The 115343-nt window shown below is 44.7% G+C and carries 92 protein-coding genes and 1 tRNA gene (2 of these 93 only partly in view); 46 read left to right on the forward strand and 47 right to left on the reverse strand.

Going from position 1 to position 115343, the window contains the following annotated elements:
- The 14 genes from ACTD55_RS00330 to mutT all read left to right on the forward strand — a co-directional run.
- Positions 1-948 carry the 3' portion of a UDP-N-acetylmuramoyl-tripeptide--D-alanyl-D-alanine ligase gene (locus ACTD55_RS00330; protein WP_438862303.1) on the forward strand. It extends 453 nt beyond the left edge of the window, so only the last 948 of its 1401 coding nucleotides appear in the window; its start codon lies off the left edge, out of view; it ends in the stop codon at positions 946-948.
- Complete coding sequence (mraY, locus tag ACTD55_RS00335) at positions 942-2024, forward strand: phospho-N-acetylmuramoyl-pentapeptide-transferase (RefSeq protein WP_438862304.1); 1083 nt, start codon at positions 942-944, stop codon at positions 2022-2024. The genes ACTD55_RS00330 and mraY overlap by 7 nt, the downstream gene beginning before the upstream one ends.
- A gap of 13 nt (positions 2025-2037) precedes the next feature.
- On the forward strand, positions 2038-3336 hold the full coding sequence (murD, locus tag ACTD55_RS00340) for a UDP-N-acetylmuramoyl-L-alanine--D-glutamate ligase (protein ID WP_438862305.1): 1299 nt from the start codon (positions 2038-2040) through the stop codon (positions 3334-3336).
- The gene (gene ftsW, locus ACTD55_RS00345; protein ID WP_438862306.1) at positions 3333-4580 is read left to right on the forward strand and encodes a cell division protein FtsW; all 1248 of its coding nucleotides are present in this window, start codon (positions 3333-3335) and stop codon (positions 4578-4580) included. The genes murD and ftsW overlap by 4 nt, the downstream gene beginning before the upstream one ends.
- Positions 4573-5649 (forward strand): undecaprenyldiphospho-muramoylpentapeptide beta-N-acetylglucosaminyltransferase, encoded by a 1077-nt coding sequence (murG, locus tag ACTD55_RS00350; protein ID WP_438862307.1) that lies wholly within the window; start codon positions 4573-4575, stop codon positions 5647-5649. The genes ftsW and murG overlap by 8 nt, the downstream gene beginning before the upstream one ends.
- A complete protein-coding gene (gene murC / locus ACTD55_RS00355; protein WP_438862308.1) occupies positions 5646-7103 on the forward strand; it encodes a UDP-N-acetylmuramate--L-alanine ligase in 1458 nt (485 codons plus the stop codon). Before murG ends, murC begins: the two co-directional genes overlap by 4 nt.
- Positions 7100-8050: a D-alanine--D-alanine ligase gene (locus ACTD55_RS00360; RefSeq protein WP_438862309.1), complete on the forward strand. Its 951-nt coding sequence runs from the start codon at positions 7100-7102 to the stop codon at positions 8048-8050. The genes murC and ACTD55_RS00360 overlap by 4 nt, the downstream gene beginning before the upstream one ends.
- Before the next feature lie 8 nt (positions 8051-8058).
- Positions 8059-8811: a cell division protein FtsQ/DivIB gene (locus tag ACTD55_RS00365; RefSeq protein WP_438862310.1), complete on the forward strand. Its 753-nt coding sequence runs from the start codon at positions 8059-8061 to the stop codon at positions 8809-8811.
- Between the two features lie 4 nt (positions 8812-8815).
- A complete protein-coding gene (ftsA, locus tag ACTD55_RS00370) occupies positions 8816-10045 on the forward strand; it encodes a cell division protein FtsA (protein WP_438862311.1) in 1230 nt (409 codons plus the stop codon).
- A 113-nt stretch (positions 10046-10158) separates the two neighbouring features.
- Positions 10159-11331, forward strand: a complete 1173-nt coding sequence (gene ftsZ / locus ACTD55_RS00375; protein ID WP_438862312.1) for a cell division protein FtsZ — start codon at positions 10159-10161, stop codon at positions 11329-11331.
- A gap of 90 nt (positions 11332-11421) precedes the next feature.
- The gene (lpxC, locus tag ACTD55_RS00380) at positions 11422-12336 is read left to right on the forward strand and encodes a UDP-3-O-acyl-N-acetylglucosamine deacetylase (protein ID WP_438862313.1); all 915 of its coding nucleotides are present in this window, start codon (positions 11422-11424) and stop codon (positions 12334-12336) included.
- Positions 12337-12679: 343 nt separating this feature from the next.
- On the forward strand, positions 12680-13597 hold the full coding sequence (locus tag ACTD55_RS00385; RefSeq protein ID WP_438862314.1) for a M23 family metallopeptidase: 918 nt from the start codon (positions 12680-12682) through the stop codon (positions 13595-13597).
- A gap of 167 nt (positions 13598-13764) precedes the next feature.
- The gene (secA, locus tag ACTD55_RS00390) at positions 13765-16464 is read left to right on the forward strand and encodes a preprotein translocase subunit SecA (protein WP_438862315.1); all 2700 of its coding nucleotides are present in this window, start codon (positions 13765-13767) and stop codon (positions 16462-16464) included.
- Between the two features lie 108 nt (positions 16465-16572).
- A complete protein-coding gene (gene mutT / locus ACTD55_RS00395) occupies positions 16573-16959 on the forward strand; it encodes an 8-oxo-dGTP diphosphatase MutT (protein ID WP_438862316.1) in 387 nt (128 codons plus the stop codon).
- A gap of 69 nt (positions 16960-17028) precedes the next feature.
- Here mutT and ACTD55_RS00400 read toward each other — a convergent pair whose 3' ends face one another.
- From ACTD55_RS00400 to ACTD55_RS00410, 3 genes are all read right to left on the reverse strand, one after another.
- Positions 17029-18957, reverse strand: a complete 1929-nt coding sequence (locus ACTD55_RS00400) for a sialate O-acetylesterase (protein ID WP_438862317.1) — start codon at positions 18955-18957, stop codon at positions 17029-17031.
- A 28-nt stretch (positions 18958-18985) separates the two neighbouring features.
- Positions 18986-20143 (reverse strand): AGE family epimerase/isomerase, encoded by a 1158-nt coding sequence (locus tag ACTD55_RS00405; RefSeq protein ID WP_438862318.1) that lies wholly within the window; start codon positions 20141-20143, stop codon positions 18986-18988.
- Positions 20144-20213: 70 nt separating this feature from the next.
- Entirely contained in the window at positions 20214-21209 is a 996-nt protein-coding gene (locus tag ACTD55_RS00410) for a LacI family DNA-binding transcriptional regulator (RefSeq protein ID WP_438862319.1), read from the reverse strand.
- A 485-nt stretch (positions 21210-21694) separates the two neighbouring features.
- Here ACTD55_RS00410 and ACTD55_RS00415 point away from each other — a divergent pair, with 485 nt between their 5' ends.
- From ACTD55_RS00415 to ACTD55_RS00425, 3 genes are read left to right on the forward strand one after another with little or no spacing between them, the layout of a single operon-like run.
- On the forward strand, positions 21695-22888 hold the full coding sequence (locus tag ACTD55_RS00415; RefSeq protein ID WP_438862320.1) for a glycoside hydrolase family 130 protein: 1194 nt from the start codon (positions 21695-21697) through the stop codon (positions 22886-22888).
- Positions 22888-24132 (forward strand): AGE family epimerase/isomerase, encoded by a 1245-nt coding sequence (locus ACTD55_RS00420; RefSeq protein ID WP_438862321.1) that lies wholly within the window; start codon positions 22888-22890, stop codon positions 24130-24132. The genes ACTD55_RS00415 and ACTD55_RS00420 overlap by 1 nt, the downstream gene beginning before the upstream one ends.
- Before the next feature lie 18 nt (positions 24133-24150).
- On the forward strand, positions 24151-25659 hold the full coding sequence (locus ACTD55_RS00425) for a tryptophan halogenase family protein (RefSeq protein WP_438862322.1): 1509 nt from the start codon (positions 24151-24153) through the stop codon (positions 25657-25659).
- 18 nt (positions 25660-25677) lie between these two features.
- Here ACTD55_RS00425 and ACTD55_RS00430 read toward each other — a convergent pair whose 3' ends face one another.
- The 8 genes from ACTD55_RS00430 to ACTD55_RS00465 all read right to left on the reverse strand — a co-directional run bounded on the left by ACTD55_RS00430 (position 25678) and on the right by ACTD55_RS00465 (position 39294).
- Positions 25678-27189 carry a tryptophan halogenase family protein gene (locus ACTD55_RS00430; protein WP_438862323.1) on the reverse strand — a complete coding sequence of 504 codons (1512 nt, stop codon included), beginning with the start codon at positions 27187-27189 and terminating at the stop codon, positions 25678-25680.
- Positions 27190-27332: 143 nt separating this feature from the next.
- Complete coding sequence (locus tag ACTD55_RS00435) at positions 27333-30350, reverse strand: TonB-dependent receptor (RefSeq protein WP_438862324.1); 3018 nt, start codon at positions 30348-30350, stop codon at positions 27333-27335.
- A gap of 364 nt (positions 30351-30714) precedes the next feature.
- Positions 30715-31959 carry a glycoside hydrolase family 27 protein gene (locus ACTD55_RS00440; RefSeq protein ID WP_438862325.1) on the reverse strand — a complete coding sequence of 415 codons (1245 nt, stop codon included), beginning with the start codon at positions 31957-31959 and terminating at the stop codon, positions 30715-30717.
- A gap of 103 nt (positions 31960-32062) precedes the next feature.
- Positions 32063-32764 carry a DUF6445 family protein gene (locus ACTD55_RS00445; RefSeq protein WP_438862326.1) on the reverse strand — a complete coding sequence of 234 codons (702 nt, stop codon included), beginning with the start codon at positions 32762-32764 and terminating at the stop codon, positions 32063-32065.
- Positions 32765-32766: 2 nt separating this feature from the next.
- Positions 32767-34266: a tryptophan halogenase family protein gene (locus tag ACTD55_RS00450; RefSeq protein WP_438862327.1), complete on the reverse strand. Its 1500-nt coding sequence runs from the start codon at positions 34264-34266 to the stop codon at positions 32767-32769.
- 4 nt (positions 34267-34270) lie between these two features.
- Positions 34271-35308 (reverse strand): cupin-like domain-containing protein, encoded by a 1038-nt coding sequence (locus tag ACTD55_RS00455; protein ID WP_438862328.1) that lies wholly within the window; start codon positions 35306-35308, stop codon positions 34271-34273.
- Positions 35309-35332: 24 nt separating this feature from the next.
- Positions 35333-36070: a SapC family protein gene (locus tag ACTD55_RS00460; protein ID WP_438862329.1), complete on the reverse strand. Its 738-nt coding sequence runs from the start codon at positions 36068-36070 to the stop codon at positions 35333-35335.
- Positions 36071-36216: 146 nt separating this feature from the next.
- A complete protein-coding gene (locus ACTD55_RS00465; RefSeq protein WP_438862330.1) occupies positions 36217-39294 on the reverse strand; it encodes a TonB-dependent receptor in 3078 nt (1025 codons plus the stop codon).
- Between the two features lie 472 nt (positions 39295-39766).
- On the opposite strand from ACTD55_RS00465, the gene ACTD55_RS00470 reads away from it, so the two are divergent.
- Both ACTD55_RS00470 and ACTD55_RS00475 read left to right on the forward strand, forming a co-directional pair.
- The gene (locus ACTD55_RS00470; RefSeq protein WP_438862331.1) at positions 39767-42871 is read left to right on the forward strand and encodes a glycoside hydrolase family 3 N-terminal domain-containing protein; all 3105 of its coding nucleotides are present in this window, start codon (positions 39767-39769) and stop codon (positions 42869-42871) included.
- A gap of 90 nt (positions 42872-42961) precedes the next feature.
- Positions 42962-43957: an aldo/keto reductase gene (locus tag ACTD55_RS00475; RefSeq protein ID WP_438862332.1), complete on the forward strand. Its 996-nt coding sequence runs from the start codon at positions 42962-42964 to the stop codon at positions 43955-43957.
- A gap of 76 nt (positions 43958-44033) precedes the next feature.
- Here ACTD55_RS00475 and ACTD55_RS00480 read toward each other — a convergent pair whose 3' ends face one another.
- Positions 44034-45200 carry an endo-1,4-beta-xylanase gene (locus ACTD55_RS00480; protein ID WP_438862333.1) on the reverse strand — a complete coding sequence of 389 codons (1167 nt, stop codon included), beginning with the start codon at positions 45198-45200 and terminating at the stop codon, positions 44034-44036.
- A 495-nt stretch (positions 45201-45695) separates the two neighbouring features.
- On the opposite strand from ACTD55_RS00480, the gene ACTD55_RS00485 reads away from it, so the two are divergent.
- The gene (locus tag ACTD55_RS00485; protein ID WP_438862334.1) at positions 45696-46262 is read left to right on the forward strand and encodes a hypothetical protein; all 567 of its coding nucleotides are present in this window, start codon (positions 45696-45698) and stop codon (positions 46260-46262) included.
- Here the strand turns inward: ACTD55_RS00485 and bglX are convergent.
- Positions 46233-48506: a beta-glucosidase BglX gene (gene bglX / locus ACTD55_RS00490; protein WP_438862335.1), complete on the reverse strand. Its 2274-nt coding sequence runs from the start codon at positions 48504-48506 to the stop codon at positions 46233-46235. The genes ACTD55_RS00485 and bglX overlap by 30 nt on opposite strands.
- A gap of 153 nt (positions 48507-48659) precedes the next feature.
- Between bglX and ACTD55_RS00495 the strand changes: the two genes are divergently transcribed.
- Together ACTD55_RS00495 and ACTD55_RS00500 are read left to right on the forward strand one after the other, a co-directional pair.
- Positions 48660-49211 (forward strand): gluconokinase, encoded by a 552-nt coding sequence (locus ACTD55_RS00495; protein ID WP_438862336.1) that lies wholly within the window; start codon positions 48660-48662, stop codon positions 49209-49211.
- 60 nt (positions 49212-49271) lie between these two features.
- Positions 49272-50546, forward strand: a complete 1275-nt coding sequence (locus ACTD55_RS00500) for a sugar MFS transporter (RefSeq protein ID WP_438862337.1) — start codon at positions 49272-49274, stop codon at positions 50544-50546.
- 48 nt (positions 50547-50594) lie between these two features.
- On the opposite strand, the gene ACTD55_RS00505 is transcribed toward ACTD55_RS00500, so the two are convergent.
- Together ACTD55_RS00505 and ACTD55_RS00510 are read right to left on the reverse strand one after the other, a co-directional pair.
- Positions 50595-51470, reverse strand: coding sequence for an EamA family transporter (locus ACTD55_RS00505; RefSeq protein ID WP_438862338.1), 876 nt, complete (start codon positions 51468-51470; stop codon positions 50595-50597).
- Between the two features lie 19 nt (positions 51471-51489).
- Positions 51490-52113, reverse strand: a complete 624-nt coding sequence (locus tag ACTD55_RS00510; protein ID WP_438862339.1) for a peptidylprolyl isomerase — start codon at positions 52111-52113, stop codon at positions 51490-51492.
- A gap of 99 nt (positions 52114-52212) precedes the next feature.
- Between ACTD55_RS00510 and ACTD55_RS00515 the strand changes: the two genes are divergently transcribed.
- A complete protein-coding gene (locus ACTD55_RS00515; RefSeq protein WP_438862340.1) occupies positions 52213-53862 on the forward strand; it encodes an amidohydrolase in 1650 nt (549 codons plus the stop codon).
- Between the two features lie 163 nt (positions 53863-54025).
- Here ACTD55_RS00515 and ACTD55_RS00520 read toward each other — a convergent pair whose 3' ends face one another.
- The 3 genes from ACTD55_RS00520 to ACTD55_RS00530 form a co-directional block, all read right to left on the reverse strand.
- Positions 54026-54433 (reverse strand): methylglyoxal synthase, encoded by a 408-nt coding sequence (locus ACTD55_RS00520; protein WP_438862341.1) that lies wholly within the window; start codon positions 54431-54433, stop codon positions 54026-54028.
- A 58-nt stretch (positions 54434-54491) separates the two neighbouring features.
- Complete coding sequence (locus ACTD55_RS00525; protein ID WP_438862342.1) at positions 54492-55988, reverse strand: aminotransferase class V-fold PLP-dependent enzyme; 1497 nt, start codon at positions 55986-55988, stop codon at positions 54492-54494.
- Between the two features lie 128 nt (positions 55989-56116).
- A complete protein-coding gene (locus ACTD55_RS00530; RefSeq protein WP_438862343.1) occupies positions 56117-56572 on the reverse strand; it encodes an Lrp/AsnC family transcriptional regulator in 456 nt (151 codons plus the stop codon).
- Positions 56573-56703: 131 nt separating this feature from the next.
- On the opposite strand from ACTD55_RS00530, the gene ACTD55_RS00535 reads away from it, so the two are divergent.
- Positions 56704-57138: a YbaN family protein gene (locus ACTD55_RS00535; protein WP_438862344.1), complete on the forward strand. Its 435-nt coding sequence runs from the start codon at positions 56704-56706 to the stop codon at positions 57136-57138.
- 49 nt (positions 57139-57187) lie between these two features.
- Here ACTD55_RS00535 and ACTD55_RS00540 read toward each other — a convergent pair.
- Positions 57188-57274, reverse strand: a tRNA-Leu gene (locus tag ACTD55_RS00540).
- Between the two features lie 166 nt (positions 57275-57440).
- On the opposite strand from ACTD55_RS00540, the gene ACTD55_RS00545 reads away from it, so the two are divergent.
- The gene (locus ACTD55_RS00545; RefSeq protein WP_438862345.1) at positions 57441-58289 is read left to right on the forward strand and encodes a tetratricopeptide repeat protein; all 849 of its coding nucleotides are present in this window, start codon (positions 57441-57443) and stop codon (positions 58287-58289) included.
- A 12-nt stretch (positions 58290-58301) separates the two neighbouring features.
- Here the strand turns inward: ACTD55_RS00545 and rraB are convergent, their stop codons facing one another.
- Positions 58302-58649 (reverse strand): ribonuclease E inhibitor RraB, encoded by a 348-nt coding sequence (gene rraB / locus ACTD55_RS00550; protein ID WP_438862346.1) that lies wholly within the window; start codon positions 58647-58649, stop codon positions 58302-58304.
- 32 nt (positions 58650-58681) lie between these two features.
- The gene (locus tag ACTD55_RS00555) at positions 58682-59404 is read right to left on the reverse strand and encodes a 1-acylglycerol-3-phosphate O-acyltransferase (protein WP_438862347.1); all 723 of its coding nucleotides are present in this window, start codon (positions 59402-59404) and stop codon (positions 58682-58684) included.
- Positions 59405-59548: 144 nt separating this feature from the next.
- Between ACTD55_RS00555 and ACTD55_RS00560 the strand changes: the two genes are divergently transcribed.
- Positions 59549-60697 (forward strand): HD domain-containing phosphohydrolase, encoded by a 1149-nt coding sequence (locus ACTD55_RS00560; protein WP_438862348.1) that lies wholly within the window; start codon positions 59549-59551, stop codon positions 60695-60697.
- A 229-nt stretch (positions 60698-60926) separates the two neighbouring features.
- Here the strand turns inward: ACTD55_RS00560 and ACTD55_RS00565 are convergent, their stop codons facing one another.
- Genes ACTD55_RS00565 through ACTD55_RS00580 form a run of 4 tightly spaced genes read right to left on the reverse strand, consistent with a single transcriptional unit; the run spans position 60927 to position 65259 of the window.
- Complete coding sequence (locus tag ACTD55_RS00565; protein WP_438862349.1) at positions 60927-62027, reverse strand: HupE/UreJ family protein; 1101 nt, start codon at positions 62025-62027, stop codon at positions 60927-60929.
- A gap of 2 nt (positions 62028-62029) precedes the next feature.
- Positions 62030-63103: a tetratricopeptide repeat protein gene (locus ACTD55_RS00570; RefSeq protein ID WP_438862350.1), complete on the reverse strand. Its 1074-nt coding sequence runs from the start codon at positions 63101-63103 to the stop codon at positions 62030-62032.
- Between the two features lie 48 nt (positions 63104-63151).
- A complete protein-coding gene (locus ACTD55_RS00575; protein WP_438862351.1) occupies positions 63152-63661 on the reverse strand; it encodes an Ig-like domain-containing protein in 510 nt (169 codons plus the stop codon).
- An 11-nt stretch (positions 63662-63672) separates the two neighbouring features.
- On the reverse strand, positions 63673-65259 hold the full coding sequence (locus tag ACTD55_RS00580; protein ID WP_438862352.1) for a DUF4331 domain-containing protein: 1587 nt from the start codon (positions 65257-65259) through the stop codon (positions 63673-63675).
- 229 nt (positions 65260-65488) lie between these two features.
- On the opposite strand from ACTD55_RS00580, the gene ACTD55_RS00585 reads away from it, so the two are divergent.
- A complete protein-coding gene (locus ACTD55_RS00585) occupies positions 65489-68842 on the forward strand; it encodes a mechanosensitive ion channel domain-containing protein (protein WP_438862353.1) in 3354 nt (1117 codons plus the stop codon).
- 42 nt (positions 68843-68884) lie between these two features.
- Here the strand turns inward: ACTD55_RS00585 and ACTD55_RS00590 are convergent, their stop codons facing one another.
- The 5 genes from ACTD55_RS00590 to ACTD55_RS00610 form a co-directional block, all read right to left on the reverse strand.
- Positions 68885-69586 carry an anti-sigma factor gene (locus ACTD55_RS00590; protein ID WP_438862354.1) on the reverse strand — a complete coding sequence of 234 codons (702 nt, stop codon included), beginning with the start codon at positions 69584-69586 and terminating at the stop codon, positions 68885-68887.
- Positions 69583-70113 (reverse strand): sigma-70 family RNA polymerase sigma factor, encoded by a 531-nt coding sequence (locus ACTD55_RS00595; protein WP_438862355.1) that lies wholly within the window; start codon positions 70111-70113, stop codon positions 69583-69585. Before ACTD55_RS00595 ends, ACTD55_RS00590 begins: the two co-directional genes overlap by 4 nt.
- Positions 70114-70268: 155 nt before the next feature.
- On the reverse strand, positions 70269-70871 hold the full coding sequence (locus ACTD55_RS00600) for a DUF2238 domain-containing protein (RefSeq protein ID WP_438862356.1): 603 nt from the start codon (positions 70869-70871) through the stop codon (positions 70269-70271).
- Positions 70872-70888: 17 nt separating this feature from the next.
- Entirely contained in the window at positions 70889-73192 is a 2304-nt protein-coding gene (gene parC, locus ACTD55_RS00605; protein ID WP_438862357.1) for a DNA topoisomerase IV subunit A, read from the reverse strand.
- A gap of 81 nt (positions 73193-73273) precedes the next feature.
- On the reverse strand, positions 73274-74380 hold the full coding sequence (locus ACTD55_RS00610) for a PQQ-dependent sugar dehydrogenase (RefSeq protein ID WP_438862358.1): 1107 nt from the start codon (positions 74378-74380) through the stop codon (positions 73274-73276).
- A gap of 98 nt (positions 74381-74478) precedes the next feature.
- On the opposite strand from ACTD55_RS00610, the gene ACTD55_RS00615 reads away from it, so the two are divergent.
- Positions 74479-77556 (forward strand): 7TM diverse intracellular signaling domain-containing protein, encoded by a 3078-nt coding sequence (locus tag ACTD55_RS00615; RefSeq protein WP_438862359.1) that lies wholly within the window; start codon positions 74479-74481, stop codon positions 77554-77556.
- On the opposite strand, the gene ACTD55_RS00620 is transcribed toward ACTD55_RS00615, so the two are convergent.
- Positions 77553-78275, reverse strand: coding sequence for a DUF2982 domain-containing protein (locus ACTD55_RS00620; protein ID WP_438862360.1), 723 nt, complete (start codon positions 78273-78275; stop codon positions 77553-77555). The genes ACTD55_RS00615 and ACTD55_RS00620 overlap by 4 nt on opposite strands.
- 165 nt (positions 78276-78440) lie before the next feature.
- Here ACTD55_RS00620 and folE point away from each other — a divergent pair, with 165 nt between their 5' ends.
- Positions 78441-78995: a GTP cyclohydrolase I FolE gene (gene folE, locus ACTD55_RS00625; RefSeq protein ID WP_438862361.1), complete on the forward strand. Its 555-nt coding sequence runs from the start codon at positions 78441-78443 to the stop codon at positions 78993-78995.
- A 91-nt stretch (positions 78996-79086) separates the two neighbouring features.
- Here the strand turns inward: folE and ACTD55_RS00630 are convergent, their stop codons facing one another.
- Both ACTD55_RS00630 and ACTD55_RS00635 read right to left on the reverse strand, forming a co-directional pair.
- A complete protein-coding gene (locus tag ACTD55_RS00630) occupies positions 79087-80214 on the reverse strand; it encodes a MalY/PatB family protein (protein ID WP_438862362.1) in 1128 nt (375 codons plus the stop codon).
- A gap of 148 nt (positions 80215-80362) precedes the next feature.
- Positions 80363-80554 (reverse strand): hypothetical protein, encoded by a 192-nt coding sequence (locus ACTD55_RS00635; protein ID WP_438862363.1) that lies wholly within the window; start codon positions 80552-80554, stop codon positions 80363-80365.
- A gap of 361 nt (positions 80555-80915) precedes the next feature.
- On the opposite strand from ACTD55_RS00635, the gene ACTD55_RS00640 reads away from it, so the two are divergent.
- Complete coding sequence (locus ACTD55_RS00640) at positions 80916-81689, forward strand: DUF2884 family protein (RefSeq protein ID WP_438862364.1); 774 nt, start codon at positions 80916-80918, stop codon at positions 81687-81689.
- A gap of 72 nt (positions 81690-81761) precedes the next feature.
- Here ACTD55_RS00640 and ACTD55_RS00645 read toward each other — a convergent pair whose 3' ends face one another.
- Positions 81762-83183 carry a sodium-dependent transporter gene (locus tag ACTD55_RS00645; RefSeq protein ID WP_438862365.1) on the reverse strand — a complete coding sequence of 474 codons (1422 nt, stop codon included), beginning with the start codon at positions 83181-83183 and terminating at the stop codon, positions 81762-81764.
- Between the two features lie 293 nt (positions 83184-83476).
- Between ACTD55_RS00645 and msrA the strand changes: the two genes are divergently transcribed.
- Positions 83477-84013: a peptide-methionine (S)-S-oxide reductase MsrA gene (gene msrA / locus ACTD55_RS00650; protein ID WP_438862366.1), complete on the forward strand. Its 537-nt coding sequence runs from the start codon at positions 83477-83479 to the stop codon at positions 84011-84013.
- A 30-nt stretch (positions 84014-84043) separates the two neighbouring features.
- On the opposite strand, the gene ACTD55_RS00655 is transcribed toward msrA, so the two are convergent.
- Entirely contained in the window at positions 84044-85714 is a 1671-nt protein-coding gene (locus ACTD55_RS00655) for an AMP-binding protein (protein WP_438862367.1), read from the reverse strand.
- A gap of 172 nt (positions 85715-85886) precedes the next feature.
- On the opposite strand from ACTD55_RS00655, the gene ACTD55_RS00660 reads away from it, so the two are divergent.
- Positions 85887-86747, forward strand: coding sequence for a hypothetical protein (locus ACTD55_RS00660; protein ID WP_438862368.1), 861 nt, complete (start codon positions 85887-85889; stop codon positions 86745-86747).
- Positions 86748-86767: 20 nt separating this feature from the next.
- On the opposite strand, the gene ACTD55_RS00665 is transcribed toward ACTD55_RS00660, so the two are convergent.
- The 4 genes from ACTD55_RS00665 to ACTD55_RS00680 form a co-directional block, all read right to left on the reverse strand.
- A complete protein-coding gene (locus ACTD55_RS00665) occupies positions 86768-86968 on the reverse strand; it encodes a hypothetical protein (protein WP_438862520.1) in 201 nt (66 codons plus the stop codon).
- A gap of 37 nt (positions 86969-87005) precedes the next feature.
- Entirely contained in the window at positions 87006-87203 is a 198-nt protein-coding gene (locus ACTD55_RS00670; protein ID WP_438862369.1) for a DUF4177 domain-containing protein, read from the reverse strand.
- Positions 87204-87234: 31 nt separating this feature from the next.
- Complete coding sequence (locus ACTD55_RS00675) at positions 87235-88083, reverse strand: SPFH domain-containing protein (RefSeq protein WP_438862370.1); 849 nt, start codon at positions 88081-88083, stop codon at positions 87235-87237.
- A 124-nt stretch (positions 88084-88207) separates the two neighbouring features.
- Complete coding sequence (locus ACTD55_RS00680; protein ID WP_438862371.1) at positions 88208-89149, reverse strand: DNA adenine methylase; 942 nt, start codon at positions 89147-89149, stop codon at positions 88208-88210.
- Positions 89150-89282: 133 nt separating this feature from the next.
- On the opposite strand from ACTD55_RS00680, the gene ACTD55_RS00685 reads away from it, so the two are divergent.
- Together ACTD55_RS00685 and ACTD55_RS00690 are read left to right on the forward strand one after the other, a co-directional pair.
- Positions 89283-89513: a helix-turn-helix domain-containing protein gene (locus tag ACTD55_RS00685; protein WP_438862372.1), complete on the forward strand. Its 231-nt coding sequence runs from the start codon at positions 89283-89285 to the stop codon at positions 89511-89513.
- On the forward strand, positions 89491-90225 hold the full coding sequence (locus tag ACTD55_RS00690) for a type II restriction endonuclease (protein ID WP_438862373.1): 735 nt from the start codon (positions 89491-89493) through the stop codon (positions 90223-90225). The genes ACTD55_RS00685 and ACTD55_RS00690 overlap by 23 nt, the downstream gene beginning before the upstream one ends.
- Before the next feature lie 16 nt (positions 90226-90241).
- Here ACTD55_RS00690 and ACTD55_RS00695 read toward each other — a convergent pair whose 3' ends face one another.
- Positions 90242-90775: a DUF1697 domain-containing protein gene (locus ACTD55_RS00695; protein ID WP_438862374.1), complete on the reverse strand. Its 534-nt coding sequence runs from the start codon at positions 90773-90775 to the stop codon at positions 90242-90244.
- Positions 90776-90969: 194 nt separating this feature from the next.
- On the opposite strand from ACTD55_RS00695, the gene ACTD55_RS00700 reads away from it, so the two are divergent.
- The 4 genes from ACTD55_RS00700 to ACTD55_RS00715 all read left to right on the forward strand — a co-directional run bounded on the left by ACTD55_RS00700 (position 90970) and on the right by ACTD55_RS00715 (position 95297).
- On the forward strand, positions 90970-92208 hold the full coding sequence (locus ACTD55_RS00700; protein ID WP_438862375.1) for a pyridoxal-phosphate-dependent aminotransferase family protein: 1239 nt from the start codon (positions 90970-90972) through the stop codon (positions 92206-92208).
- A gap of 94 nt (positions 92209-92302) precedes the next feature.
- The gene (locus ACTD55_RS00705) at positions 92303-93502 is read left to right on the forward strand and encodes a GGDEF domain-containing protein (protein ID WP_438862376.1); all 1200 of its coding nucleotides are present in this window, start codon (positions 92303-92305) and stop codon (positions 93500-93502) included.
- Positions 93503-93688: 186 nt separating this feature from the next.
- Positions 93689-94849: an alpha-hydroxy acid oxidase gene (locus ACTD55_RS00710; protein ID WP_438862377.1), complete on the forward strand. Its 1161-nt coding sequence runs from the start codon at positions 93689-93691 to the stop codon at positions 94847-94849.
- 7 nt (positions 94850-94856) lie between these two features.
- Positions 94857-95297, forward strand: a complete 441-nt coding sequence (locus ACTD55_RS00715) for a GNAT family N-acetyltransferase (RefSeq protein WP_438862378.1) — start codon at positions 94857-94859, stop codon at positions 95295-95297.
- Positions 95298-95402: 105 nt separating this feature from the next.
- On the opposite strand, the gene rhaI is transcribed toward ACTD55_RS00715, so the two are convergent.
- Both rhaI and ACTD55_RS00725 read right to left on the reverse strand, forming a co-directional pair.
- Positions 95403-96695 carry an L-rhamnose catabolism isomerase gene (gene rhaI / locus ACTD55_RS00720; protein ID WP_438862379.1) on the reverse strand — a complete coding sequence of 431 codons (1293 nt, stop codon included), beginning with the start codon at positions 96693-96695 and terminating at the stop codon, positions 95403-95405.
- A gap of 19 nt (positions 96696-96714) precedes the next feature.
- The gene (locus tag ACTD55_RS00725) at positions 96715-98907 is read right to left on the reverse strand and encodes a bifunctional rhamnulose-1-phosphate aldolase/short-chain dehydrogenase (RefSeq protein WP_438862380.1); all 2193 of its coding nucleotides are present in this window, start codon (positions 98905-98907) and stop codon (positions 96715-96717) included.
- Positions 98908-99096: 189 nt separating this feature from the next.
- Between ACTD55_RS00725 and ACTD55_RS00730 the strand changes: the two genes are divergently transcribed.
- The 7 genes from ACTD55_RS00730 to ACTD55_RS00760 all read left to right on the forward strand — a co-directional run bounded on the left by ACTD55_RS00730 (position 99097) and on the right by ACTD55_RS00760 (position 109857).
- Positions 99097-99888 carry a DeoR/GlpR family DNA-binding transcription regulator gene (locus ACTD55_RS00730; RefSeq protein WP_438862381.1) on the forward strand — a complete coding sequence of 264 codons (792 nt, stop codon included), beginning with the start codon at positions 99097-99099 and terminating at the stop codon, positions 99886-99888.
- A 32-nt stretch (positions 99889-99920) separates the two neighbouring features.
- Positions 99921-101633, forward strand: coding sequence for a nucleoside transporter (locus ACTD55_RS00735; protein WP_438862382.1), 1713 nt, complete (start codon positions 99921-99923; stop codon positions 101631-101633).
- A complete protein-coding gene (locus ACTD55_RS00740; protein WP_438862383.1) occupies positions 101617-103029 on the forward strand; it encodes an FGGY-family carbohydrate kinase in 1413 nt (470 codons plus the stop codon). The genes ACTD55_RS00735 and ACTD55_RS00740 overlap by 17 nt, the downstream gene beginning before the upstream one ends.
- Before the next feature lie 39 nt (positions 103030-103068).
- A complete protein-coding gene (locus ACTD55_RS00745; RefSeq protein WP_438862384.1) occupies positions 103069-105354 on the forward strand; it encodes a TIM-barrel domain-containing protein in 2286 nt (761 codons plus the stop codon).
- A 159-nt stretch (positions 105355-105513) separates the two neighbouring features.
- Positions 105514-107355 (forward strand): GNAT family N-acetyltransferase, encoded by a 1842-nt coding sequence (locus ACTD55_RS00750; protein ID WP_438862385.1) that lies wholly within the window; start codon positions 105514-105516, stop codon positions 107353-107355.
- Entirely contained in the window at positions 107352-108269 is a 918-nt protein-coding gene (locus tag ACTD55_RS00755; RefSeq protein WP_438862386.1) for a histone deacetylase family protein, read from the forward strand. The genes ACTD55_RS00750 and ACTD55_RS00755 overlap by 4 nt, the downstream gene beginning before the upstream one ends.
- Positions 108270-109281: 1012 nt before the next feature.
- Entirely contained in the window at positions 109282-109857 is a 576-nt protein-coding gene (locus tag ACTD55_RS00760; protein ID WP_438862387.1) for a hypothetical protein, read from the forward strand.
- A 71-nt stretch (positions 109858-109928) separates the two neighbouring features.
- Here the strand turns inward: ACTD55_RS00760 and ACTD55_RS00765 are convergent, their stop codons facing one another.
- Entirely contained in the window at positions 109929-110297 is a 369-nt protein-coding gene (locus tag ACTD55_RS00765) for a hypothetical protein (protein WP_438862388.1), read from the reverse strand.
- Positions 110298-110881: 584 nt separating this feature from the next.
- Between ACTD55_RS00765 and ACTD55_RS00770 the strand changes: the two genes are divergently transcribed.
- The gene (locus tag ACTD55_RS00770) at positions 110882-111187 is read left to right on the forward strand and encodes a hypothetical protein (RefSeq protein WP_438862389.1); all 306 of its coding nucleotides are present in this window, start codon (positions 110882-110884) and stop codon (positions 111185-111187) included.
- Between the two features lie 268 nt (positions 111188-111455).
- On the opposite strand, the gene ACTD55_RS00775 is transcribed toward ACTD55_RS00770, so the two are convergent.
- The 4 genes from ACTD55_RS00775 to ACTD55_RS00790 form a co-directional block, all read right to left on the reverse strand.
- Entirely contained in the window at positions 111456-112502 is a 1047-nt protein-coding gene (locus ACTD55_RS00775; protein ID WP_438862390.1) for an alpha/beta hydrolase, read from the reverse strand.
- 76 nt (positions 112503-112578) lie between these two features.
- Positions 112579-113655 carry a glycoside hydrolase family 43 protein gene (locus ACTD55_RS00780; RefSeq protein ID WP_438862391.1) on the reverse strand — a complete coding sequence of 359 codons (1077 nt, stop codon included), beginning with the start codon at positions 113653-113655 and terminating at the stop codon, positions 112579-112581.
- Between the two features lie 217 nt (positions 113656-113872).
- Entirely contained in the window at positions 113873-115132 is a 1260-nt protein-coding gene (locus ACTD55_RS00785) for a glucuronyl esterase domain-containing protein (protein WP_438862392.1), read from the reverse strand.
- A 150-nt stretch (positions 115133-115282) separates the two neighbouring features.
- Positions 115283-115343 carry the 3' portion of a YgjP-like metallopeptidase domain-containing protein gene (locus ACTD55_RS00790; RefSeq protein WP_438862393.1) on the reverse strand. Its footprint extends 449 nt past the window's final position, so only the last 61 of its 510 coding nucleotides appear in the window; the start codon falls outside the window, past its right edge; it ends in the stop codon at positions 115283-115285.

Genomic DNA, 115343 nt, shown 5'->3' on the forward strand with positions numbered 1-115343 from the left:
CATCAGTATGCCGTTATCGAGCTGGGTGCCAATCATTTAGGGGAAATTGCGTATACCACTGAATTAGTTAAGCCGGATGTGGCTACGGTACTCAATGCTGCTGCCGCACACTTGCAAGGTTTTGGTAGTTTGTTAGGGGTAGCCAGAGCCAAAAGTGAAATTTTTAATGGTTTGGGATCCAACGGGATCGCGGTAGTCAATGCCGATAGCCAATTTCATGATTTTTGGGTGGGTAAATTAAACCATCTTAAACATATCCAGCGTTTCTCATTGAGACCGGGTTTTGATTTTTCTGCACGTAATGCGCAATTACAAGTGGATGGGTGTGCCAGTTTTGAGATGCAAACCCCACAAGGCACTGCTTTTATCAATCTGGTCACCCCTGGAATGCATAACGTGGCAAATGCATTGACCGCAGCGGCGCTGACAATGGCCGTGGGTGCCACGTTAGAAGAGGTGCAATTAGGGCTGGAAAACATGCAACAGGTTAAAGGCCGGTTGAATATTAAAAGCCTGACTAATCAAGTTAGACTGATTGATGATACTTATAACGCCAATGTGTCTTCGGTCAAGGCGGCTATTGATTTACTGGCCAATTATGACGGTCGCCGGATTTTGATTCTGGGCGACATGGGTGAACTGGGAGAGCGAGCCCGTTTTTATCATGAACAGGTCGGGGAATACGCCAAGCAGCATGGGCTGGATAACCTGTATACCATTGGTGTGCTCAGTCAGCATGCTAGTACCGTATTTAACGGTAATGGATGTCATTTTAGTAACATCGAATCTTTAGTGGCTCATTTGGAGCAGCAAGTGATAGGTGAACATCAGAACATTACCATTCTGGTTAAAGGTTCACGTAGCGCCAAGATGGAATGTGTAGTTGAAGCTATCGAGGTATCCACTGTGGGAAAGCTTGAACATCATCAGGAGTCCATTGCATGCTGATATGGCTAGCCGATTGGCTGCAGCAATTTGATTCCGGGTTTAATGTCTTTTCTTATCTGACATTAAGAGCCATCCTGAGCACTTTAACGGCGCTCGGGATTTCGGTTTTTATGGGACCGGTGATGATCCGTTGGTTACAACGACTGCAAATTGGTCAGACAGTGCGGGATGATGGCCCGGAATCCCATTTGGCTAAATCAGGTACACCGACCATGGGTGGAGTGCTGATCTTAGCCGCTATTGTTAGCAGTACGTTGCTGTGGGCCGATTTAACCAATCGTTATGTATTAACGACGCTGTTTGTGATTGTCAGTTACGGCATCATTGGCTTTGTGGATGATTATCGCAAGGTGATCCGCAAGGATTCCAAAGGGTTGATTGCCCGCTGGAAGTATTTTTGGTTATCCGCTGTGGCCATTGGTGTGGCGCTGTTTTTATACAGCTCCAGTCAGCATCCTGCGGAAACATCCTTGTTAGTACCATTCTTTAAAAACGTGATGCCGCAATTGGGCATGATGTATATCGTATTAACATATTTTGTGCTGGTGGGAACCAGCAATGCGGTCAATTTGACTGATGGGCTGGATGGACTGGCCATTGTCCCGACTATTTTAGTGGCTGGCGCCTTTGCCATTTTTGCCTATGTCACCGGTAATGTGAACTTTTCTGCCTATCTGAATATCCCCTACATCGGTTTAAGCAGTGAACTGGTCATCGTGTGTACCGCCATCGTCGGTGCCGGACTTGGTTTTCTATGGTTTAACACTTACCCCGCCATGGTTTTTATGGGCGATGTGGGCTCGCTGGCGTTAGGGGGGGCACTGGGCATTATCGCGGTGTTAGTCAGACAGGAATTGGTGTTGTTTATTATGGGCGGGGTATTTGTGATCGAAGCCCTGTCGGTGATCCTGCAGGTGGGCTCTTACAAGTTACGCGGTCAACGAATTTTCCGTATGGCGCCTATTCATCATCATTACGAATTAAAGGGCTGGCCAGAACCACGGGTGATTGTGCGTTTTTGGATCATCTCTATCATGCTGGTTCTGGTGGGTTTAGCCACCTTGAAGTTAAGGTAATAAGACGAAGATTATGTTGACACTCACCAATCAAAAAGTTGCAGTCATTGGATTAGGCCAAACCGGTCAGTCTGTGATTGAGTTTTTGATCGCTCAACATGCCGATATTCTGGCTTTCGATACTCGCGCATCGTTGCAGGTCGAATTGCCGATGGGGATTGAGGCGCAATGTGGTCCATTAGATGCCAATAAGTTGTGTCAGGCAGAGTTAATTGTCTTAAGTCCCGGTGTTGCGTTGTCGACTCCGGCAATCCAACAGGCGTTGTCGGTTGGCATTGAAGTGATTGGTGATATAGAACTGTTCGCCCGTTTCAACTCAGTACCAGTGCTGGCGATTACCGGCTCAAACGGTAAATCTACGGTGACCATGCTACTGGCTGAGATGCTCAAAACCGCTGGCAAGCAGGTATTGGTTGGTGGCAATATCGGCGTTCCGGCATTGAGTCTGTTAAACCAACCTGCCGATTTTATCGTGCTGGAATTGTCCAGTTTTCAGTTAGAAACCACCAGTAGCTTAAAGCTATTGGCGGCTACTGTGCTGAATGTCAGTGATGATCATATGGATCGTTATGCCGATTTTGCTGCTTACCAGCAGGCCAAACTGCGAATTTTCGCTCATGCCCAAAACAAAATTGTTAATCGTGACGATCCCGCTGCACAAATTGATGGTTATGATACGACGCACAGCTTTGGTTTATCCGCAGCCACGCAGGGCTTCAGTTTCGATTCCGTTAATCAACACATTACATTGCATGGTCGTCCCTGGCTGGATATGAATGATTGTATGTTGTCTGGTCAACATAATGCGCTAAATATTCAGGCGGCGGCAGCATTAGCACTATGCACCGGAGTCGATTCAGCCAGTTTGCAACTGGCGAGTAAGCAATTCACCGGATTACCACATCGTTGTCAGCTGGTTAGTAATAAAGGTCAGATAAGCTGGATCAATGATTCTAAAGCGACCAATATCGGAGCAACAATTGCGGCCATTGAAGGACTGCGTGAGCAGGTTAGCGGCAAGCTAATCTTGATTGCCGGGGGCGATGGTAAAGGCGCTGATTTTAGCCAATTGTCATCAACAATGAAAAAGGTTGATGTACTGATTACATTAGGCAAAGACGGCCCTCAAATCAGTGCATTAAAAACCGATTCTATTCCGGTGACTAGCTTGCAAGAGGCAGTCCAAACGGCGGCGAAACAAGGTAATGCGGGTGATATGGTGTTGCTATCACCTGCTTGTGCCAGTTTGGATATGTTCACCAATTATATGCAGCGTGGTGAAGTATTCGCTGCTGCGGTGGAGGCCTTATGAGCAATATGATGCCTGAACAATTGCGCATGATGTTCTCTGGTCGCCATGGTGACGTCGATCAACGTCCTTATGATATATCCATTCTGCTCATTGCCTTGACCTTAATGAGTATCGGGTTAATTGTGGTGACATCGGCATCCATGCCGGCTGCTGCTCGGCTGTTTGGCAATCCCTTTCATTTTGCGATACGCCATTTGGTTTATATTGCGTTGGCGCTGACAGCATTTTTTATCACCTTGCAATTTCCCATGCGCTGGTGGAAGTGGAGTAATACCTGGCTACTGTTGCTAGGGATTGTACTGTTATTAGCCGTATTGGTAGTGGGCCGCAATGTTAACGGTAGCTCCCGATGGATCGCCATTGGCCCTATCACTATTCAGGCATCTGAACCGACTAAACTGTTCTTTTTCTGTTATCTGGCGGGGTATCTGGTGCGCCGCTATGAAGAAGTGACTGAAAATATTAAAGGCTTTATTAAGCCGCTGATTGTGTTTTTTGTATTGGCATTGTTATTACTGATGCAACCGGATTTAGGGACGGTCGTGGTGATGTTTGCTACGACGGTTGGCCTGTTGTTTTTGGCGGGAGCGCGATTGTGGCAGTTTTTTGCCCTGATCTTCAGTGGTGCCATTGCTGTGGGGATGTTAATCCTGATTTCACCTTACCGGATGGCACGGGTAACCTCTTTTATGGATCCTTGGGCTGATCCTTTTGGCAGTGGTTATCAATTGACTCAATCACTGATGGCCTATGGGCGTGGTGACATATTTGGTCAGGGGTTGGGTAACAGTTTACAAAAACTGGAATACTTACCCGAAGCGCATACTGATTTTATTATGGCCATTTTGGCAGAGGAATTTGGCTTTGCCGGGGTCACGTGTGTGCTGCTGTTACTCTTGGCTCTAGTGATAAAAGCTCTGCAATTAGGCAATCAGGCGTTAATTAAAGAGCGTCCCTTTGAAGGCTATTTAGCGTACGCCATCGGTATCTGGATCAGCTTCCAAACTGCGGTCAATATAGGTGCCAGTGCCGGGATCCTGCCGACTAAAGGTTTAACCCTGCCATTGGTTAGTTACGGTGGGTCGAGCATGATCATTATGGCCATGGCGATTGCCTTGTTGATGCGAATTAGTTTTGAATTACGCATGACCGATGTACAGGTGATAGCCGGTAATAAAAAGCGCTTAAGTCGTTCAAAAAGTCCTGATGATTCTGCTTTGCAGCAGGAGTTGGCCCATGAATAAGTGTCTGTTAGTCATGGCCGGTGGTACTGGAGGGCATGTCTTCCCCGGGATTGCCGTGGCTGATCTGTTACATCAGCAAGGCTGGAAAATACATTGGCTAGGCACGGCTAAACGGATGGAAGCGCAGATTGTACCGAAAGCAGGCTATCCCATCAGTTTCATTGATGTGGCCGGATTACGTGGCAATGGCCTCGTTGGTTGGTTGTCTGCCCCCTTTAAACTGGCGAAAGCGTTATTTCAGGCACTAAGGGTGATGCGCGAAGTACAACCGGATGTCGTGTTAGGCATGGGCGGATTTGCCAGTGGTCCGGGTGGTATTGCAGCGTGGCTAAAACGTATTCCGTTGGTGTTACATGAACAAAACGCAGTCCCTGGTTTTACCAACAAGTTGTTAGCGCCATTGGCAAGCACAATATTGACCGGCTTTGATCATACCTTTGCCGCCCGGGATAAAGTGCGTTGGGTGGGGAATCCACTTCGAGCCAGCTTTAGTGATGCAGTTCAACCCCAGCCCTCTGAACACTGCCGTATTTTAATTGTGGGTGGCAGTTTAGGCGCTAAGGCACTTAATGATGCCATGCCAAATGCATTAAGTGGTTTGGCGATGGATTGTCATATTCGACATCAATGTGGAGCAGAACGTCAACAGCAGGTTGAAACGTTGTATCACCAGGCAGGAATAACCAATAACCTGCAAGTGGATGAATTTATTGATGATATGGCGGCGGCTTATCAATGGGCTGACGTGGTGATTTGTCGAGCAGGAGCCTTAACGGTGTCGGAAATCGCCATGGCCGGTAAAGCGGCCGTATTTGTACCATTGCCCCATGCGGTGGATGATCATCAAACCCGTAACGCCCAAGCTTTAGTGGATAATGGGGCGGCAGTAATAGTGAAACAGAATGAAAGCTTATCCAATCAATTGCAGCAAGTATTAGCCGAATTGGTGGGTAATAAACCAAAAATTCAACAAATGAGTCAGGCTGCCAGAACATTAGCCAAGCCGGATGCAACCCGACAGGTTGCCGCCATTTGTTGTGAATTAGCCGGAGCAGTAAACGCAGCATGAGTGAACATAGCAAAGACAATTATACGGTACCGGAAATGCGCCGTATCAAAAACATCCATTTTATCGGCATCGGCGGTGCTGGTATGGGTGGTATTGCCGAAGTATTGCTAAATGAAGGCTATCATATTTCCGGTTCCGACTTACAAGCCGGGCCGATGACCGACCGTTTAACCGGATTGGGTGCCAAAGTGTATTTTTCCCATGTGGCCAGTAATGTGGAAAACGTGCATGTGGTGGTGGTGTCCAGTGCCGTGGATCCGACTAATCCTGAAATCATTGCCGCCAATGCCGCTCGTATTCCGGTGATCCGCCGGGCTGAAATGTTGGCTGAATTAATGCGCTTTCGCCATGGTATCGCCATTGCTGGTACTCACGGCAAAACCACCACTACCAGTTTAATCTCGACGATTTTCGCTCAAGCGGAGCGTGATCCGACTTTTGTTATCGGTGGGTTGCTTAATAGTGCCGGTACCAATGCACGCTTAGGCAGCAGTCGTTATCTGATTGCTGAAGCCGATGAAAGCGATGCTTCATTTTTGCATTTGCAACCCATGGTGTCGGTTGTCACTAATATTGAACCCGATCATATGGGCACGTATGAAGGTGACTTCCAGCGCATGCAGGACACCTATATCGAGTTCTTGCATAATCTGCCCTTTTACGGTCAAGCGGTATTGTGTGGTGATGATCCGGTAATCCGTGAATTATTACCGCGTATTGGTCGTAAATATTTGACCTATGGTGTCAATGACAATAACGATGTACGCGCCATGGATATTAGCCATGGATTTAACAGCAGTCATTTTACCGTGTTACGCGATGGGCACCCACCACTGACACTGACGATTAATTTACCCGGTCATCACAATGTATTGAATGCGCTTGCTGCGATTGCAGTGGCTACCGATGAAGGTATTGATGATCACGCCATTGTGGCGGCATTAGGTTCCTTTGGTGGTATCGGCCGTCGTTTTGAAATGCTCGGTGAATACCAAACCGGCAATGGTAGTGCAATTCTGGTTGACGATTATGGTCATCACCCTACCGAAGTGGCGGCGACGATTGCGGTGGCGCGGAATAACTGGCCAGATCGCCGTTTAGTGATGGCTTATCAGCCACATCGCTTCAGTCGAACTCGTGATTTGTATGAAGATTTTGTCAAAGTCTTATCCCAAGTGGATGTGTTGCTATTGCTAGAAGTGTATAGCGCTGGTGAGCCAGCAATTGACGGTGCGGATAGTAAATCATTGTGCCGCTCGATTCGTCAGCGAGGCCAGATAGAGCCGATTTACGTGGCCAATAAAGATGAATTACCGCTGGTATTGGCAGGGCAATTACAGGACGGAGACATTGTGATGACTCAAGGGGCCGGAAATATTGGAGCCTTAGCCAAGAAATTGCAAAAAATGGAATTGAACATTCAAGCCATGCAAGCTGAAGGTGAGACGCAATGAACACCAGCCCTGTGATCAACGTTCAACAATACGGCAAAGTGGCTGTCGTTTTTGGTGGGCGTTCAGCAGAGCGAGAAGTGTCATTGCGCTCCGGTCAAGCGGTGCTAGAGGCGTTGTTAAGCGTACAGGTAAATGCAGAAAAATTTGATCCGGCAGAACAGTCTTTACATGAATTGGTTAACGGACAATATGATCGAGCCTTGATTATGTTGCATGGGCGTGGCGGGGAAGATGGTACGCTACAGGGAGTATTAGAGCAGTTTCGCTTGCCCTATTCAGGCAGCGGTGTACTGGGCTCGGCTTTAGGTATGGACAAGGTACGCAGTAAGCAGATTTTTGAAAGTTTAGGCTTGCCTACCGCGACTTATCAGGTCGTGGAAAAAAGCCGCTTTGATGCGGGATCGTGCGAGGTTATAATGCGCGCGTTTGGGGGCGCTATTATGGTCAAACCGGCGCAGGAAGGTTCTAGCATCGGGATGGCCAAAGTCAATAATTCAACACAATTGCTCAAGGCGATAAGAGACGCATTTCATTACGATAATCAAGTCCTGCTGGAGCAATATATTGAAGGCAATGAATATACGGTAAGCATTTTGAATGGCCGTGCATTGCCTTCTATTCGTATGGCTACTCCCCGTGAATTTTATGATTATGAGGCGAAGTATCAGTCCGATAGTACGGAATATTTTTGTCCGAGTGGAGCTAGTGTGGAATTGGAGCAACAGTTAGCCAATTTGGCAGAACAAGCTTTTGATGCCGTTGCCGCCAGTGGTTGGGGACGGGTGGATTTTATGTGTGATAAACAGGGCCAACTGTATATTTTAGAAGTGAATACAGTACCCGGTATGACCGCCAAAAGTTTGGTGCCAATGGCAGCCAAACAAGCGGGGATGAGTTTTGAACAGTTGGCCTTGGCAGTACTGGATAGTACTGGATTGGATAAGTGAGCGATTGAATGAGCGAATCCGGCCAGATTAGTCAGACAAAACAGCGTTTGCTCAGTCCTGCTTTTTGGGCTGGCGTTAGCTTTTTTGTGTTGCTACTAGTGGCCGTCATTTGGGGCGTGCAACAGTTAAATTTATGGCTTAAAGATGAACAGCGTTTACCAGTACAAAAAATCGTTATCGCTGGCGAACATGTGTTTATTGATGATCAGCAAGTCAGGGCGGTCGTTCGTCAGGCACAACCGGGCAGCTTTTTTGAATTAGATGTTAATAAAGTGCTGGATGCGGTAGAAGCGATGCCATGGGTGCATAAGGCGTCAGTGCGTAAAGAGTGGCCAAATACCTTAAAAGTATTTTTGGTCGAGCAGGTGCCCGTGGCTTATTGGAATGCTGACAGTTTATTGAATCAGCAAGGTAACTTGTTCAATGGCAAAATTGCCGCTGATCAAGTGCAATTGCCACAGTTGTTTGGCCCAGGCGGCAGTGAACAAACGGCTTTGCAAGGGTACAGAGCGATGCAGCAGTTGCTCGCAAACAGTAATTTACAAATTGAAGAGCTCGAATTAAGTGAGCGATTTGCCTGGCAAATCAAGTTAAATAACGGCATTCGGCTCAATATTGGCCGGGAAGAATTTATTGATCGGGTACAACGTTTTGTCGATGTGTACCCATTATTGGCGAAAAATAGCAAAACAGTGGATTACGTTGATTTGCGTTATGACACCGGATTAGCGGTGGGATGGAAAAAGCAAAGTGAGAGTTAACACAATGTCTAAGGTAGCGGATCGCAATTTAGTGGTAGGTCTGGACATAGGCACCAGCAAAGTTAAAGCCGTGGTAGGCGAAATGTTAATCGACGGTGGCGTGAGTATCGTCGGTGTTGGCAGTCATCCGTCGCGCGGCATGGATAAAGGCGGGGTCAATGATCTCAACCTTGTGGTGCAATCGGTACAACGCGCCATCGACGAAATGGAACTGATGGCAGATTGTAAGGTCTCCTCGGTGTTTATGTCGGTATCCGGACGTCATGTGCAATGCCAAAATGAAAACGGCATGGTGCCGATTAACAATCGCGAAGTGACTCAGGAAGAAGTGGACAATGTGATCCATGCCGCTCGTTCGGTGCCAATTGCGGCAGAACGTCGTTTACTGCACGTCTTGCCGCAAGATTTTACCATCGATGTTCAGGAAAAAATCAAGAATCCGGTGGGGATGTCAGGGGTTCGGATGGAAGCGGAAGTCCATATCGTCACTTGTGCCGATGATATGGCCAAAAATCTGGTCAAATGTGTAGAACGCTGCCAGTTGACTGCTGATCAGTTAATTTTTTCCGCATTGGCCTCCAGCTATGCGGTGTTAACTGACGATGAAAAAGAATTAGGTGTCTGTGTTGTGGATATTGGTGGCGGCACTATTGACATTGTGGTGTATGCCGACGGCGCTATTCGTCATACCGCAGTAATTCCGGTGGCGGGTAACCAGATCACCAGTGATATTGCCAAAATTTTCCGTACCCCAATTAGTCACGCGGAAGACATTAAAATTAATTACGCCTGTGCCCTGAAAGATATGGTGCGCATGGAAGAAAACATTGAAGTACCCAGCGTGGGTGGTCGTCCAGCCAGAGCGATGTCACGGCATACGCTAGCGGAAGTGATTGAACCACGTTATCAGGAGTTATTTGAGCTGGTATTGGAAGAAATTAAAGCCAGTGGGTTGGAAGAACAAATTGCAGCCGGTGTGGTGTTAACCGGTGGTACTGCCAAGATGGAAGGGGCGGTCGAATTTGGTGAAGAAATATTTCAGATGCCCGTTCGGATTGGTCAACCCATGGGAGTGAAGGGATTATCAGAATATGTAGAAGATCCCACTTATGCAACGGCGGTAGGGTTACTGCAATACGGAAAAATGGATCTGGTGTCGAAAAAATCTGCCAAGGGAAAATCCTCGGAGAATTTATGGCACAGGTTACAAAGCTTTTTTAAAGGTGAATTTTAATTGATGACTCGAGTGTGATAACCAACGCATTTGAAGCATTGAAATACAAGTTATTAAAAATAAAAAATGAGGTGGTAACACCTCGATAACGCCCAAAAATCGGAGAGAGTATTATGTTTGAACTTATGGATAGTCACAGCGAAGAAGCTGTAATAAAAGTTATCGGTGTTGGTGGCGGTGGCGGTAATGCCATTGAACACATGGTTGAGCACTGCATTGAAGGGGTCGAGTTTGTGGCGATTAATACCGACGCACAGGTATTACGTAACTCCTCAGCCAACGTCACCATTCAAATCGGTTCTAGTGTGACCAAAGGTTTAGGTGCCGGTGCTAACCCTGAAATCGGTCGTAATGCGGCAATGGAAGATCATGACACTATTCGTCAGACCCTTGCCGGTGCGGATATGGTTTTCATCACCGCGGGTATGGGTGGTGGTACCGGAACCGGTGCTGCGCCAGAAGTGGCTCGCGTGGCCAAAGAATTAGGTATTTTGACCGTTGCTGTTGTGACCAAACCTTTCGCGTTTGAAGGTAAAAAACGGATTGCCTTTGCTGAGCAAGGGATTGAAGAATTATCTAAAAATGTGGATTCGTTAATCACCATCCCTAATGAGAAATTATTAAAAATCATGCCTAAAGGCACTCCATTGCTACAAGCTTTTAGTCAGGCAAATGAGGTGTTGCGCGGTGCAGTACAAGGTATTGCCGAGCTAATTACTCGCCCAGGTTTGATCAACGTAGATTTCGCAGACGTGAAAACCGTGATGTCAGAAATGGGCACGGCAATGATGGGGAACGGCTATTCCAAAGGAGCCGATCGTGCTGAAGAAGCCGCTGAAATGGCGATTGCCTGTCCATTACTGGAAGATATTGATCTGTCCGGTGCACGCGGTATTTTGGTGAATATTACAGCCGGTCCCGACTTCAGTATTGATGAATTTGAAACGGTGGGTAATGCGGTTAAAGCCTTTGCTTCTGAAAATGCGACTGTGGTGGTCGGTACCGTTATCGATATGGAACTACAGGATGAATTACGCGTCACATTAGTGGCCACCGGTATCGGTGCGGAACGCAAGCCGGATATTTCGTTGGTGAGCAATGCGAAGAATACTCGCGCGAGAAGTGATGAATCAGGTTTCCGTTTACAGTCTACTCCAATGGAAAGTAGCTATAATGAATCCACCGGTTCTGCCGCCAAAAATATGCACCCGGTTGAAGACAATGAAGAAGTCGAAAACGAAGATTATTTAGATATTCCGGCTTTTTTACGTAAACAAGCTGACTAGTTTTAAGGTTGTGAATTTTGACAAGTGGTTGATCAGCCACTAAAATACTCGGCCTTTTTGAGTTTTGGTTAATTTTTAAGCAAGAGCTGAATGATAAAACAACGTACTATCAAACAATCTGTGCACGCAACCGGTATTGGTTTGCATAAGGGCGACAAGGTCACGATGACTCTCCGGCCTGCGCCTGCGAATACGGGTATCGTATTCCGACGCACCGATCTTGAGCCTTATGCCGACATCCATGCCAGTGCAGAATTGGTGGGTGATACGATGCTATGTACTTGTTTGACTAATGCTGAGGGCGTCAGCATTTCAACCGTCGAGCATTTATCATCGGCTTTAGCCGGTATGGGCATTGATAATATTATTGTCGAAGTCGATGCCAATGAATTACCCATTATGGATGGCAGTGCCAGTCCATTTATTTTCTTATTGCAATCTGCCGGTATTGAAGAGCTGGCGGTTGCCAAGAAATTTATTCGTATCAAGCAACCTGTGCGGGTTGAAGATGGCGACAAATGGGCCGAGTTTTTACCTTATGATGGTTTTAAAATGGATTTTCGGATTGATTTTGATCATCCGGTCATCCGTCACAGCCGTCAGCATATGGTGATGGACTTTGATTCTGAATCTTATGTTGATCAAGTTAGCCGAGCCAGAACCTTTGGTTTTATGCGCGATTTGGAATACATGCATGCACACAATTTGGCGTTGGGTGGCAGCATGGAGAATGCGGTTGCGTTAGATGAGTATCGGGTATTGAATCATGAAGGCTTGCGTTATGATGATGAATTCCTGAAACACAAAATTCTTGATGCGGTAGGTGATTTGTATTTATGCGGTCATAGCATTATTGGTGAATTTAAAGCTTATAAATCAGGTCATGGTCTGAACAATAAGTTACTCAGGGCAATGTTATTACAAAAGTCAGCCTGGGAATATGTTTCCTACGAAAGCGACAAGCCACCGATTAATTTTGCTATACCAGTAGCGATTAATACGTAAGAGCTACTTCACTTTTCTGTCAAAATGCCGTCATTACGGCATTTTTGCATTTAGCCGTTCTATTTACTCCAGCCGTTTATGCAATTTTATCCTTGATTGTGAGGGATTTTTCGTCGTAATGGATTACTTTACGGGGGTTAACTAACGGTAAGATAGGTATATACTAAAGGCTAGAATAGAATACTTACATTCTGTTTGAACGGTGTATCCTTATCTTAATTTGATAGTGGCCTTTGTTTTGCATTATTTACTCAATTCTTGATTGGTATAAATTTTTTGTGTTTCGGTAAGGGGCGGTTTAGAATCGACGCGCAGTTTTGCGTAGTATCGCTAATGGGTATGCATGAGTTTTAAAGTTTTATATAAAAGTAATAATGTCCGTTTCGTCTTCAGTTTGGGTAAGCGCCAGCTGTTAGCTGCGTTTGCTCTGGTGATCGGGCTGACTTTTATAGCAGGGCGTTCTACATCACCAGCCCCAGATGATTTAGCCTCTATTCATTACACCCAAAGCGGTTTGATTGAGCAGCAACAAGAAGTTGAGAAACTTAAATTAGCCACCCAACAGCAATTAACCGGTATGGTAATGAAGTTAGGTGATATGCAAGGTCAACTCAGGCGACTGGATGCGTTAAGTGAACGATTGGCGGTCAGTTCCCACTTATCAACCGAAGAATTCGGTTTTGGTGAGGAGCCCGCTGTTGGCGGACCTAGTCAGGCTGCGCCGGATTATCTGGTTGAGGACAGTGCAGATTTACTTTCCGGTATCCAATTGATGCTAGGTGAAATTAAAGATAAGTCCAGACAACTGGAAGCCCTTGAATCTATCATGTTAAGCCACCATGTAGATAACCAGAGTTATTTAACTGGTCGGCCAATTAAATCCGGTTGGTTATCTTCCTATTATGGTATTCGTAAAGATCCCTTTAATGGCTTACCCGCTATGCATAAGGGGCTAGATTTTGCCGGTAAGGAAGGAGAACCAGTGATAGCGACGGGAGCAGGTCTGGTGACTTGGGCGGGTGAACGTTATGGCTATGGTAATTTGATTGAAGTGGATCATGGTGATGGTTTGTCTACCCGCTATGGCCATAACAAAAAGATTAAAGTCAAAGTGGGTGATGTTGTCACTAAAGGCCAGACAATTGCACTAATGGGTAATACCGGACGTTCCACCGGCGCTCATGTGCACTATGAAGTATTACGTAATGGTCGTCAGTTGGATCCTCTGGCATTTGTCTCCAGAAAAAGCATGAAAAATTAGCGCTGTTATTTTTATAAGCTTTACAGCGGACAATAATCGGTCATTACAGGCCGATTATTATTTTGTAGGATGTTGCTTAGAGCAACCAAATCGATTTTGTGACACAGGCACGGTGGGCCGCGCAAAGTTAAAACGATAATATTATTCAGATTGGAAGCGGTAAATCCATGTTCTCAAATTTATTCACCAAGATATTCGGTAGCAGTAACGATCGTGTCTTAAAAAAACTTAATAAAATCGTCGTACAAGTCAATGCACTTGAAGCGGATTATGAAGCCCTATCCGATGAACAGTTAAAAGCTAAAACAGCAGAGTTTAAAGAACGTATCGAGCAAGGCAGTTCATTAGATGAACTGATGGTCGATGCCTTTGCCACTGTTCGTGAAGCGTCAAAACGGGTATTTGAAATGCGTCATTTTGACGTGCAATTGGTCGGTGGCATGGTGCTGCACGAAGGCAAAATTGCCGAAATGCGTACCGGTGAAGGTAAAACCTTAACGGCAACATTACCGACCTATCTGAATGCCATTAGCGGCAAAGGTGTGCACGTTATTACCGTCAATGACTATTTGGCTCGTCGTGATGCTGATGGTTCCCGTCCATTATTCGAGTTCTTGGGATTAACGGTAGGTTGTAACATTCCTGGCATGTCTCATGAGCAAAAGAAACAGGCTTATGCTGCCGACATTACTTACGGGACAAATAATGAATTCGGCTTTGATTATCTTCGCGATAACATGGCCTTTAGCCCGGAAGATCGAGTACAACGCCCACTTAACTATGCGGTCGTGGATGAAGTGGATTCGATTCTTATTGATGAAGCCAGAACGCCACTGATTATTTCCGGTGCGGCAGAAGATTCCTCTGAATTGTATCGCCAAATTAACGCGATTATTCCCGAGCTGGTTCAACAGGACAAAGAAGACGAAGAAGACAAGTTTGGTGATGGTGATTTTACTATCGATGAAAAAGCCAAACAGATCCACCTGACTGAAAATGGTCAAATTCATATTGAAGAAATCTTGCAGCAAAAAGGCGTACTGTCGGCCGATGAGTCTTTGTTTGCGGCTAATAATATTAGTCTGTTGCATCATGTTAACGCGGCCCTGCGGGCGCACAAGCTGTTTCAGCGTGATGTAGACTACATCGTTAAAGATGATGAAATCGTGATTGTAGATGAACACACTGGCCGGACTATGGAAGGGCGTCGTTGGTCGGAAGGGTTGCATCAGGCGGTAGAAGCGAAAGAAGGGGTTAAAATTCAGAATGAGAATCAGACCTTAGCTTCCATAACGTTCCAGAATTATTTCCGTTTGTATAACAAGCTGGCCGGGATGACCGGTACAGCCGATACCGAAGCATTTGAGTTTAATCATATTTATGGCCTGTTAACCGTAGTCATTCCTACCAACAAACCAATGATCCGGGATGATCGTGATGATTTGATTTATCTGACAGCCGAAGAAAAATATGAAGCCATTGTGAAAGATATTCAGCAGTGTATCGAAAAACAATGCCCAGTATTAGTGGGAACCATTTCGATTGAAAATTCCGAATTGCTATCGCGCTTTTTGAAAAAGAAAAAGATTAATCACAAAGTATTGAATGCCAAGTTCCACGCACAGGAAGCGGATATTATCGAACAAGCCGGTAAACCAGGTGCGGTGACTATTGCCACCAACATGGCCGGTCGTGGTACCGATATTGTATTAGGTGGTAACTGGCAAGCGGAAATTGATAAGTTAGAAAATCCCGATCAAGCCCAAATTGATAAAATCAAGGCACAATGGCAGGAGCGCCATGATGCCGTTATTGCTGCTGGTGGATTACATATTATTGGTACCGAACGCCATGAATCCCGCCGTATCGATAACCAGTTACGTGGTCGTGCTGGTCGTCAGGGGGATCCGGGGTCATCACGCTTCTATTTATCTTTAGAAGATGCCTTGATGCGTATTTTTGCTTCTGAGCGTATGGGCAGCATGATGAAACGCTTGGGAATGGAGCGTGGTGAAGCGATTGAACATCCTTGGTTAAATCGTGCAGTAGAAAATGCTCAACGCAAAGTGGAAGGACGTAACTTTGACATTCGTAAACAGTTACTAGAATTCGACGATGTGGCTAATGATCAGCGGAAAGTCATATACGAACAACGAAATGAATTGCTGGATGAAGGAGATATTAGCGAAACCATAAACGCCATCCGTACCGATGTTGTTAATGATGTAATTAGCCAATATATACCGTTGCAATCTTTGGAAGAAATGTGGGATGTAGCCGGTCTGGAAGAGCGTGTTAAAAGTGACTTCCAGCTAGCATTACCGATTCAGCAATGGTTAGATGAAGATGACAAATTATACGAAGAAAAGCTGCGTGAACGTATCATCGAAGCAGTAGAAAATGCGTATTTAGAAAAAGAGAAGCAAGTCGGCGAAGGCGTTTTACGCCAGTTTGAAAAGGCGGTAATGCTGCAAAGCTTGGATTCTCACTGGAAAGAGCATTTAGCGGCGATGGATCACTTACGTCAGGGGATACATTTGCGTGGTTATGCGCAGAAGAATCCGAAACAGGAATATAAGCGTGAATCCTTCCAGTTATTTTCTGAAATGTTAGAAAACCTGAAGATTGACGTGGTGACCATCTTAAGCAAAGTGCAAGTGCGTGCTGAGTCTGATGTGGAAGCCGTTGAAGAACAGCGTCGTAAAGCGGATGTTCCTAAACAGTATGAGCATCAGTCGCCAGCAGATGAAGCTGCAACTCAACCACAAGGCCCTGTTGTTCGTGAAGGCGCCAAAGTCGGACGTAATGATCCTTGCCCTTGTGGTTCTGGTAAAAAATACAAACAGTGTCACGGTAAATTGAGTTAATCGTTGCACGAGGTTAATCATGAAAACCGGCTTAGGCCGGTTTTTGTTTTTGGGCTTGTAATCCAGAGTTGTTAAATTGAAGTCAACGAGATACGGGAGACTAGAATAATGAAAATCGTTGAAGTTGCAGTAGGGGTCATTGTCAGGGACAACGCGATCTATATTACTAAACGCGCTGACACGCTTCATCAAGGCGGTAAATGGGAGTTTCCAGGGGGCAAGAAAGAAGCTGGGGAAACTATCGCGAGCGCCCTTTCCCGTGAGTTACAGGAAGAGATAGGGATTGAAGTGGTACACCACCAACCTTTAATGATTATTGAGCATGATTACGGCGATAAGCGAGTTAAGCTGGACGTGCATATTGTCGACCAATTTAATCATGAACCCTATGGTAAAGAAGGTCAGCAAGGTAAGTGGGTACCAATAAACCAGCTGGCCGAATATGACTTCCCGGCAGCGAATGTGGAGATACTCAATCGTATTGGTGATTTGTAAGAGATTGAATCTAGCTGCGAGTAACGAGCTTTTAGCTCGTCGCTCTAAGCTAACCACTCTTCGCTGAAGCTATTGTCCTTTCTTTACTTCGCTGGCTGTCCAGTCATCGGTTCTAAACGGAGTAGCAGGTAATCCTTGGGTGTTGATTAAATTGACTTCGGGATAATCAGCCCATGCATAACGCACGGCAACCGGTTCACTCACATGGGGATTACTCACAATGACGGTGTCGTCTTGTATGGTGGCGGTAGCAGGATAGAACACTTTATCTTTACCCGCGATAATAAAGCCTCTAATGGCTTGATTGTCTTTGCTAGTTAATCCCTGAGCGTACTTAAAGCTGACAATGATTTTATCGGCTTGGATCCGGTGCTGCTGATAATCCGGACCACTGGCAATATTGGCTTGTCCATACACGATATTACTGGCTTGTAACCATAATCGTTTGCCCACATCCTGTTTGTTATGTGGATGTATATTTTGTTCATTACCAATATCTATGGTGACCGCCATACCGGTATTATCCAGAGCTAAGGTTTGCTTTTGACTATCGCGCAAATATGCCCAAGCACTGTCTGGTTGTAGCACCTGATGCGGTAAATAAGCGGCCAGTTGGACAAACAGGAAAGGTAATTGTGGATCGCCGGCCCGTTCGCGCCAGTTTGTGATCATGCTGCTAAACAGCTGATGATAATATTGATATTCCCCGACATTGTTTTCCCCCTGATACCAGATAACGCCGGCGCTGGTGTACGGAAGCAGAGGGTGGATCATGGCATTGTATAAAAAGCCGGGAACCCAGCTGTAACGTTCTACTTTGGGCATGGGTTGTTCGACGGAGTTACTGAATAACCAGTTGCCTTGCAGATCGATTTTTTGTTCGTCACTTTGTAGCCACATTTCGTCGGGGCGACCAACCATCACATTATTGTCCCAGGAATTGGCTATACGCAGGGCGAGCAAGTTTTCACCTTTGTGCAGCTTATCTGCAGGTAATACATAACGAGCGTCACTATCTTGCCAGCCTTTGCGAGCGACTAATTCACCATTGAGAAAAATAAAGGCTTCCTGAACTAAATCACCTAGTTCCAACGTGGTGTTTTGCTGTGGTTGATGATCGAGCTGAAATGACTTACGCAACCAAACAAAATCATTTAGAGCGGTTTTGTTCGGCAGTTGGACAGTTTGCCAGTGACTGGCATCGTAACTGGCTTTGTACGCATTGGTGGCCAAAACGCTTTGTTCATCACCGATCATCTTAAATTTAAGTTGTTCACGCTGGCTGTTCTCAGCCAATAATTTAGGCCAATTCTGCTCGGCAATAATCTTAGTGGCTTTTTGCTGATAGCCTTGCACATCAGTCAGTTTATTAACATCGGTCCATGCTTCTGCCGGAGTGCCGCCCCAGTTTGAATCAATAATCCCAACGGCAACATCTTGATGCTGATGTAATTGTTTGGCAAAAAACCAGGCGACGGCTGAAAAGTTGCCCACGCTAGCTGGGCTGGCAGATTGCCACTGTGAAGCTGGAAGTTGTTTTTCTTTGTGGGCAGAAAGGGTGTTGGGGACTTCAAAAAAGCGGATTTGGGGATAATCGCTATCCTGTATTTCTTGTGCTTGATCATCAATTCCCCAATCCAGTTTCCATTCCATGTTCGATTGGCCACCGGCAATCCATACATCGCCTACATATACATCCTTTAAGGTAATGGTTTTATCGCCACTATCCGTAATTGTGACCTGATAGGGCCCACCTTTAGCCAACGCTGGCAATTGTAACTGCCAGTCACCCTGGAGATTGGTTGTGGTAGTGACTTGATGATGATTCAGCATCACAGTGATTTTTTCACCAGCCGGGGCTTGTCCCCAAAAATGGAGTGGTTTGTCACGCTGCAGTACCATATGGTCACTAAATAATGGCGATAGCTGTATCGACGCCTGAACTGTGGTGGCAACAGACATAAACAGGATCCCTAAACTTAAAATAATTTTAAACATGCTTCTATTCCTTAGTTTGCCGTTAACCCTATGCCGCAGAATCGCAATATTTGACTGCTTCAGTACAGGCTAGGATTAGATGATATAAGCTACTGGCTGGGGCAAGTTCCATCATGACATTATTATCGGCATCCAGCTGGTCAATATAGGATCCTTCTATTTGCTCTGATAAATAGTATTTAAATAACAATTCGATGGCCTGGGCGGCGCCTTCTTCACATTCACGATGACCAGCCTTGGCTTGAGCAATGTTAGCTTTAAGTAATTCTGTTAATGTCCAGCAACGCTTCGTGGCGCTAATAACGTCTCCTTCAGGGCTAACTTCGTCAAATAACAATCCGGTTGATTTGTCCTGTCCCAAGCTCAAACCATTGTGATAAAGATGATGGCAATAGGCATCAACCGGCGTGTCACTAAATTTCTGATATTTGCGCAGTAACCAAACCCATTCCATCATGTGGCCAGGTTCGACAATTAAGCCCCGTTGTCCGGGAGCCGGTTGCCAGTCATCCTGAAAAAATTCTTTCAGTACATGCTGTTGGTGGTCATAAAAACAGGTTTCAAATAAGCAAAAAATCTCCCCCGCTTTAGCTAACCATTTACCATCTTGAGTAATCTCATATAAAGCCAAAAAAGCTTCAAATAGATGCATATGTGGATTCTGACGACGCTCTTGAGCCGGATAATCACCTTCCATCCAGCCACCTGGAGCCTTTTTCAGGGCCGTTTCAATATGTGCGGTTAGCAGGTTGGCTTGTTCTAATGCCTCTGGGTTTTGAGTGATTTTATAGCGGTAAGCGGCCGCCAATATGAAAAAGGCAATATCGTAGAGATCCTGTTTTTGATCAATCGGCTTATTTTGTGAGTCAAGCAAATGGACATACATGCCGGGAATATCGGCTCGAGCTGCGTACTGCTGCAGATAGTCGTTAAGCCCTGCGATAATTTGTTCGGCATTCGCCAGCCAGCCCATCTCAGCTGCGGATGCAAACACAAATAACTGGCGACATTGCACTCTGGCACGTTTGGTGGAGGTTAAATCGGGTTGTCCATTGGCTAATAGTCTTTCGTAACTGCCCAGTGAAGACGGCTCAATCCCAACGGATGACCATAAGGGTAACGCCTGATTGATCATCCAAGTACGAAACTGATCCGTTGCGGTTAATAATTTTTGTGAGACTGCCATAAAAGTGATACCTAAAATTACACAATGACCCTGTTGCATTGCAACAAGGTAAAATTTATAAGAAGTTAAATTAAGACTGACATATACCGGAGCTTTGCCTGATGACAAACTCATGAGGCAAAATATATTCGGTCTGTGAGGGTTGTTCGCCTTCAATCAGCTGGATCAGCAGCTCTGCGGCCTTTTCACCCAATTTGACGGCCGGTTGAAATACAGTAGTTAAGGGGGGATCGCAATAATTAGATACTTCAATATTATCAAATCCGGTAATAGACATATCGCCGGGGACTTTAATATTTTTATCTTTCAAACCCTTAATTGCGCCAATGGCCATTTCATCATTCATACAGAAAATGGCAGTGGGACGCTGTTGCATACGAGTAAAATGTTGTACCGCATTTAATCCCGACCATAAGGTAAAGTCACCTTCCGCTATGAGTGAAGGATCAAATTCGATGCCAGCTTGCTGCAAACTGAGTTTATAGCCTTTCATACGATCGATAGTATGCGGATTGGTGCGTAATCCAGAAATGACACCAATTCGGCGATGGCCATTTTCGATAAGGTAATCGACTACTTTCTTAGCTGCATCGGCATTGTCGATGCGTACTGAAGGATAAGGGGTGTTTTCACAGCCACCGGTATTGACTGCAATGACATTTTTGCGCGGCAGGATTGAGATATTTTCCTGATAAGGTTTTAACTGAATAATCCCATCGGCTTGACGAGTTTCGACTAAATGAATGTAATCCCGTTCCCGTTGTTCAGAATCACGGGTATCCCCTAATAACACGCTATAACCGCTTTTTTGGGCGATATCTTCAATGCCGCTGATGACTTTGGCAAAGAATAGATTGGAAAGATTGGGAACCAAAATGACAATTGTATTGGAGCGTTTGTTGCGGAATTTTTGCGATAGCATATTGGGCTGATATTGTAGTTTATCTATCGCGTCCTGTACTTTTTTAAGACTTTCCTGAGACACTTTATCCGGGGAGCTGAGAGCTCTGGAAACTGTCGCAATAGAGAGGCCAGACTCCTTGGATACGTCGCGAATGGTTGCCATAGTCATTTTCCCTTGTCAGTAATTTTATTTAGACAGATGTAACATTTTTCATGTTTAGGGTGCAATAATTTAATAAAATACTGGAATATTGCCCTTGTTCCGGTTACATTCTACCCCATAGTAACCGGTTACATCAATTGTATTGAAAATAGCATAACATTTTAATACTTAATAAAGCAGAATAGCCTGTTTTGATTTGTAGAGTGTAATGTTAGAGCTGAAATGGCACGATGTTTGTCACTATTAGCTATCTACCCTGTTAATCCAGTGTCTCTAGCACTATATCAATTAATGCTGTAACCGGTTACTGAGGGGCATTTCCCTTTTCTCAATATTATTAATGGTTTAACGGAAATCCAATAGTGATGTGTTTCAGCCTAAGATAATAAAATAGCCGCCCACAGCGGTGCAGATAAAAGGTGAACAGCCCTTAAATAGCAATTTATTTAGGCAGAACGCCTCGTTATTTTTAAGTGAGTGTAAGCATGACAGAGCAGCAAGATATTTTTTCCACTAAGGTCAATCAGCTTTTTAGACAGCATGAAAAGTTAGTCAGTCAGCCGAATTCCCCTGTTTTAAACGGTAATGGTATCTATCAACGTTGGCAAAATCCGATTGTGACTGCTGAGCATGCTCCGGTTTTTTGGCGTTATGATCTTAATTCCGATACCAACCCTTTGTTGCTCGAACGCATTGGGATCAATGCCACTTTAAATTCCGGCGCCATTTATAAAGACGGCAAATATTTACTGGTGGTGCGTGTTGAAGGCAACGATCGCAAGTCGTTTTTTGCGGTGGCCGAAAGTGCCAATGGGGTGGATAATTTTCGCTTTTGGGATTATCCAGTGACCATGCCAGAGACCGATGACCCAGATACAAATGTTTACGATATGCGCTTGACCGAACATCAGGACGGTTATATCTACGGCTTATTTTGTACCGAACGTAAGGATAAAACCCAGCCGAATGATATGAGTGCGGCCGAAGCTCAGTGTGGTATTGCACGTACTAAAGATTTGGTGAATTGGGAGCGCTTACCTGATTTGATTACCTATTCAGGCCAGCAGCGTAATGTGGTCTTGCACCCGGAATTTGTGGACGGTAAATACGCGTTGTATACCCGTCCGCAAGATGGTTTTATTAGTGTCGGTGCGGGCGGTGGCATAGGCTGGGGACTCACTGATTCGATGGATGGTGCTGAGATTAACCATGAAGTGATCGTGGATGCCAAGCATTACCATACTATTACCGAGGTTAAAAATGGTCAGGGTCCCGCGCCGATAAAAACGGCTAAAGGCTGGTTACATTTAGCCCACGGAGTACGTAATACCGCCGCAGGTTTACGCTATGTGCTGTATATGTTTCTGACGGATTTGCAGCAACCGTGGAAAATCACGCATAAGCCTGCGGGCCATTTTATTGCACCACAAGGAGCCGAGCGGGTAGGGGATGTCTCAAATGTGGTTTTCTCGAATGGTTGGGTGGTGAATGAAAAACAGCAAGTGTTTATTTATTACGCATCATCGGATACGCGTATGCACGTAGCAACAAGTAGTATTGAACAACTTCTCGATTATGTGATGAATACCCCTGAAGACGGTTTGCGATCTGCCACTTCAGTTCAGACCCTGAATGACTTAATCAGTAAAAATCTCAACTATATGCAGGGTGATGCTTAATGTTGGTGGCCAATTCGCTAAATCGCGATACGGCGTTTAACGAACTGATTCATATTGGCGATTGGTGGATGCAGCATTGCCAAGACACTCAGTTTGGTGGATTTGTCGGTCAAGTCAATTATGACGGTAAGGTTGAATCCTGTGCCAGTAAGGGCATTGTACTCAACACGCGAATTCTATGGTTTTTTAGTGAAGCCGCCCGTTTTACTGGCCGTCAGGATTATCGCCAAATGGCAGATCGAGCCTATCAGTATCTGCTGGATTGTTTTGATGACAAAGTGCACGGTGGCATCGTGTGGGAAGTCGATCACCAAGGGGCCGTACTGAGTGCCAAAAAACAAACTTATGCCCAATGTTTTGCCATTTATGCGCTCTGTGCTTATTACCAGTTAACCGGCAAGCAAGTTGCACTGGATAAAGCCTGGAGCTATTTTGAGTTGGTTGAGCAACATTGTTGGGATCAACAGGATAAAGGCTATATTGAAGCTTTAGATGGTCAGTGGCAGCTCCTTGATGATGTACGCTTGAGCGATAAAGATCAGAATACGCCTAAATCGATGAATACCCACTTGCATGTGCTGGAAGCTTATTCAGCACTCTATCTGCTCAAGCCTGAGACAAAGGTTGCTGACGCATTGCGTGGGCTGATTGATATTTTTGCCGAGCGTATTATCGATCAGGGATCAAGTCATCTTAAATTGTTTTTTGATATGCAATGGCAGGATTATTCCACCTTTTATTCCTACGGGCATGATATTGAATGTAGTTGGTTGTTATGGGAGGCCTTGGAAATCCTCGGCGATGAGGATTATTTACAGAAATATCGGCCTTTGGTGGTGGATATGGCTAAAGTCTGTGCCGAACAGGCGATTGGTGAGCATGGGCAGGTCTGTGATGAATATGTATTTGCCTGCCAATCCATTCATCAAACCAGCGATTGGTGGGTACAAGCTGAAGCGTTGGTAGGCTTTATGAACGCTTATCATCTTACCGGTGAAGCTCATTATTTTGAACTATGTGAACAAATTTGGGACTTTACCCAAAAATATCATATTGACCATGAAAAAGGCGAATGGCATTGGGTGGCCTCGATTTACCAAGCTCAGGCGGAGCCTAAATATAAAGTCGGCTTCTGGAAAGCGCCTTACCATAATGGTCGTGCCATGATGGAAATGTGTCGTTTGTTTGATGCCATTGAAAAAAACAATATTGCGACCACTGTGCAAAATTCAGTTTCAATTTAATTAAAGCTAATTACTATCATGTCAGCTAATCATCCAATCAAGCAAATCGTTATCGTCGGCGGTGGTACTGCTGGTTGGATGGCGGCTGCGAGCCTTAGCCAATTTTTGCAAGGAAAAAATATCGGCATTAGTCTGATTGAGTCCAGCGGGATTGGTACTGTTGGTGTTGGAGAGGCCACATTACCCTCACTGCGTGAGTTTAACCAATATCTGGGTATCGATGAATTAGCTTTTATTCGTGCCACTCAGGCAACATTCAAATTGGGTATTCAGTTTGAAAATTGGTATCAACAGGACAGTATCTTTTTTCATCCTTTTGGTAATTTTGGCACTCCATTATCCGGTACGGATTTTCATCATCATTGGCATCGAGCTCGATTAGCTGGGGCGAGTGAGCCGTTAGCTGATTATTGTCTAGCCGGTCGATTGGCTCAGCAACATAAATTTGCCCAGCCTAATTTGCAGTCTGGTCATCCTTTGGCTCAGTATAACTATGCCTTTCACTTTGATGCCCAAGCTTACGCTAGACTGTTATCAGACTACGCCCAGCAACGTGGCGTAGTCAGGTTTGACAATATTGTTAGCGATGTGGAACTAGATAAAGCGAGTGGATTTATCCAGTCTGTTTTGCTCGATAATGGGCAGCGCATTAGCGGTGACTTGTTTATTGACTGCTCGGGTTTTCGCGGCTTGTTGATTGAGCAAGCGTTACATACCGGTTATCAGGATTGGCGACATTGGCTGCCTTGTGATCGTGCTGTTGCAGTCGCCTGTCAAACCGATACTCCGCCGCTTCCTTATACTCGCTCTATTGCCCTTGAAGCTGGATGGCGTTGGCAAATTCCATTGCAAACTCGGCTTGGTAACGGTTACGTGTACTGTAGTGAATATATCGATCAACAAAGTGCCACGGAGCAGTTAATCAACAGCCTAGCAGGACCGATGTTATCAGAGCCTAAACAACTGCGCTTTGTCACGGGGATGCGCAATAAAATGTGGAATAAAAACTGTGTGGCATTAGGCTTGGCCGCCGGTTTTATGGAACCACTGGAATCTACTAGCATTGGCCTGATCCAAAGTGGCATTTCATTATTGCAACAGTTTTTTCCTTTTGAGCAATTTAATCCTCATGAAATTGCTGAAGCTAACCGGCATACGCAGGCAGAATTTGAACGAGTAAGGGATTTTTTGATATTGCATTATCAGGCCACCAGCCGTACGGATAGTCCCTTATGGAACTATTGTCGTACTATGCCTATCCCGGATACGCTTGCACATAAAATAGCCCTGTATAAGGCTCGCGGTCACTTACTTCAATATGAAGTGGAGTCCTTTGAAGATGCCAGCTGGCTGGCGTTGTATACCGGCATGAATATTTTGCCCAAGGATTATAACCGACGGGCTGATTTGTTAACCCTTAGCCAGCTCGAGCAAAATTTGCAACAGATGCGCGATACCTTGCAGCAAGGTGTTAGTTTTGCGCCTTCTCACCGTGAATTTATTCATAAACATTGTGCGGTAGGCTGATGATTGATGCCAGCATGATTATTTGTTGGCCGCAGCACAATGTTGGGCAATAAAATCAGCGTGACTGGGTGTTGCTGCTACCGCTTGGTTGATTGATTTTTTCATCGCGTCCAGACTGGTGCGTAAGTACTCAGGATCAAAATTATCTACGATGGGATCATAGCTCTGTGGCAGGATATGCATCCCCGTATACAGTGCAACCCAACTCGCCGGCTGGAATATTTCCCAGCGGTATTTAACCAGATGGCCGCGTTGTTTAAATAACGCCATCTTATGTGCCAGCGTATCCGGGATAGGCATAGTACGACAATAGTTCCACATCGGACTATCAGTACGACTGGTGCCATGATAGTGCAGAATAATAAAGTCTCGTACGCGCTCATATTCCAAACGTGTCATCTCATTGAATTCATCGATAACCGACTGGTTCATGGATTTATCTGGGAATAACAGGCGAATTTTTTCTATGGCGGTTTCTACTAGGGCGATACTGGTACTTTCGAGTGGCTCTAGAAATCCGGCCGCTAACCCTACGGCAATACAGTTTTTACGCCAAGCTTGTTTACGTCGACCGGGGATAAATTTGAACTGTCGTGGTTCATTAAGCAGCTTGCCTTCAATGTTGTTCAGCAATACGGCTTTGGCTTCATCATCACTGATGTACTGACTGCTATACACATGACCGTTACCTTGTCGGTGTTGCAATGGAATTTTCCATTGCCAGCCGGCTTGGTGAGCCATTGCGATCGTATAAGGGGTGGGGGGACCGACTAATTCACTTTGTACTGTGACAGCTCGATCACATACCAGCCATTGAGACCAATCTTCATAACCACTGTGTAGGGCTTGTTCGATTAACAGGCCATTAAATCCAGAGCAATCAATAAATAAATCCCCACTAACCACTTCACCGTTGTCTAGCTTAACTGACTCAATAAAGCCGTTATCGGCTTTGAGGTTCACTTGTTCTACTTTGGCATCAATACGACGAACACCATGATGTTCGGCAAAGTCACGCATTAATTTGGCGAATAAAGAGGCGTCAAATTGCAACGCCCAATCAAACACGGATAGCATATTTTGTGGATTGTCCGGTGGCTGAGTAAATTTTCCTGCTCTGGCCATGTTGACGCCCAGTGAATAGTCTCCCATGTCACTTGCCGCGCCTTGCAGTTGCATTTTGAGCCAATAATGGTGGAAAGGTACATTGGCGACATCCTGACCAAACAGGCCAAAGGGATGAATAAAGGAAGCGCCTTGTTGGTACCAGTGTTGAAACTCAATGCCTAATTTACAGGTGGCTTGGGTGGCGCGCATGACATCAGTGTCTTGCATACCCAGTGTGGCATAAAAGCGGCGGATAGTGGCAATGGTCGATTCTCCCACTCCGACAGTGCCTATCTCGGAAGATTCGATTAGAGTGAAATTGACGTTTTTTTTATAGTAATTGATCAGTCCAGCGGCTGTCATCCAGCCGGCAGTGCCACCGCCGACAATGACCACATGTTCGACCCGTTTATTTACCGTCATATTCGTTCCTGAGTTGTTCCGATAATATGTCATTATACAGACTAAAACCGGCTTGTAATGAGGCTGATAGGTTTGTTGCTACTCAATAAAAAACGCCATGAGCAGTATTACTCATGGCGTTTATACTGTAGCTAATCCGCAGTTTAGAACTTGGCGCGAACACCCACTGTGTAGCGAGGTTCGTAGTAGTTCTGGAAGGCGTATTGATCTTCAAACTCTAGATAATAGTCTTCATATTCCCCGGTTACGTTAGACCCGTTAAGGTATACGGTTATCTGATCTGTCACATCGTAGCTGGCAGATAGATCCACATAAGCGGTTTCTTTCTGATACAGATTCAATGCACCCCAAGCACCATCCCCAGCCAGACGTTTACTACGATAGTTGTAGGAAATCCGTGCCTGGAAGCGATCAGCCTGATACCAGGTAATTAAATTGAACTGGTTTTTAGAGTTATCGACGAATAGCTCTTTGTCACCACGAATATCGGTACCACTACCATCACCTTCAGAATAGGTATAGTTGGTATCAATACCAAAATTGCTCAGGATACTGTCATTACCCACAATGTCACTGAAGGCTAATTTAGCTGATAGTTCTGTTCCTTTTAAGGTTCCCCCATCTGCTTGCACTAAGGTATTAATAGGTACTTCACGGCGGATAATACCATCAGCATCCGGTTGCGGCATGTTGACCGTGTCGGTCTGGGTGAAGCTGTCTACATCAACATTAAATATTGCGGCACTTATCATACTGGCCGAGCCCATATACCATTCAATCGATAAATCAATGTTGGATGAGCGCCATGGATCCAGATCCGGATTACCATTGAGACTACCACCTGTAACGATAAATTGCCCTTCGGTTGGGCTACCTGCAACTGCATCCAGAGCAGTATTCAACGACAGACCATTACCATATTGATCCAAGTTTAATGGTGTCATTGCTTCAGAGTAAGCGAAGCGTAATATTAGGTCGTCACTTAGGTTGTAGGCCACATTTAACGAAGGTAATACATCGGTATAGCTGCGCTTAGTGACGACATCACCGGTATCGTAAGCGGTATTACCATAAGCCTTACTGGCACCGGCAATATTTTGTTGAACGGTTAGATCGGTATCAACTATTCGTACACCAAAATTACCGGTTAGTTCGCCATCCAAGCCTTCAAAATTAGCTTGCAAGTAGTAAGACAATTCATTCATGTCTACCGCAAAGGTATTTCCCGGAATGGTATTTTTTTCTACCGAGCCGAAGACTCTTTTATGGAAGGCTTCGGGATCATCATAGTCGCTTGGATCCACGGCCCATACTCCAGGAATGCCATTTACCGGACCAAAATCGGTAACCCATTTCACATTGTTGAATTCATCCAAGCCAACATTGCTCAATGCAACATAAGGGGTAAATGTGCCGTTAACCATCTCACCATCGCTACAATCTGGTGCAGGATTGCCAAGGATTACGTCGGTGGCTTTCCATTGTGCCTGACAGGGGCCATTTTGGGCAGGTGAAAATAGGTTATAACGTTCATAACTGGCAGAACGTTGACCCGATCTGATGCCGGCCTTAATTGAAGTAATAAAACCTTCTTCCAGTGCATAGCTACCTTTAAGGCTCAAGGCGGTTAGATCACCATGTGAGTTTTCATTATTCTCTGAAGAAAAAGCGCCCACATTGTAGCTATCTAGATTCGCCATATAATCAGCAATGGTCGCGCCATTCCCCAGTCCACCGGCTAAAGGACGGTCAAAACCACCCCAAGTAGGGTGTGAGCTGGTAGTATCATAAGAAATCATTGGGTTTTCACTGTAACCCAGTGGGTTGATTGCTTGATAACAACCACCTTGTGCCCCGACGACATCATCATCTGGCCCGCATTGTTCTGCTGGTACAAAGCTGGTGGTTCTGCCTAAGGTTGTTTGACCATTGGTCAAATCACCCTCGTTATAACCGTGACGATGTTGTTTATCGGCTCTGCCGATAACGGCACGGAATTGACCGGTAAAAGCACCACCGTTGTCGTAATCAAGTTGCAGATTAATGTTATTCGAGGTTGAAAAATACACATCGTTTTGGGTGAATGATTTCAGACGATTAGGATTAAGTTCGGCTTTCGTCCACGCATAAAATTCACCTGCATCAGTTGATACACCAGTGGCACTTTCTTCAGTCGGAGTGAACCAACCGCGAGGACCCCATTTGTTGGTCGCACTCAAGCCAATTTTACGGTTGTATTCTTCCTGATCAGTATAAAAAATGTCGGAAGTTAATACGAAGCCATCGCCTAAATCGGCTTGGAATGACGCATTTAGGCCAATACGCTCCCGCTCGGTAACTTGATTCCAACCTGAGAAACCTTGAGAACCCATGATAATCCGACCATCGCGGCCCGCTACCCCAATTTCATCAGCATTAGTTTGATCCGTCCAACCGGCATCACCGGGGTTACCCGTGTTGATACCATTATAAGAGTTAGACAAATTGGCATTGGAATAGGTGGCGGAAAATAAGGCTCCAAATTTATCATTCTTCCAGTTAACCAATGCATTTAGATTAGGATCGGTTTTACCGGTTTCTGTACCGTGCTGAACTTCTGCGGCACCAACAGCGGTAAAGCCTTCGTCAAAGTCAAAAGGACGATAGGTTTTTAGATTAACCGTACCGGTAATACCGGCATTACCTAAACTGGCATTGGATGATTTATACACATCTACGCCATTGAATAGCTGGGAAGGAATATCACCAAAATTTGGTTGGGTTGATACCACCGAGTTGGCTCCCAGATATTGTTCACCGTTTAATTGGGTGACAACTTGAGGTAAGCCACGAATATTTACCGGCCCACCCTCACCGGCGGTACGACGGATTTGGATCCCCGAAATACGTTGTAAAGAATCGGAAATCGTCACATCGGGTAACTTACCGATATCGGTCGCCGAAATTGATTCCATTACGGTGTTAGCTGCGCGCTTATTAAAGATAGAGGCTTCCTGAGACCCACGAATACCACTGACATTAATTACTTCAATCTGTGGGTCGGTTTGTTCTGCCTCTGCCGATTGTGCCATTGAAGCACTAGCGTAAAAACTGGAGGCAACACTCAGTGCTAATGCTGACAGTTTAAAATAACGATTAGACTTTTGTTTGAATACACTCATAAATGTTCCATGTTAGTTGTTGGCCCAATTCAGTAGTTAAATAACCAGACGGTATTGATTACCTTTAAATAAGGTGATTGTTGTCTGTTTTTAGTCCAAATTGAATTAATGTAACCGGTTAACAAAAATATAAAAAATTTAAAAAAATTAACTTACAAATAATTGAGTAACCGGTTTCTTTTTATCCCATAGTAACCGGTTACATTGAAAGTTGGTGTTAATTTAGTACAACCGTTTTCATTTTTCAATAACAAAAAATTCACAAAATGGAGTTATTTAATCAATTTGGCCATTAATTGGGTGAAAGTTGTAATAACGGAGAGCCTATTTGAGACTCACAGTTATTATATTAATCAGCCATGACCTACATGGATAAAATCAGGGTTAAGGTTTCATGCCCCTGAATCTTTTTACGTAAAGGCTGGGTAGTATCGCCCAGCATCTTGTTGTGCCATACATCTTTAATCTGATAACGGGTATTTTTAAGATCAATCTTTTTATCGGACAGCACGTCTTTAATCACTCCCTGTGCAACAAAATCAAAGTTAAACTCAACGGTATCATCATTACGGTTCAGTACTGCCATAGCCCAGCGACCATTGGCCATTGGTTTTAACCATACATCTACGCCATTTGCAGTTTGATATTTAAAGCCCTGAATGCCCAGAATATCCTGATTGATCGCGATCACATCTTCATTGGTCAGGATCGCCAGTGTTTGTTTAGACATACTGCGCAAATCATTACCGGCAATCAGTGGAGAGGCCAGCATGGCCCACATGGTGAAGTGTGACTGGTCTTCCAGTTTGGACATGCCATTGCCCACTTCCATCATATCCATATCGTTCCAATGCCCCGGTCCGGCATATTGGCGAATGTTGTGCCGCATATCGAGAATTTTTAACACGCCCCAGGATGACCATTCATTTTCTGTCCCCTCCAGATGTTTATGTTCGCAGTTCCAGCAATTGATAATATCGCCACTGGTGCGCCATAGATGGCCAATATCTTTAGCCCATTCCCAAGGCTGATTATCGCCCCATTCACAAATGCTGAATACAACAGGATGACCGGCGGTATACAATGCATCACGCATGGTTAGATAAGCCCCTTCGGCGTTGAGTCCTTCGGTGTTACACCAGTCATATTTGAGGTAATCAATTCCCCACGCAGCATATTGCTTGGCATCCTGAAATTCATAGCCACGGCTACCGGGTTTGCCACCACAGGTTTTCCAGCCGGCGTCAGAATAAAGACCCAGTTTTAATCCTTTACTATGTACATAATCGGCCAGAGCTTTCATGCCGGAGGGAAAGTGTTTCGGATTGACTTGAATATTGCCGTTTGTGTCGCGCTCACCATGCCAGCAATCATCAATATTAATGTACTGGTAACCAGCGTCTTTCATTCCGGATGAAACCATAATGTCGGCCATTTCTTTGATCATGTTTTCGTTAATTTCACAAGCAAAGGTATTCCAGCTATTCCAGCCCATCGGGGGAGTAAGTGCTAAGTCGTCAAACTTTTTAGCCAAACTACTAGCTGAAAAGAACGAAAAGGACAGTATACATAACAGCATAAGGCGACGGGATACGTTTTGATTTTTCATACAGCGATCCTGTTTATTGATATAAAATTCTGTAGTTATAGTAACCGGTTACATCGATGGTGTCTTGTAAAAATTACGGTTGATTAATTATTGGATTCAAGCGTTAGGTGCCATCAATAAAACTACTGATGGTTAACCGACCGTTAGCGGGATTAGGATCAAAATTAAAATTTTCAGGAATCGCCCCTGAATGCAGTGCATTACGACGATAAATAATCATTCGGTTGAAAATCCCTTGCTGTTCGGCAATACGCTCATATAAAGGTGTATTCCCATTAATATAACCATCGGCAGTAGTGGGTATATTAGGACCATCGTTTTCTTGTTCAAGGGATCGAAAATAATTAATACGTCTAGATTCGTCGATATATTCGTAGCCGGTTTTACGATGGCGATAAAATGACGTCCCGCCCCAATTTCCTTTAAATAAATAAAACACTGCTGCCAGGGCGTGAGGATCTACCGCGTCAAAGTGAGGAATTCGTTGCAACAACTTAAGCTTGGAAGGGACTGTAGTGACTAAAGAATAATGGCAAACCGACAAGTTAAAGTGATGTTGCTGTGTACCGAAGAAGTGCTGCTGGTGTTGTTCCACTTCATCAAGTAATAAACGCTGAAAGCTGGCTGGAGCTGGAGCTCGAATTCCCGGATATAACGGTGAATTCGCCACAAAATTTTGCAGGCTGGCATGCTCAATCATGTGCTCGGCATTGTCAATTAAGTTGTCAATGACGATAATAGGCAAACGCTCCTGGCCATAAAATTCCTCACGTACATGCCTATCGGGATTCACACGCAATTGCATGATCAATTACCTTTAGCCTGACAGTATTGTTGAACGAACGTTGCATGGGGAGGCAGTTTGCTAACGGCATTAGTAATACTGCTGCGAATATGACCCAGATGTGCCATTAACTCTTCATCCGACATCGTGCTGAACATGGGGTGGTACGATTCAGGTTTTATGCCCTGACCCAGCATCACGTGCGTCCATGATTCAAGCCTAAACAATTCCCTTTCATCCTGAAATGCCAAGGCATTGTGTTTAAATAATTCAATCCGATGGGATAGTGTGTCAGGAATAGACATATTTTTGCAGTAGCGCCAAAACTCACTGTCTTCACGCTGTGTGACATGGTAATGCAAAATAATAAAGTCTCGTACGTTTTCAAGTTCTGCAATAGACTGCTGGTTATATTCATCCATGGCTGACTGGGTAATGCCGTGAAACGGAAACATTCTCATCAACCTGACGATACCGTTCATAAACAGATAAATACTGGTGGATTCAAGGGGCTCGACAAAACCACTGGATAAACCTAAAGCAATACAGTTTTTATTCCAAAATTGTTTGCGTCGACCAGTTTTATATTTGATGACACGAGGATCGGTTAGTACTTTACCTTCAATATTGTTGAGTAAATGCTGTTTAGCATCGTCATCGGACATAAATTGACTACAAAATACATTGCCATTACCTACCCTGTGTTGCAGTGGGATATGCCATTGCCAGCCTGCGTGATGCGCGGTACAAGTGACATAAGGGACGGGGGGAACCACCGATTCGGTTTGCACGGCAATGGCGCTGTCACAAGGTAGCCAGTGTGACCAATCTTCATAGTCGGTTTTCAAGGTTTGATCAATTAATAACCCTCTAAAACCGGTGCAATCAATAAATAAATCACCTTCGATCAGTTCGCCGGATTCGAGCTGTAACCCGCTAATATCACCGTTGGCATGTTGATGGACGTGTTGGATCTTGCCTTCAATTCTTGTGGCACCGTTTTTTTCACTGAATGTTCGCAAAAATTGAGCATAACGGGTGGCATCTAAATGATAGGCAAAATTAATTGCACCGGTTTTAGAAGTGGCAAATTTATTCGCCTTGGCAGCTTGAATTTCCAAACTATATTGATCGAAATCATGTTCAATACCACGACTTTTTCCATGTAACCAGAAATGTTGAAAATCAGCCAGATAACTACCTTGTCCGGTTGTACCAAAGGGATGGAGATAATGATCGCCAATTTGCCCCCAGTTTTTAAATGAGATACCTAATTTAAAAACCGCTTCGGTCGCCCGCATAAACTCTTGTTCATCGATGCCCAACAAGGAATGAAAAATACGCATTGGCGGGATTGTAGCCTCTCCCACACCCACCGTACCGATTTGATCAGATTCCACTAGTACGACATCAATAAAGGGGCCAAGTTTTTTGGATAACGCTGCTGCCGCGACCCAACCAGCGGTGCCGCCACCGGCAATCACAACTTTTTTAACTTGATGATTTTGCAATGCTCGACTCACTTATTTATCGATTTAATTTATTTAACAACATAGCACGTAATGCGCGGGTTTTATTTGGATCAAGTTTGCCTAGAAAGCCTTGTGCTTGTTCAGGCAAATGTTGTGCTGCACGGGTTTTATCATCGGAAAAAATGTAATAATCGAATATATGTTTCCACGCTTGTCGTTCGTGCTCAGGTTTATCCCGTAAACTTAACATGGCGTGGTACAGCACATTCATCGCAGCACCGGTATAGCGGGGAGATTCACTCCACCAGTAATTAATCAGGGTATTGAAGGAGCTTAAGCTCTCCACTTGATGCCACCACATTGCGGGTAAATACAACGCATCTCCTGGCTCTAATTCAGCGACTTGCCCATTAGCTATCGCTTCGGAAAAATGCGGATAGGTATTTAAATCCGGATTAGCAAAGTCCACCATACTGAGTGCTTGTCCACCGGGGGTGAGATGTAGCGGTCCAGGATACAGGTTGCCTATCTGATCAGGTGGAAACAAAGTGAAACGACGTTGACCCACTACACAACAGGCAATGTTATCTGAAGCATCATAATGACAGCATGCTGTAGTGCGATTACCAATCCAGATACTGGCACGAATCGATTCTACTGGAAATTCAGCCTCAGGCCGCGGGATATCAATATCATTCTCGGCTCTTAGTTGAGGAAAGTGACTGTCGATCACATTGGAAGCGATATAGTAGGAGGGCGGTTCAGGCTCCGTTAGTGTATCGAGAATGAGATCCAAAAATTCATCTATTTGAACTTGTTTATTGTCGTAATTAAGTCGAGTGACGCGCTCATCGTAAAAAAAACGGCCTTTGAGTTCCGGCTTGCCAAAATAGCCAAAAGAGGGCGCTCCATTATAATGTTGTTTTAAATAATCCACCACATTATGGGGTGACTGCTTGCCTAATTGAACTAATGGCCAGTGCTTAACCAAGCCTTTAAGTATTGCTGGCTTGGCCTCAGCAATCACCTCTTGGAGACATTGCCCCTGACTGGCGTTTTCAACTACTTTAGTTTTGCTTTTAATGGATGTCATTATTCAATTTAGTCAAGAATAGTGTTAGCGATTTAGCTTCTGATTTTTGGTTTCAATTAAACGTCTTATATTGCTCATCGAAGCCACTACAGCAAAGGCTAGTTGTAGAAATCCGGCCTGATGTAATTTGGCCAACTGTTCGGCATTAAGAGACTGAAGTCTACTCTCATCAATTGTGTAGTTACCCACAAGACGGTGTTTTTCACCGTTGTTTAGCTCGAACTCAATATTAACCGACTCAATGAGTTCGTATTCATTAAATGCTGCAAACATAGCGTCACTAATCGTCATGCCCTGATGCATTACATTGAGTAAGGTCGATATATGCTCCAAATAAGGACTATTACCACCATGTTCTAAAAAAATGGCTTTACCTCGCTGCTCATTGACCTTGGGATGATCCATATCAATGTGGATAACCGGCACTTTTTGCTGTTCCCCATTATCTTGCTGAGTTTGGAAGCCAATCAGAAAGGGGCCTCGTGCTAGGGCTGAGGGAATATAGTGGGCGGCCCAACCGGAGTCGAGTGATTCATCCAAATATAAATTTTCGGATTGCTGGATGCCCAATAATGCGACGGCCTGAAGTTTTTTACTTTCTTCATCTTGCCGGAACAGGATTGGATATTCTTTTTGTAATTCAACAAATTCAGTAGGGAAAGCCATTACGCTAGTAATATTGTCGCCGTACTCAGCGCTGTATTGGGTGATAACTTTAGTATTTTGATGCTGAATATTATTGAGTAAAGCGTGTTGAGTCATTAAGGATACCGTTTTTAATATTGTTTTTGGGCTAGGTTAACGCAAAGGTTAAGTTAATACTAAAAAGTATTACAAAGAAAAGCCGCTGATGACAGCGGCTTTTAATTGAGTTATCACGTTACTGACTAACGAGACCTAAGTCTTGATTAGAAAGTATAACGTGCACCTACCTGGTAACGTGCACCTAAGTCAGTTAAGTACCACAACTGAGTGCTATTACGGGCATGTGAACGGCTATTTTCACCGGTAATATTCAAACCTTCTGCGAAAACAGTCAGGTTCTCAGTGATTTCGTAGCTGACGTTAGCATCAATCTGATAATACGCTTCAATATACTCAGGGTTATTAGAACCCCCCTTGTTGATTGCATTCAGATACTCATCACGCCAGTTATAGGCGATACGTGCTTGCAAGCCATCTTTTTCATACATGGCTACCAAGTTAGCGGTATCACTCAAACCAACTAGAGCAAATTGCGATACGTCTGGATCCCCTTCGTTATCGAAACCAACATCACCACGCACTAATGTGTAGTTAGCTGATACACCAAAACCGCTATCACCGAAGAAGTGTTGGATGGCAAATTCAGCACCATACAATTTTGCTTCACGGTTGTTATCCGGTGTATCGGTACGGAAGGTGATTAGTGGATCATCACCGTTGGCACGCAAATCAAATCCAGCATGGTTGGCTAAAAAGTCAATTTGGGTTTGATCACCAGTGAAGGTTGGGTTAGGCCCATATTCAGCAATCATATCTGGTGTATCTTTATACTCATTAAACACCATCATGGCATATAAATAAGTATCATCCAGTGCAAAACCAGCATCTTGTACATCCTGTGCTGCAGCTAAAGCTCGTGGACCGGCAGTTACATCACGAATATCCAGTATGGTTTGATCAACTTGTTTGCTACCAATAAAGTTGATTACGTTTTTCTGGAAGATACCTGCAGATATGTAGCTGTAATCATCGTAATACCATTCAAGTGAGAAATCGTAGTTAGAAGACTCAAGTGGCAATAATCCTGGGTTAGATGCACTAGCCGTAGGTTGCGCACCAAGCAGGGTAGAACCACCACCACCACCAAAGTTTGAAGCTGATACACCCAAGTTACCTAATCCAGCGCGTGAAATGGTTTTGCTGAATGAGAAACGGCCAATGACTTCATCAGTTACATGCAATGTAAAGTCTAAGCTAGGCAATACATTGTCGTAGCTATTTGAAGCGTAAGCTGGAGTTGCTGGAATACTACCATCAACGTAAGGAACAATATCGTTGTTATCTTCCCAACTAAAGTAGGTAGTATTCACTAATGAGCTGGAATCAACATCGGTTTTTTCATATCGCAGACCGGTTAACACATCAAAAGGCATACCGCCTAGCTCACCATATAACGCAATCTGGAAGTAAGCTGCTTGAGTTTTCTCTTTTACTATATTATCAGTAGATAATGCTGTTTCAGATGCGGTAGGGATACCCGGATACAGATTTAAACCCGCATCATATAGCTCACGAGGATCAGCAATAAAGCCGTAACCGCCTGAGTGGGTTGAATAGTCATCAAACTCGTTAGGTAAATCGAAAGGCTGAATCAAGTCACCGAACTCACCGGGATTACCGACGTTCCAGTTACCCATGGCAATGTTATTACCAGCGGTTTGGTAAGTATGAGATTCCATATCGCGGGTTTCAACACCAAAGTCAAAACGACCATCATCAAACTCGTAGCTACCATCGATTTTAACTTGAGTAATTTCGGTTTTTTGACCGGCATTACGTAAACGGGCAATGGATGAACCCACATCGCCTGGATCTACTTGACCATTGGCGTTGGCGCCTTTGCCAGGTGTTGCATCATCATACACGTTTAAGTAAGTGGGCAAATCTGCTCCCCACCACCATTCACGTGATTCGACAATAGGAGCACCTAAACCTACCGCCAGTTCACCAGTATTACGTGGACCAGTACCACGGCTGTACATTTCGGAATCATGTGCATCCAAGGTTAGTGATAAACGATCATTTACCCGATAATCAAGGTTAAGACCTAAAGATTTCAACGTGTTAGTTTGTTCACGCCACTGTTGCTCATATCCTTCATCTACTGCACCTGGATCGTAGTTTTCAGAGATATAAATAGGTGTTTTTACCGCTGAATCATCAAACTCGACCGTATCAGTTGCACCACCGGTTTGAAGCCAGTTCGTGATTTCACCACGTAGTTCTTTGATGTTGTTTTCAGCAAAAGTGTAATCTACGGTACCCGTCAAGTTTTCCATTGGGCGGAATTGTACGGTTAATTGTGCGTTATCACGAACGCGCTGGGTATTGGAATAAGCATAGCGAATATCGTTTGGACGAGCATAAAGCTGACCTTGATCTGGCGCATTAAGATATGTTGCGGTTGTGTTGTTATTCCACAATCTGTCCGGATCGGCAATATCATCCCAGTAATCAATATTCCAATCATTCACGGTGGCACCAGTATAACCGGAATCACGACCTTGATGACTGGCTGACAAGCTAATACCGAAGGTAGAATCATCGTTGGCATAGCTGACTAAACCAGCTAGTTCTGGAGTAACATCATCACCAGTACGATTAGTGGTATCGTGTACGGCTTTAACACCTGCTGAAGCGACAAAGCCATCTTTATCTAATGGTTTGGCGGTGAGCACGTTAATCGTTGCACCGATACCCCCCGTCGCAATATTGGCTTTACCGGTTTTATATACTTCAACTCCTTTAATACCTTCAGAAGCTAGGTTACCGAAATCAAACGCACGTGTGCTACCGCCACGCGTGGTACCATCAGCACCTGAACCTGCACCGTAAGTCGTTGCTGCTGGCATGGTACGACCATTTAAGGTCACCATGTTATTACCCGCACCAAAACCACGCACGGTGACTTCTGAACCTTCACCGTTGGTACGGCTGATGGAAACACCGGTGATACGTTGTAAGGATTCCGCTAGGTTGGTATCAGGGAATTTACCAATATCTTCAGCAGAAATGGCATCTACTACACCCATCGATTCACGTTTAATCGCGGTTGCTGCGGCCAAACTGCCACGGATACCTTTTACTTGAATAACTTCTACATCGGCACCTGCTGCTGAATCTGCTTCTTGTGCCATAGCCGGGGCTATGACTGCACCACCTAGCATCAGTGAGATGCTGGTAGAGAGTAATGATTTGTTAAATTTTTTGTGTGTATTCATTTGTTGTTGTCCGTCTTGTCTTTTCTAATTGAGCCAAAACTACAATGCGAGTGTGAATGAATGCTTTTACTTATTAAATCAAAGACACTTGTCATTTTTGGTCGACGTAAACAATTAAACTCGCTGTATTTTATGCACTGGATACAACATTCGCTTAATTGTATGAAAACGATTTTAGACACAACTAGGTTGAGATTATGTTGCAAAAAAACGTTTTCACATTGTTATTTTTAACACAATGACAACATTTTGCAAACGTTTTCATTTCATTTTTACAAACGTTTTCATCTTGGCTTTAACGTAAATCCCGAATAATCTGGGGTTGCATGGTTTAATTTTGATAACGCTTTTAGAAAAAAATCGGCAATTTCTGGAGAATTTGAATTTAAAGACTGTAAACGGTTACATTTGATGGTTCTGTCACATATACTCGGCGGCTATCGAAAATAGCTATTAAAAAGGCATGGATAAAATGAAACCAAAAATGGCTTACATTCAGGCTCTCTGTTTAGGACTGTTTTTGTTAACAAGTTGTAGTCAACCTAATGAGCCAAATTCAACGACCTCGATTAACACCGATCCCGTCAGCGTTCAAGCTGATGATTTTGTGTCGGTTAAACATGGCAAATTTGAACTAAATCATCGCCCTTATTACTTTGCCGGAGCTAATTTTTGGCATGCCGGTTATTTAGGTGCCGAAAGACATCCGGGAGATCGTCAACAGTTAATTAGAGAACTGGATGTACTAAAAGCCAATGGCATTACTAATTTAAGAGTACTTGCGGTATCCGAGGCCAGTGAGCTAAAAATGGCGCTGAATCCAGCTATTCAAAGCGAAGCCGGTCAACTCGATGAGTCATTATTGCAGGGGCTGGACTTTTTGCTAGTCGAATTGGCTAAACGGGATATGAAAGCCATTTTGTTTTTGAATAACTTTTGGCAATGGTCCGGTGGGATGTCGCAATATGTGGCATGGCAAACCGCACAGCCAGTAGTGGATCCCGATGTCACGGGTGACTGGAATGGCTTTATGCAAAATTCGGCAAAATTCTATCGTATGCCCGAAGCACAAAAAGTCTACCAACAGGTTATCAAGACAGTGGTGGGGCGAACCAATTCCATCTCTGGCGTCAAATACAGTAATGATCCTGCCATTATGACGTGGGAATTAGCCAATGAGCCTCGTCCGGGTAGCGATGCTGACGGTCAGGCTAATACCGACGCGTTTATTCAGTGGGTGGACAATACTGCTACGTTTATTCATCAACTTGCTCCCCATCAATTAGTTACCACTGGCAGTGAAGGCGTCATGGGTACGTTGCAAGATGAAGACATTTATCTGCGTGCCCATAATCTGCCTGCTATCGATTATATTACTTTCCATATGTGGCCTAAAAACTGGAGCTGGTTTGATATTAATCATCCTGAAGCCACTTACCAATCGGCGGTCACCAAAGCGCAAGCTTATGTAGCTAAACATATTCAGTATGCGGCACAACTTAACAAGCCGGTGGTCATGGAAGAATTTGGCATTGAGCGGGATAACGGCGATTATCGGCCATCATCCACCACTCAATGGCGAGATAAATTTTTTAGCGAAATATTTAACCAGTGGTATCAGGCCGGCCAATCCGGTGCCAATATTGGTGGCACCAACTTTTGGGCATGGAGCGGTGAAGCCCGCACCCAGCGCGATGATTTTATTTGGCAAAGTGGTGATCCGTTCTTTGGTGATCCGCCACAGGAGCCACAGGGCTTAAATTCCGTTTTTGATCAGGATAGTTCTACGTTGGCAGTCATCGCCAAGCACGCAGCGCAAATGGAAGCACTGACTCATCAACCTTCTACTGCAGATAAGGTAGAGGCGTTACTTAGCCAAATGACGTTGGCTGAAAAAATTGGTCAAATGACTCAGGCTGAGCGCAATCATGCCACCCCGGAAGATGTGAAAAACTACTTTTTAGGATCCATCTTAAACGGCGGTGGGTCGGTGCCGGGCGATAATACGCCGCAAGACTGGCGCGATATGATTGATGCCTATCAACACGCTGCCTTGTCCACCCGTTTAGCCATTCCGTTTATTTATGGTACCGATGCCGTACATGGGCACGGTAATGGTAAAAATACCACCCTGTTCCCGCATAACGTCGGTTTGGGCGCCATGCGTAACCCTGAATTGATGGAAAAAATTGGCCGAATTACTGCTGCAGAAACCACGGCTTTTGGGGTGCACTGGAATTTTGGACCCGCATTATGTGTTAGTCGCGATGAACGTTGGGGGCGAGCCTATGAATGTTATGGTGAAGATCCTGAAATTGGTGAATCTTATGCCGGACCTTATGTGACTGGCTCGCAAGCCTCGGGTCAGATGATTGCGACTGCCAAACACTGGGTCGGTGATGGAGGAACCACATACGGCACTGGTGATCACGAATATATCATCGACCGCGGTGATACCCGCGTTAGCATGGATGAGCTTCGTAAAATCCATATTGCGCCCTATTTACCGGCATTCAAAGCTGGGGTGGCATCGGTGATGTACTCCTATAGCAGCGTCAATGGATTGAAAATGCATGAAAACCAGCTACTAAACAACATGCTTAAAAATGAGTTGGGCTTTGATGGCTTTGTGGTATCAGATTGGCAAGCCATTGAAGAAGTGCAGGGTGAAACTAATCGCGAACGAATTGTCCGTTCAATTAATGCCGGTTTGGATATGGCCATGGAGCCGGAATTCTGGAAAGAATTTATAACCGACTTAACGGCAGCGGTGAATGATGGTGAAGTGCCGTTAAGCCGAATCGATGATGCGGTACGCCGTATTCTCACGGCTAAATTTAATTTAGGTCTGTTTGATCGTCCTTATACCGCAGATCGCACCATTCCGGCGAAATTAGCCGTAGGTACGCCAGAGCACCGTGCGGTAGCTCGTGAAGCGGTAGCCGAATCACTGGTGATGCTGAAAAACGAAAACAATCTGTTGCCTCTGAGCAAAACAGCCAGGATATTTGTCGCTGGTAGCCATGCCGATAATATCGGTTTGCAATCGGGTGGGTGGAGTATCCAGTGGCAAGGCGAAAAACAATCTAGCAATCAAGGTACTACCATTTTACAAGGCATTCAGGCATTGGCGGGCGACGTAACTTATGCCAAAGATGGTCAAGGCGCACAAAGCAGTGATGTGGCCATTGTGGTAGTGGGGGAAAATCCTTATGCCGAAGGCTGGGGGGATTATAACGTGCAGCCATGTCAATATTGTCAGCCGTTGACCTTATCCGCTGAAGATTTAGCTACTATTGAAAATGTGAAAGCCAGCGGAGTGCCGTTTGTCGTAGTATTGGTTTCTGGCCGTCCATTGCTAATCAGTGAGCAATTACCTGATTGGAATGCGTTGGTAGCCGCCTGGTTGCCGGGTACCGAAGGCGCTGGTGTCGCTGATGTATTGTTTGGTGATCACCCCATGGGCGGCAAATTGGGAGTCAGCTGGCCAGTTAATCTGGAGCAAATTCCGATTAATGTGGGCGATAAAGACTACCACCCACTGTTTGAATATGGCTATGGATTGACCTATCCGTAAAGAGTCGTAAAAAACTTACATAAGACAACCCTTACCAAGCGCTGGTTCTTTGTTAGAATCAGCGTTTTATCACACCAAATGAGAGACATTATGAGTTATCAAGCAGCCAGTACCCGATACGATGAAATGGTTTATAAGCGCTGTGGTAACAGTGGATTATTGTTACCTTTTATTTCCCTTGGCCTATGGCATAACTTTGGTGATGAAGCGCCTTATGATGTGGCCGAGAAAATGATCCTGCGCGCGTTTGATCTGGGGATTACCCATTTTGATTTGGCCAATAATTACGGTCCACCTCCAGGCACCGCTGAAACAAACTTTGGCAAGATATTCCATCAACATTTAAAAGCTCACCGTGACGAGATGATTATCTCCAGTAAAGCCGGTTATTTGATGTGGGATGGCCCTTATGGTGAATGGGGATCCCGTAAATATTTAATTGCTAGTCTGAATCAAAGTCTGAAACGGATGAATCTGGATTATGTAGATATATTCTATTCCCATCGTCCTGATCCGCATACACCATTGGAAGAAACCATGGGCGCACTGGACAGTATCGTGCGCAGTGGTAAAGCGCTGTATATTGGTTTATCTAACTATAACGCGATACAAACTCGCCAGGCCGTTGCCATTTTAAAAGAGTTAGGTACGCCTTGTTTGATCCACCAACCCCGCTATTCGATGTTTGATCGCTGGACCGAAGAAGATGGTTTGCACACAGAGCTTGAACAACAGGGCATCGGTTGTATCCCTTTTTCTCCGTTGGCGCAGGGCTTATTGACCAATAAATACTTAAATGGCATTCCTGCCGATTCTCGTGCCGCAGATAAGAATAACCAGTTTTTATCTGAAGATCAGATCACCCAGGAAAAAGTCGATAAAGTGATTAAGCTAAATAAAATTGCTGAAGCCCGTGGCCAGACCATGGCCCAGTTAGCGATTTGCTGGATCCATCGTCAGCCTTCAGTGGCGTCGGTAATTATTGGTGCTAGCAAAGTTAGCCAAATCGAGGATATTGCTGCAGCGCAAAGCAATTTATCGCTGACGGATGATGAAGTAAGAGAAATTGATTTAATTCTTAAATAACATTTAACGCCTTGTCGTTAAAATAAAAAAACCGCAATTAATTGCGGTTTTTTTATGCAGGAATAGTGATTAATGATTATTGGGCGGCTAATCCGACCTCAATCACTTTTTGTAATGCCTGTTTGGCGCTACCATCGCGATTAAACAGCAAGGGGTAGTTGGTGCGTCCAGCAACCGGCCAGCCATTTAACCATGAGTCACCGTCTGTCACGCCCCAAAAGGTAATACGATCTATCTCTTTGTGGTGTTTCAGGAACAGCTTAAAAATAGCCGCATAACGATCACCTAACGCGGCATCGGCACTGGCAGGGAAGTTACCGTCTGGATAGGGATTATTTTCTGGTGTGGCGATGCGTTTTTGCAGATCCACGTTGGCGCCCGCGGCACCAAAAAACTGTGAGCGGCCCAGAAAATCGATATCCAGTTCGGTGATGTGTAGGGGTAATCCGGTCGCGGCTAGCGCGCTCAGGTTTTGGTCGATTTCATCCAAAGTGGGGCTTGTCATATCCCAATGTCCCTGCACACCAATACCATCAATTGGGATGCCGCGCGCTTTAAAATCGTTCACCATCTTAATCACGGTGGCGACGCGCCCCGGACGGGTCATACCGTAATCATTGTATAGCTTAACGGCATCGGCCGGTAATTCGTCGGCAGCAATAAGGAAGGCTTGCTCAATAAAGTCATCACCAATAATTTGGTTATACAGTGATTTGCGCAGGCTGCCATCATCTTCAATGGCTTCGTTAACCACATCCCAAATTTTGATTTTATCACCATAGCGGCTAGCCATTAGTTTGGCTCGTTCGCGCATCCGTTTTAACAGCGCATCACGACTGAGCAAGTTGCCATTGTCATCTTTAAATACCCAGTCAGGGGTTTGGCTGTGCCAAAACAAGACATGACCGACGGCGTTAATGCCTTGTTCAGAGGTAAACTTAACGAAGTTATCTGGGGCTTCAAAATGGTACACCCCTGGTTGTGGGTTAAAGGGGCCCCACTTCATGGCATTATCCATCGTCGCAGCAGAAAAATGCTGTTTAACAATTTGCATTTTAATTGATGAAGGGTCAGCCACCATCCCGTCATTTAAGGTGGCACCAATTAAAAATTTACCGGCATAGGCATCTTTAAGTGAAGGGCCATTATGGGAAAGTTGTTCTGTGGCACAGCCACTCATCATGGCCAGCGACAGTAGCGCTGTACCAATTAGTTTTGTACTGAATCTAGTCTGTTTTAACACGATGTAATTCTCATTGTGATTATCTCTGCGCGGAGTATAACAACATTCAAATCCGCGTCTGTGGGGTTGCTAAATAAAGTAACGCCTAAAAGAAATTGTTAAATATATGTGATCGTAAACATCCGCGTGTTAAATCGGGGTAGCAACTAAAATATTGATGGAAAAAAGGTAATAATCAAGATTTAAACAGACGTGGGTAAAACTAGGCGATAACGTAATCCCTTGATTATATGAGTACGCGCTGGCATTGGTAGGTAAAGCCCATTCTCGTGTTGACCAAAACAAAAATGCTACAACCTTGTTTTTACAAAGAAAAGTTAGGTAAAGTAAAAAATTAAATTAGGAAATGGCGTAGGATTTAGTCGGCAGTTCCTGTAATAAACTGGTAGGTTTGAGGAGAGTTTTGTGGCAACTAAAACCTAACCAGAAAAAACACTTGGTTTTGCTCATTCGTCGCTAATTTTAACCAACTATTTTTGGCCGGTTAATTTGGCCTTGGCATCCACCGTTAAGGGCAATATGAGAACCCATTTATTGATATTAATACCTGCGCTGCTGCTTATATCGTGCAACAACAGCTCAATTGATATTGAGAAAATCGAAGAGGAAGTGTCGTCGGCTAAGGTAATATCATGCGACGATTTTCAGTCAATAACGACTGAGAATGGTTTGCTATACAACAATGTTTGGAATAAACGAGCTGCTCAAAATCACCCCCATTCACAATGTCTAACTTCAAAAACATTCGATGGCAAGGAACAACAAGGTTGGACTTGGGATTGGCCTGAAGGAAAAAGAGTTATCTATGCTTATCCGCAAATAAAAGTGGGTGCTTCACCATGGCAACCCTCTCCCAGTTTTAACAATACCTTCCCAGTTAAAATATCTTCCTTAGCATCGCTATCTCTTTCATTTGAATTAGACATTTTAACCAACAGCAATTACAACATTGCGAGTTCAATGTGGGTCACAAAAACGCGAGTTCTCGGCGCACAACCTCAACCTTCATCTATCGCGGCAGAAATAATGGTGTTATTCGATAACTTTGAAGCTGGTTTGTAAACCACTGGCGGCATTGGGCGCAATCCACAAATTAAAATCGCCGGGTTCGGTGACGTTTTGCATACTGATATTGTGGAATGCTAACTGATCAGTACCCAAGGTGAAGGTCACTGTCTGACTTTGCCCCGGTTGTAGTGTGATTTTTTGCCAGTCTTTCAGTTCGCGTACTGGTCGGGTGACATCCCCCACCACATCCTGAATATACAATTGCACCACTTCACTGGCTTCGCGTTTGCCGGTGTTGGTAATAGTGGCAGAGGCATGGAGTTTTCCATCCATATTCAAACTGGTTTTGTCGAGTTTAAGATTGCTGTAGTCAAACGTACTGTAAGTCAGACCGTAGCCAAATGGATAGGCAGGACGAAAGCCAATATCCAGATAGTGGGAATCATTACCCAGCGAGCTTTGCCATGCCTGTACCGGAATATCGTCGATTGGCACATAATCTTTGTCATTCGCCGGGCGACCGGTATTTTTATGGTTGTAATAAATCGGAGCCTGAGCCGCGGTTATCGGGAAGGTAACTGGTAACCGACCCGACGGGGAAACCTTACCCAGTAACAAATCACTGATGGCCGGGCCTGCCATGGTGCCAGGGTGAAAGTTGAACAACACCGCATCGACATCATTAATAATATTGCCCAGTGTTATGGGGCGTCCGGCCATGACTACCAAAATGAGTGGCTTGTTCAGTTTGGCTAACTCTTTAATGAGCGCTTCTTGAGCGCCAGGCAAGCTAATATCGGCACGGCTGTGGGCTTCACCAGATAAAATGGATTCTTCACCGCCCACAAATACAATGCGATCGGCCCGTTTAGCTGCTTCAATCGCAGCGGCAAAACCATCCTGTACTTTCACCCGGCTGTAAGCCAATCCATCGGCAAATAAAACATTTTGTTTGCCTAACTGTTGCTGCATGGCATCCAGCATCGTGATGTTATTTTCAGCGCGACCATCAAATACCCAGGTACCCATTTGTTCATGGGCGGCATTGGCTAAGGGGCCGATTAACGCAATTTTGCCTTGAGATGTCAGTGGCAGGGCGCCGTCATTTTTTAGCAAAATGGCTGACTGTACCGCGGCTTGTTGGGCTAACTGGCGATGTTCGGCGGATAGAATAGTGGATTTTTCGACCTTACGACGTTGAGGATGGTCGAATAAATTTAAGCGGAATTTCATGCGCAGAATATTGCGTACCAGATTATCCAGTTGAGCATCGTTAACTTTGCCTTGTTTGATTAGTTCGGCTAAATAAAGCTCATAAGTATCGCTGGTCATTTCCATATCTAAGCCAGCATTGGCGGCGCGCTCGGCTGCCTGTTTTTTATCGGCAGCATAGCCATGGGCGATCATTTCAATTACTGAATCCCAATCACTAACCACCATGCCGTCATATTGCCATTCGCCACGTAAAATATCAGTTAACACAAATTTATTGCCGGTAGCGGGGACGCCATTTAGTTCATTAAAGGATGTCATCATTGATGCCACACCTGCATCGGCAGCGGCTTTGAAGGGCTTAAGATATACATCACGCAATTCGCCTTCGGGGATCATTGCGGTGTTGTAATCCCTTCCACCTTCGGCGGCGCCATAACCGACCAAGTGTTTGGCGGTTGCCGCCATCGCCGTAGGGTTACTTAAATCATCGGTTTGGAAGCCTTTAACCATGGCGACTGAAAATGCCGAAGTGAGAACCGGATCTTCACCAAATGACTCGGCAATCCGTCCCCAGCGTGGATCGCGGGCAATATCCATCATGGGGGCAAAGGTCCAGTTAACTCCTAATTCGGTGGCCTCAATAGCGGATACTCGCGCACCACTTTCGGCAAGTTCCGGTTGCCAGCTGGCGGCTAATCCTAGCGGGATAGGGAAGATGGTTTTAAAACCATGGATTACATCACGACCAAACAGTAACGGAATACCTAAACGTGATTCTTCTACGGCAATGCGTTGTAACTCATCCCGTTCATCAGGTTTCATTACATTTAAAAAAGCGCCTACGTTACCGGCTCTAACCGTGGCTTTTAAACTGTCGGGAAGTGGGCCTTTTGCGCGGCTGGAACGGCCACGCAAATTCGTCTGGCCAATTTTTTCGGCCAAGGACATTTTGTTGAGGAGTTGCTCCACTTTTTGTTCAATGGGCGGTTCTGTTTCGGCGTGTGCTTGCACCAGGGGACAACACACACATATAACGATGGCAGCGAATAAATAACGCCGCATAATGGTAAAACCTAGTTCCATAATAAAATCCTCAATTTCTATCACAATCCATTCAAATGGTATTTTGACTTGTTTGGAACCCTTTATTAATAAGGGTGAAAACGGTTGCAGAAAGATTAACATAGTTATACTGTTGTGACACTTTTTTAACAATTTTTACATTGGAACCCTTGAATGAATTTGCTATCGTCTGTGCGCCAGTTGACTAGACCACTGTTAATTATTGTGATGGGCGTGTCTGGCAGCGGTAAAACTACGTTGGCTAAAGCGTTATCGAAACAGTTGCAGTTTCGTTATGTGGAAGCCGATGACTTTCATTCGGCCGAAGCCAAACACAAAATGGCAGCGGGGATTCCGCTAACGGACGATGATCGCCTCCCCTGGATTGCACGGATGTGTGACGATTTGCAGTTACAGGCAAAACAAGCACAAAGTTGTATTTTGTCCTATTCAGGATTGCGGGCGGAACATCGCGATGCGTTTCGGGGGTTGCCATTTGATACGATGTTTATTTTTTTGCATGGTGATCAGCAGATCATTTTGCAACGGATGCAGCAGCGGCAAGGGCATTATATGCCTGCGGCATTATTGCAAAGTCAGTTTGATAGTTTGGAGTCACCATTAGGGGAAACAGATGTGATAGCTGTTGAACTTAATGGAACTATGGATAGCGTTTTGCAGCAGGCAGAACAAAAAATAACAGAGTGGATCGCCACGCTGGCGTAAATCTGTGTTTAAATGGCGCAATGTAAGCGCTTTCTTTTTAAATTATTATAAGAGTTAATTATGGAAAATACCGCAACAGCTGTTGAGCATAATGATCAAAAAAATTACACCGTTCCATTATTTATATTGACCAGTTTGTTTTTTATGTGGGGATTTATTACCTGCTTAAATGACATTCTGATCCCCCATCTAAAAATTGTTTTCGATCTGAATTATTTTCAGGCCATGGCAGTTAATTTTGCCTTCTTTGGTGCCTATGCAGTGGTGTCTTATCCGGCCGGTACTTATGTGAAAAAAGTGGGCTATCAGAAAGGTATTGTCACTGGTTTGACCGTGGCGGGAGTAGGATGTTTGATGTTTTATCCAGCCGCCGCAATGCAACAGTATGGGGTGTTTTTATTAGCCTTGTTTATTCTGGCTTCCGGTATCACTGTTTTGCAGGTGGCAGCTAATCCTTATGTTACTCGTTTAGGACCGGTTCGCACTGCATCAAGTCGATTAACATTAACTCAAGCCTTTAATTCATTAGGCACTACTATCGCCCCCTGGTTTGGGGCTTTGCTGATTTTCTCCGTTGCTACCTTATCTGCGGCCGATTTAGCCGTGATGTCAGCCGAAGAGCTCGCCACTTATAACGCCACTCAAGCGGCGTCGGTACAGTTGCCTTATATAATTCTTGCAACGGCTTTGTTTGTCTTGGCGATTATTTTCTCTCGTTTGAATCTACCGGTGATAGAAGAACCACAACAAACTGAAGTGGTCGGTGGTATTCGCGAAGCGTTAAAACACAAGCATTTGCTATTTGGAGTGATCGCCATTTTTGTTTATGTGGGTGGTGAAGTGGCTATCGGTAGCTTTTTGGTTAGTTTTTTTGCTGAGCCATCCATTGCCGGATTAGCCGAGAAAGAAGCTGCTGCGTTAGTCAGTTATTACTGGGGCGGAGCCATGGTAGGGCGATTTATCGGGGCTGCGGTAATGACTAAAATATCTCCTCGTGTGGTATTAACCTTTAACGGGGTTGCGGTAATGGCATTGGTTCTGGTGGCAATGAATACCTCTGGGACGGCGGCTATGTGGTCAATTCTGGCGGTAGGATTATTTAACTCGGTTATGTTCCCGACTATTTTTAGTTTAGCAATTGAAAAACTCGGCCCGTTAGCCAGTGTTGGGTCGGGCTTGCTTTGTGTTGCCATTGTTGGCGGGGCAATTATCCCGTCGCTACAAGGGTTACTTGCTGATAGCCAAGGTTTACAGTTTAGCTTTATCTTGCCGGTTATCTGTTACTTATATATCGCATGGTACGGTTTTGTGGGTAGTAAAATCCGTTCAAACTAAAATCCTTGGCGATGACTTATCGGGTAGTTCTGCTACCCGATATTGTTATCAACTCCACATCACCATAATCGCCGCAATCGCGATTAATACTAAGCCGAGTGCATCTTTTATCTGTAAACGTTGCCGTAGCCAGAATGCCGAAATTAACATGGTAAAAAACACTTCAACTTGACCGAGGGTTTTGACATACGGAACCGCTTGCAACGACATGGCACTAAACCAACCAATCGAGCCTACGCAACTGGCTATACTGGTTAACAAGGTGAGTTTGGGACGTTGCCACAAGGCTTTTAGACTGTCGCGATCACGCAGCAGTAAAAACATGATTAATATAAGTGTTTGTAAACTCAGTACTAACAACAATACCCAGGCGGCGCTATGGGGAAATGGAAGTCCTAAGGCTAAACTGGCTTCACGAACCCATAATGAGGTTAGAGCAAAACTGCTTCCACACGCCAGACCTAATACAACCGTGGTAAGAGACAAACTGCGAAAACCGCTTTTGGCACTCATTAAAAAAACGGCTACCCCGCCAATAATAACGCCGAGCCAACCTAGTAAAGATAGGGTTGTACCAAAGAACAGCATACCCAATACTGCCGCTACCAGTGCCTCGCTCTTGGCTAATCCTGCGCCGATGGCGTAGTTATTCATTTTAAATAACTGCACCATTAATGCAGTTGCAATAATTTGCATTAGAGCTGCACCAACAATAAAACCAGTAAAAGTGGGAGTAAAAACCGGTGCGTCGACGGGTCGCCAGAAATACAACACACACAGATAAAGCCCCGCAATAGGACTAGCCCATAGAAAGCGGGCTAAGGTTACCCCAGTGACTTTCACTTCTTGGCCCAGGCGGCTTTGAAACGCATTGCGCCATGACTGCATAAACGCTGCCAGTAGGGTAAAAAATATCCAGCTCATATTAAGGTCGCTAAGTGGCTTAATCGCGCGACTCTTTTACACTGAGTATCTTGACCGGATGCTGCAATATTTGCCCTTGGGTATAGTCTTCATCTGTTTTGGCCGCATCACGAATTTGATGGATTTTTCTGACAATATCCATTCCTTTAGTCACTCGTCCAAATGCGGCAAAGCCTTGGCCATCTTTATTGCGTTGCCCGCCAAAATCCAGCGAAGGTTGTTCCCCAATGCAGATAAAAAAGGCTGAGGTGGCGCTATCTGGTGTATCACGGGCCATTGAAATAGTACCATCCAAATGTTTAATACCAGTGGCTTTGGTGGTTTCTAAAGGAATGGGCGGATAGTCGGTAAACTCAGGATTAGCCCCGCCTTGAATCACCTCAATTTTTGGGGTGCCGTTATCATTATCCAGACGCACGACCCGGTAAAACTCTCCGCCATCAAAGCCGTTGGCTTGCACATAACGCAGAAAATTAGCGCTGCTAATTGGCGCTTGATCACTGTAAAGTGCTATTTCGATATTCCCCAATTCCGTTTGCATGATCAGTGTTGTATTGGCAGCTTGAGACAATGAACTGGTGATCAGTAATCCAAGCGTGGTGATTAAACAGAATATCTTTTTCAATGTTTTCAAAGTTAACACCTTGTTGACTATAGTGAATTGGCGATTAATTTAGCTTAACGATTTAACCCATTGTTGGCGAGGATAAATAACCTGAACGGCCGACAAATAAGGATCAATATGAATAACTGCAGACAACTTATCGCCATGGTGGCTTTGCTAATCGTAGCAATACCAAGCTGGGCTGATGTGACACTATGGTATAACGCGAATGGTTATGGTTTTGATCAAAATAAAGCCTTGCGCCATTTTGAGGCATTAGCGGTAGAAAACGGCAAAGTCCTTGAGGTGGGGAACAATGCCATTAAGCAACATTATCCCGATGCCAAATTGATTGATTTAGATGGCAAAGCCGTCTTACCCGGACTGATTGATGCCCATGGGCATTTTATGGGGTTAGGCTATAGCCTGTTGGAAGCGGATGTCCGGGATATTCGCAGCAAACTGGCAACGGTTAAGGCGGTGGCATCATTTGCCAAACAAAATCCGGATTTGGATTGGGTTCGAGGTGGAGGCTGGAATCAGGTCCTTTGGCCAGAAAATGATTTTCCTAATGCCACTGATCTGGATGAATTTATTCAGAATCGTCCTGTCTGGTTGGAACGAGTCGATGGCCATGCTGGTTGGGCTAATAGTCTGGCGCTCAAAATGGCGGGGATTGACGCCAGTACTATCGATCCGCCCGGTGGGCAGATTTTGCGGGATAAAGATGGTAAGCCTACCGGTATACTGATTGATAATGCTATGCAATTGATGCGTGAAGCCTTACCCCAATATGATGCCAATAGTTTTAATTTGGCCTTTGAAGCAGCGCAATCCCATTTGTTAGCACTAGGTCTGACGTCAATCCATGACGCCGGTATTGAACAGGATGTCTATGATTTTTATCAGCATCAAGTGGCAAATAATAAATTAAAAATGCGTATCTACGCCATGATTGGCGGCTGGGATAGCAATTTATTATCCATGTTGGAAAAAGGGTTTGTTCAAGACGATCAGGATTTACTGTCTATTCGAAGCGTAAAACTGGTGGCCGACGGAGCGTTGGGCAGTCGAGGTGCGGCATTGCTCGAACCTTATTCTGACGATCATGACAACACAGGTTTGATGGTCACCTCAGAACAAGACTTGAACCGGTTGTACGAACAGATTATCAAACGGGGATTCCAGTTGAATGTGCATGCGATTGGCGATCGAGCTAACCGTATAGTACTCGACCAATATCAGGCCGCATACCAAAAAGTCGGAGGCAAGGATCTTCGTCATCGAATTGAACACGCACAAATAGTCAATCCGGCCGATATTCCCCGATTTAAGCAACTTAAATTAATTGCCTCAATGCAGCCCACGCATGCCACCAGTGATAAAAATATGGCCGCAGACCGATTGGGTGAAGAACGACTAAAAGGCGCTTATGCGTGGCACAGTATGTTAGCCCAAGGCACTATTGTGGCCGGAGGTTCGGATTTTCCGGTGGAATTAGCCAATCCATTTTTTGGATTGCATGCCGCGGTGACCCGTCAGGATCGCAATAATCAACCCAAAAACGGTTGGCTACCAGAGCAGAAGATGACACGTGAACAAGCACTGCGGGCTTTTACCGCAGATGCCGCTTATGCTGCCTTTCAGGAAGATAAAATAGGCAGCTTGAGCCAAGGTCAGTGGGCTGATTTTATTGTGGTAGACCGCGATATATTTGCCATACCAGAACAGGACATCTGGAAAACCAAAGTATTACAAACCTGGATAGCGGGCGAGCAGCAGTTTTAAACCTGCTGCCCAGTTATGATCATGGTGATACCGGATGCACAAAGGAAAAGAATGAAGTTGGATTGATATATTGGCGCTCCCACTTACGGATAGGGGAACGCTTTTTCGCTTCTGGTGACGTTCGGGGTTTATATTCTCAGCGCTGAATATGGCATTTGCCTGTTTAATAAACTGGGATTTCGCGTTTATATTGCATATTTTCCAGCGATTCGATACCAAACATTAAATCGGCACTGGCGCGATTACAGGCTACCGGAATATTCCACACCGAGCATAACCGTAATAATGCTTTAACATCAGGATCATGGGGGGCTGGATTCAGCGGATCCCAGAAAAACACTAAGGCATCCAAACCACCTTCGGAAATCAACGCGCCAATTTGCTGGTCGCCACCTAATGGGCCACTTTTATAGCGATGAACTGGCAGTTGTAGGGCGTCTGCAACCAATCCACCAGTGGTGCCCGTTGCGACCAATTTATGCCCCTGTAATCGGCTTTTATGGGTCACTGCCCAGTCAATTAAATCTTTTTTCTTATGATCGTGGGCGACCAAAGCGATGGTTTTCTGCATGTGTTAACCCTTCAATAAAACTAGCAAACTGTGTGAATGGGCAATATTGAAGCAGAGTTTAGAAAGATAATCTACTTAGGAAACTGGCTTTCGGGCAGGGCTCAAACGTATCCAGTTTATGTAATTTTGTATTGGCATGCTGACTAATAAAATCGCCACGGCAGGGATCGAATTGGTAATCCTGCTGCCATTGCTGGATATTTTCTGCAATCTGTTTAATGGCATCCACAATCTGACGTGCTTCCTGATCGGTGCTGCTAGGATGCAATGATACCCTGATCCAACCGGGCTTATCGGTGAGATCGCCACTATCGATTTTATTGGTGATATTCTGCGATTTGGACTCACTGACATTTAACAGAATGTGACCATAAGTGCCCGCGCATGAACAGCCTCCCCGAGTCTGAATACCAAATCGATCATTCAACAAGCGCACAATCAGGTTGTAATGCACATCGGGAATATAGAATGACACAATGCACAAGCGTTCTCGCACTTTAGGCTCCAGCATCACGACATTGGGTATCTGATCCAGGCCGTTCATCAGAATATCGACTAATTGCTGTTCCCGCTGGGCGATGTGTCGAGTACCCATTTCTTCTTTTAGCTTAATCGCCAACGCGGCCTTGATGGTTTGCAAGAAACCGGGGGTTCCACCATCTTCGCGGACTTCAATATCGTCAAAAAAGCCCTGTTTTCCCCAAGGATTAGTCCAGCTGACGGTGCCGCCTCCAGGTTGATCCGGAACTTTATTGGTATACAGCTTACGATTAAATAGCATAATGCCGCTACTACCAGGTCCACCCAGAAATTTATGTGGCGAAAAGAAAATCGCATCCAGACGAGCATCAGGATCTTGTGGATGCATATCGATATCCACATAGGGCGCTGAACAGGCAAAATCAACAAAGCAGATGCCATCGTGCTGGTGCATGATTCTGGCCAACTGATGATAGTCTGTCTTGATCCCGGTAACGTTGCTACAAGCAGTAAACGAACCGATTTTTAATCGGCGTTCGGAATAACGGGTCAGCAATTGTTGCAGGTGGTCCAAATCCGGTAGTCCCTGCTGATTCGGTTTAATCACTTCTACAGTCACTTCACAGGTATTCCATGTCGTTTGATTGGAATGATGTTCCATATGAGTAATAAACACTACCGGCTTGTCGCTATCGTCGATATGGATGCGATCTTGCCATTTTTCTGCGATACGTAATCCGAGTATTCGTTGCAGCTTGTTAATAACGGTGGTCATGCCTGATCCGCTGCTGATTAGTATATCGTCCTGATTGGCGTTGACATGCTGCTTAATAATTTTTTGTGCATCATGGTAAGCGCTAGTCATGGTCGTACCGGTGAGATTTGTTTCGGTATGGGTATTGGCTACATAGGGCCCCAGATAATCAGTGATAAAGCGTTCTATCGGACGATAAAGTCGGCCACTGGCAGTCCAATCCGCATAGAGTACATCGCGTTGTTGCCCGGAAATGTCGTGGCTTAACGATTGACCAATAATATGTGGCCGAAAGCGCTTAAAATGTTTTTGACTAGACATGACAACAACCCAATAATTAAATTAATGGCTATTGTGAATTAAATTCCGATAAAAGTAAATTAATTGGTATTTTGTTTCTATTTATTGTTTTTTATTAGTTTTAATGGTTCGATAATTATCTTTATTCACTACAAGTGCGCCAGAGGAAGTTGAGTGGTACTTTTAATGGTTTCCATGACAAAGCTAGCACTGACATCATGTAAATCCGCTTCAATTAGCCGTTTATACAATTGATCATAGCCACGCATATCCGGCACTACTGCATGTAATAAATAATCCAGTTCGCCACTCATCCGATACACACCAATGACTTCGGCAATGTCACTAACAATAGAACAAAATTTCTCATACCAGTCACTATTGTGTTGATTCGTTTTAATCGAGATAAACACCGATAAGCCCAGATTGAGTTTATCTTTATTGAGCAAGGTGACACTGCCTAGCACAATTCCGTCTTCTTCCAGTTTTTGCATTCGTCGCCAACACGCGGTCTTGGATAGGCCGACCCGCTCGGCGACTTCGGCCACTGACAGTCGAGCATCGGTTTGGAGTGTTTGTAGAATTTGTTTATCAATCGAGTCCATAGTGTTCCGCAGTAAATGGATTAAAAATAATCGGTATCAGTCGATTAGAGTCATATCAGGTGAATATCGAGATTAAGGGGAATATGCCATAAAGCCAAGTCTTGAGGGGAATAATTTAGTGATATGATGTCATGGATCAGAAAATTAAAAATGGGTTTAATTGGTGGGGAGCGACATCAGTGTGCGGAGTAAGCAGAATATTGTGGCGTTTGCTGGCTATTAGCGCACTTATTTTGGGGTTGATTGGAATTCCATTACCGGGATTGCCTACCGTTCCTTTTATGATTTTAGCGGCATGGGCAGGCAGTAAAGGCTGGCCAGCACTGGAAATTTGGTTATTGAATCATGCTGATTTTGGTGAACCGATCAGACAATGGCGTGCTTATGGGGCAATCCCTACTAAAGCGAAAATACTTTCCTCCGTCATGATGTTCTTCAGTGGCATTATTTTTTGGCTGATGGATCACCATCTCTACCTAAAGTGCACAATAAGTATCGTGTTTATATTGGTCGCAGTTTGGATTTGGCGAAGACCAACGCCACATAGCAGAAACAGTTATGAATAATTAAAAGGGATTGGGGTGATGACAGTTGATTGAGATGAAAAGATAAAACTGGTGCAGATGGGGAGACTTGAACTCCCACGACCGTTAGGCCACTAGCACCTGAAGCTAGCGTGTCTACCAATTCCACCACATCTGCAAGAGGCGTGGATTCTATACTGGTTAAACTGAATTGAAAAGCCCGACCGATAAAATTTGCTAATAAAAAGCTATATCGTTGAATTCTTAATAGAATAGCTTGTAATTGAACACATTCGCCCCAAGTTATTGCTGCAAGTCATCGAAATAAAAGTAATAAGTCATTTATGCAAACCAATATAGTTGAAATTAATTTAGAAAATTTTCAGCAAGTTATGCTGGAAGACTCTCAACATAAGTTAATTGCCGTTGAGTTTTGGCAAGACGGTGTTGAACAATGTGAACAAATGGCCTTGATACTGGCCAGATTAGCCGCTGAGTATAGTCAGGACTTGATTCTGGCAAGGGTTAACTGTCAGCAACAACCTGAGGTGGTACAGCAATTTGGTGTACGCAGTTTACCTACCGTGATGTTGGTTAAAGCCGGTCAACCTATTGATGGCGCTGTAGGTCCTCAAACTGAAAATGACCTGAGGGAATTGCTGAATAAGCATTTGCCCAAACCAGAAGAGGCATTACTCACACAAGCTAATCAGGTCATGCTTACCGGTGACTTGGAACGTGCAGCGGTGTTGGCTAAACAGGCCTATGATCTGAATAGTGACAGAGCGGATATTAAGTATTTATTGGCAGATATCTATATTCAGCAAGGCCATGTTGCACCGGCTAAAAACTTGTTGGAAACCATCGGTTTAGTCGATCAGGATCATAATTATCAGCGTTTACTGGGCTCAATAGAATTGGCCGAACAAGCCGCCGATACTCCCGAAATTCAAGCGTTGCAAGCAGAGCTGGCCAACGATCCGGATAATTTCGAGTTAAAAGTCAAACTGGCAGTCCAATTACAACAAGCCAAACGGAATGAAGAAGCACTTGAACTGCTATTTCAGGTATTGAAAAAAGATCTGAGCTTCGGTGATGCCAAAAAATTCGCATTGGACACCATTAATGCATTACCTGCCGGCGATCCGCTGGCCAGTCTGTACCGCAGAAAGATTTACGCACTTTTATATTAGTTTGTGCAGGGATTACTCAATAAAATGCGTGCCCCAACCATCATAATACACGTTATGTTTAGTGGCGATACGGAGCAGGGTATCGGTGTCCTTGTTAAGGCTGTCGATATCCAGTTTGCGTTCTACTGTGGCATCAAAGCATAAAACAGTGCCACCATCATCTAGTGTTAGTTCTTCCGCATCACCTACTTCAAAGCCGGCTTTAAATGCGTCTACAGCGGCTTTTTCGAGGCGATCAAAGTCGTCACCGGCAAAATGATATTCGATGTTGTAGGTTGCATCGGGGTTGCTGCCATCTTCCAATAAAGCATCGACAGTTTCCTGATTGAATTCATACCACTCTTGTAATTCAGTGCTCATATAATGGCCTTGTGCTGATGGTTAAACGGAGTTTAACGGGCTTTATCGATACTGGCGACTTCGGCATCCAGTTGGTTAATCTTACTATCCATTTGCTGATGAAAATATTTAGCCCATTCTTTGGTACTGCGACTATCATCCAATTCGACGGGTTCTTGTACTTCCACCAGTACGGTGCCGTTATTCCAGCGATTGATTTTAATATTGTTTAAGCTGCTGGCGCAGATCATGACTACCGGCTCTTTGGTTAATTGGGCTAAGCGAAATGCACCTGCCTTGAAGGGTAATAATCCGCGTCCATTACTACGAGTGCCCTCGGGAAACATCCAAACAGACAAGCGTCGTTGACGAATTTTCTTGGCCGCGGCTTCTAGTGTGCCGTGAGCTTTATTGCTATTTTGCCGATCGATAAGAATATTGCCTGACAACCAATACACCCAGCCAAAAATGGGTATCCATTTCAGACTTTTTTTACCTATCGTTACCGTTCCAGGTCTGGCAGCGCCACAAACCGAAAAAATGTCGAATGTATTCTGATGATTGCCGATAAACACAAAGGGCCCCTGATTGTTGACCGACTCAGGGATCCTGAATTTCAGTTTTACACCAAATAAACGAATGACTGAGCTGTAAAGCTTGCCAGCCAGATATACATTGTTACGATGAAAAGGTCGGCACAGGCAAACCAGTATCAGGAAAAGGTTGATCAGTATAAAATACAGGCCAACAATGGGTACGCGAACTAGGGCAATCACAATGAAACTCTTCGGTATAAAAACGCGATTGATTATACTGACTTTTTCATCTTATGCATGTCTGATCAGTAAAAATCGGCCGACATTGAGATTGATCAAATTAATCACATCGCGACTCAAATTGACTAATGGACATAAACATTGATGCAGATTTTTCGACACGACGAGCTTGATGAAGATGTACTGGAAGAATTGCTGGAAGAAATTAATGAGCTGTATGAGGCCAGTGAGCAAACCCTAATCGAGCTGGAAATAAAACCCACCGATAACGAATTACAAAGAGCACTGTTTCGTTCAATTCACACCATTAAAGGCGACTTGGGGTTAGTCAATTTTTCACCCATGTTGCCACTTTTACAGCGTGTTGAGGATTTACTCGACTTTTTGCGTAAAGGCCAGATTAGTTATACCAGTACCATGAGTGACTTAGTGTTATTGACCATGGATAGGGTCAAGATCTTTGTGCAAAGCTGTATTCAAAATGGCCAGGCCAGTTATGATGAAAATTTGCATAACCAGTTAAATGTGCAGATCGGGCGTATTACGCCGGATAATGTTGCCCAGCATGAGACATTGCTTGCTGAATCGGTGTTGTTACTGGATCCTTCTTTGGATGTCAGCCCTGATGAACAACAGCATGAGAACCAATTACAGAATGAGTCCCAAGCCATTGATGATTTGGGAATTACCCACGAGTTCGACTCAGAGCAAGAGGCTGATATTTTATTTTTCCGCAAACTGATGGAGCCCGTTGAACAACGTTCACAATATTGGCAGGGGCGGTGTGATCGGATTGCCAAACTAGCGCTATTTCTCAATAGTCAGGCCGGCAAGGTCATTGATGAAAAGCAACTAGCTGTTGCCTGTTATGTGCATGATTTTGGTATGGCATTTATGCCCTTGTCATTGCTGCATAAAACCGATCCTCTGGATCAAAACGAGTTTAATTTAATGCGTTCTCATGTGTTTAAAAGTGCCAAGTTACTTGAGCATTTAGATTATTGGAATGAAGCGCGTAAAATAGTCATTCAGCATCATGAAAGAATGGATGGGACCGGTTATCCCATGGGGCTAAAAGGAAGTGAAATATGCGAAGGTGCCAAACTGTTAGCCATTGTCGATACGTTTGATGCACTTACTCACTCCCGTGCTTATGAAACTCATTTAACCCGTCCTAAAAAACGCGCCGTGATTGAGATCAATAAAGTCGCTGATGGTCAATTTTGTAAAAAATGGATGAAAATATTTAATGCATCCATGAGCAAATTATTAATTAACCTGAGTTCGGGATAAGAAGTGTCGTTGTAATTTAAATAACTGAATAAATTCAATTATTTAGAATAAAATTCTGCTTGCATCCTATCTGATACTTACTCGGCAACGACATTTTTGTGGATAGCAAGGCGGGTTTTCGTACGTAATAGCTGGCTATTGCTAGAAAACCCAACACCGCTAGGCGCAAAAAGAGCGTTATCGAGAGGCGCGGCTTATCCCGAACTCAGGCTAATTAAATAATGAATCGTTAAAACCGCTCAATTGACCATTGGGCGGCAAATAGCATTATCATCAACGAGGCTGCGGTTACGCCGTAGCGCTGATACCAAGTTTTGCTGCGTAACATTATTAATATCGGTACCACAATGGCCAAAATTGTCAGTTGGCCTATTTCTACCCCAATATTAAAGGTTAATACGGCCAGTAATTTTTGATTTTCGGGTAATCCTACCTCGGCTAATACCGACGCAAATCCCATCCCATGCAATAAGCCAAAGGCAAAGGTTAACCAACCCAGTTTAACCACACCGGGCTTAATATTATTTAAGGCGGCCAGCAAAACTGAAATGGCAATTCCCAGTTCTACCCAGCGGCTGCTCAGGTTAATCCAGTTCATTGCAGTCGTTGTCAGGGTGATAGAATGGGCGATGGTAAATGTGGTGACAATTAAAGCGGTATCTCGGAATATTTGACCGACTTGGCTGATTTCAACCCAACGTTTATTCTTGCGTTGTAATGCACAAGTTAACAGTAACGCCATTAAAAACAGAATATGATCGATACCAATCCAGATATGTAACATACCCTGATAGATATATTCTATGGTACTGGCAAACCACTGACTCTGACTAAGGTCAAAACTGATCTGTGGTTGTTCAGCTGAAATAACTCGGCTGATCTGATTGTTGCTGGCACTAATGTTAAGCAACAACTTATGATCGGCATCTTCAGCAAATATTGCCTGGTAATCGATGTTGAATATTCCAGTGGCTGGGCATTGTGCCTGAATGGGCAGTACCAGGTAGCCTTCATTAAAGTGTTGGGCAATTTGCATGGTGGATGAAAGTTGCCAATCACAACTCTGATTTGAGCGTTTGATGGTCAGGTTTTGATATAAGTAATCGATAATAGCCGTTTGTTGATGTTGTACTTCGCTCCACAATAATTGACCATTTTTGTCCTGATCCAAGCCCACGGCTTGTTCTAAATCAAATAGTCGAATTTGCCATTCACCATTAACTTGACCTTGCTGGTCAATTGAAGCGGTAATATAAGCCGTGCTCATTTGATGGGCACAAAGACTAAAGCTGCTTAGTAACATAATTAAACAGAGTAATATCCGTTGCATAGTTATTGTCCCGTTGGAAGGTAAGTCTCTGGCATCTGGGCGCGGTCCAGCAGATGTTTATCCGCCACCAATTTGGCATCTTGCCAGTTGATTCTTGCCCAATATTGAGCCTTTTGTTGGTTAGGGCTTACATCCATATAAAAGCGCGCCAAATCCGACGCGTGACTCTGATCTTGACGGCGTTCACGTAACGCCACTCGACGGGTAAATTGTTGTTTCCATGTTGTCGCCGGAGTGGCTGAGGCGCGTTTTTCGGCAATAGACAAACGTAACAACAAGGCATCATCAATAAAGTTTTGTTGCTCGGCTACACGGGTTAACTGACTTAGAACAGCCTGATAGTGCTGCAATGATAATTGCACATCTGCCCATTGCACCAGATAGCTAAGTGGCATGCTGAGCAAGTCGTCATTGGCCAGCAGAAGCGCCGCTTGTTTGGGATTATCTAATCTGACGGCCATATCTGCGAGAATTTGGGTGACCCATAAACGGCTAGCCTCGTCATTTATTTCAGTCTGCTGTTTTATATTGAGTAACTGTTGGTAGCTGCTGCGTAATTTATTCTGATAGCTACTTGCCTCAAGGGCGCAAGTCGACACGGTAAACATGTCGGCTTTGCCCAGTAATTGTAAACAAGCTTGTTTAGCTTGTTCTGGCTGGTTGGACACCAAATGTATGTTGGCTTTGAGTAACCAGCTATTAATATTGGTTGGGTCATTCTCTAATACACGTCGCAACGCTTGTTGAGCTTGGTCAAAATGGTGTTGGTGTTGTAATACTCGCGCCCATAAATACCAGGCTTGAGGATTAAACTCATTCTGTTCGATGAAGGGTTTAAGTAACGCTTTGGCCCGCCCGTAACTTTGACTGGATTGCCCCGGATATTGTCCTTGATGAATGAGTTGGGCAATAAAAGTTAAATTAGTCGTTTGCTCAGTACTGTCATTAATAATATTCGGCCAACTTGCCACAACTTCATCTGCTGATTTAGGCGTATAAACTTGCGCGTTTGCTAACCGGATGTTTACCCCCATCGTTGCCACAATAGCGAATGTTATTATCCATCTAATATGCATTGGTTGTTCTCCACAAAGGCCGTCCGTGGCCGAGGAAAGGATTGAAATTTATTCGACTAACAAGTCGTCATAGGCCCCTGGATCTTGCACATCCTGAGTAAACTCACGACCATTTACTGGCAAGGGGGTATCACTGGCTTGCTGCTCAAAAGCTTGTCGACTGTATGTGGATACCACTACCTGTTGCGCTTCGATAGTGATGTTTACGGTGGCGTTGACTGCCCCATTTTTGCCATCACTAACGCTATAGGTAAAACTGTCCGAGCCCGTTTGCTGCGCTGCTGGGGTGTAGGTAAATGAACCATCGGCTTGCAAGGTCAACATACCTAGATTGGGATCGGTCACTACCATATAGGTTAAACTGTCACCATCAGGATCGGTTGCCTGCACGCTATCCATAATTGGTGTGTCAGCTTCGGTCACTAAATCAATCGAAATCGCGGTGGGTGGCATATTGGTTTGCATTGATGAATTATTATCATCCGAGCCATTACAGCCACTTAGGATGACTGAACTGGTTAAAGCAAACAGCGAAATTTTATATAGATAAGATTTCATCTTATTGCTCCTTAGTTTGAACCTGAAACAGGCGTGGCAAGATAAGGGAAGCTATCCATCATCATCGAGGCGTTGACTGGCGCGCCATCGGTAAAGGGTACGTTACCAACGCTAGCATCTTCAGGAGCACACAAGCCCAGATCGGTATCTTCACCATTGACCGGAATGGGATAACATAAACGTCCCATTACCACGCGTAAGGCAATATCCACAACATCATCCCCCGGGCGACGACCATTCGGAAAACCGGCTAAATCGTCACCCGCGACACCAAAGGTTGATTGCATGGCTGCAGGTTTTGCTGCGATCGACGTATTAAGTCTTAACATTTCCGAAGGTGTAACAGTTGATAACTGATTAACCCCTGGAAAACCGGTTAAAAAGGCGGTAACTAAATCTGTACGGGGGAAATTAGTGGGAGCCAATGTTTGAATATCGGTTCCCAGCGTCTGATTAACCGCATCTTTAAACAGAATGTTTAATAGTTCCGGTAAACTTGGATGGGTCAAATAGTCGGCAAACTGACCATCATTGACAGGCTGCGAGGTGGAGAACTTGTCTTTGTCTTTTAGACCAATTACTAGCTCATTCACCAACGGATTACCCAAACGCGATACTTGCGTCATCGCACCACCATTGACTTCCGGCTTACTGAAGGTCGCGTCAGGATTAAGGATTCGGGCTTGCGGTAAGCTGGCTGTCGTCCAGGTTCCTACGCTACCGTTACCAGAGCCGACGATACATTGTTTAGGTACTTCTACCGATAATGCCGTGACATTTTTGTTTTTCAATGCATCATTATTTGCCGACTGAGTGATACCGCCGGGGAAACCTGCTCCATCGCCAGCACCACCCGCACTGTCGCCTTCTACCGGGACATAGTTGACCAAATCGAAGGTTTTACCCAAATTAACCACAAAGGGGTCTTTACGTTGACCAACGAAAACGCGGCCCATTTGGTCACAGCCGGGCATCGAAAATTCATAAACAAAATGCGCGGCGTATGCCTCATAGCCCTCAGCAAAGGTTTTATCACCAATGTTATCAAGGGGTTTGTAGAATAGCGTTCCTCCCGCTGTGCTGTTGGTTAATGCTGTTGCAGTGCCTGTTCGTTCAGGTCCTTCGACAACCGTTAAGGTATAGGATTCGCTGAAATTCGCGGCTGATTGATCCATTGCCGTGACGGCCCCGACATTTTTAAGTGGCACTGCAATAGATTTTTGTTCACCGTCAGTGCCCACCATCAATGCCACACCTTGATTATCATTAGCTAGCATGCTCGAGAAACGGAACTGGAAGGTCATATCCTCAATGGCGTCACCATCATTATCAATATGAATGCTGTAAACTGCGGCGGGGTCAAGGGCAAAATAATTCGGGCCACCAAAAGCATCTTGTAATGGCAAATAGTTGGCAATTAGGGTGACATAATCACCTCTGCCTTGTTCATAACTGTTAAAGGCGTAAAAGTCGGTGGAATCCAGTGCTGGCATACGACTGATATTAGGTGCCTCGCGGTGGCTGGAAGCAGAAGCCGAAGAGGTGATAATAGTGCTGCCTATAATCGCAGCGATTAAGCTTAGTTGCATCGTTTTCATAATATTTTCCTGCGTAGTTAAGTCATTTCATTTCTCTTAATCACACCTTGTAAAGTGACCACTTAAATTAAGAGAAGTGATACCGGGTCATTAAGCCAAACGATCGAGAAAGCAGATTGGATGCAAAAAATTTTTTGAAGGGAGCTAAATTAGGTCAAGATTAAGTTAAGCTAGTGGCTAAAGAGCAATGACATTGAGTCAGCAACGGATATTGAAATGGGATTGGCAAATGCGCATTACAGTTAAAATTATGCTGTTAATTTTTTTGAGCATTATGGGGTGCAGCACCCTAGTGTATGGACAAGAGGATTCAGGGCAATCTCTAAGTGAGCAAATCGCGCAGCTCAGTAATCAAATAGAACAAGATAGCCAGTTGGTGACGGATAAAAAGCAGCAATTAAATCAACAGCTTGCTAGCGCACAAGAGTTAATTGATGAGGCGCGTCAGCGACGCGATACCGTAGACGGATATGAAGATTCGGTAAAACAGGCCAATCATCGTTTAGCTGCCCTCAATGCGCAAACCAGTCAGTTGGCCAAACAGAATATTAAGCCAATCAACAGCGGTTCAACGGAGCAGCGCTCGAATGAACTGGCAGTGATGGTGGCCGAGCAAAATGCCCTATTAACCGATCTTGCTGCTTTGCAAGATGAACAAACCGCGTTGAATTCCCGCTCTCAAGTTATTGGTGAACAATTGGTGGAAGCCAGAAATACCTTGGATACTCTCAATCAAGGCGTGTCTGATGTGAAACCGCAACCGCAGGAATTCAATGAACTAGCTACCTATTTGGAGCAACAAGCCAAAATTTTTAAACTCCAGTCGACTATTCGCGACTTTGAAAGGGAAGTGGTGACATTGCCAGCCAGAAAGTCATTGACTGCCGCCAAGTTAGGATTGGTACGTGAACAAGTTAGGTTGGGTGAAAAACGGATTGCCAGCGTACAGGATTATCTGGAACAGAGCAGAATGGGACAAGCGACACAGGCTGTTGCTGCTTCTCAACAAGCCTTGGATTCCAGTCAGGGGAATAATGCACTTGCTGCGATTAGTCAGGAAAATCTGTTATTAGCCAAAAGCTTAAAGGAATTAATTAGCCAAGATCCGCAGAAGGAAGATAGTACAGCTCGATTACGCGGGCGGATCGTGGACTTGCAGCAATCGGCCGAAACCGTCGAGCGAGTGTTAGCGACAGGTAGTTTAACCGATGAACTTGGCGTGTTATTGCGCCAATTGCAGGCGCGATTGCCTCGCCTGGGTCCTTTAGAGAAACGCCTCGAATACATTAAAGAGTCTGCGATTCGTCAACAACTTAATCTGATCCTGTGGCAAGAGCGGTTACGTAACTTATCTGCGCCAGAGGATGCGGCTGTAAGCTTACTTAAACAACATGACTCGGGTAGGGATTTTAGCCAACAAGATATTAATTCGGCTAAAAAACTGGTTGAGGATCGAGTTGAACTATTGCGCCAGCTTGTTGATGCATCAATTGCCAGTACCGACAGGCTCACAGAAGAAAAAATGGTGATAACCGAAGCAATATCGCGCACCGAGGAACTGACAACATTATTGGATCGAAGACTGATTTGGCTCCCATCCAATGCGGGGCTTGCCGATAATGTGTGGCATAACTTGCGGGAAAGTGCGAAATGGATCCTGAATCCTTCAGCCTGGTGGCAAGCGGCCAGTGATTTATGGAGCGGGCTAACAAAATCAATTTTGCTGACCATTGTATTATTAATGTTGCCAGTGTCGATCATTGCCGCCAGACCCATGGTCAAACGCTCTTTGGGGCAATTAATTGCGCGGGTCGGTAAGGTAGGAAAAGATACCTATTGGGCTACCCCATTAGCGCTGGCTGAAACCTTGTTATTGGCATTACCTTTGCCCATTTTTATTGCCACTATTGCCGGTGGACTATCCATCGGTTCGCAACCCGGTAGCTTTTCCAGCGCCCTTGGCACTGCTCTGGGAGCGGTATCATCGTTATCGCTCGTGTTACTCTTTTTCCGTTCCATGTGTCGTAAGAACGGTATCTTTGTCGGGCATTTTGGCTGGAGTGAGACCGCAAGAGAAAAACTACGAGGCATCTTGTCGTGGTTTGTCTGGTTACAATGTGGGGCAACACTGGTGTTTGCCTTAGCTATGGCCGGTGATGCAGTGGAATTACGTTATGGGGTGGCAGGACTGGCATTTATTGTCGGCTCGGTCGGTATTTCACTGTTTTGTTTGGCGTTTTTTAAACCTAAAGGCGGAGTGGCCTCAAGTATTGTGGGGGACACCCCGGCGACCTTGCTAACCATTGTTTCTTTTCCTGTGGTGGTCGCCTCGCCATTACTGATTGGTTTACTTCCATTGTTTGGCTTTTTCGATACGGCAGTGGCGCTGCAATCCAAATTATTCCTGTCGGGAGTCGTGTTGATCTTTACCGCCATTCTGTATGGTATTTTGATGCGTGTCTTTTTAGTGGCGTATCGCCGATTTTCCTTAAAACGACAAAAAGCCCGTCGTGCAGAAAAAGAATTACAGCGCAACAAGAAGCAGGAAGCCGATGCCAGCGGCGATGCTATGCCGGTTAATAAACCTCACGTGGCAGCCGACCCTGATGATGTAAGTAAACAGACTAAATCCATATTGATGGGCTTGTCTGCAGTCATTTTTCTGGTTTGTCTGTGGTTTATCTGGAAACCCCTGTTACCTGCATTAGGCATAGTGGATGACATCGTGCTGTGGCAGCGGGTGCAGGTGGTGGATGGTGTGGAGATATCCTCCGGTGTGACTTTATGGAATATCATCGTCGCACTATTACTGATGTTTGGCGGATTTGTTGCGGCCAAAAATATGCGCGGTATTCTCGAAGTAGGCTTTTTTGAACGCTTTAAACTTGATCCCGGTGCACGTTATGCCGCCGTGACGATCATGGGATATGTGTTGGTTGGCTTGGGTATTGTTATCGGCTTGGGTCAACTGGGTATTGATTGGTCGAAATTGCAATGGATAGTTGCGGCGCTCGGCGTAGGTTTGGGGTTTGGCTTACAGGAAATCGTCGCAAATTTTGTTTCTGGCTTGATTATTCTATTTGAACGTCCGGTCCGGGTTGGCGATACGGTCACCATCGGTAATCTGAGTGGAACGGTGAGTAATATTAAAATCCGCGCTACCACGGTGACCGATTTTGACAACCGTGAAGTGTTGTTACCCAACAAATCTATTATCACTGAAAATGTTACCAACTGGACGTTGAATGATGCCGTAACGCGGATCGTATTAAATATTGGCGTGGCTTATGGGTCAGATATTGCACAGGTGCGTGATTTGCTCATGAAGGTGATTGAATCCCATGCCGACGTATTGAAATTACCGGCGCCTAATGTGTTCTTTATCAATCATGGCGCCAGCTCGCTGGATTTTGAAGTACGCGTGTTTGTATCGACCCCGGCGAAGCGATTACCTGTGACTCACGATATTAATAGTATGATCAATCAGACCCTGAAGGAGCATCATATCAATATTCCTTTCCCACAACGAGACGTGCATATTATTAGCAATCAAGAAACAACTGATAAGGATGGCGATGAGTAATCTCCGAGAGTGACACTATCGCCTCCGGTTAAGTGATCAGAATCAAATTGTGACCAGTTTGGTCGTGTACAGTACTTGGGTCGGAGTGCCAGTTGGTGAACCGTTCAGCGGTTCTAAACTGACGGCCAGCGCCGCGATATCCAACTGGTCAAACAGCTTATGTTTGGGCAACGAGATGCGGCCGCTTTGTGGCAGTAAACCTAACGAAATAGGTGGGCGACCATCTTTGGCTACCATCCACAACTCATAGTCATTGTTAGTTCGACGCGTGATTTGCGAGGTTGCCTGAACTTCAATACTGTCCTGACTTATTTCAATCAACCATAAAGTATCGGCATTTTCAGATTGCATGACTGCTACTTGCTGCGTATTGGGCAAAACCGCCGGTGCATCCACTCGCCACAGTAAAACCGCGAGTACAATAGCAGCTGCACTGGCTAGCGAGGCTAAGCCTAGCCATAATTTGTTGTGCTTGTTAGGTAATGGGATGACCTCAGCTTTATTTAATTGATTATCAAGACCAAGCGAGATTGCCACTTTATGCCATACACCTGCATCAGGCTCGACCGGAGTTAGTTGGGTCCCTAGACCGTTTAAATGTTGTTCCCAAATCCAAGTCGTTTCGCGGATGCTGGAAAATTGCATAATCAATTGTTGGAAGCGTTTTCGTGCTCTACCTCGTAAGGTGCCTAATACATATTCTGCGGCGAGCGCATTGCGTAAATTTTCAGCGTTATAATTCATATTGCAAGACACCTCTGTAAACTTTGCAAGCCTCTACGGATCCAGCTCTTAATGGTTCCTAGCGGGGAATTTAGATGTTTAACGACTTCGTGGTGCGACAATCCGTTAAAGTAGGCTAAATGGATTGCCTGTTTCTGTTGCTCATCCAGTTCGTCCATACATTTCTCTAACTGTTGGTGTTCCGCGTCCGTGATCACTGGCATACTGGCGGTTGTGTCGATATGTTGATCCGTCAGTTCTTCTTCTTTTCGTACTTTTTTATAACGCATTAAATCCAAAGCACGGTAACGGATAATACTGATCATCCAGGTTAAAACCGTACCTTTACCTTGCTGATAATCTGCCGCATTGTGCCAAATACGCACATAAGCTTCTTGCAATGCTTCTTCCGCCAACTCTTTTTGATTCAGCATCTTTAAGGCTACTGCATAAAGTTGTCCGCTTGTTGCCTGATAGAGTTTGGCGAAAGCGTGTTTATCTCCTTGGGCAGTTGAACTTAATAATTTGAGTAGTTGTTCATGTTCCATCAAAACTCACTTGGTTAGGGATTGTCATCGGTCTAATACTATTACGATGAAAAACTCATATTGGATGCATGACTGTAGCAGTAATATTGAAAATGTTCATAAGCTAAGCGGGATGGGCTGCCAGCATGCCGTATTGAGTGGCGGCACGGACAATTTTATCGTTGTTTAAGTTGGCGATTATGCCAGTATGAGAGCGTTACTAACGCGCTGATAGCCCCGATTAACGCTAAGGCCATATCGCTTTGCGTATCCCATATATATCCCTGGGTGCCTAAAAAGGCGTCGGCTGATTCACCGGTTGCCACGGCAACTTGCCATTCAATCAGCTCGTACAACGCACTAAAGGCCAGACAAAGTGACAGGATAATCACATTACGCCAATGGCTGGAAGGCACCACATTTTTGCGGATTAGGATCTCGCGAGCGAGCACCGCGGGCACAAATCCCTGAATAAAATGGGCCAGTTTATCGTAGTTATTACGCTCAAGATCCAGCCAGTGTTTGAGGTGATCAAACAACGGAACCTCGGCATAGGTATAATGCCCGCCAACCATTAAAATAATGCAGTGCATCAATAACAGTACATATAGCAACGGCGTTAGCGGGAACGACTTGCGGGTTAAGGCGAGAACAACCAGCCCAATCAGGGCGGGAATGACCTCCAAAAACCAGGTGAATAGGTCTTTGGGGGCAATCGCGGACCATATCAGTACGATGAAATAGACCGATAGCCACCACAGCGAACCTTTGTTTAGCACGTTGCTATGGCGCCTGTTTATTCAATAACAGGTTCATCATTATCGCCTTGAAGTAGTTCATCCGGCTGGTTGTATTCGACTTCAATACCGTCTACTCGTTGTAAGCCGCGGGGGAGTTTATTACCACGACGCCCACGTTCACCTTGATAATGGCTAAGATCACTCTGAGTTAGGCTCATGCCACGTTTGCCCGCCAGGACTTTGATAGATGCATTTTCGGGGACCACTGCCACGGCTTTGACATATTCTTCCCGGGATTTTGCTTTCGCCGAAGGAATATTGATGATCTTGTTGCCCTTACCTTTACCCAAACTAGGCAAATCTTTAAGGGGGAACATTAGCATCCGACCCTCGGTAGTAATGGCCAGACACCAGTCGGTTTCAAGATTATGTACCAATTGAGGTGCCATCACCTTTGCGGCTGTGGGTAATGATAAATAGGCTTTACCATTTTTATTTTTACTGACCATATCGTCGTATTGACCGACAAAACCGTAACCGGCATCAGACACCATTAAGTATTGCTGGTTCTCTTTACCCATTAATACGTGTTCAATGGTTTCGCCACCGACGATATTGAAACGTCCGGTTAACGGTTCTCCCTGACTTCTGGCCGAGGGTAGAGCGTGTGCATCACAAGAAAATGTGCGGCCGGACGAATCTAAAAAGACGACAGGCTGGTTACTGCGTCCTTTGGCATGGCATAGATAACTGTCACCGGCTTTGTAGCTTAGGCCTTGTACATCTACATCATGGCCTTTAGCGCAACGGGCCCAACCTTTTTGCGACAGAACCACCGTAACACTTTCTGACGGCACCAGTTGTTTCTCAGACAATGCTTTGGCTTCACCTCGGGCCACGATAGGCGAGCGACGGTCATCGCCATAGGTTTCCGCATCTTGCAGAATTTCTTTCTTGATTAAGGTTTTTAAGCGCTGATCCGAGCCAAGTAATAGTTGTAATTTATCTCGTTCGGCGGCCAGTTCATCCTGCTCACCCTTAATCTTAAATTCTTCCAGCTTAGCCAAATGGCGTAATTTCAAATCCAGGATGGCTTCAGCCTGAATATCAGTTAAACCAAACCGGGCAATGAGTTCCGGTTTAGGCTTGTCTTCGGTTCGGATAATGTGGATCACTTCATCAATATTCAGGAAGGCAACCATTAAGCCTTCCAGAATGTGTAACCGCGCCAAGACTTTATCTAAACGAAATTGCAGACGGCGCACTACTGTATCTTTACGGAACACCAGCCATTCATTCAGGATCATCCGCAAGTCTTTCACCTGTGGACGTCCATCCAAACCAATCATATTGATATTAACCCGATAGTTTTTCTCTAAATCGGTGGTAGCAAACAGGTGTTGCATTAACTGGTCAATATCAATTCGGTTGGAACGGGGAGTGATAATGAGTCGGGTTGGATTTTCATGATCCGACTCATCACGTAAGTCACTGACCATAGGTAGCTTTTTCGCCTGCATCTGGGCCGCAATCTGTTCCAGAATACGGGCTCCGGAAGCCTGGTGTGGCAGGGCGGTAACAATAATATCACCGTTATCCTGAGAATAAACCGCGCGCATTTTGATGCTGCCACGGCCCGTCTCATATAGTTTTTGTATATCGGCTTTAGGGGTAATGATTTCCGCATCTGTGGGATAATCAGGTCCTTGGACAAACTCAAGAATATCGGCTAATTCGGCTTTGCTGTTATCCAGTAAATGGGCACAGGCGTTGGCTAGTTCACGCACATTGTGCGGCGGAATATCGGTGGCCATCCCCACGGCAATACCGGTGATTCCGTTTAATAATATATGTGGCAAGCGTGCCGGTAACACTTTGGGTTCATCCAGGGTGCCATCAAAATTAGGCACCCAATCCACCGTGCCCAAACTGGCTTCAGCTAATAATACTTCACTGAATTTGGATAATCGGGATTCAGTATATCGCATGGCGGCGAAGGATTTAGGATCATCCGGCGCCCCCCAGTTGCCCTGGCCATCGACCAGTGGATAGCGATAAGAAAAGGGCTGTGCCATTAGCACCATAGCCTCATAGCAAGCCGAATCACCATGAGGATGAAACTTACCTAATACATCACCCACTGTCCGGGCGGATTTTTTGTATTTAGCACTGGCGTTTAAACCCAGTTCAGACATGGCATAAATAATACGCCGCTGTACCGGTTTTAATCCGTCTCCAATATGGGGTAAGGCCCTATCCATGATGACGTACATGGAGTAATTGAGGTAGGCATCTTCGGTAAAGCGACTTAGTGGTAACTGTTCGATACCATCTGAACTGATAATTATCTCTTGGCTCATAAACTCGTCATAATTTGCTGGTTAATCTGCGCTAGCAAGCGTAGCGCATCGGGATCTATTATTTTTATATTATTTGGACTTCTATTCTACTTGGTAGGTTACCCTATATATTGCATTAGCGAAATCATCAGATATCAGTAAGCTGCCATCTTTTAATTCCAGCAATGCGACCGGACGTCCCCAGACTGTTTCATCGCTTTGTAACCAACCGCTGATTAAAGGGTGATTATCGATAATCTGATTATTCTTCAGGTCGGCTACGGTTACCTGATAACCCACTTTTTTACTGCGATTCCACGAACCATGTTCGGCAATCAGCAGTTTACCTTTCAGGTCGGGAAACATTTCACCGCGATAAAAATGAATACCTAATGGCGCTGAATGAGCCTGAATTTTTAGCGCGGGGGGCTGATAATCCGCAGCAGATTTACCGTCTCCAAATTCCGGATCGGCAATGTCACCGCCATGAAAGTAGGGATAACCGAAGTGTTGTCCTGTTTCGGTTACATGATTGATTTCACATGGGGGAATATCATCGCCCATCATATCGCGGCCATTATCACTGAACCAAAATTCATTATTCTGTGGATTCCAGTCAAAACCGACTGAGTTGCGCACACCGCGAGCGACGACCTGACGTTCCCCATTAGTCAGATTGTATTTAAAAATAGCGGCATAATTTTCATCCGGATCACAAATATTACAGGGTGCGCCTACCGGCACATACAGCATATTATCGGGACCAAAGGCGATATATTTCCAGCCATGATGGGTTTCGGTAGGGAGACCGTCGATAACGATTTCCGGCTTGCCGGGTTGTTGCAAATGTTGCTCTATATTGGCGTATTTGAGTACTTGATGAACTTCAGCCACATATAGCGCGCCGTCTTTAAAGGCGATACCGGAAGGCATTTTTAAGTTGCTGGCAATTTGAATCACCTTATCGGCTTTATAGTCGCCATCGCTATCGATAACGGCATTCACCACACCGGCCTCGCGACTACCAACGAAAAGGGTGCCATTATCGCCCAGTGCCATCTGCCGGGCATTGTTAACCTTGTCAGCGTAAACACTTATTTTATAGCCTGCCGGAAGGGTAAGCTTATCCAAAGTCAACGCATAGCCTGAACAGGCCGTTATAAGTAAGGTGACATTTACCAGTGTAATAAATGTTTTTTTAATAGACATAGTGTTCTCCCTGAAGATCGATTGCTGTCAACATAGCATTGCCAGCCCGCTATCAGCAATGCTTTAATACTGACCATTGTTATATCCGAGATGGCTTAATGTTCCAACGCTGGTGCTTATCCTTACTGTTATTGATTGGTGGTGTGTTGCCTTGTGCGGCGCAAACTACAGTCCAGTTAATTAATACTCACGAAGCCTTGCGTGTTACCAGTAACTTTAAAGTCCTGCACGAACAGGACGGGCCGTTGGATATTAATCAGATAATTCAACGTAAAGATCAATTTGAATGGCCACTTGGAAATAACCAGAATTTTGGTTTCACTCAGAAAGGGCTGTGGTTTTACTTGCACCTGAGTAATGTGACTGATGTTGCCAAGTGGGTTGTTGATATTGCTTATGCGCAAAATGATATCGTCGATTTTTATCTGGTCAACGGCGAAGGTGTGCTGATTAAACAACTTCAGCAAGGTAAGTTAGCCAGCGATCATCAGTACCGCTTACCGACGATGGAATTAAATCTGCCCGATGCCACACCCGTGGATTTATTTATCCGGGTTCAATCCAGTACGGTCAGTCGTATTGTTCCTATCGATATTCAAACTCAACAACATCATACCCAAATGATTATGCTTGATTCGCTATTTTGGGGCTTGTTCTATGGGGCTCTGCTCATTTTGGTGATTCACAGTGTGGTGATGTATGTGGAGCGCCGAGAGTTATCTTCGTTGGCCTATGTGACGTATATTTTGTCGATCATGTTATGGCAGTTTGTGTGGGGCGGACATATTCAAATGCTATTTTCCAGTTCGATTAGTCGCTGGTTGAATATGCATACTGATATATTGTTTTTATGGGTTGGCTTAAGTGCCGCAATGTTTACCCTGACTTTTTTGAATGCCAAACGCACAGCAGTGCGCAGTTATCGTTTTGTTCGTCTGATTTGTTTGGCTTTACTGGTATTGGCCGTTTTGTCTTTACTTAATGTATTTGAGCAATCAACGCATAATATTCTGGTTTATGTGGTCAGTATTGTTGCTATTACCAGCTATTTGGTGGCCGGTTTTGAAAGTTATGCTTATCCCTATTTACCCGCCCGTTATTTTATTTTTGCGTGGAGTATTTTACTTACCAGCGCCTTTGTTGGCTTATTAGGCTTATTAGGTATTTTGCCTTCCAATCAAATAACCACGTATTGTTTTCAGGTGGGCGTGTGCTGTGAAGCCGCCTTGTTTTCTATGGCGATTATGGAAAAAAGTCGTTATGAAATGGAAAATGAAATTGCCAGTTATACCCGTGAGATGCGGCATAATCTGGAGTTGATCGAAGAAAAAAATGCCCACCTCGATATCGCCCGTAAAGACGCTATTCGTGCCAGTCAGGTTAAATCCCAATTTTTGGCCAACATGAGTCACGAAATTCGTACTCCACTCAATGCTATTTTAGGTTTTAGTAAAGAGCTGCAAAGTTCAGTCAGTGATGCCGACAGGCAAGATCATGCCCGTATTGTGAATACTGCAGCGACTAACTTACTGTCGATCATCAACGATGTGCTGGATTTTTCAAAAATAGAAGCGGGTAAATTACAGGTTAACAGTGAACCCTTTTCCCCCGAGCAATTATTGAATGAACTGATTGGTTTAATGGCCAAAACGGCACAAGATAAACGACTGGAATTTATTTTCCAAAGCGATAAGTTGCCAAACAAGCTAATGGGCGACGCATCGCGTATTCGTCAGGTGCTGACTAACTTGCTTGGCAATGCAATTAAATTTACTCCCAAGGGGCACGTTAAACTTAACGTTATTTGTCAGGCAGAAAACGGCACAATGTGGCTCATATTTAAGGTGCAGGATACCGGGATTGGTATTAGTGCTAATCAGCGAAAAGTGCTGTTCAAAGCGTTTAGTCAAGTGCACGATACGCTCAACAAAGAATATCAGGGAACAGGATTGGGCTTGGTGATTAGTCAGCAGCTCACCCAATTAATGCATGGCCATATTCAGGTGGAAAGTGAGATTGGCCGAGGGAGCGAATTTACCGCGACGATCCGGACACAAATCCTTAACGAACAAGGTCGGGACAATCAACGCAGTCAATGGAAGAACAAGCGTATTGCTGTCGTTGAACCCTATCAACCTGCACGGCAAGCGATTGTTGATTTATTTACTCAGCTTGGGGCTGTTATTGTTGAACCGACAGAGCAAGCTGAGGCCGATTTTTTATTTTGGGGGACCAACTCGATTCTAACCGAGCAACAGATTAGTCAAGCTAAACAAATCGGTGCGGCTAACAAGGTTTTGCTTTACCCCAGTCGTCTTAAACCCGCGCCAAATCATTACTTACGCGAAGTATTTATGCATTGTCTGGAAAAACCATTAATGGTTTCTAAATTAGACAAGTTGTTTGATCCTGAACCCCAACAGGACACGACTCAATTTCAGTCATTGCTCAGCCATTTGCCCAATATTAAGCTATTGGCAGTAGATGATATGGAATTTAACTTGCGCCTGTTGTCGACCTGGTTGAAATCATCACCAGTACAGTTATCCACCAGCCTAAGTGGACAAGACGCTGTGAGTCGTTGTGAAAAAGAAGAATTTGATTTGATCCTGATGGATTTGCAAATGCCCAATATGGATGGCTTACAGGCCGCAAGATTGATCCGGCAAACCGGTTTAAATAACGGTACCCCTATTGTGGCCGTAACCGCCCATGTGTTTAAAGAGGAACAGGAAAAGCTGCTATCGTCGGGCATGGATGATTATCTGCCTAAACCCATAGGTTTAGATTCATTGCTGGAATTGATTCAGCGCTGGTGCCAATTGCCGGAACAGCCCAATGTACAATCGGTAGACTGGGAACTGGCTTTGCAACAGAGTCATTCCAATCAGCAATTAGCCACTCAAATGTTGCAGGATTTTTTACACCAGTTACCTGAATTACAGCAACACATTAATACACCTGCTGAAAAGCAGGATTATCCCGCTTTTCAGCAAGCGGTGCATAAATTACATGGCTTGTGTTGTTATACCGGGGTACCTAAATTACAGGCATTATGCATGAAGATGGAAGTGGCACTGAAAGAGAATAATCATGCCTTGGCACAGCAGCATCTTGTCGAGTTTAATCTTGAATGCACTAGCGTACTCGAACAGGGGAAACAGTTAATAGATTAACAATCGTCCAGCGCTTTAGCTGAGATACATTGACGCAAAAGTGACACCACTTCGTCAATTGGCCGATCCAGTTCATTGGCCTCAATAAATAAATCGTAACCTAAATTTTTTCTGAGTCGCTGCATCCGTTGAGCAAACATGGCTTGTATGCCAGTTAAGTGCATCCCGGAGTCCGTGGTGTAAGTATCTTTTTCAAGTAGGTTTTCGGCATAACATTGACCGGAAGCACAGTTTTCGTCGTCACCGTGCAGCAATAAATGGCGCTGTTGCAGTAGCAAGTTGCTCGCCAGACGCAGTGAAATACTGCTAAGGACTGACTGATTGGATTTTAGTTTAATGGCTAAAAAATTGAGAGAATGTTGGTTGAGTCCATTGTGTTGTCTGGGCTGATCAACGCGCTGAATATCCTGCCATTGCAGTTTCCAGTGTCCATATTTATGCTGATAATGTAAACAATCCCGATGCAGGATCAAACTGTGGGGCGGCTGACTCATCTTACTCCAGGCGATATACAGTCCAACAATGCCGGCGGCAATAATAAAATAGCCGGGCAACGTCAAACTGCCACCCCACCATGATAACCAGAGGTAACCGGCGAGTATCAGTAACACAGAAATAATTAATGTGGTGAGGCTGTTACGTTTAGCCTGTGAACCAATATAGATGCTATCCATTACCACCAGAACAATGCCAGTAAAATATACATAATAATACCCCATAAAATTGCCATACGGATCTGCAGACAACGGCGGCAGTCAGTTTTCCACCATCGCTGGTAGTAGGTTTTAAAGATATTATCGCTCATGTGGCTCGATTAGTGATCCTGAGTTGTCATTTATTATGTTACATTTCGGTTAAAGCATGAGTTTGTAAAGAGAATACTAATGAGTGAAGCAATACAACAGCATTATCAACAGATTATCAGCCTGTTAGGTGAGGATATCAACCGCGAAGGGTTAGTTGATACGCCCAAAAGAGCGGCCAAGGCCATGCAGTTTTTGACCGGTGGCTATCAGCAAGACTTAACTGAAATAGTCAATGGTGCGGTGTTTGAATCGGATACTGATGAAATGGTCATCATCCGTGATATCGAATTGTATTCTTTGTGCGAACATCATGTCTTGCCTTTTATTGGACATTGTCATATTGCCTATATTCCCAACGGAAAAGTACTGGGGTTATCCAAATTTGCTCGTATTGTTGATATGTATGCCAGACGGATGCAAATACAGGAAAATCTGACCAAGCAAGTTGCGGATGCGGTTCTTTCTGTTACCAATGCCAAAGGGGTTGGGGTGATTATGGAAGCCAAGCACATGTGTATGATGATGCGCGGAGTACAGAAACAAAACTCATCGATGGTCACTTCGGTGATGTTAGGCGCCATGCGCAATTCACAAGCCAGTCGAGAAGAGTTTTTACGTTTGATTGGTAAATAAGGTTGGTTTAGTTAACGCCATCCAGTGTTTTTCGTGCCGCATTGCTGCGGCACGGTCTACACTGACTGAAAGCGGGCCTCACCCAAGAAATTTAGTTGCCTAAGCGCTCTATGGCTTGTTCAAGATAACTGCGCGGGCAACCGAAGTTAAAGCGAATAAACTGATTATTGCCAAAATCCACACCGGGTGAAGGTCCCACGCCTTTGTCTTCGCACCAGCGCTGTGGACTTTCTACCCCTAATCCGCTGCCATCAACCCAAGCGAGAAAAGTGGCTTGGGGAGCCTTCATCTGTAATCCATCAATTTGATTAATGTGCTCAACTAAATAATCGCGATTAGCGCGCAGATAGTTAAGCTGTGCCTGATGCCAGTCATCACATTGAGTAAATGCGGCTTCGGTGGCCGCTAAACCTAAAATATTTACCCATGGCACGATGCCGCGAGCGGCTAAATTAAATTGATTACGCAACTTAGTGTCAGGAATTATCGCAAAAGAAGTACCTAAACCAGCAATATTGAAGGTCTTACTGGCCGCCATTAAGGTGACCGACTGGTGTTTAAGAGCCTCGAGTTTACTTGCCGGAATATGTTTGGCTTGTTGGTCTAGAATCAGGTCGCAATGAATTTCATCGCTGCAAAGCAATACATTATGGCGCTGACAAATATCGGCAATAGTATCCAGTTCATCGGCACTTAATACACTCCCTACCGGATTCATCGGATTACAAACAATAAATAACTTGCAGGCCGGATCGGCTGCCTGTTGTTCCAGCTGATCAAGATCCAGTGTCCAGCGACCATCTTGCTCAATGGTGCGAATTTCTACTTTTTCCAAATGATTAATGCCAGGTGCGGCTAATAATGGCGGGTAGTTAGGGGTTTGCACCATTACTTTATCACCAGCTTGGCAATAGGCTTTAATCGCGGTATTAAACGCAGGAACCACACCGGGTGTCCAGACTAGCCATTCCGGTTGAATATGCCAGTTATATTGTCGCGCTAACCAATTAACTACCGCTTCAATTGCCGGTGCATGATGCGCCGGTAACGTATAGCCAAGCAGGCCATGTTCAACTCGCTGCTGCAAGGCATCCAGAATGGGTTGAGCGCACTTAAATTCAGTGTCGGCAATCCATAAAGGCAGAATATCTTTACCTTTATATTTTTCCCATTTATAGGCAAAGGTGCCTTGGCGATCTGCAACCTGATCAAAATGCATGGATGGTCCTTAAATTGAGTTAATCAGTTGAAAATGAAGATAGATAAACTAACAAAAAGTGGTTTAATTCGACAAGATTAATCCGTTACCAGATATGCCAAAAACAAAAAGGCGCTCAAAGCGCCTTAATCGTTAACAATGAGCGAATTTAGATGGCGTAGGCCAGTACCATACTGATAACGATGCCCGCAATCCCGAAAAAGCCATATTCGATTTTACGCTTAACGCTTTCTTCCGGACCTACCGGAAGCTTGAAAAAGCTCATGATTATGCTGGTTAATCCCAACACGAATGCGACTAACATCGCACCAAAAACAAAGGCTTCAGGCCAAGTACTCATGTGTATACCTTTTTAACAGTGAATATTAACGATCAACAGACCTGCCTACTATTATGCACCAAAAAAGTCCTGAGGATTAGCCTGAAAGCGTAAAAAAGTAATCAATTTATCCCGCGAGTGTGACCGCACACGCTGGTTGGGGGGAAATCGCATACCCGAACGTAGTTGTATAATCTGGTTAAAATCGCTATTTAATCGTTTTATTGACTAATATAGTGATCGTTGAACAAGTGGGATATTTCATTTAAAACAAAGTAAGTTATTGAAAAATAGCATTTATTCAATTGTGGATTAAGTTTTGCAGTATCTGTGGCAGATGAGCCAATAGTCTCAATTTTGATGCTTAATAAGGAACAACATAATGCGTACCGTAATTTTAGCCACAGCAATACTGAGTAGCAGTGCTTTCGCCCATCAATGTGATGTCAATTTTGATGGTCAGGTTAAGTTGGAAAAGAACCAGTTAACGGTTGAGTTGACTGATCATCGTAAGGTCACAATGGATGGTCAACAAACCTGGATCGATGGTGAAGCCTTAACACTGAACGCCGATCAACAAAAACTAATTCAACAATATCATAGTGGTATCACCACCCTGGCTCCACAAGTCGCAGATATTGCACTAGAGGCAGTATCGATGGCCGGTGATGGTGTCAGTTTGGCATTTTCCCGATTACTGGGTGAAGACGACCAACTGGTCGTGGATCTAACGGAAGAATTTGGCAATTTGCGTAAAGACATGAAACAACAGTTTTATGCTGATGACGGTTCAATCCGTTTTGATTCTAGCCAGTTTGACGATGGAGATTTTGGCAATGCCTTTGAAAAACGTTTTGAAGACAAAATTGAAACATTGGTAGAACGCTCTATGGGGAGCCTGATGATAGCCGTGGGTAAACAAATGTTGTTTAGTGGTGACACTGACGGTTTTGAGCAAAAAATGGATGAATTTGGCGAGACCATTGAACATGAAATGGAGTTTCGCGGTGAAAAGATTGAACAGCAAGCCGATCAAATATGCTACGCATTGGTAGGCATTAATACAATTGAAACCCAAATCAGTGAGTCGATTCCGGAGCTGAAAACACTGGACATGATTGACGTGTCAGAGTACCGCAGCCGTCACAGCATGTAGGTTGAACGAGTTAATACAATAAAAAAAGGTCGGAACAATTCCGACCTTTTTTGTGTAGGTTTGTAACAGGACTTAGCCGATTAAACTGGCACCAAAATATTTTAACGCCACAGTATTAATAAAGACCAAAAACAGGATCACAGGGATAAACGTACCCACCGAAAAGTTAACATATTTTTCGAAAAAGCTGCCTTTATAACCCGGATCACCGGCTTCCAGTTCTTGATTAAAGTTATGTCTTTTCCAACGGTAAATCACAAATAAACAGATCAGTAAGCCATTGAAAGGTAAAATGGTGTCATAGAAAACATCGACAATAATATCGAATACAGACTTATTGGCACCGGCGTAACTGGTGAACGACGTTGTCCAGTCAAACATGCCGAACGAGGTGGCGGCAATCACAGTGCACACACCCATCAATACACCTAATACACCCAAGGATTTTTTGCGGCTTAAGCCGGTTTCGCTCATCAAGGCTGCGTTAGGAACTTCAATAATCGATACCAATGAAGTAATCGCCGCAAAAAAGACGAGCAAAAAGAAAATCGCGGCAACGGCACTGGCGCCGGTATAACCAATAGTGGTTTGCAGGGCTAAAAATATTTTAGGCAGGAAGGTAAAAATCATTCCGATAGAGGAGTCACTTAAATCAGCCGTATTGGTATTCGGGTTAAACGAAAATACCGCGGGTAATACCATGAGTCCGGCGATAAAAGCCACAGCGGTATCGGTTAGAGCCACCAACTTGGCTGAACCGGGAACGGGATTTTCACGTCCTAAGTATGAACCGTAGGTAATCATAATACCCATACCCAGTGACAGAGAGAAAAAGGCTTGGGACAGTGCCGCACTGACCACAGACGCATTGATTTTACTAAAATCCGGAATCAAATAATATTCCACACCGGCAAATGCGTTATCCAGTGTCAGGACAAAAATCACCAGTGCAATTAGCATAAAAAATAATGCGGGCATCAAGACTTTTGCTGCTTTTTCGATGCCTTGTTTAACCCCGCCTTGCAGGATTAAAAATACAATTCCCGCCACTACAGCCATATAAATAAATATATCCGTATTATTAATAAAGGCACCAAATGCTGCAGGATCAGCTAATTCATTTAGATTACCTTCGACAATACGAAACAAGTAACCAATGATCCAAACGGTAATTACGGTATAAAACACCCCAATCATAAAGGGGGTTAAAATCGATAACCAACCGGCAATCATCCAGTGGGTTTCGCCAGGCGCAATGGTTTTATAAGTTCCTAGGGGATCTTTGCGGCTGCGACGTCCTGCCGCCATTTCGGCCAACATTACGGGTAAACATACCAGTACCACAAATAGCGCATAAATGAGCAAAAATGCACCACCGCCATTTTTGGTTGCAGCAACCGGAAAACCCACCATGTTACCGATTCCGACGGCGGAGCCTGCGGCGGCAAGTACAAAGCCTAAACGAGAACCAAACTGTTCGCGGGGAGCACTCATGACAACTTCCTTTATTATGGTAATCAACGGGTGTTGATTACTTATTATTAGTTAATTAAGTAGAGCCGGATGTTAACAGGCCAATTACAAAATGTCCTTATCGTTGTGAACATTGGCGCAGATTACGGGTTGTAATCAAGGTTTTACAAGTTATGAGGGCTTTATCATGGGGGCGCTACTTGAATCTGATTAATTCGTACTTATCTCGTTTTGAAATATTCGCGCTGGTGATACTGTCTATTGCATGTGACCATTGTTGCGACCCGTTAATTTATTCACATTAAGGATGTTCTATGAGTATTCAACAAGCCACCTTGGCAGGTGGTTGCTTTTGGTGTATTGAATCGGCTTTTAATACCGTTGAAGGTGTCGATTCTGCGCTATCCGGTTATGCCGGAGGGCATACCGAAAATCCAACTTATAAGCAGGTATGTGAAGGCAATACCGGTCATGCCGAAGTGGTCAGAGTGAATTTCGATGATGAAAAAATTAGTTATCGGGATATTTTAGAAATCTTTTTTGCACTACATAATCCTACCCAGCTAAATCGTCAGGGTAATGATGTGGGTAGCCAATATCGTAGTGCGATTTTCTATCACAATGACGAGCAAAAACAGCAAGCCGAAGCAATATTAGCCGAAATTAGTGAACAACAGATTTGGCCTGATCCGGTGGTAACCGAAGTAGTTGAAATTAATAATTACACTCAGGCCGAAGATTACCATCAGGATTATTTCAGCAATAACCCGCAAAATCATTACTGTAATATGGTGGTTGCCCCGAAACTGGCTAAATTCAAACAGAAATTCGCCAGTAAACTCAAAAATTAATAGTCATATTCGCTCAAATCAACGGGCAACTTATTGTTGCCAGTTGATTTTATTCTGCATCGGTTGTTCATAAACGGATTGATAATGTTTTTCGATCTGCTGCCGGCGGATTTTCATGGTGGGGGTCATCATCTCATTTTCCACGGTCCAAGGCTCTTTGAGGATCCAGAAACCATCTAACCGTTCATGTTTATCCAATTGGCTATTCACCGCAGTGAGTAATGCTTCCAGCTCCATTTGCACTTTTTCTTTTGTCATTGTGCGTGCATGTTCATCCAGAATGGCCAGCACTACCGGCTGTTTCAGATTGCTGCCGACGACACAGATCTGTTCCAGTAAAGTACATTTGGCTAAATTGGCCTCAATGGGTCCCGGAACCACATATTTACCCTTGGCGGTTTTAAAAATGTCTTTCAGGCGACCGACAATGTAAATATAGCCATCGGCATCCTGCATGCCCTGATCCCCGGTACGGAAATAGCCGTCTTCGGTAAACGCCTGGGCAGTCAGTTCAGGTTGTTTGTAATATTCCCGCATCAGAAAATGACTCTTTATCTGAATTTCTTGTTCATCGCCCAGACGAATGTCGGCATTGAGTATTGGCTTGCCGATGGAGTCACGTTTATCACTGCGATAGGGGGCTTGAGTGGTGCCAGCAGCATTGGTTTCTGTCATGCCCCAGCCTTGGCTTATCTGGATACCGATGGATTCGTACCACTCCAACAAACTCGGTGCGATCGGCGCTGAGCCTGTTCCACAAAATTTAACCTGTTGTAGGCCTAAACCTTGACGGATTTTACGTTTGATAAACCAATTCAGTAGCGGAATGTTTAGTAACACATCCAGTTTGGCTTGCGGCAGTTTAGCCAATACACCGGATTGAAACTTTTGCCAAAGACGGGGCACTGAAATAAATAAGGTCGGTTGGCTATCCTGTAAATTGTCGATGAAAGTCTCTAGTGACTCGGTAAATGACAATTGCATTGTAATATTGGAATCGGCCGCATATAAGCTTAGCCCTTGCCCCAACACCCGTTCGGTAATGTGCGCCAATGGCAAATAAGACAGGTATCGCTCATGCTCCAAAGTTACAGTTGAATTTAACGTCGCCGTATAACTGGCGCAACCATTGATATAGCTTTGATATTCTAAGATAACGCCTTTGGGAGTGCCGGTGCTGCCCGACGTATAGACAATGGTCATGATATCGTCGGGGGTGAGTGTGGGCATATCAGCGCGTTTCGCCGTATTAGACAGTAGTTCTGTCCACTGTTTGTCTGCATTTATGGTGGGGTAAGGCATATCAATGCGGATCACCTCCGGTGCAAAAACGCCTTCATAGTGCTCGGCCTTGTCCAGTTTACCGACGAATACCGCCTTGGCTTCGCAATGTTGCATAACATAGGTAATGTTATCCAGATCGGCACTGGGGAATAAGGGCACACTAATCATGCCAGCCATACCGATTGCCCAGTCGGCGATCATCCATTCCATGCAGTTTTTTGAAAACAGGGCAACCCTGTCTCCTTGCTGCAAGCCCATTTCCATTAAGGCACTAGCGATAAGCTCGACCTGATCGGCAATTTGACTATAACTATATTCTTGCCATTGCCCGTTAACCGGTTGACGCATAAAAATTCGCGTTGGATGTTGCGTGGCTAAATAAAATAGTTGTTCTGCGGGTAAACGTTCAACGGTCATAAACGGACTCTTTGCAATGGCGGGATATTGAGTTTGTTATGCCGTGAATCGGTCACTAAATCAAGAGTAGAGAACAATTGATTAAAAAATAAACGGTTCACACCACTGGCTTTTACTGAAATAATAATTCCACTATAGCGAAGATAATTTTGTCTTCCTGACGGTATGAAATATGAAAGATATGCGGACTGCCTGTACTTTATTTATTCTACTATGCACTTTCACCAGTGCTGCTCGTAGCGCTGAGTCCGATGAAATTTTGTTAACTACCCAACATGATGTTTATGAAGATTATCTCTGTTTACTGGCGGGGCGCAATCCACTGGACATTGACGATTTTACGGGCGAGTGTTCCCGCCGTGATGTGGTAGAAATCATTTTACTACAGCAAGCCTTAGTCCTCGGTGGACTTAATTTACCGGTAAGGTTTGAACCGGGCAACTTTAGCTTACGCAATCGACGATTATTGCAAAAGGGCTATCTGCTGGTCAGTGTTGATACCTTCTGGTTAACTGAAGCCCAGCAATATGAGCACTATTTATATATCAGTGAACCGATGATCCGAAGGGGAGAATATACAGCTGGCGTATATACATCACCAAGCAATAAAAAAGTCTTGTCCAGCCGCAGTTTGCACGATGTACAACAGTTAAGTGGTGTTACGAGTCAACACTGGACCGCAGACTGGTACACCATGCAACAGCTACATTTAAAAAAACTGGTGGATGAACCGTCCTGGGTCTCGCAAGTGAAACTCGTCAACCAGCAGTTTGTCGACTTTATGCTGGCACCCTTTCATGTGGATTTTGCAAAAAATGGTGTGGATCTGGTTGTGGTTCCCAAGATCGCGGTAAAACTGGATGATAGCCGTCATTATGTGGTATCCAAAAATCATCCTATGGGGAAAGCGGCCTTAAAGGCCATTAATATCGGGATTGCCAAGATGCGCCAGACAGGTCGTATCCATAAAGCCTACGCGGACGCCGGTTTTTTCTACGCCCAAGAACATGGCTGGAAAATTATTAATGAGTAGGGTGCCCAATAAGATTGGAATTAGTCGTTATCATCGTCTTTATCCACCACTTGCGTGATTACTTTTTCCACTAACTTGACCCGCCCCTGCTTAACCAAGGCATCTCTGAGGATATATTCAATTTGCGCGTTAAGGCTGCGAATATCATCATCCGCCCAGCGCTGCATGGCGGCCAGTACATCAGCATTAATTCTTAACGGATAGGCTTTTTTAGCCACAATAGACTCTCATACAGCTCATTTTAATATTCATAATGGATTATTTAGCACGCTTGAAAACCGCTTTGCCAGACCCTCGTTGGAAACCTGCCAGAACAGGAAACTGGCAATGCACCAGCTCCCAACCGGCTCTACCCATATCGTTCAGATAAACTTCAAAGGCTTGCAAATCAGCACTGACACTGAAAAAGCCCTTTGCCTTCGCTCTCACTTCGATAATTTTGTATTCCCAATTCATACAATGTCCTTGTTCAGGCGTGATGAGCAGCCTAATAAAGGCTGCCGGTATTCACGATAGGCTGGGTTGCTTTATCGCCACACAGCACCACTAATAAATTGCTTACCATCGACGCTTTGCGCTCTTCATCCAACTCTACCACGCCTTTTTCTTTTAGCTTATCCAATGCCATTTCTACCATGCCTACCGCGCCTTCGACGATTTTGGTGCGAGCGGCAATAATTGCGGTCGCTTGCTGACGTTGCAGCATGGCATGGGCAATTTCGGGAGCATAAGCTAAATGACTGATACGTGCTTCATTAACGGTAACGCCGGCTTTGCCCAAACGTTCCTGAATTTCATCTTTTAATGCATCCGAAATGGTTTGTGGATGGCTACGTAACGAAATACCATCATCATCCTGTGGATCATAGGCGTAACAGCTGGCCATATTACGCAGTGCCGATTCACTCTGAATACTGACATAACTTTCAAAGTCATCTACTTCAAACACGGCTTCAGCGGTATCGGTAACGGCCCACACCACAATGGTGGCGATTTCAATGGGATTACCCTGATTATCATTGACCTTGATTTTACCGCTTTCAAAATTGCGAATACGCAATGATACCGTGCGGCGGATAAATAGCGGAATCGTCCAACGCAAACCATTGCGTTTTTCGGTGCCCACATAGCTGCCAAACAAGGTCAGGACTTTACCCTGATTCGGTTGCACCATAAAAAAGCCCGGTAAACACACACTGGCAACAACCAGCAGTGTTACGGCTAATCCCGGCATAAAGGTTTGCGCTAAAAGCCAGAACGCATTGAGGTAAAGGGCGACAATGACAATAAACATCCAATAGCCATTAATTGAAAAGCCTTGTTTTTCGTTAACCATGATACATTTCTCCAAAGTGATACCATATTGATATCAACTCTAGATCTACTTTAGGTGACTGTAAAGATTTATTAATAAACTATTTATTGTCAGGCAATGTATTAAAAATCCTAATTTATATAGCTTATGTGAGGTGATTCCTAGCGTTGGGTACCTTGTAGTGTAATTTGGGTTCAAGCAGAATAAGTTGCTCTTGTTGCGACTCTTTCGGATATTCGATCACATTTGTATCGATTGTAGTGACTATCGCTTCTATCATCGGGTTACGATTTTTTTCACTGCCACCAACGTGATAAAAGTGTTCTCTGGTTAATATATTAAACTTTGACCAAAGTGATTCTATATACTCATTCTTTCGATAATCATTATGATGCCAAGTTGACAAAATAAAATCACACATTGCTTTACTAAGTGTTTCGAATAGTGCCAATTCGTGCGATTCATCCCAGGAATTGAAGTAGTCCACATGCCTACCAATATAGGGTGGATCACAATAGATGATATCTCCTGGTTGGGCAGCAACAATAGTTTGTTCAAAGGATTGGCATTTAAATTCTATATCACGTGAGGTTAGAACTTTTCTTACACTGGATACCTGATTGACTATCTTAGTGACGTATGCTTGGGCAAAACGTTTAGGTTTTCTGCAAAAAGGAATATTAAATCCACCTTTACGATTAAAACGAATCATGCCATTAAAGCCAGCTCGATTAATAAAAAGAAAGTCTAGGGGGCTATGGTTTGTATTAAAGCGTTCTCTTATCTGGTAGTAATGTTCCTCGCCTTTTTCAAGTAAGAGTGCGCCCTCCTTTTCTAAATATTGTTTCACAATTTCTGGAGTGATTTCACCTGATTGAATCCCAGCGTAAAAATTAATTAAGTGAGGATTTGTATCACACATTAATGCTTTCTTGGGCGCGATGTTGAATGCGACCACTCCTGTACCCATAAAAGGTTCTACCCATCTTCCTTCAAATTCATCAGGAACGAGATTCTGAATCCAGGGTACAAGTTTGGTCTTAATTCCTTGCGATTTTATAGGTGGTACAGATACTTTGACAGTCAAGCTGAGAAGTGCTCATTTAGTTTTTTAATATGTATATAGTAGGTTACCTTAACTTCAATAATATAACAATCCCAATTTGGGATATTCCAATTTGGGATGCACAATATTTCAAGTCGTTAAGGGGGCATGCAATTTGTATCACGAAATTCTCAAAAAGTTACGAATCGATAAAAAAGTGACACAGTTGCAGCTTGCTGAATTTCTAGGCCGTCCTCAATCATTTGTGTCTAAATATGAAAGCGCTGAACGGCGACTCGACGTAGTTGAATTTATTCAGATATGTATAGCTCTTAACGAGTTACCATCTGACGTTATATTAAATGTCGCAAAAGGAATGAAATGTGGAGTTCAAAGAAAAGTTTGATGCTTTATTGGAAGAGTACAAAGCTGATTATAATATATGTGGTGTTATTTCTACTGCGCAAAAAGTTTATCCAATAGGCAGTGACACCAAGGTATTGAGTACTGTCTTTGAGCTTTTTTCCCGGCCAATAATTCAACAGTTTGCTGATGAAAATGGTTATGATGTCATTGAACCTACAGTGCAAAATCACTACCCAGATTTCACATTACAAAAATCGGATAATGATAAAAGAAAAATTGCAATTGATGTAAAAACCACATACAGAAATAAGTCTAATGGTAGGTTTAAATATACGTTAGGTGGTTATACAAGTTTCCTTAGAAATAATACTAAGAACATCGTCTTTCCATTTGATGAATATAAAGAACATTGGGTGATGGGATTCGTTTATACAAGAGTTGCGTTAAAAAAAGCGGCAGAATACAAAATATATAACACAGATGAAATGGAAGATATTGCTCTTCCTTATAAGGATGTTAAAACTTTTTTCCAGCAAAAATGGAAAATATCAGGTGATAAAGCAGGCTCAGGAAATACTACCAATATTGGTAGTATCAGCGGATGTATTGAGGATTTTTGTATGGGTAATGGGCCTTTCTTATCAGAAGATGAATTTATCGATTATTGGAGGCATTACGAACGTACCGCTAAGCTGAGAGCAGGTAAATACTTTGATATTGAAAGCTATCGAAATTGGAAAAATAGAAGATAGTCTCATTCATCATTCATCATTCATCATTTAGCATGCCGGATAATTTATTAACCGTATTCCAGTTTCTGGCGGTGACTGACACGCCTAGTGCTTTTCCTATTAAGGCCGCCAATTTGGAGCGGCCAATCCCGTCAGGGGCATATAAATAGAAAGTATGCGCAGTGAGTTGATATTGTTCTGTGGTGGTTTTGACGGCATCCAGTTTGGCAATATCCGGCTGCGTAGCGGGGGATTCGAGAAAGAAAAAATGTAATGACTTGCCTTCTTCGGTAGGGAATGGATTGAGGTCAATGGCTTGTTGCCACTGCTCTGCGTCGAGTATTAATACTCTAGGCTGAAATCCTTTAGTATCGAAAATTCCTTGGCCAATATCTTTGGCAATGGCCTGTCGATCAGACTGTTGAGCCTCAAACACCATATTGCCACTTTGAATATAAGTTTGGATATTGGCATAACCTTTGGCAGACATCATGGCGACAAGATCTTTCATAGGCAAAATATGGTTGCCGCCCACATTAATGCCGCGAAAAAGTGCAATATAGCGATTCATCATATTCCCCGTTTAATCATAAACCCGGACAGCTTATCCCGAATTTGAGTCACTTAGAACCAACAGTTTTAACCAAACCCCTATTCATCGCTTGCATCCGTTCAGGTGCCGATTTACATTGCCTGATAATCGATGATGACGCGAAAATGGAGTAGCGTTTGTCCTTACCAACCTCATTTTAAAAAGGATCCACAGTGCGAATTCAGGTGCCAGAGCGAATTGTTCCGCTAGACAGTATTTTACCCGACGAACCCTTATTAATGATGGGCGCAGGCCCAGTGCCTATTCCGGCAAGGGTAGCAGCGGCGAATGGCATCGTGATTAACCATCTGGGCGATACGATGGCGCAGATTATTGAGCAGGTTAAAGTCATGTCGCGCTATGTCTTCCAGACCGAAAATGGTCGTATTTTAGGGGTTGCTGGACCGGGATCTGCCGCGATGGAAATGGCGGTCGCCAATCTGGTTGTGCCCGGCAGTAAGGTATTGAGTATTTGTAATGGCTTTTTTAGTAGCCGTTTGGCTGAAATGGCACAACGTCTGGAAGCCGATGTGGTCAAACTACCGGTAGCGGAGGGAACGGCTGCGTCACTTGATCAGGTGGAAGCTTATATACAACAGCACAAACCGCAAGTCTTAACCATTGTGCAGGGCGAAACCTCCAATACCGTATGTAATCATAACCTGGCACAAATTGCGGCACTGGCCAAGCAACATGATTGTTTAGTGATTGTGGATGCCGTTTGTACCCTGAGTACCATGCCGCTGGATATGGACGAGTGGGGCATTGACGCAGTGATTACCGGGGGGCAAAAAGGCCTGTCCTGCATTCCCGGTATTTCGTTGATTGGTTTTTCAGAACGGGCGTGGCAGCATATTCAATCACGTACTGATCAACTGCGTCACTGGTGTTTAGACGCCAAATTGGCCGAGCAGTTTTGGTATAAAAAATCCTATCATTACACTGCCCCGGTGTCGGGTATTTTGGCGATTCACGAGGCCATGCGGTTAATTATTAATGAAACCTTGCCGGTGCGTTTTGAGCGTCATTTACGATGTTCACAAGCGTTACAAGCGGGAATAGAAGCCTTAGGACTGGAATTGTATGTGGAACCCAGTGCGCGTTTGAATTCGGTCGTGGGAATTAATTTACCAGATGGTATTGAAGGTAAAGCCATCCTCAAATATATGTCGGCTCGTTATCGGGTGGAAATATCCGGGTCATTTGGTCCCAATATTATTCGTATCGGCCAAATGGGTGAACAATGCCGGGCGCATAATTTGTTCCGCACCTTACATGCGCTGGGAGCCAGTTTTATTTCGATGGGGCAAAGTCTGGATTTACCAGCAGGTGTCGCAGCACTGGAAAGTACCTTGGATAAGTATGAATTTCCGGCAACGCCAACAGAAAGTTTAATTTACGCTGCCTCCTAAACGGGAAATTAAAATGTAAATATTTAGGCTATTCGAGTTGGGCTATTGCCGATTTAGGCATACACTCAGATGAATAAACTTGTCGGGAAGTGATATGTCCGAACATCCAGCCTTGATGTTTAGTTTGGCGGTTTTGTTTATTGCCAGCACAACATTTTATCTGTTTACCTTTATATTGCCGCGCCGTCCGGAGCGGCAATATCGCCTATCACTCATCTGTATTCAGTATGCCTTTATTGCCAGTTTCATTGGTTATGTTGGCTTCGTACTGCGTTTCTATGACCAGTTAATATGGTCAGTCGTGTTAACCAATGCGTTTTTAATTGGCACGTTCTATTTGGTTTATATGGGGCTGGTTTATCGGCATATTGGCTCATTGGCCGTGGGTTACATCGCGCTGATGGTGACACATATTGTGCTGTTCTGCGCATTGCAAACGCTACTCGCAAAACATAGTCAAAGTGAAATGCTCCGGGACTTGTTCTCACTGGTTAATCTGGTATTGCCGGTGTCGCTTATTGTCAAACTGGAGCGTAGTCAAGGTGATCATTCATTGCTGGGTAAAAATATGATTATTGCCGCAGTGACGTTGTTTTGGATTTGTTTACTGCTGATTTACCCCATGTTTATTAAGTTTTATCGGCCTGATGTGAATCAAAATATCTATTTTGTTGCCTTGGGACTGTTTAGTTTACAGTCATTATTTTTTGCTGGGGTCGCCTATATTCAAATCAATGAATTGGTAGGCAAACTCAAAGCCGATTCATACACTGACAGTCTGACCGGACTAAAAAACCGGTTGTTTTTGAATCGTATTGCTGAGTCACTATTTTCAGCGGCTCGTCGTTATCGTTTTGGTAATTGCCTGATGGTAGCGGAGCTGGATGAATTAAAATCACTGAAAAAGCGTTGCGGTAATCCAACGGGTGATGAAGCGATTAAGCGTGTGGCTGAGTGTTTGGTTGGATTAGTACGTAAGGAAGACATCTTGATCCGCATTGATTGTGAGGATTTTCTCGTTTTACTACCCAACATTAGCGCAAGCAAAGCCAAAATGGTCGCCGAGAGGATGGTTGCAGCGGTACAGCAATGTTCATTCAGTGCCAATCAGCAAGCTGTTCCTTTGTCGATAAGTATTGGTCTTAGTGCCATACAGGACGGTGACGATTTACAAGCCGCAATTAAACGAGCCGAACAGGCAAAAATACAGGCGCAAAAGTTGGGAATAAGCCAAATACAATTAGCCGAAACTCAACCCTATACTGATATGGCCGAGCCCATAGTCGCGCATTAATGGTTTTATATCCGGTCAATTTGGCTCTGAACTGAGTGCTTGCCTCTTGCTAATATATCGGTCTAATGGTCTGATATAGCTACAAATTTAATAATGTTTAATCCCTTTCTTAAGCCTGTTTTTATACTTACTGCCCCGTGATTTAACGAATAGAACAGTTTAAGTGTGTAATCGAGACTTCGCTGTATGAACAATACCCAAACTGACTTTTTTGATCCCCGCTATCCGGATTCCCATTATTTACGTCAAGCTGCGCAAAAACGTATGCCACGCTTTGCTTTCGATTATCTGGAAGGAGGTTGCATTGATGAAGTAGGCTTGTCACGCAATCGTCAGCAGATAGAACAAATACAACTACGTAGTGAGTTATTAAAACCTTTTGATAAAAGCGATTTAAGTTGTGAATTATTTGGTCATCGTTACGACTTACCCTTTGGTATTGCCCCAGTGGGATTACAAGGTTTAATGTGGCCCAAAGCTCCGGAAATACTAGCTAAAGCAGCGGCACAAATGAACATTCCCTATGTACTTAGTACGGTCTCGTCAAGCAGCTTAGAACGCATTGCCGAGGTGTCCGAAGGTAAAGCATGGTTCCAGCTTTATAACCCCACTGGCGATGAAATTCGTCAAGACTTACTTCAAAGAATACATTCAGTACGAATTCCAGTATTGGTAGTCACGGTTGACGTACCGACTTTTGGATATCGAATCAAAGATATTAGGAATGGTTTATCTATGCCACCGAAAATGTCGTTAAGCAATATTCTACAAATGTTGGCAAGGCCTAACTGGTTGTATCATACGATGTTAGCAGGTGAGCCGCAGATGCAAACCTTAAAACCCTATATGCCTAAAGGCATGCCGGTCGATCAACTGGCAGCATTTATGAATAACACCGTGATGGGCAGAGTTGATATTGAAGGTTTAAAGCCGATTCGTGATAGCTGGAAAGGTCCGTTATTAATCAAAGGATTAGTGAGTGAAACCGATGTTCAGCATGCGATAGCTCTGGGAGCTGACGGTGTGGTGCTATCCAATCACGGTGCGCGTCAATTGGATGCGGGCGAGTCACCAGTACAAACCATGCAGCAGATTGCTCAGAAATACGGTGATAAAATCAAAATTCTGATGGATAGCGGCTTACGCAGTGGCTCAAATGTCGCCTGTGCACTGGCTAAAGGCGCTGATTTTACCTTCTTGGGTCGTACCTTTGTATATGGAGCAGGTGCATTAGGTGACAGAGGCGGTGTACACACCATCAATATGCTGAAAAAGCAGCTGGAGCAAACTATGAGCCAATTACGCTGCCCGAATGTTAAAGCACTGCCAGAGTATCTGGTTAAATAGTGAATTTATGATTAGAGTCGCAACTATTGATGATTTAGTCGGCGTGCTTGGTTTATATAAACAGCTTCGCCCTCAAGATCCTGAATTAGATATCCATTTTGCCCAACAGCAGTGGTTAGAGATTATCAACGATCCACAAACCTTTATTGTTGTAGCAGAAGTTAACGGAGAATTAGCTTCAACCTGTGCGCTGGGCATTAATAACAGTATTGCCAACGGTGCCAGACCTTTTGGGATTATCGAGCACGTCATAACGGCGCAAAAATTCAGACGCAGAGGATTAAGTCGTCAGGTGCTGGAATTTGCTATATCACTCGCCTGGAAAAAAAACTGCTGCAAGGTCATGTTGCTGTCGGGCGAGCTATTAACACCGGCCCATGCATTATATGAATCCGTTGGTTTTAAAAGTGGTATAGAAAAAGGCTTTGTGATTAAAGCACCGCAGTGAACAACAAAGACGGGCCAAAGCTGTAACTGAGGCCAAATATGGAAAAAAATGCCGTTCAGTTTAACTGAACGGCATTTTGCTTAGGACAACAACAACTTTTATGTTTTACACAATCCCTGAACCGGTGTGACCTGATGAGGGTCTTTTGCTGGCAATTTGTTCACGATAACGAGACCGGCGATAGGCTTGTAACGGATTGATTGCTCCACCCGTTCGTAATCTTGCCATTGCCAGAATAGGTGATACATCCAGATGAAAAGCTGCTTTTAGAGTATTGCTGGCCATCAGTGCATCGTTACTCTCCTGATAGCCATATAAGGCTTCACGATCCACCAATTTGGCCTGTACAAAAGAACGCTGTACCGACTCAGCCGAATTCATCAGACTTTCAATCGGGTCGGTAACGTTATGGGATTGATCGAGCATATAAGCCGGATCAAATCCTTCTGCGGCACGGTATTCGGCATCGACCAATTCATTAAAAATCAGAAACTGTTGATAAGGATTAATCGACCCGCTATCCAAATCATCATCGCCGTATTTACTGTCGTTAAAATGGAAACCCGCCAGTTTTTTAAATTGAATCAGCCGTGACACAATCATCTCGATATTCACATTCGGGGCATGGTGGCCTAAATCCACCAACGACTTGGCTTTATCCCCTAGCTCCATGGCACATAACACATTGGTGCCCCAGTCCTGAATAACCGTTGAGTAGAATGCCGGTTCAAACATCTTATGTTCAATAAACATCTGCCAGTCGTCCGGCAGGGCGTTATAGATCACCCTAGTAGAATCCAGATAACGCTCTAATGCACGACTAAAATGTTGTTGGCCGGGATGATTACTACCGTCCCCTACCCAAACAGTTAATGCTTTACTGCCCAGTGCTTTGCCGTATTCGATACAGTCCAAATTGTGTTTTATCGCTTGCTCGCGAGTCGCGGTGTCGGTATGAGTCAAACTGCCGTATTTGTAACTGTGCTGTTGATCGGCCTGATCCTGAAAGGTATTAGAATTGACTGCATCAAATTTGAGTCCTAGCGTATCAGCCTGCTCGCGTAGGGCTGACATATCATCTACTACGTCCCAAGGGAAGTGGGGTGATACGGTCGGTGTACAAGTCACTAAGCGGTTGATGACCGCGCAATCTTCCAGTTTTTCAAAAATATTACGTGGCTCACCGATACCGGGAAAGCGGGCAAAACGGGTACCACCGGTGCCGACGCCCCAACTGGGTACTGCGATGCTGAAGCTCTGGGCTTGCTTAAGTACATCTTCAATATCAATATTGTTACGCGCCAGCTTTTCACCCAGCGCTTGATAATCCTGATGTATTTCCTGTTTTAACTGCTTGTTGCAGTCTTCGATAAAATTAAGATCTAGCAGATTACTCACAGACAATTCCTTGGTTAAATTAGCGGAGAAAGGCTTCGTGTAAACCACCATCAACACTGATAATTTGGCCGGTGGTTTTACTCAGCTGACCGGAAATCAATAGATAGGCCGCTTCTGCCTGATCTTCCGGTGTGATGGGTTGGCGCGTTAAAGTACGTTGTGCATAAAACTCGGCCAGTTTAGTACGCAAAGTGTCGTCGTCATCTTCAGTTGAAAAAGGCACTGAATATTTAGTCAACGAGGCAATCACTCGATCACGAGGAAACATGGTACTGCCTTTCACTACGGTTGCTGGTGCCAAACCGTTTACGTTGACTAGCGGTGCCAGCTCAACGGCCAGTTCACGAACCAGATGGTTGGCGGCAGATTTACTGGTGTCGTACGCTATTGAGCCTTTTTTAGCCACCACGCCATTGACACTGGTCGTTAACACCAGCGCGCCGGGAAGTTGTTGCTGTTGCCATATTTTGGCTGCTTCGGTACCGACGATATAGGCACCTTTCACATTCACAGCAAAACTGGTATCAAACATCTCATCATGATCCATTCCACTTTGACCGGGCGCTAAAAACACCCCGGCTGTAACAATCACTTTATCTATACCGCCGTAAGCCAAAATGACTTGATCAAGCATGGCTCTGACACTGCTACGACTGGTAATATCGACGCTAAGTTCGATAGCTGCTCCACAGCCGGACAGTCCGCTGCCCGCCACGCCAATTCCCTGACCATAAATATGCTGCAATTCTTCGGCGGTTTGTCTGGCCGCTTCGATACGTAAATCCGCACAAACCACATGCGCACCTTCGGCAGCGACTCGGTATGCAGTCGATTTACCAATACCATCACCGGCACCGATGACCACCACCACATCGCGAGCTAAGGTTTTTTCGGCAGGCATGCGCTGTAATTTGGCTTCTTCCAGTGCCCAGTATTCAATATCAAACGCTTCCTGAGCGGGCAGTGCGGTATATTCACTCACCGCTTCGGCACCGCGCATCACTTCAATGGCACAGTTATAAAACTCGGTGGTCACCCGCGATTCACTTTTGTTTTTGCCCCAGCCAATCATGCCAACTCCGGGGATGAGTACTACTGTTGGACTAGGATTGCGCATCGCGGGTGAATCGTCGCGCTTGTACTGGTTATAGTATGTACTGTAATCATTGCGGTATTGTTCAAGACCTTGTTTGAAGGTTTCAATCAGGCTGTTCAAGTCGTCGCTTTGCGGGTTCCAGTCCAGATACAGCGGTTTAATTTTGGTGCGTAAAAAGTGATCCGGACAAGAGGTTCCCAATTCTGCTAAACGTGGGGCATCTACACTGTTTACAAAGCGCAAGGTTGGCTCGTCGGCCTGAATGGTGGCGATAAATTTGGCTTTGCTGGACAGCAATCCACGAGCCACCGGCAAAAAACGGGTTAATAAATTTTCACGCTCCTGCTCGCTTAAGCTCGAAAACTTGGGGCCACCAAAGGTGTTGTCGCCTTTATCGTGTTGCTCAATAAAGCGGCCAGCCTGCTCAATGACCCACAACGAGGTTTCATAACAGTCCTTACTGTTATCTTCCCAGTTAGTGTGACCATGTTGGCCTAGTAATATGCCTTTAATATCTGGGTTTTTATCATACACTTCGGCACATAATTTGGCCGCTTCCCATCCGGGACGCATCCAGGGTACGTAGGCTAGTGCACCGCCCCAAACCTCCTGTGTCAGTCGTTCCTGATCTTTACAAGAGGCGATAGAAATTACGGCATTAGGATGCAAATGATCCACATGTTTGTTCTTGATCATTGAATGTAGCGGGGTATCAATAGATGAAGCGCGGGGATTTAAACAAAACACACAATGAGGGAATAAACCCACCATCGCATCTTCGCCACTGGATTTATAACCGGTCTCTGGCATTTGCTGGTAAACCGTATCGAGCACCTGAAGTTTGTCTTCATATAACGAGGCAAAATTGGCTCTGGTGGCGGTACGTAAATCGCCGCCTGAACCTTTTACCCAAAGAATTTCGACTGGCTTGCCGGTGAGTGGATCCTTTTCAATTAATTTCGCCGAGGTGTTACCGCCGCCTGTATTGGTAATGCGTTGATCTGAGCCTAACAAATTGGAACGATAAACAAGGTTATCGACGGGATCCAATTTATCGGCGACTTCGTCAGACCAGAGATAATTAACATGGCGAAATTCGAGTTGCGAGTCCTGCATAGATAATAGTCCGGCTTATATCAAGATTGAATGTGCAACCAATTATAATCATCAATCAATCATTTTCAATCATTAAATTGTCATTATCGAACATTTGTGCTCTAATGTTGTAAATAATGTTAATATTTTTGCTCATTTTGAACGCTTGATTTAGTGTTTCACTACCAAAATATAACAAAGGGCAAATTAATGCTTAAACCACAACGTCATCACCTTATCTTAGATCTGCTGGATGAACGGCGATTGATTACCGTTCAGGAGTTAACCAATGAGCTCTCTGCTTCAGAAGCGACTATCCGCCGTGATTTAGTGGAACTGGCCGAAGAAGGCAAACTGAAAAAAGTGCACGGTGGAGCCGAATGGCCGGATCAGCATAAGAAGCGGCGCTTGCAACACCTTGAAGGTAGTGCTTTTTTAGTCGACAAGGAAAGAATGACTCGTGAAAAGCACCTTATTGCCCGTAAAGCAGTTGAGCTGTGTGAAGATGGTGAGTCCATTATCATTAATGGTGGTAGTTCTACTTTTATGATGGCCGAATATCTGGCTAAACGGGAACTTAACATCTTGACCAACTCCTTTCCTTTGGCGTTGGAATTACTCGAAACCAGCGATAATCGCATTACTTTGCCGGGCGGTGAGCTGTATCGCAAACAAAAACTGATTTTGAGCGCTTTTGAGCACGACACTATTAAGCACTATCACGGTACCAAAATGTTTATGGGGACGCCCGGCATTGGTGATTACGGTGTGATGGAGTCTGATCCACTATTGATTAGTGCTGAGCAAAAATTAATGCGTCAGGTGGATCAACTGATTGTATTAGCTGATTCAAGCAAGTTAGGTAAGCGTTCCAATTTTATTCTTTGCCCATTGGAGGAAGTCGATATTTTGATCACCGACAGTGGCGTAGATGAAAAATATCTACGTCTGTTCGCAGAGCATGGTGTCCAGACGATTATCGTCGATGCAGATAAAACCTGAAAGCCACAACAATAAGGGGAGAGTATTTAGATATGGGGAATCAAGAGTTTGAGCGCTCGCCGGTGACAGCCAACCGGCTGCAACCTGCCAGGCATTTTGCCGCCAGTTATGCTGGAGAGCACGTAGCTGGTACCGAGTTTGTTATTGGTGCCATGTTTGTTACTTGGGGTGTAGGAACCAGTGATATTCTATTAGGTTTATTGTTGGGTAATCTACTCGCCGTACTGACTTGGGCATTGGTGTGCGCCCCTATCGCGGTGAATACGCGCTTAACCTTGTACGCTTATCTGGAAAAAATAGCCGGCCCCGGTACGATTAAACTCTATTCTATTGTTAACGGTACGTTGTTCTGTGTACTGGCTGGTACCATGATTACCGTTTCGGCGTCGGCGGTGCGTATCTTATTCGATATTCCTCCGCAGGTAGATTGGTACCCAACTAGCGTCGGATTTGTGGCAATCGCCTTGATTGTTGGGGCTGTTGTGGTGGCGATTGCCGCCAAAGGATTTAAACGGGTAGCCCAATTTGCCGAGGTGTGCGCACCCTGGATGATTCTGATGTTTTTTGCAGGCGCATTAGCATTATTACCTTTATTAGCCAGCATGACGCCGGGTATCGATTCAATCAGTAGCTTTTCAGACTTTAAAACCGCAGCGGATCAATATATCTGGGTTGCCAGCAGCAACAGCGAGCTGGGACTTTGGCACGTTGCAGCCTTTGCCTGGGTGTGTAATTTCGCCATGCATGGAGGACTATCCGATATGACGGTATTACGTTTTGCGCGACGTGCCAACTACGGATATTTTTCTGCGCTGGGGATGTTTATCGGCCATTTTGTGGCCTGGATTTGCGCCGGTGTAATGGGAGCGGGCGCCGCCTTGTTACTGAAAACCTCGGTGGCTGTCTTGGATGCCGGTGAAGTGGCATTTCAGGCGTTAGGGGCGGCTGGCATTATTGCTGTTATTATCGCTGGTTGGACAACTTCTAATCCGACAATTTATCGCGCCGGGCTTGCTTTTCAGTCACTTAACCCCAAATGGGATCGTGTTAAGGTGACAATGGTGACTGGTGCCGTGACCACCATTATCGCCTGTTTTCCTTTTGTTTTTTCCAAACTGATGGATTTTGTCAGCATTATGGGGCTGATTCTGGCACCGGTTGGTGCTGTAATAGTGACTGAACACTGGATCTTCCCAAAACTGAATTTGACTCGTTATTGGTCATCTTATGAAAAGCACTTTACCAACTGGGCGGCAGTGATTGCATGGGGTGGGGCGTTAATTGCGGCGATCTTATGCTACTCCATTGGCGTGCACCAATTTTTCCTGATTATCCCAAGCTGGATCACCGCGACAGTAATTTATATTGTGTTAGCTAAAATGATGGGGGCAACAAAATCATACCCTGCTGAGCAACAGCGTGAAGCTGCACAGCAGCAACAAAGAGAAGCTGAGGAGAAAACATTTCTACATAATCTTGCAACCAAACATACTCGTGGTAATAAAATCGCCACCGGTGGCAAGTTAACCTTACTCAAATGGATCGCTATCACGAGTTTAGTGTTCTGTGCCAGCTTAGCCATTGCCTGTGCTCAGGGGACATTCGCTTTGGCCGTGTTCCAAAGCTGGTTGATATGGCCAAGCATGATTTATTTTGTTAGCGCGACTTTATGGGCGATAGGAAGGGATAAACAAGAATCAGCAGAAGTGAAGTATCTGGCGGTAGATCATGAGCTGCAATCCTGACGCTTGCCTGATCATCGATATTGGCAAAACCAATATCAAGTGCGTGTTACTGGATGAACTGGGCCAAACATTATGGTCCCGTTCACAGTCGAATATTAGTCAAACTGACAAGGTTTATCCGTATTTTGATCTCGACGGGATCTGGCAGTGGTTACAGTCCAGTATTCACTTTGCCAACACTATTGCACCGATTAGCGCGATTAATATCAGTACTCATGGTGCTTGTGCGGTATTAATCGATGAACAGGAAAAATTAGTGTTACCGGTGCTGGACTATGAGCATCCGATCCCCGAGGACATCAGCCAGCAATATGACGCAATTCGGCCTGATTTTACGCAAACGTTGTCGCCTAATTTGCCATTAGGGCTCAATTTGGGACGACAGCTATTTTGGTTACAACAGCAATATCCCGTCGAGTTTGCACGTACTCACCATGTTTTGATGTATCCCCAATATTGGGTATGGCGTTTAACCGGCCAAGCCGTAACCGAAGTAACGTCATTAGGCTGCCATACTGATTTATGGTTACCCGCCGAACAAACCTATTCGTCGTTATTGGATGAACTGGTGCTACGTTCCGCTATGCCGCCCATTAAAACCGGATATGAAGTGGTGGGAGGACCTACCGACGAGGTGTGTCAATCTACCGGCTTATCTGCAAATTGCAGAATATATAGCGGTGTACATGATTCTAATGCGGGTTTTGCCCGTTACCTATATAGCATGCCCGACAAACCGGTGACGTTGGTATCGATGGGAACCTGGATTATTTGCATGACCACCGAACAGCGTTTGAAAAACCTGCAAGAAAGTCGGGATACGTTGGGGAATGTGAGCGTTGCTGGCAATCTACTCCCCTGTGCCCGTTTTATGGGCGGGCGGGAGTTTGAGCAAATATGCCAACTAACAAATAGTGACATGACCGGTGATTATCAGCCCGATGATATTCAGCAATTGATTGATGATGGCGTGTTTGGCTTGCCGCCTTTTAGTCAAAGTGGGGGGCCATTCGCTGGGCGCGAAGGACGGATTATCGGCAAGCCTGCATCCGGTAGCGCACTGGCGAGTTTATATCTGGCATTGATGATCGATTATCAACTGGATTTACTCGGTGTGATTGGCGATGTGATTTTTGGCAGTGCGTCACGTAAAAACCCGTTGATGTGCCAGTTATTGGCACAACTTCGCCCTCGTCAGCGAATTCTACTTTCCGGTGATAGTGCCGGTACGGTGGTTGGTGCCTGGTGTTTAACCCGTTGGCAGCAAGCGCCTGATCCTTATTTAACCCAGTTTGATATTGCTAAAGCAACCAACATCAATGGCTTGTTGATATATCGCGATCGCTGGCGTGATTTGTCAGAGCAAATCGACAGGCCGGTGAGTTTGGCTGGATAAATAGCTTTAATTTAATCCCTTTAATTTGGAAGTAATACAATGCAAAAGTTAGTTCAACGATATATGACGGTGCTGACCTTATTGGTACCGGCCAGTTTATTTTCGGTAGCATCTGTGGCTGCTACGGCCGAATTGGTGCAACAGAATAATCGACTCAAGGTCAGTACCGATAATGGTAAATTACAGGTCAGCGCCAGCGAAGGTAAGCAACTTAAAATATTACTACAAAGTATAAAATTCAATTATCAGAGTGCGAAGAAGTGGGATATTAGTACCGCTGATCAGAACTCGATTCAACTTACCGGTCACTTTGCGCCAAGTGCAGAATTTTATCGTACGGTTTATGATAATGATCAACGTCTGGTTAATCTGACCATTAGTAAAGTGAGCGGTGGATTTCGCTTACATGCTTCCCCTAAATGGGGGCGACAGGTCACGCTGGAATTAAAAGATCTGGATGATCATATTTTTGGTTTGACCGAAGGTTTACAGCCAGATAATCGTTTGTCTCCCGATTTGCGTAATTCGGTGATCCAAGTGGATGTGAATGCTGAAGAAGCCAGTATTCATGAAAACTTTGCTTCAGCTCATTCAGCCTTTTTTATCAGTAGTTTAGGTTATGGATCGTTTTTTGATACCTTTGCACGGGGTACCTACAGCATTGCGATAAACGGGGTGCATCGCATTCATCATGACGGTGGAGAGCTGGATTGGTATCTGTTTTTTGGGGATAGCGGTGCGCAAATTCATCAAGCTTATTTTGATCTGATTGGCGATCCCAAAAGCGTACCTGCTTGGGGATTAGGACCAATTGGCTGGCGCGATCAAAACGATGGTGGTGCAGCCGAGGTGTTGGACGACATTGAAAAAATGAATCAGCTCGAAATCCCGTTTACCTCCTGGTTTATCGACCGTCCGTACAGTGATGGAACTCATGGCTGGTCAGAGATGAATTTTAGCCCGATCTTTGCCGAACCGGGCAAATGGATCAGTAAAATCCGTCATGATTACGGATTGGAATTTATGACCTGGACCACCCCGGCATTTTTTGGCGCCACGCCTTTTGCCAAGCATTTATTAGGTAGCTTTAGTTATATTGATTTAACCGATAAAAATACGGTGGATGCGTTCAAGCAAACACTGGTAGACAAGCAACTGCAATACGGTGTGAAAGGTCATAAAATCGATCGAGCCGACGAAGGCTTTCCGGTATATGAAAAATGGCAGGACGAATCGGTATTACCGGCTTATCGCCGCAATCAATATGCCTATTTGATGGCCAAAGTCCATGATGAAGCGCTACGCAGTGTGTGGGGAGATGATCAAATTACCTTCGTACGTTCGGCGATTCATCGTAGCCAGCCTTATGTGAGCGCTATCTGGGCTGGCGATCCGCGTACCACCTGGGAAGGGTTGCAAAGCAATTTTGCCAATGCCGCGCGCAGTGCCTTTATGGGCTTCCCGGTGTGGGGTACCGATGTGGGTGGCTATCAGGGGGATGGTTATATTCCCGAAGACTTATATTTGCGCTGGTTACAGGCAGGTAGTATGAGTGGCTTATTTGAAATAAAACTCGATGGTGCCGGTGGTGATGGCAAAGACAGAATGCCTTGGCAATACAGCGAAAAGGTACAAAACCAGTTCCGCGCTATTCTGGATGACCGTATGCAACTGGTGCCTTATCTATATTCACTGGCACAAACCAGTGGTGATAATGGCACGTTGATGCAACCGTTGGCTTATCGCCATCTGGACGACAGCAACACCTATTCTGTGTGGGATGAATTTTATGTGGGCGACGGGATTTTAGTCGCACCGGTATTCGAGCCCGGTGAACATCGCAGTGTGTATTTGCCACAAGGTCAATGGCGTGATTTTGATGATGCCAGTGTGCGTTTTGAAGGAGGTAAAACGATCAAGGTCGATGCACCACTGAGCAAGTTGCCGCGTTTTGTTCAGGCTAATAGTGTATTTGTCACCGGCAACCTGTATGCGGGTAATAGCAAATTATGGCAACAGCAGCCTAAACAACTGATTATTCATGCTTTCCCGGGTGAAAAAGATAGCCAAAAAGCATTTACCTACGTGGATATGTTGGATAAGGATCAACACAAAATTATCAAACTGGAGCGCAGTGCCAAGCAGATAATCGTTAGCAGCCCCGCAATGAGTTATTTGCGTCAGTTTGAAGTTGTGTTGGATGCCAAGCCGCATAAAGTACAAATTAACGGTACTGAGGTAGATTTTGCTTACGATGCACAAAGTAAGCTGCTAAAGGTTAAATCTGCTCTACAGTCTGATATTAGTCTGGCGATTAGTTTGTAACAGGTACTTAATCGTAGTTCGATTTACTCACAAAACCACCCGGCAGGGTGGTTTTGTTTTTGTGCTTATATGACCGCTACGACCCTAATCCAGTTGCCATGTTAAGCCGACTGGCTTAGTCTGCCTGTCAATTCAATCCGCTCTGTTATAGGTGATGTTGTGTATACCGCGCTTCCTAATCGTCCTGACTGGACGGCCTTGTTAAAATCCGGTAATCGACTTTTTATTGGCTCCAATGCGGCGGTGCCCAATGGTCTGATTGATGACTTGATTAACCACAGTAAGGACTTGCACGATATTGAAGTGGTACACATTAATACCGTGTCCGATAGCCGCTGGGTCGAGCCTGAATATAAAGAGCTGTTTAAGGTGAACACCTTTTTTATCAACGGCGATAAAATGCGACAAGCGGTAAACGAAGGCCGTGCCGATTATACGCCGTGTTTCTTGTCTGAAGTGCCCTCGGTATTTGAGCAGGATGTGATGCCCATTGATGTGGCTTTGGTGATGGTCAGTCCGCCGGATCAATACGGCTATTGTTCACTCGGGGTGGCGGTGGATGTGGTGTTTGCCGCTATTCGCAAGGCTAAAAAGGTGGTGGCGCAAATTAACCCTAAAATGCCGCGCACTAACGGTCATTCCTATGTGCATGTGAGTGATTTTCATGCCTGTATTGAGCTGGCACAAACCCTGCCGGAAATGCCCAGTTTTGAACTGGATAAAAAAACTGAGCGGATAGGTCAGTATGTATCCATGCTGGTGGAAGACGGCTCCACCATCCAACTGGGTATCGGTAAAATCCCTAACGCGGTATTGCGTTACTTACAAAATCATCAAAATTTAGGCGTGCATAGTGAACTGATTACCGACGGTATTATCGAGCTGATGTGCAAAGGGGTGATTAACAACCGCAGCAAGACTTTTCACCCCGGTAAAGTGGTGACCAGCTTTTGTCTGGGCAGCCAGAAATTGTATGACTTTGTGGACAATAATCCTCATGTGGAATTTTACCCGGTGGATTACGTGAACTCGCCGGCTAATATCGCGCGTAATCATAATATGGTGGCGATCAATAGCGCGTTGGAAGTGGATTTAACCGGACAGGTGGTATCCGATTCTTTGGGCTACCAGTTTTACAGCGGCATTGGCGGGCAGGTGGATTTTATTCGCGGGGCGGCGATGTCAAAGGGCGGTAAACCTATTATCGCCATGCCATCCACGGCAAAAAACGGCACTGTGTCGCGCATTGTGCCGACCATTACCGAAGGCAGCGGTGTGGTGACCTCGCGCGGTCATGTGCATTATGTGGTGACCGAATTTGGGGTGGCATCGTTAAAAGGTCGCAGTATTCGTGAACGGGCGCTGGAACTCATTCGTATTGCCCATCCGGATTTTAGATCGCAACTATTGGAAGCGGTGCGTAACCACTACTGGGTGCCCAATTACCAAAAAAATTATCCCCGCGAAGTCCCTGAGCTGGGTGAAATCAATGTAAAGCCGCTGGTTATTGATGGAGAAGAATACGATTTACGTCCGCTTAATCCGGCTGATGAACGCCGTTTGCAGGAGTTTTTCTATTCACACACCAAAGAAACCCTGTTTAATCGCTATAACCATTATCCCACTCAGATGACTCGTGAGAAATCCTGCGAGTTGGTTAGTGTGGATCAAAGTCGCGACTTGGCGCTATGTATTGTGAAGCAGAAAGGCTCGGTGTCGGAGTTAAAAGCGGTGGGGCGCTACTACCTTAATACCGACGAACAAGGCTGTGAAGTGGCCTTTGTCACCCGTGAACAATATCACGGTAAGGGCATGGCAACCCAGTTGCTGCGCGAAATGATCCTGATTGCCAAACAACGGGGGTTAAAGCGCATGTATGCTTGTGTGCGACAAGATAACAGCACCATGTTACGCCTGTTTGAAAATAACGGCTTTGTTTGTCAGCCATTTGATGAACCGGGCGAGCTGACGCTTATTTTAAATCTGGAAAGGCCAATATGAGTTTGGTGTTTATCAGCCATCCTAACTGTGCATTACATGATGTGGGCAATGAACACCCGGAGTCACCGGAACGGCTGGATTCAATTAATGACCGCTTAATCACCTCCGGGCTGGATTTTTCGCTGGTAAAACTCCAAGCCGAACCGGCCACTAAACAACACTTGTACCGGGTGCATGATCAATCCTATGTGGATGAGATTTTTGCCAAAACACCCGAGCACGGCATGGTGCATTTGGACGACGATACCCAGATGATGTCACGCAGTCTGGATGCCGCGTTGTACGCCGCCGGGGCCAATATCATGGCTGTCGATAAAGTGATGAGTGGCGAGGCCAAACAGGCGTTTTGCGCAGTGCGTCCGCCCGGTCACCATGCCGAGCGCGATAAAGCCATGGGCTTTTGTATTTTCAATAATGTTGCGGTAGCGGCAGCTCATGCCATGGAGGTTTATGGCTTAGAGCGGGTGGCGATTATCGATTTTGATGTACATCACGGTAACGGTACCGAAAATATTTTTTTTGATGATCCACGGGTGTTGTTTTGCTCGTCTTATCAGTATCCGTTTTACCCGCACAATGTTGGGCCGGGTAATGCACATATACTGAATTTACCCCTGCCACCGGGCACCGATGGTGACAGTTGGCAGGAAGCGATAACGGAACAATGGTTGGCTAAAATCGATGCTTTTGCCCCGCAGTTAGTTTTGTTTTCCGCCGGTTTTGACGCCCATTTTGAAGACGATATGGCACATTTTAAACTGGTGGAAACCGACTACCACTGGATCACCAATGAGATGAAAAAAATCGCCGATAAGCATTGCGGGGGAAGAATGATTTCTACCCTGGAAGGCGGCTACAATTACAGTGCCCTGGGGCGCAGTGTGGCGGTGCATATCAAAGCAATGATGGATTAGGGTTTTTAATTGCAAGTGGTTGTTTGCCGTCCCTGGCTTTTTTTCTCCCCGCATCCCTGCGGGGCGAGCCTGTTTTGAAGCACTAAAGAAAGCTTGTAGGAGGGGCTTTAGCCCCGAACATTTGTCTAACACAAAGCATGTGATCTATTGCTGCGCAAATCAGCTAAGTAATAAAATTTGAGTTTGGGTGTCGCGCTGACACACAACTATATTGGCTTCGCCAACTGCCATCCATGGCTTTTTTGTGCCACATCCCTGCGGCTCAACCCTGTTTTGAAGCACCAAAGAAAGCTTGTAGGAGGGGCTTTAGCCCCGAACATTTGTCTAACCCAAAGCATGTGATCTATTGCTGCGCAACTCAGCTGAGTAATAAAATTTGAGTTTGGGTGTCGCGCTGGCGACGGCAGCCAAAGGGGAACAAGTGGCGGTTCCCCTTTGGAATCCCCCGTCACCCTTGCAGTAACAACACAAAAATCTTGTTCAGGCTACCGGTATCACAGCAAATCCACGTCCCTTCAGCCGCTGTTTTCTCGACATCCCTGTCTCGAATACCGGTAGGCTAATCTGAACAAGATTTTTGTTTACTGCAAAGGGAAGGTAAAACCAAAATCGTTCGTTCTGAGCTCGAGGAACGAGTAGTCGAAGGATGAGTTCACTGCGTCATACTCGCGAAAGCGGGTATCCAGAAACTTGCGGGTGAAAAGCCCTCTTTGTTTTTTGACTCAATACTTAGTGCTTATTTAACCTATTGATTTAGCTGATTTTGCAGAGTAAGGTGAAAAAATAAAATCAGGAAAGAAGGAATTTCACCCGGTACGAATACGGGGATTTAATCCAAAGAGGAAGGAAATCAATAACTCCGCCCCTTTGATTCCGACCCCTTTGAGTAGGATCGTGCATGTGGCTAAAGGATTGAATTCGTGATATTTAATGATTAAGCTCTTCAAATAAGCGAAGTGCATGCGCACTTTTTAATCGATATGTTATATAACCAACAAACAAGGAAGTAGGAATGAATAAATTTGCTCTAAAAACTATTGTTACAGCTTTTATTTCGCTCAGTTTAATAGGATGCCAATCTACGGCACCTCGCACTTACAATGAAATTGCTTCTAATATCTATGAGAAAGATAAACCAGAGATGATTGAGGCAAAGAAACTAGGTGCTCCGATTCTTATGACGAGTTTATGGTCAAATAAGCCAAATTCAGCAGGCGGCGTTACAGTTAGAGGGTTTTATTACGCGTTAGCTGATTCAGATAATCCAATAAAATATATTGATTTTGAAGTCATTCCTTATAACGCGGTAAATGATGTCGTTGCTTCAACTATTGACGGTAAAACCAAAGCAAGTCTAAGGGTTACTGGCCCGTTAGTAGAAAAACAGGGCGAAAATATACCAGTCATATGGGAAAACGTTTGGTATAACAACTCTCTATCATGTGTTCAGCTTAACTCAATAACATTTGAGTATATAAACGGTGATAAAAAAACTTATAGTGAAGACTTTGACGATATAATGTCTGACCAGCTTACAAATGGAAAACCGTGCGGGGGGCTTCCAAGAAATAAATCTCCTCAACTATAGTCAGGTGTTTGATAAAAATATGTTAGGGGCTGCTCTGCTAAGTCGCCCCAACATTTTTACTTAAATAGCGTTTAATTAATACATTTATTATAAGTTTTCGCAAACTCATAAAAGTTTTCAACAGTTGTTTTTGTAAGTATTTTTGTATTATGCAGCTCGAGGTATTTTTGATAAATCTGTTTATGAAAAACCAAGTAAAATTTAATTCCATTGATATTACTCTCATTAGCAAAAAAATCAGAACCAGAAACCCGATTAAATTTTGAGTTAAACATTAAAAAATTATCATTGTCGTCAAATTTTCCAGTAACAACTTTATTATAAAATTCTCCATCATCTATCAGTTCAAAATCAAATCTTTCTACTTTACAGTGTTTTTTTATTCTACTTGCATTTTCATACCTACCTTTTATTAATAACTCTTGAAATATTGCTATCATTAATCACCTCCTCTAACTAGTTTATAATTTATACCTACCATATATTATATTTTCAGCGTAGGTTTCGACCATTTTTTACGAGAGTTGGTTCAAAAATAATTACAGGTTGGATCTTTTAGTTTTCTTAACTGAAAATTCGTGCTTTAAACACTCAATTGTGAGATTTTCTATCTCAGATAAGATTGCCTCAGAATGTTTTGTTTCTGCAACTTCAGTAGCTTGCTCATCATTGGAGTCCCACATGGCATATGTTTCTTTACCTCCGTCATATTCGCTCTCTACAGCTGTAAGGAAGTTTTCAACCTCGTTTACGCAAGGCAAGTTCGAGTCGTCGTTAAAACCCACAACGCTGCTGCGTCATTCCCGCATGTTGTTAGCGGGAATCCATAGTGCTGAAGGTGGAATGAAAAGACTGCTTTGAGCGACATATAGGAGCTCTAATCATTTAGTCTAAAAAACCTCAGAAAATTCATGCTGGTTAGTGAATGTAAGTACCGAATTAACAACATCTATAAAACGTACGTGTCAAATCAATATTAGGTTGGAAGAATGGCTTCCAATCATTAATTGAGAGTATATTTTTTATGAAGAAAGTTAAATTTGGAAAATTTGTGGTGGAAGCAGATCTTGAGTTTTACGAGCGATCTGGTGTTACTAAATGCGTAGGACATATAGTGCCTGAGCAACGTGATGAAATTAAATTAAGTGAAGAATTGGGTGAGTACCCTTATAAGGAATATATCGGCCCAGCACTTATTGATGGTAAAAATGTCACGATAAAGACAACTTTACACCTATCAGGGCGAGTTGATAACTATTTTACAACTAACATCGAACCATTCGATAAAGGCTATTGTGGCGTCGAAATCATCTCTGACTTAGAGAATTAGGAAAGCTGAGTGGTTTATCGCTTTCTGTTAAGTTTTTAAGTGTCCGCTTCATGGCTGAAGCTAGTCGTTTATAGCTAGCTTAAAGGCAGTTCATAGTCGGAAACTGACATTGACGACCGCGCACATGGTTGCGAGCATCTCACCATCACTAGCGGTGGGAATAAACGGGGTTAGAGCAGTTTTATTCTGGATTCCGCCTCAAAACACTGCCGTAATGACGGCAGTGTTGATGTTGCGTTATCAATACTTTTTTTTGTATTTTTCCGGTTTATTGCGCTTTTGGCTCGATCATCCCGTGCATGGTTAGCCAGCTAGCGAAGGCATTAAACCAGCCGGTACTGGTGGTTGTTTTGGGATACATGCCGAAGCCGTGACCGCCTTGCTCATAAAAGTGAAACTCGACCGGCTTTTTGGCGTCATGCCAACTTTTAATCAGACCGAATCCACCATTGGCAAAGAAAGGATCATCTGCGGCAAGGGCGACGAATAGAGGGGGAGCATTATCCGGGACGGTCACAGCAGCCAGTGGGCCGTAGATGTTGCCAATAAAGGCTGGGTTGGCGTCTTCACCGACCAGTGCTGTCGCCATGGTGAGCATGGCGCCTGCAGAGAAACCGACCATGCCAATACGGTCAGGATCGATTTTCCATTCCGCTGCGCGACTCCGGATCAGGGCGAAGGCGGCGCTAGAGTCTTCAAGCTGTGGTGCAAGGCGATCTTTCATCTGATCCGCTTCCGGGCGAGGTGGGCGGCGGGCAGTGCCGGAAAACATTTCTTGCATCGAACGTTGGAAGTCAGCCATGTCGGCCGGCGTTTGATTTAAACGATATTTAAGTACGAATGCTGCGATGCCTCGGTCGGCCAAAGCGCGGGCAACATCCCAGCCTTCGTTTTCCATCGACAACGTCATAAACCCGCCGCCAGGGGCAACCACTACTGCAGCGCCGCTGGCCTTGTCCGGATCGGGCAGAAAAGGGGTAAGGGTGGCAACGGTAACATTGCGCGCAAATTGACTGCCATACTGAGAATGCCAGGCCTCTTTATTCTTGGCATCAGGCAGTGGGCCGGTGCCAATCTCGATCGCATTGGGCTGTTCGGGGATCGCGATTGCGGTCATGGTATCGTTTGCCTGCGCAAAAGCTTGTGGCACAAATAAGCAAACTGCTATCGCCAAGACGGCGCGAAGTCTGTTAAGCACAGAGCGGCATGACTGAATATGGCGCAGCGTATTGGCCAATCCTTGTGTCGTTGGTAAAAATACCCCGGCCTTTAAAGCCGCTATATGATCCATCCTTTGTTGGTTAAATTTTTTCATCTAAATTGTCTCCTTTTATATTATTTGAACTTTAGCTAACGTTTTTTAAACCGACCGTGGCCTGCCGGTATGTCTGTTATTGCTTCGATGTCCTGACAATACTCTTAATGGTTCCATCTTGATTGAAATACACTCTGTCGATGCAAACGGATCTTCGATAACTTCCCCCGCCGGGGAGTCCGGCATTGTGATAGGCCAGATAGGTATTCCCCTTAAAGTCAAACATGGCGGGATGGATAGTGGTGGTGCCAGGTAGCGGATCCATGATTATTCCCTGATACTCCCAGGGACCGGTGGCGGATGTGCTGGTGGCATAGCCGAGACTTTCAGGAAATCCCGCCGCGTAGACCAGATAATAGAGGCCGTTGTGTTTTGACACGTAAGGCCCTTCTTCGAAATTTGGCAAGGTATCAACCGTATGGATGGTGACATTGCTGGTATCACGGTTCTGCATTATTCCTGCCGCATCCAGTGTATAGCTTTCGCCTTTAAGATGGATTAAATCGGGTTCAAGCTCAACCCACCATAATTGCTGGTTGCCCCAGTATAGGTAGGCCCGTCCATCATCATCGATGAATACAGCAGGATCGATATTGCGCCAGGTGTGATCTTTATACTGTGCCGTATCTTCAAGCAAAATCATTGGCATGCCGCGCGGATCCTTAAATGGCCCTTCCGGGCTATCGGATACGCCAACGCCAATGGAAAAACCAAAATTTCCACCGGTTTGTCCACCTTCTACGGCAGCATAAAAATAATAACGGGACTGACCCGACTTATCTTCCCGGTGTATGACATGATGTGCGTAAGCGTTGCCGGTTTTTTTATCTCCTCTGGCCCAAGCAAAGTCAGAATAACGAAGAACAGCGCCTTTGTTTTCCCAATTGATCATGTCCTTACTCGTCCATAGCCGGTAGTCGTACATGCGGTAATCGTTGCCGTCTAAAGTCGCTTCATCGTGGGTGGTGTAAAGATAAACCGTGTCGTCCAATACCATCGCTGCGGGATCTGCTGTATAGATGAGTTCACCCACTTGATTGGTTGGATCTTGTGTATCGTATTTAATGATTGGGTTATCAAAACGGGTGGGAGCGGTGTTTGAAACACTGTGGTCACCTTTAGAAACGTCTTTGACTGTTTCACTGCATGCCACGACTCCTAAAGCTGATATAAGTAGCAGTAGATGCCCGAAGGTTTTTCTAATGTTCACCGCATTCTTCATGATAGGCATGTAATCGTCTTCCAGAGTTGCAAAATTCATTTGTTAATAGTTTGTTGAATTTTCTGGTAAAACGGAACGTCAAAACCATTATGAATCCGTTTAATAAGCTTATTTTATTTGTGAAAGCTAGAGTCAAAAGCTTCCAATATCATTCGTCTAACTCCGGCACTGCCCATGGCATCCATTTTTCTGCACTGGTATCAAATTCCCCATCGGTTTTTAATACGCTGGTGTCCGCGTTTTTATCATCCAGTAAAAAGCGACTGAGATAGGCATTGAGTTCGGGTAACTGGGCGTCGGGGTATTGGCAGTGTTTGTGTCCACCTAACTGGGATACCCCCATATTTTGCGGTACGCCTAGTGCTTGCCAGATGCTGTGGGCGACTTTGGCGGTTAAAAAGCTGCTGGCATTGCCTAGCCATTCCATTGAGGTGTTTTCGATTACCAATAATCCGCGCGGGGCGATTAATCCCATTAGCTGGTGATGATCTACCGGGATTTTATTGGTCTGGCCGCTGAACTGTTTAAAGTTGTCACGAAACCAGACGTTTTCGGTAACGATCTGTTTTTGGGTTTGCACATTTTGTCCTGCGGCTTGTTGGGCATCAGAAATACGCCAGCTAGCGGAACCACCGGAGCCGGATTCCTGGGCTATGGTTAGCGAAATACGTTCATCAAAGGCACCTGCCACAATCGCGCCTTTGCCGTTACGGGAGCAGCCGGTCACGCCAATATGCTTGGCATCAATTTGAGTTTGGCCTGATTCTGCTAATACATCGATAATGCGGCTGATGCCCCAGCTCCAAGCGATCATGGCGCTGGCTGAATTGTCGCTACCATAAAGTTGATAAAACTTGCCTTTACCTCGCGATCCGGTGTCTTTTTGCTCGCCTAGTTCGTTATTATTAAACTCAATGACGGCAATACCGGCGTTATCCAGCGCTGCTTTATTTAAACAATACCAGCCAATTGAAATCATCACCGGATAAGGCGCTTGCCCGTGGGTGGGGTAATGCACTTTGGCAGTGAATTCGATATTTTGCTGTAAATGACTGGCCTTGACGCTGAGTAGTTCGCCTTCTAACGAACCGCTGACTTTTTGTGGTTTAGGCGGTTTTTCACCCAATTCATATTGTTCGAACAAGGCGCGGGTATGGGCGCGAACACAAGGCCATTGGTCTATGTGACTGATGGGTTGACCATTGGCTTGTAAAAAAGGGTCGGGCAATTCAGTAATTTCGGGCAACTGTTCAACCGGTTTAAAGCGGGATAGCTCACATTGGTGAATCGAGGTTTCGGTCAATGCTGTGGGATTGATTGTTGCTGCATGAATAGCTAAAGCCAGATTGGTGCTGGCAAAAACAATTAAACCATTTAATAGTCGAGTAAAAATGTGCAGATAACGCATAACAAAATCCCCAAGTTCCAGTACCGTCTAGTGTGCTTGGATAAGCCGCTTCAGCCTATGGCAAATTCTGGTTTTGCAGTTGTTATATTTTTGTGAATGGAACAAATAAAAAGAGTCAAATTAGGGGCTATTGCTCTTTCATCTTTACCACTATTTCTGATACACATCACCATGATGAGCTAATTCGGTTAAATAGACTCTCAAATCAAAC

The organism is Neptunicella sp. (genome assembly GCF_048268085.1).
GTDB lineage: Bacteria > Pseudomonadota > Gammaproteobacteria > Enterobacterales > Alteromonadaceae > Neptunicella.

Bases quoted from the DNA above. Each gene is read 5' to 3' on its own strand.
- mraY (WP_438862304.1), top strand. From the start codon at position 942: ATGCTGATATGGCTAGCCGATTGGCTGCAGCAATTTGATTCCGGGTTT.
- ACTD55_RS00560 (WP_438862348.1), top strand. From the start codon at position 59,549: ATGCAGATTTTTCGACACGACGAGCTTGATGAAGATGTACTGGAAGAA.
- ACTD55_RS00405 (WP_438862318.1), bottom strand. From the start codon at position 20,143: ATGGCAGTCTCACAAAAATTATTAACCGCAACGGATCAGTTTCGTACT.
- ACTD55_RS00755 (WP_438862386.1), top strand. From the start codon at position 107,352: ATGAGTTTGGTGTTTATCAGCCATCCTAACTGTGCATTACATGATGTG.
- ACTD55_RS00775 (WP_438862390.1), bottom strand. From the start codon at position 112,502: ATGAAAAAATTTAACCAACAAAGGATGGATCATATAGCGGCTTTAAAG.
- ACTD55_RS00545 (WP_438862345.1), top strand. From the start codon at position 57,441: ATGCAAACCAATATAGTTGAAATTAATTTAGAAAATTTTCAGCAAGTT.
- secA (WP_438862315.1), top strand. From the start codon at position 13,765: ATGTTCTCAAATTTATTCACCAAGATATTCGGTAGCAGTAACGATCGT.
- ACTD55_RS00580 (WP_438862352.1), bottom strand. From the start codon at position 65,259: ATGAAAACGATGCAACTAAGCTTAATCGCTGCGATTATAGGCAGCACT.
- ACTD55_RS00495 (WP_438862336.1), top strand. From the start codon at position 48,660: ATGAATTTGCTATCGTCTGTGCGCCAGTTGACTAGACCACTGTTAATT.
- ACTD55_RS00400 (WP_438862317.1), bottom strand. From the start codon at position 18,957: ATGTTTAAAATTATTTTAAGTTTAGGGATCCTGTTTATGTCTGTTGCC.
- ACTD55_RS00365 (WP_438862310.1), top strand. From the start codon at position 8,059: ATGAGCGAATCCGGCCAGATTAGTCAGACAAAACAGCGTTTGCTCAGT.
- ACTD55_RS00640 (WP_438862364.1), top strand. From the start codon at position 80,916: ATGCGTACCGTAATTTTAGCCACAGCAATACTGAGTAGCAGTGCTTTC.
- ACTD55_RS00785 (WP_438862392.1), bottom strand. From the start codon at position 115,132: ATGCGTTATCTGCACATTTTTACTCGACTATTAAATGGTTTAATTGTT.
- ACTD55_RS00660 (WP_438862368.1), top strand. From the start codon at position 85,887: ATGAAAGATATGCGGACTGCCTGTACTTTATTTATTCTACTATGCACT.
- murD (WP_438862305.1), top strand. From the start codon at position 2,038: ATGTTGACACTCACCAATCAAAAAGTTGCAGTCATTGGATTAGGCCAA.
- ftsW (WP_438862306.1), top strand. From the start codon at position 3,333: ATGAGCAATATGATGCCTGAACAATTGCGCATGATGTTCTCTGGTCGC.
- ACTD55_RS00590 (WP_438862354.1), bottom strand. From the start codon at position 69,586: ATGAATTATAACGCTGAAAATTTACGCAATGCGCTCGCCGCAGAATAT.
- ftsZ (WP_438862312.1), top strand. From the start codon at position 10,159: ATGTTTGAACTTATGGATAGTCACAGCGAAGAAGCTGTAATAAAAGTT.
- bglX (WP_438862335.1), bottom strand. From the start codon at position 48,506: ATGGAACTAGGTTTTACCATTATGCGGCGTTATTTATTCGCTGCCATC.
- ACTD55_RS00385 (WP_438862314.1), top strand. From the start codon at position 12,680: ATGAGTTTTAAAGTTTTATATAAAAGTAATAATGTCCGTTTCGTCTTC.
- ACTD55_RS00585 (WP_438862353.1), top strand. From the start codon at position 65,489: ATGCGCATTACAGTTAAAATTATGCTGTTAATTTTTTTGAGCATTATG.
- ACTD55_RS00465 (WP_438862330.1), bottom strand. From the start codon at position 39,294: ATGAATACACACAAAAAATTTAACAAATCATTACTCTCTACCAGCATC.
- ACTD55_RS00745 (WP_438862384.1), top strand. From the start codon at position 103,069: ATGCAAAAGTTAGTTCAACGATATATGACGGTGCTGACCTTATTGGTA.
- ACTD55_RS00500 (WP_438862337.1), top strand. From the start codon at position 49,272: ATGGAAAATACCGCAACAGCTGTTGAGCATAATGATCAAAAAAATTAC.
- folE (WP_438862361.1), top strand. From the start codon at position 78,441: ATGAGTGAAGCAATACAACAGCATTATCAACAGATTATCAGCCTGTTA.
- ACTD55_RS00460 (WP_438862329.1), bottom strand. From the start codon at position 36,070: ATGACTCAACACGCTTTACTCAATAATATTCAGCATCAAAATACTAAA.
- ACTD55_RS00410 (WP_438862319.1), bottom strand. From the start codon at position 21,209: ATGGCAACCATTCGCGACGTATCCAAGGAGTCTGGCCTCTCTATTGCG.
- ACTD55_RS00770 (WP_438862389.1), top strand. From the start codon at position 110,882: ATGAAGAAAGTTAAATTTGGAAAATTTGTGGTGGAAGCAGATCTTGAG.
- ACTD55_RS00705 (WP_438862376.1), top strand. From the start codon at position 92,303: ATGTCCGAACATCCAGCCTTGATGTTTAGTTTGGCGGTTTTGTTTATT.
- ACTD55_RS00505 (WP_438862338.1), bottom strand. From the start codon at position 51,470: ATGAGCTGGATATTTTTTACCCTACTGGCAGCGTTTATGCAGTCATGG.
- ACTD55_RS00730 (WP_438862381.1), top strand. From the start codon at position 99,097: ATGCTTAAACCACAACGTCATCACCTTATCTTAGATCTGCTGGATGAA.
- ACTD55_RS00725 (WP_438862380.1), bottom strand. From the start codon at position 98,907: ATGCAGGACTCGCAACTCGAATTTCGCCATGTTAATTATCTCTGGTCT.
- ACTD55_RS00570 (WP_438862350.1), bottom strand. From the start codon at position 63,103: ATGCATATTAGATGGATAATAACATTCGCTATTGTGGCAACGATGGGG.
- ACTD55_RS00475 (WP_438862332.1), top strand. From the start codon at position 42,962: ATGAGTTATCAAGCAGCCAGTACCCGATACGATGAAATGGTTTATAAG.
- ACTD55_RS00430 (WP_438862323.1), bottom strand. From the start codon at position 27,189: ATGACGGTAAATAAACGGGTCGAACATGTGGTCATTGTCGGCGGTGGC.
- ACTD55_RS00695 (WP_438862374.1), bottom strand. From the start codon at position 90,775: ATGAATCGCTATATTGCACTTTTTCGCGGCATTAATGTGGGCGGCAAC.
- ACTD55_RS00620 (WP_438862360.1), bottom strand. From the start codon at position 78,275: ATGGGGTATTATTATGTATATTTTACTGGCATTGTTCTGGTGGTAATG.
- ACTD55_RS00435 (WP_438862324.1), bottom strand. From the start codon at position 30,350: ATGAGTGTATTCAAACAAAAGTCTAATCGTTATTTTAAACTGTCAGCA.
- ACTD55_RS00420 (WP_438862321.1), top strand. From the start codon at position 22,888: ATGTTGGTGGCCAATTCGCTAAATCGCGATACGGCGTTTAACGAACTG.
- ACTD55_RS00715 (WP_438862378.1), top strand. From the start codon at position 94,857: ATGATTAGAGTCGCAACTATTGATGATTTAGTCGGCGTGCTTGGTTTA.
- ACTD55_RS00615 (WP_438862359.1), top strand. From the start codon at position 74,479: ATGTTCCAACGCTGGTGCTTATCCTTACTGTTATTGATTGGTGGTGTG.
- murG (WP_438862307.1), top strand. From the start codon at position 4,573: ATGAATAAGTGTCTGTTAGTCATGGCCGGTGGTACTGGAGGGCATGTC.
- msrA (WP_438862366.1), top strand. From the start codon at position 83,477: ATGAGTATTCAACAAGCCACCTTGGCAGGTGGTTGCTTTTGGTGTATT.
- ACTD55_RS00575 (WP_438862351.1), bottom strand. From the start codon at position 63,661: ATGAAATCTTATCTATATAAAATTTCGCTGTTTGCTTTAACCAGTTCA.
- ACTD55_RS00670 (WP_438862369.1), bottom strand. From the start codon at position 87,203: ATGAATTGGGAATACAAAATTATCGAAGTGAGAGCGAAGGCAAAGGGC.
- ACTD55_RS00630 (WP_438862362.1), bottom strand. From the start codon at position 80,214: ATGCATTTTGATCAGGTTGCAGATCGCCAAGGCACCTTTGCCTATAAA.
- ACTD55_RS00360 (WP_438862309.1), top strand. From the start codon at position 7,100: ATGAACACCAGCCCTGTGATCAACGTTCAACAATACGGCAAAGTGGCT.
- ACTD55_RS00565 (WP_438862349.1), bottom strand. From the start codon at position 62,027: ATGCAACGGATATTACTCTGTTTAATTATGTTACTAAGCAGCTTTAGT.
- ACTD55_RS00520 (WP_438862341.1), bottom strand. From the start codon at position 54,433: ATGCAGAAAACCATCGCTTTGGTCGCCCACGATCATAAGAAAAAAGAT.
- ACTD55_RS00675 (WP_438862370.1), bottom strand. From the start codon at position 88,083: ATGGTTAACGAAAAACAAGGCTTTTCAATTAATGGCTATTGGATGTTT.
- rraB (WP_438862346.1), bottom strand. From the start codon at position 58,649: ATGAGCACTGAATTACAAGAGTGGTATGAATTCAATCAGGAAACTGTC.
- ACTD55_RS00610 (WP_438862358.1), bottom strand. From the start codon at position 74,380: ATGTCTATTAAAAAAACATTTATTACACTGGTAAATGTCACCTTACTT.
- ACTD55_RS00445 (WP_438862326.1), bottom strand. From the start codon at position 32,764: ATGCAATTGCGTGTGAATCCCGATAGGCATGTACGTGAGGAATTTTAT.
- ACTD55_RS00740 (WP_438862383.1), top strand. From the start codon at position 101,617: ATGAGCTGCAATCCTGACGCTTGCCTGATCATCGATATTGGCAAAACC.
- ACTD55_RS00440 (WP_438862325.1), bottom strand. From the start codon at position 31,959: ATGAAAAATCAAAACGTATCCCGTCGCCTTATGCTGTTATGTATACTG.
- ACTD55_RS00455 (WP_438862328.1), bottom strand. From the start codon at position 35,308: ATGACATCCATTAAAAGCAAAACTAAAGTAGTTGAAAACGCCAGTCAG.
- ACTD55_RS00655 (WP_438862367.1), bottom strand. From the start codon at position 85,714: ATGACCGTTGAACGTTTACCCGCAGAACAACTATTTTATTTAGCCACG.
- ACTD55_RS00765 (WP_438862388.1), bottom strand. From the start codon at position 110,297: ATGATAGCAATATTTCAAGAGTTATTAATAAAAGGTAGGTATGAAAAT.
- ACTD55_RS00530 (WP_438862343.1), bottom strand. From the start codon at position 56,572: ATGGACTCGATTGATAAACAAATTCTACAAACACTCCAAACCGATGCT.
- ftsA (WP_438862311.1), top strand. From the start codon at position 8,816: ATGTCTAAGGTAGCGGATCGCAATTTAGTGGTAGGTCTGGACATAGGC.
- ACTD55_RS00415 (WP_438862320.1), top strand. From the start codon at position 21,695: ATGACAGAGCAGCAAGATATTTTTTCCACTAAGGTCAATCAGCTTTTT.
- ACTD55_RS00525 (WP_438862342.1), bottom strand. From the start codon at position 55,988: ATGTCTAGTCAAAAACATTTTAAGCGCTTTCGGCCACATATTATTGGT.
- mutT (WP_438862316.1), top strand. From the start codon at position 16,573: ATGAAAATCGTTGAAGTTGCAGTAGGGGTCATTGTCAGGGACAACGCG.
- lpxC (WP_438862313.1), top strand. From the start codon at position 11,422: ATGATAAAACAACGTACTATCAAACAATCTGTGCACGCAACCGGTATT.
- ACTD55_RS00645 (WP_438862365.1), bottom strand. From the start codon at position 83,183: ATGAGTGCTCCCCGCGAACAGTTTGGTTCTCGTTTAGGCTTTGTACTT.
- ACTD55_RS00735 (WP_438862382.1), top strand. From the start codon at position 99,921: ATGGGGAATCAAGAGTTTGAGCGCTCGCCGGTGACAGCCAACCGGCTG.
- ACTD55_RS00515 (WP_438862340.1), top strand. From the start codon at position 52,213: ATGAATAACTGCAGACAACTTATCGCCATGGTGGCTTTGCTAATCGTA.
- ACTD55_RS00470 (WP_438862331.1), top strand. From the start codon at position 39,767: ATGAAACCAAAAATGGCTTACATTCAGGCTCTCTGTTTAGGACTGTTT.
- murC (WP_438862308.1), top strand. From the start codon at position 5,646: ATGAGTGAACATAGCAAAGACAATTATACGGTACCGGAAATGCGCCGT.
- ACTD55_RS00635 (WP_438862363.1), bottom strand. From the start codon at position 80,554: ATGAGTACTTGGCCTGAAGCCTTTGTTTTTGGTGCGATGTTAGTCGCA.
- ACTD55_RS00595 (WP_438862355.1), bottom strand. From the start codon at position 70,113: ATGGAACATGAACAACTACTCAAATTATTAAGTTCAACTGCCCAAGGA.
- ACTD55_RS00710 (WP_438862377.1), top strand. From the start codon at position 93,689: ATGAACAATACCCAAACTGACTTTTTTGATCCCCGCTATCCGGATTCC.
- ACTD55_RS00425 (WP_438862322.1), top strand. From the start codon at position 24,151: ATGTCAGCTAATCATCCAATCAAGCAAATCGTTATCGTCGGCGGTGGT.
- ACTD55_RS00535 (WP_438862344.1), top strand. From the start codon at position 56,704: ATGGATCAGAAAATTAAAAATGGGTTTAATTGGTGGGGAGCGACATCA.
- parC (WP_438862357.1), bottom strand. From the start codon at position 73,192: ATGAGCCAAGAGATAATTATCAGTTCAGATGGTATCGAACAGTTACCA.
- ACTD55_RS00760 (WP_438862387.1), top strand. From the start codon at position 109,282: ATGAATAAATTTGCTCTAAAAACTATTGTTACAGCTTTTATTTCGCTC.